Source organism: Pseudodesulfovibrio sp. lm2024, assembly GCF_051175575.1.
In the GTDB taxonomy this organism is placed as follows: domain Bacteria; phylum Desulfobacterota; class Desulfovibrionia; order Desulfovibrionales; family Desulfovibrionaceae; genus Pseudodesulfovibrio; species Pseudodesulfovibrio caledoniensis.
The window spans coordinates 2,823,463-2,938,805 of the sequence record NZ_CP195092.1; the positions used below are offsets into that span (position 1 = coordinate 2,823,463).

The following is a 115,343-nucleotide window of genomic DNA, read 5'->3' on the forward strand; positions in this document are numbered from 1 at the left end:
GGACCCGGTCCAGATGCTCGGGGCAGAGCAGCCCGGAGTTGCGGATCAGCCCGGCCAGACTGCGCGCGGTGAACGCGCCCCGGCTGAACCCGAAGAGGTACAGGTCGTCGCCCGGTTCGTAGACCGAGGAAAGATACCGGTAGGCCTCGCGGACGTTCTTCGACAGCCCGGTGCCCGTGGCCCCCTCGAACACCCGCCGAAGCCGGGTGCCGCTGGCCCCCACGCCCGGGTCGTAGAACATCTTCTGCTCCACTCCGTCCTTGCCTTCCCGCTTGACGGCCTCGGCCATGCGCACCACGTTGGTGGCGCAGGATACGCCCTCGCTGGTCGTGTCGGGCGAGTTCCAGGTACCGTCGCAAAAAATCGCTATCCGTTTCTTGTCTGCCATACGGCCTCCCCGGTTTACGGTGAACGCACACTCCAGATTCGTACACCCGATGCGAATTATGCGTCAAACCGATACGGCAAAAAATAACCTCCGCAGGTCCGACGATTTTCCGGACGCGGCCCACCCGGACCTTGACCGCGAACGGCGGGCATGCTTTTTTGTCTCATTCATTCACGCGCAGGGGAGCCCATGGACAACCTGGAAATACGACGACTCTTCAACGAGAAGAACCGGTTCGCCGCCCACGCCGGAGTGGAGGTGGCGGAGCTCTCGCCTGGCGCGGCCACCTGCCGCATGGCCGTGCGCGGCGAACACCTGAACCTGTTCGGCACGGTCAACGCGGGGGCCATCTACACCCTGGCCGAGACCGCCTTCGGCGCGGCGGCCAACGCGCACGGCAACGTCGCCCTGGCCGTGAACCTCTCCATCGCCTACCTCAAGCCCGCCACGGGCAGGGAGCTCACGGCGACGGCCAGGGAGCTGTCCGCCGGGGGCCGCATGGCCACCTACTCGGTCCGGGTCACCGACGAGACCGGCACGCTCATCGCCGACGTCCAGGCCATGGGCTACCGGACCAAGACCCCGCTGGAGGACGTCTAGGTGCGCGCGCTCGGCATCGATTTCGGGCTCAAGCGCGTGGGGCTGGCGGTCAGCGACCGGACCGGCACCCTGGTCTCGCCGCTCAAGACCATCGAGCGGACCACGCGCCAGGGGCTCTTTGACGAACTGACCGAAATCATTCATGATGAGGCCATCGAGGCCGTGGTGGTCGGCCTGCCGCTCTCCTTGAGCGGCGAGGACACCCTGACCACCCGGCAGGCACGCAATTTCGCGCAGAGCCTGGAGCGCAGGATCGCCCAGCCCGTCCACCTCATGGACGAGCGGCTGACCTCGGCCCAGGCCGAAGAGGAACTCAACGCCGCCGGACTGTACGGCGCCAAACGCAAGGCCGCCCTGGACAGCCAGGCCGCCGTGGTCATCCTTCGCTCATGGCTCGATTCCGTTACTTCCTGATTGGTTCGGTCCTGCTGGCGGTCCTCGCCGGGCTCGGCGCGGGCGGCTACAAGTGGTACAAGGCGTGGCAGGAGGAGCAGTTCCTCAAGACCGCGCCCGAGACCCCGGGCCGCGAGGTCCTGTTCCGCGTGGAGCCGGGCCAGATATTCACCACCATCGCCGCCAACCTGAAAAGCGAGGGGCTGATCACCGACACCCGCCGCTTCTACCGGCTGGCCGTGCGCACGGGCAAGGGCTCGGCCGTGCGAGCGGGCGTGTTCAGGCTGTCCACCGGATGGGTGCCCGAACGCGTCCTGACCGAGCTGACCTCGTCAACCGGGGTCATGCGCCGGGTGTCCGTGCGCGAGGGGCTGACCTGGTGGCAGACGGCCTCGGTCATCGAGGAAGCGGGCCTGGGCGACGCGGACGGTTTCACCAAGGCCGTGTCCGATCCGAAGCTGCTGGCGGAATACGGCATTGAAGCCAAGGACGCCGAAGGCTACCTCTTTCCCGAAACCTACCTGCTCACCCCGCCCAAGGACCACCCGGCACGCCATATGGCCGAGGTTATGATCCGGGAATTCTTCAAGAACGCGCACAAGGTCTGGCCCGGCGGGCTGCCGCCCTTCGAGGAGATGCACCGCGCCGTGATCCTGGCCTCTCTGGTGGAGAAGGAGACCGGCGACGTGAACGAGCGGGCGCGCATCGCCGGGGTGTTCCACAACCGGCTCAAACGGCACATGCTCATCCAGTGCGACCCGACCATTATCTACGGCCTGGGCCCGAAGTTCGACGGCAACCTCAAAAAGAGCGACCTGACGGACCGGGACAACCCGTATAACACCTACGTCCATCCGGGGCTGCCTCCGGGCCCCATCTGCTCGCCCGGACTGGAGTCGCTCATGGCGGCGGTCCACCCCGAGCAGCACAAGTTTCTCTATTTCGTGGCCAAGGGCGACGGCTCGCACCATTTCAGCCGGACCCTGGAGGAGCACAACCAGGCCGTGCGCAAGTACCAGCTCAGGCGCAACCGGGCCACCTACCGCTCCACCAAGCAGTGACACATCGCGCCTTGACGTTGCGAACCCTTCCTTTTTTCTATAGGTTACATCGGTAAGCCTTGTAGGAGACATTGGGGGAGAATGATGCGTCCAAGATTGAATATCGCACTGCTGGCCGGACTGATTCTGTGCCTCTGCATGGCCTCGCCGTCCTCCGCGCAGGACGCCACGGTGGTCCGCCGCGCGGCCTTTGACATCGGCTCCGCCAACATCAAGTGCATTGTCGCGGACGTGGACATCTCCACCGGCCTGATCGTCACCCCGGTGGCGACCCTGTCCGAGAAGGTCGACTTCGCCGAGGACCTGGCCAGGTCCTACGACGGCAACCTGAGCAAGGAAGTCATGGCCCAGGGCATCCAGGCCCTGGAAAGGCTCAAGGCCGTGGCCGTGGAGAAGAGCGCCCTGGAGTACTCCGCCGTGGGCGGCCGCATCTTCCAGGAGGCCCAGAACGGACGGGCCTATTTCGTGCGCATCCGCCAGGAGACGGGCATCCCCTCGCGGGTCATCTCCGAACAGCAGTCGGCCATGCTCGGCTACCACGCCGTGCGCCAGGAGTTGGGCGACAAGGCCCACGACCTCCTGGTCTGGGACATCGGCGGCAACTCCATGCAGATGACCATCCGCAAGCCGGACGGCGGCCTGCTCTTCTACCTCGACCCCATGGCCTCCATCGCCTTCAAGAACGTGGTCATCCACAACATCCAGCACAAGGACCTCAACACCACGGTCAGTCCCAACCCGGTCAGCGCCCACGAGGCCGAGCAGGCCCTGGCCTATATCCAGGCCCATGCGGCCATGACCGTGCCCCTGTACATCGCCAACCGGGTCTCCCAGCCGGGCCTGACCGTGGCCGGCATCGGCGGGGTGCATTACTACTCCGTGCCCGAGGTCCTCGGCGGCCGCAAGGAGACCTACACCCGCGACGAGGTGGCCGAGGCGCTCAAGCGGTGGACCGGCAAGCCGGACAAGGCGTTCGACAGCGAATTCGCCGAGAGTCGGCTGACCAACCTCATCCTGGTCCTGGGCTACATGGATGCCCTGGGCATCAAGGAAATCCGCCCGCTGAAGATCAACCAGGCGGACGGGCTGTTCGCGGCCCGCGAGTTCTGGTAGGCCGCCCCCGCCTAGCGCAGGGGCGCTCCCAGCCTGTCCGACCAGTCAGGCGCTTTCATGTCGCCGGGGAAATAGATGTACCCGGCCCTCCCGGTTATCCGATCCCTGGGCACCGGCCCGAGCCAGCGCGAATCCAGGCTGTCCTCGCGGTTGTCGCCCATCAGGAAATACTCGTCCGGCCCCAGCCGGACCGGCCCGAAGGTGTCGCGCACCGGGAGGATGCCCTCCCTGGTGTAGCAGACGTAGGGCTCGTCCAGGGGCGCGCCGTTCACGAACACCCGCCGCGCCCGGATCTCCACGGTCTCGCCGGGCAGCCCCACCACCCGTTTGACGAAATCGCGCCCGTTGGTACCGGGCGTGGAGAAGATGACGATCTCGCCGCGCGCAAGCGTATCCCCGGGCTCCAGGACCTCGACCATGAAGTGGTCGCCCACCCGGATGGTCGGCAGCATGGACGCGGACGGCACCTTGTACGCCTTGAAGAACCAGCCGTTGACCACGTGCTCGAAGACCGCGCCCGAACCGAGGCTGACGGCCAGGCAGACCAGGTATATCCACAGCCGATTGCACGGCTTGAGGGTGTACCCGGTCAGCTTGCGCGCCGTGGCGAACGCCTCCCCGGCCGCGAACAGGTTGTAGCCGATCAGGATGGACACGCACAGGAGCATGGCCGCGAAATCGGCCCAGAACAGGACCATGAACAGGGCCACCAGGATCTCGGCCAGGTAGAAGCCCACGCCCTTTTTCCACTGCCCGTTGTAGACCTGGCCCAGGCCCACGGCCACCAGGGAGAGAAGCAGGGCCAGCCACGGGTTGCGGGGCCGGGTAACAGGCGTCATGATCGCGTCGCTGTCGGCCATGGGAAGCGTCCTTTCGGTCAGTCGCTGACCAGCTTATGCAGTTTGTCCCCCACCTTGAGCCCGTGGCCGGTGAACATGGTCACGATGGTCTCGTCCGGATCGGCGGCCGCCGCGTACTGCGCGGCACCGGCCGCCACGGCCGCCGAGGTGGGTTCGATGCAGAACCCCTTGCGCCCCGCGTCCCGGAAGGCGGCCAGGATGGCCTCTTCGGACACGGCCAGGCAGGTCCCGCCGGTGTTGCGCACGGCCTCGAGCATCTGCGTCCCGCGCATGGGCAGCGCGATGGCGATGCCCTCGGCCAGGGTGGGTTCGGATGCGGCGGCGTCCACCGCGTCCGCGCCCTCGGCAAAGGCCGCGCACAGCGGCGCGCAGCGGGCCGACTGCACGGCCACCAGCCGGGGCACGCGCTCGATGAGCCCCATGTCCCTCAGTTCGGTGAAGCCGATGTGCGCCCCGAGCAACAGGGTGCCGTTGCCCGCGGGCAGGACCACGGCGTCCGGGCCCTTCCAGCCGAGTTGCTCGACCACCTCGTAGGCGAAGGTCTTGGTGCCGTGGAAGAAGAACGGGTTGTACACGTGGCTGGCGTAGTAATGATCCTTGGCCGCCGCCATGCACGCGGCGGCCGTGTCCTCGCGCGAGCCGGGCACGGGATTGAGCTCGGCCCCGTAGAGCTCGATCTGCCCGAGCTTGCCCGGCGAGTTGTCGGCGGGCACGAATATGCGGCACCGGATGCCCGCCTTGGCCGCAAAGGCCGACACGGCGCAGCCCGCGTTGCCGGACGAGTCCTCGACCACGTCGGTCACGCCGATGTGCGCGGCCATGGCCATCATGACCGCCGCGCCCCGGTCCTTGTACGAGCCGGTGGGAAAGAGCTGCTCCTGCTTGACCAGCACGCCACGTCCGCCCAGTTCCACCTCGACCATGGGGGTGAACCCCTCGCCGAGCGTCAGTTCCGCGCCCTCGGGCACGGGCAACGCCTCGCGGTAGCGCCACAGGGTGGCGGGCCGCCCGGCCACCTTGGCGGGGTCCAGGCTCGGGGTGAAATCCAGGTCCAGCAGGCCGCCGCAGTCGCAGCGCCAGCGCGGGGCCATGACGTCGAAATCCAGGCCGCAACCACGGCAGACGAACCGGGTCATGCGCCCTCCCCCTGGCCATCGTCCACGGCGGCCACGCACTCGATCTCCACCTGGAAGCCGTAGTGCAGTTCGCGGGTCGGGACCACGGCGCGGGCTGGCTTGTGGTCGCCGAAGAACTCGGCGTAGACCGCGTCGACCCGTCCCCACAGTTCGATGTCGGAAATATAGCAGGTGCACTTGAGCACCCGGTCGCGGCTTGAGCCCGAGGCGCGCAGGACCGCGTCCACGTTTCGCAGCGCCTGGAGCGTCTGCTCCTCGACCGAGCCGAGCTTCCTTTCGCCCGTGGCCGGGTCCACGGCGAGCATGCCGGAGACCCAGACCAGGCCGCCGTGCACGACGCCCTGTGAATAATGCCCCGCCGGGGGCGCGCAATCCGGGGTGGATACGAACTTCATGAATACTCCTTGTCTTGAGCGAACCGTGCCAGATTCCGGGAGGGATGGCTAGAAAGAGAGGGACGTCAGGCGGCCGGGATGTAGTCGCGGCCAAGCTCACAGCCGCGCTCGCCGAGGAACGCCGCGATCTCCTCGCGCGCGCCACGGCTGGCCACATAGGGGATGCAAAATCCCTGGCCCGGTCCGGGGGCCTGGCTGCGGTCACGGACCGGCAGGCCGTGGACCACGTGGCCGATCTTCTTCGGGTCCACGTCGTAGTAGGCCGCGAACTCGACGCCGTGCTCGAGCAGCAGGTCGGCCCGCTTGCGGGTGGTCCGCCCTGAGCCCAGGATGTGCACCACCGGGTGATGCGGGTTGTTGCGCTCAAGCCAGCGGGCCAGATACTCGGTCTTGATGCGGTAGAAGGCGTCCACGTCGTAGCGCGGGTGGTTGCGCGACAACCGCTCCGGCGGGTCGTTCCAGACCAGCAGTTCGGCGTCCGCCTTCATCATCCTCACCCCGCCCTCCAGCCAGCGCAGGAGCAGGTCGTAGTCCTCGGGAAAGTCCCCCTCGCGGTACGGACCGTGCGTCTCCAGGCAGTCGCGCCGGAACATGATGGACGGGTTGGGCACCGGAAACTCCACGAACCGGTTCAGGCTGATGGCCTCGTGGGTCAGCAGGGTGTTGGTCCAGTCCACGTAATGGGCGTACCCCCGGCAGGTCTTGCGGCAGCCGCCGAAGCGCACCCGGCAGCCGGTCAGGCCGACCTCCGGGTGGTCGTCGAGCAGCCCGGCCTGGGCCGCGAGCCTGCCCGGCAGCGACTCGTCGTCGGCGTCCATGCGGGCGATGTACATGCCCCTGGAGGCCTCGATGGCCGCGTTGGCCGCCCGGATGACCCCGCCGTGGGGGATGGAAAAGGTACGGACGCGTCCGTCCCGGCGCGCGTATTCGGCCAGGACGGACGCGGTGTCGTCGGTTGATCCGTCGTCCACGGCCACCACCTCGAAGTCCGCGCCCTCCTGGGCCAGGAGCGAATCGAGCGCCCCGGCCACGGTCCGCCCGCAATTAAAGCAGGGCATGGTCACGGATATCCTCGGCGCGGCCACGGGACTACTCCGCCTGGGCCTTGCTCTCGCGCACCGCCGCCTTGATGCGGCAGACCGAGCATATCTCGGCGCTGGTGGGCGAGCCGCACTCGGTGCACGGCTTCAGTTCCGCCCCGGTCTCCTTCTCCACCTGGGCGAAGGCCGGTTTGCCTTTTTTCAGGAAGGACTGGTAGAACTGGAATTTCTGTCCCGGGCTGCGGTGTTCCAGCTCGCCCCACAACTCCTTGTGGCCGGTGAAGCTGGCTCCGCCCGCGTACGGGCAGGGGTCGGAATGGATCTCGATGCCCTTGAGGAAGGCGTAGTTGGCGGTCTCGAACTCGCTTAAGCGGAACAGGGGCTTGACCTTGCGCACGAACCCCTCGGACGCGGGCAGAACCGGGCCCTGGTCGGACAGATAGGCCGTGTCCCAGCGCAGGGTGTTGGCGAACAGCCGGGCCACCTCGTCGTCCAGGTTGTGGCCGGTGGCCAGGACATCGAACCCCTCCTCCACCGCGATGCGGTTGAAGTGGTGGCGCTTCATCTTGCCGCACACGGCGCAGACCGGACGCTTGATGTGTTCCTTGACGTCCGGGATGGGCAGCCCCCAGGCGGCCATCTCGAAGACGCGCAGGGGCAGTTCGTTCAGTTCGCAGAAGTTCTCGACCTTGCTGCGGGCCTTGTCCGACGAGTTCGGGATGCCCAGGTCGATGTGCAGGCCGGTCACGTCGTACCCCTGCAGTTTGAGTTCGAGCATCAGCGCCAGGGAGTCCTTGCCCCCGGACAGGGCCACCAGGACCCGGTCGTCGCGGGTGAACATCTTCTCCCGGCGGATGGCCGTCTCCACCTGCTTGGTGAAGAAGAGCGGATAACAGTCGGCGCAGAAGCCGGAGTGGTGACTCGGCAGGGCCACGTGGGCCGTCTTGCGGCAGCGGGTGCATTTCATATGAACATACCCCCTTAACCGGCCGAGGTGACTTTGCGGACCATAAGCTCGTCGCCGTGGAAGAGCTTGCGGTCCGAGGTGAGCAGCTCGCCGTCGCGGACGACGATGGCCATGGTGGAACGGAGCCGCAATTTGTTCAGCACGGCCAGCACCGAGCGCGTGTTGTCCAGCTCGATGCGCTTTCCGTCCGGTTCCAGATTGACAATGATCATGGGTGTCTCCTTTGCCGCAGGTCATTTTGAGGGCCAGCGGCTGCGGCGGACACTACGCAGGTTGGCGTCCGAGTTCAAGTTTCGCCCCGCCCGCCGCCCGGGCCGGGGCCAGGGTGATTATCTGCCATTAATTTCAAAACCGCTGTTGACCCTAAAGTGAAATATCGCCTATGCTCGAACCAAGGGCTAAATCCAAGGAGGAAGCCATGAGTCAACCCAAGATTCTCGTAGTCGACGATGAGAAACACATCCGCATGCTCTATCGGGAAGAACTGGAAGCCGAGAATTACGTTGTCGCCACTTCGGACGGTGAAGAAGACATTCTCGATGTCATCGCCAGGGAAAACCCGACCATAGTCATTCTGGATATCAAGCTGGGCGTCAACCGCTCCGGTCTCGACCTGCTGCAGGAAATCCGCACCAAGGATCAGCAGATTCCGGTCATCCTTTCGACGGCCTACGACTCCTTCCAGCATGACTTGAAGTCCATCGCGGCGGACTACTACGTGGTCAAGTCCGTGGACCTGACCGAGTTGAAGGACAAGGTCCGGATGGCCTTGAACAAGGCCGGCGTATAGTATTTCTCCTTCATACTCACTCCCGAAACGGACGTCCTCCCATCGTGGGGGGGCGTCCTGCTTTTTGGGGCTGGCGCGGGGAGCGTCCGGCTATCATTGACAATCGACAACATTCATGGATAGCTGAGACCATTCCGGGAGGGGACAGGGGGTTCCGAGGCCCCGGACAAACAGGAAGATGCCCATGGCCCAAATGACCAAGGCTGAATATTTCCCCATCTCTCCACTCATCCTGCGGCCCGATTTCAAGGTGCCCTTCGACATTTTTCTGCGCCACGACGACAGTTACGTCCTGTTCAACGCCAGCGGCAGGACCCTGACCAAGGCCAAGCGCAAGGAGCTGGCCCTGGCGGGGATCGTGACCATCTACGTGGACAAGCGCTCCCGCAAGCTCTACCACAGCTACATCCAGGCCAACCTCATCGACCTGCTCGAGGACGAATCCATTTCCCTGCCCGAGCGCGCCCAGGCATGGACCAACGCGGCCTCGGCCCTGTCCCAGGAGCTGTTCGAGACCAACCTGCCCGGCCCGGCCTTCAAGAAGCGCTACGTCCGTTTCCAGGAACTCATCCGCAGCAGCACGAACTTCCTGAAATCACCGGCCCCGCTCAAGAATCTGGCCCGGTTCATCGGCAAGGGGTACGGGACCTATCACCACGGCATCTCGACCATGGTCTACGCCGTGAACCTGATGCAGGAGTACAAGCTCGAGGACGAGGACGTCCTGGCCTGCGGCATGGGCGCGCTGCTCCACGATATCGGCCAGGTCGGCATGGACGAGGACCTGCTCAACACCGACCCCGCGACCATGACCCCGACCGAGTTCCAGGCATACGCCATGCACCCGCTTATCGGGGTGCGCGTGTGCGCCAACTTCGACCTGCCGGTCATCGCCACCAACTGCATCCTGTTCCACCACGAACGGTACGACGGCAAGGGCTACCCCACCCAGGCCTCGGGCGAGGAAATCCCCCTGCCCACCCGCGTGGTCGCCCTGTGCAACCGCTACGACGACCTGACCCGCAACCGCCCCTACAGCCGGGCCATCAAGCCGTTCGACGCCCTCAAGGCTCTGACCGACGACAAGGGGCTGGTGGAGCCGGACATGATCAAGCGGTTCATCAAGCTCCTGTCCAGGGCGGAGATCGTGTAACAACCGGCGCACCGGGCGGGTTCGCGGCCTGAAATACCTTGCCGCCCCACCCCGTTGCATGATAGCCGCACCAGATGTTCAATATCACCGCACAGGACATCCAGGTCTACCTGACCCTGGCGCCGGGCCTGCTCGTCGCCCTGGTCTTCCACGAGGTGGCCCACGGCTACGTGGCCTACATGCTCGGAGACCCCACGGCCAAGGCCGCCGGGCGGCTGACCCTGAACCCGCTCAAGCACCTGGACCCCATCGGAACCCTGGCCTTCTTCTTCGTCCATTTCGGATGGGCGCGGCCCGTACCCGTCAACGCCCGCTACTTCAAGGACCCGCGCAAGGGCATGATGCTCACCGCCATGGCCGGGCCGGGCGTCAACTTCATCCTGGCCGCCCTGTTCGCCGGGGCCTTCCACCTCATGGCCCTGTTCGGCTTGAGCCCCCGCAGCGCGCTCTACGCCGTGGCCTACTACGGGGTCTTCGTCAATCTCATCCTGGCCGCCTTCAATCTTTTGCCCATACCGCCGCTGGACGGCAGCAACGTCCTGGCGTACTTTCTTCCCCCGCGAGCCGCCTACAAGTACATGTCCCTGAGCCGCTACGGGTTCATCATCCTCATCGCCATCATCCTGCTCGGTCGCTATACCGGGCTCGACATCGTCGGCCGGGTGATCGTCCCCCTGGTCCAGGGGCTGGGCTCCCTGCTGGGCGTGCCCCTCTAACCCTCAAACAGCAGACCACTTCATCATGAGCGAAAAACAACGAATCCTCTCCGGCATGCGGCCCACCGGCCCCCTCCACCTTGGTCACTACTTCGGCGTCATCGACAACTGGCTGAAGCTCCAGGAGGAGTACGACTGCTTTTTCTTCGTGGCCGACTGGCACGCCCTGACCAGCGAATACGCCGACCCGACCCGCATCAAGGGGTTCATCCCCGGCCTGGTCAAGGACTGGGTGGCCGCCGGACTGGACCCTGAAAAGTGCTCCATCTTCCAGCAGTCCCAGATCAAGGAGCATGCAGAGCTCAACCTGATCCTGTCCATGTACACCCCGCTGGGCTGGCTCGAACGCTGCCCGACCTACAAGGACCAGAAGGAACAGCTGGCCCAGAAGGACCTGAACACCCACGGTTTCCTCGGCTACCCGGTGCTCATGTCCGTGGACATCCTCATGTACAAGCCCCTGGCCGTGCCCGTGGGCAAGGACCAGCTGCCGCATCTGGAGCTGACCCGCGAGATCGCGCGCCGGTTCAACCACCTGAACAACACCGACCTTTTCCCGGAACCGGCCGACATGCTCACCGAGGAGCCGGTCCTGCCCGGCCTGGACGGGCGCAAGATGTCCAAGAGCTACGGCAACTCCATCATGCTCTCCGAGCCCCTGGACGAGATCATGCCCAAGGTGCGCGGCATGAAGACCGACGAGAACCGGCTGCGCAAATCCGATCCGGGCGACCCGGACGTCTGCAACCTTTTCCCCTACCACCGGCTCATGACCGACCCGGCAAAGCTCCCCGAGATCATCAAGGGGTGCAAGGACGCCTCCTGGGGCTGCGTGGACTGCAAGAAGCTGCTCATGGAGTCGCTGGAACGGTTCCTCACGCCCCTGCACGAGCGCCGCGCCGCCTGCACCGACGAAAAGGTCCGGGAAATCCTGGAGGCGGGCAACGCCAAGGCGCGTTCCTACGCGGAAAAGACCATGGAAGAGGTCCGCAAGGTCATCAACTTCGACTTCTAGGCGAAAACGCGCTAGGGTGTCCCAATCCACCCGGATACGACCGGGCCAAACAACCATCCAGGAGATTCTATGACTGCGCAGAATGGCAGCACTGTAAAGGTACACTACACCGGCACCCTCAAGGAGGACGGCAGCCAGTTCGATTCCAGCGAAGGCCGCGAGCCGCTGGAGTTCAAACTGGGTGAAGGCATGGTCATCGCAGGGTTCGAGAAAGCCGTCATCGGCAAGTCCGCGGGCGACTCCGTGACCGTGGAAATCCCGCCCGAGGAGGGCTACGGCTCCCCCAGCGAGGAACTGGTCTTCCAGGTCCGCCGCGAGCAGCTCCCGCCCACCGTGGAGCTGGAAGAGGGCATCATGCTGGAGATCCGCACCGACGACGACCAGCCCGCCTACGTGCGCGTGACCGAGTTCGACGAGGAGCTGGTCACCCTGGACGGCAACCATCCCCTGTCCGGCCAGACCCTGGTGTTCGACATCGAAATCGTTGAAGTAGCGTAACCGGCGACATTGTAAACAACTTTCCCCGCCTCTTGCTGCACCGGCGAGGGGCGGGGTTTTCTTTTGCGAGACGCGACATGAGCATATCCGATCGTTGCTGCGGCATCACCCCGTTCCTGGTCATGGAAATCAACGAGAAGGCCGAGGCCATGGAGCGTGCCGGACAGTCCGTCATCCGCATGTGCGTGGGCGAACCGGACTTCGACACCCCCGAGTGCGCCAAGAAGGCCGCCTGCAAGGCGCTCGACGACAACCAGACCCACTACACCCACTCGCTGGGCATCCGCGAACTGCGCGAGGCCATCTGCGAAGACTACCAAAAACGATACGGCGTTACCGTCGAACCGGACAACATGGTCGTCACCCAGGGCACCAGCCCGGCCATGCTCGTGCTCTTCTCCACCATTCTGGAGCAGGGCGACAAGGTCATCACCTCGGACCCGTGCTACGCCTGCTACGACAATTTCATCACCTTTGCCGGAGCGCAGCCGGTCAAGGTCCCGGTCTTCGAGGACGACGGTTTCCAGTACCGCGTGTCCGCCATCCGCAAGGCCCTTGCCGAGAACGACCGGATAAAGGCCATCCTGATCAACTCCCCGGCCAACCCCACCGGCACCCTACTCTCCGAGGAGCGCCTCAAGGCCATCGCCGAGATCGCCGAGGAGCACGACCTGTGGATCGTGTCCGACGAAATCTACCACGGCCTGGTCTACGAGGGTAAGGAACACTCCATCCTCGAATACACGGACCGCGCCTTCGTGTTCAACGGGTTCTCCAAGCTCTACGCCATGACCGGCTGGCGGCTGGGCTACCTCATCGCCCCGCCCCACTTCATGCGCACCCTGCAGAACCTCGCCCAGAACTTCTTCATCTCGGCCAACACAATGGCCCAGTGGGGCGGCCTGGCCGCGCTCAAGGAGGCCGGTGAGGACGTGGAACGCATGAAGGCCACCTACAACAAACGCCGCGTGTACATGCTCGACCGCCTCAAGACCATGGGGCTGCCCGTCAAGCACGAACCCACCGGCGCGTTCTACGTGCTCATCAACATGCGCCCCTACGCCGAGAAGTTCGGCGGCTCCTCCCTGTCCCTGGCCTACGACATCCTCGAAAAGGCCCACATCGCCGTCACCCCGGGTATCGACTTCGGCCAGGGAGCCGAAGGCTACATCCGCTTCTCCTACGCCACCTCCATGGCCAACATAGAAGAAGGCATGAACCGGTTGGAAAGGTATCTGAAGGACTTCTAAAGACGAGTCATGGCGCGACGGGAGGCGGCTTCCGAGAGCGGGCCATCTGCACATTTTTTCCGGGGGCTTCCATCCTCACGTGGACGGCTACGCTGCGGTGGAAGCCCCCCGGAAGAAAATGCACAGCTGACACACTCTCGAAAGCCTTGTGCTAGCGCGTGGAGAGAGCCGCTGTCGGGTGCTGCGCACCCGAATCGCTCCAGGGATGAGAGGCATGTGGGGAGACGCTCCCCTTAGTCACTACACCCGGATGTCCAGCCCCTTGTACGGGGCGGCGCCCGCACCGACCACAACGCCGCCGGGGGCGAACAGGGTTTGGGGGGGCATGTTGGCGGCGTACCAGTTGGCCATGGCCTCGGCGGACAGGGGGCGGGTCATGTCCTGTTCGGACAGGCTGTTCCTGGCCGCGGCGGCGAGCTTGCCGAACTGGAGGGCCTGGCCGAGTTGGTGGACCCGCTCGGGGTTGGCCGCGAAATAGGCGTTGATCATGTCCTTGTCCGGATGGTCGCCCGCCACCGTGGCCGCGCCCGCCGGGTCGTGGAGCAGACGGAAGACCGTGGCGGTGTCCACGCCCAGTCCCTGGAGGTCGGCCTTGACCTCGTCGTTCCAGGTTTCGAGCAATTCGGTATGGCGGGTCTCGACGTCGGCGAAGGTCAGTTGCCCGTCGGCATCGGGTGATGCGGTGGAAAGCAGATCGCGCAGATAGCCGCGCAGGACCGAGCCCGAGGCCGGAGCGTCGTCCCGACGGGTTTTTGACTGTTCGGGGCCCAGGGGAAAGTCGCTGTCCGAAACGGATTTTCTCGGACGCTTGTACGTGTACCCTTGTACAGCCTGTTCAATAGGTTGCGTGGCCATAATGCCTTCCCGCGCAGGCGTTGTAGCGAAAAACCGCAGACGTTCACCCTATATTCTTAGCATGAAATGTACCATTCGATTGCCAAGAAACGGCGATCAGGGTTAACCTGGGGCAACTCCTGAAAACCGCCAACCACCGGGGGAAGGCCCATGATGCTCAAAAAATCGATGAAGATTAACGGGGTGGACGTATCCAAGATCACGAACCGCAACGAGCGGCGCGTGGCCGAACTGATCCCGGAGATCCTCGACGAATATTACGAAGACTATATTTTCGAGGACCTGGACATCCAGGACATCTACGCCCTGGCCCTGAACCTGCTGCCCGCGGCCTACGCCCAGACCGGATCCATCGTGCTCTCGGACCGCGTCTCGGACTACGAGCTGCGCTCCCAGATCCGCAAGGCCGTGGAACGGGTCCTGGACAACCCCACCCGGGCCAAGGATTAGCCCGAAATCGGCCGCAAACAAGGCAAAACGAACGGCCCGCCATGGCGAACATGGCGGGCCGTTTATTTCGGGGTTGCCCGGTCTAGGCTTCTTCCTGCCCGCCGCCCTTCTTTTCCATGGGGATGACGAACATGAGCAGGGCCGGGATGACGAACACGGTGAAGACCGTGGACAGGGCCAGGCCGCCCAGGACCACCGCGCCCAGGCCGCGATAGAGCTCGGAGCCGGGGCCCGGGGCCACGGCCAGGGGGAGCATGCCGAAGACCGAAGTGGTCGCGGACATGTAGATGGGCCTAAGCCGGGTGCGGGCCGCGTCGAGCACGGCCTCCTTGTGGTCCATGCCCTGTTCGCGCACGTTGTTCAGGGACTGATGCACGATGAGGATGGCGTTGTTCACGACCACGCCGATGAGGATGACGAAGCCGAGCATGGTCAGGATGTCCAACGGCTGCGGGGCGATGAGCAGGTTCTCGAGACGCAGGCCCATGAACCCGCCCGCGCCGGCCAGGGGCACGGTGAACATGATGATCAGCGGGTAGATGAAGTTCTCGAAGAGGGCGGCCATGAGCAGGTAGGTGATGATCATGGCCAGGATGAAGTTCCACTTGAGCGCGTCGCGGGTCACGGTCAGCTTGTCGGCCGCGCCGGACAGGCGCACGGACACGTCCCGCATCAACCCGGTCTGCTCCACCTGGGGCAGAAGCTGCTGTTCAATGATCTCCATGGCCGACTGCAGGGGCATGTCCACGGGCGGGGTGACCTGCAGGGTGATGGTCCGCCTGCGTTCCAGGTGGCGGATCTGGGTCACGCCGTAGGTGTTCTCCATGTCTGCCAGAGAGGACAGCGGCACGGCCCACCCCTTGGGGGTGGCCACCAACTGCGAATAGAGCTCCTCGGGCGTGGCCACGTTCTCGTTGGACGCCTTGAGCACCAGGTCGATCTTTTTTTTGCCCTCTTCCTTGTAGTCGCCCACCTCCTTGCCGTCCAAGATGACGTCAATGGCGGTGCCCAGGTCCTCGGAGGTCAATCCCACGGCCTTGAGCCGGTCGCGGTACGGGTGGAAACGGACCTCTGGATAAAGCAGCTCCAGCGACGGAATGGGCCGGATCTGCGCGCCGTGGATGGTCTGCATGGTCATGCCGAACATGGTCCCGGCCACGGCCACCAGTTGGTTCAGGTCGTCGCCCGAGAAATCCACGTTGATGACGCGGCCCTCGCCCAGCCCCTGTTCGAAGATGGACGCCTGGAGCGACACGCCGAACATGCCGGGGATGGAATTGATGATCCGCATGAACATGGGGATGAGCTCGCCCGCGTTCTGCTCCTGGGTGGAGATGGCCCCGAACAGGTTGATGGTCGGCGCGGACACGTAGAAGAGTTCCTCCACGCCGGGCTCTCCGTTCACTTCCTTGCGGAACCGGGGCTTGACCTGATCGAAGACGTACTTGCCGATGTCGTCGCGCTCCTCGAAGGACAGGCCCGGCGGCGGGATGAGGATGTTGATGATCAGGTTGCGGTTGCCCTGGGGCAGGTATTCCATCTTCGGGAACATGGTCACGACCATGAGCACGGACAAGGCGGTCAGCCCCAGGACGGTGATCAGCCGGGTCTTCCAGTTGTCGATGGCCCAGGAGAGCACGCCGATGATCCAGTCGGCCAGCTTGCCGCCGATCCGGGTCAAGGGGATCAGCGCCCGCTTGACCAGGGACAGCCCGGCCGGGGTGCGCGGCCCGTCGGACGGGGTCTCGCGCTGTCTTTTGATGTCCGCGATGCGGTAGAACTGGTTGGCCAGCATGGGAATCACCAGGACGGACACGAGCATGGACAGGGCAATGGCGCAGGTCACGGCGATGGCGATGTCCTTGAACAGCTGCCCGGCCTCCTGCTCCATGAAGACCACGGGCAGGAACACGGCCACGGTGGTCAGGGTGGAGGCCAGGACCGCGCCCCAGACCTCGCTGGCCCCGTCATAGGCCGCCTTGAATGGCGACTTGCCCATGTTTCGATGCCGGTCCACGTTCTCCAGGACCACGATGGCGTTGTCCACGAGCATGCCCACGGCAAACGATATGCCCGCCATGGACACGATGTTCAGGGACCGCCCCGAGGCCGCGAACATGATGAACGCGCCCACGATGGACACCGGGATGGACACGGCCACGATAATGGTCGAGCTGAAGGACTGGAGAAAGACGAACAGGACCACGATGGCCAGGATGGAGCCGATGAGGATGTTGCGCTGGACCAGGCCGATGGCGCCGTTGATGTACGGACGCTGGTCGTAGACCCAGTTGAAGCGCACGCCCTGCTCGGCCAAGGGACCGTCGTTGAGTTCCTGGATGACCTTGTGAACATCGTCGGTCATGGTCAGGATGTTGGTGCCCGGCTCGGGCCGGACGCCCACGACCATGCCGGTCTCGCCGTTGTAGCGCATGGCCACCGTGTGCTTCTCGTTGCCGCGCGCCACCGTGGCCACGTCGCCCAGGGTGACGCGGTACTGGCCGGACGAGGAGATGACCACGGACTCGATGTCCTCCGGGGTCTTGAAGTCGGCCGGGGTGCGGATGCGGTAGTCGCGGCGGCCCACGCCGAGCGTGCCTGCGGACACGGACACGTTTTCGCTCTTGAGCACGCCGATCAGTTCGGTGGCGGTCAGGTTGTAGGAGGCCAGCTTGACCGGATCGACGATGACGTCCATCTCATCCTCGCGGCCGCCGCCGACAAACAGCTCGGCCACGCCCTCCACGCGCTCGATGTACTGGCGGATGTCGTTCTCGAAATACGTCCGGTAGGTGGTCACGTCCCTGTCGTTGCCGGGCAGGGTCTCGAGGACCAGCCAGATGACCGGGGAAGTGGACGCGCCGGTGGCCGAGATGATCGGCCGGTCCACGCCGTCGGGGTATTCCGGCACCTCGTCGAGCTTGTTGGACACGCGCAGCAGCGCGCTGTCGATCTCGGTGCCGATCTCGAATTTGAGGGTCAGTTCGGTGCGCGCGTTGTAGTTGGCGCTCTCCATCTGGGTCAGGGCCGGGATGCCCTTGAGCACCTTTTCCTGCTCCTCGGCCACGTCGCGCTCCATCTCGTAGGGCGTGGCCCCGGTCCAGGTGGTGGTCACGGTGATGACCGGCTCGGTCACGTTGGGCGAAAGCTGGTACGGCAGGCCGAGCAGGGCCACCGTGCCGAACAGGACCACGAGGATGACGCCGACCAGGACGGCCACGGGCTTGCGTATGGCGGTTCCGACGATATCCATGGCAACCTCCTACTGCCGCGCCATGGGCTGTGCGGCCACAGGCTGCTGCGGCTGGAGCCGCTCGTTGCCCTTGACGACCACGTCCATGCCCTCCTTGAGGGTCGTGGACTTGACCCCGGCCTCCATGCCCCGGTAGCCGACCACGTACACCGGCATGGGCTGCGCCTTGCCGTCCACCACGGCCCAGACGACCATCTGCCCCCTGGACGAGATGATTGCGTCGCGGGGCACGATCATGGTCGTGCCGCCCAGCCCTTTGGGCAGGACCACACGGGCCTCCATGCCCTGGGCCAGGAAGCCGTCGTTGCGCACGCGTATCTTGACCGGGAAGGTGCGGGTGGCCACGTCGCCGCGCGGGATGGCCGCGAAGACCGTGCCCGGCACGTCCCGGCCCGCCACCCTGACGGTCACCGCAAGGCCGGGCTTGACCACGCCGAAGGCCTCGCGCGGGGCGTTGACCACCACGTCGAAGTCCTGGTCCTCGGCCATGACGGCCACGGTCGCGCCCACCGATATCCAGTCGCCGCGAAACGCCTTGCGCTCGATGACCACGCCGTCGTAGGGGGCGCGGATGGTCTTCTTGGCGCGCTCGGTGAGCAGCCGGTTGAGAATCGCCTGAGCCGCGATCGTCTCCTTTTCGGCGGACAGGGCGGTCAGCCGCTTGGAGTCGTATTCGCCCTCGGCCACGGTGCGGCTCTGATACAATTTGGTGGTCCGTTCGTTCTCGAGCTTGGCCAGTTCAAAGTCGGCCTTGGCCTGCTCCAACAGGGCGCGGGCGTTGGCGATGCTGCTGTCCAGGATGTCCGATGACAGGACCACCAGCTGGTCGCCCTTCTTGACGCGCTGGCCGTCCTGCACGTCCAGGGACACGACCTTGCCCTCGACCTCGGCGGCCACGTTGGAAATCTCGGAGAAGTAGACGGTGCCGATGAACTCGGTCTCGGGAGCCATATCGCCGCTGGTCACCTTGGCCGTGACCACCGGGGATGGCGGTCGCTCGCCCTGCTGGGCGGACGCCGGGACGGCCAGGAGCATCATCAGACATAAGACAACCGCACTCTCAAGGACTTTCCGCATCACTCACCCGTCTCCCGTAAGTTTTTCCCTGTTCCAGCCGTGATTCACCTATCCGTCGCCGCCATGGCGCAAAAAAAATGCGGAATCAGGGCCACAACGCCCCGTTCCGGCAGGAGCCCGCACGCGAATGCGGTCCCTTCGGACGTTTACCCCCAGTTTCGCGTCACGACTGTTCCTTGAGGCAGCAGGCGGGGTCCAGGTGCGGCTCGATGAGCTGCCACAGGACCCGCTTGCACACGGCGAATTCCTCGGGGTCCACGTGCCGGGCGATCTCCGCGCGGCTCTCATGGACGATGTCCAGGGTGAAGTCCACCAACTCGCGGCCCTTGTCCGTGATGTAGATATACTTCACCCGCCGGTCGTCGTCGCTGGATTCGCGGCGCAGCAGGCCGTGCTTTTCCAGGGCCGCCACCAGGCGGCTGACCCCGGTCTTCTCCTGGGAAAGCATGTCGCACAGCCTCCCCTGGGTCAGCCCGTCGGCCTTGTAGGCCGGCAACAGGGCGCGCCACTGCTCCACCGTGATCTTGACCCCGGCCTCGGCGAAGCGGGCGGCCAGATCGTTGGCGTGTATGCGGGCTACCTTCCATGCGAGGAAGCCGATGGACTCCCTCGGGTTCAGTCGTTCAAGATTCATGACAAAAGTTGTATCTGCAACAAAACCCGCAGTCAACCCATTTTGGCGAGGTCCACGGGTTGCAATAATAGGAGTATGCCTATACTGTTCCCTCCATGGAAAGATTCACCGCCGACCTGCACATCCACTCCCGTTTTTCGCGTGCCACCAGCAAGAAACTGACCATCCGGAACCTGGCCGCATGGGGCCGCCTGAAGGGGCTTTCCGTGCTCGGCACGGGCGATTTCACCCACCCGGAGTGGCTGGCCGAGATCGAGGAGCAGCTGGAGGACAACGGCAAGGGACTCTTCACCCTGCGAGAGCCCGCCGGGCTGGAAAAGGAAATCCCGGTCTTTGACGGCGAGATACCCGGCCGCACCCGTTTCATGCTCCAGACCGAAATCAGCTCCATCTACAAGCGCGGCGGCAAGGTCCGCAAGGTCCACAACCTGGTGTTCATGCCCAACCTGGACGCGGTCCGGCGGTTCAACGAGCGGCTCGGCCAGGTCGGCAACCTGGCCTCGGACGGCCGCCCCATCCTCGGCCTGGACTCCCGCGACCTCATGGACCTGGTCCTGGACACCCACTCCCAGGCCTTCCTGGTCCCAGCGCACATCTGGACCCCCTGGTTCTCCCTGTTCGGCTCCAAGTCCGGCTTCGATTCCATCCGCGAATGCTTCGGCGACTACGCGGACGAGATCTTCGCCATGGAGACCGGCCTGTCCTCGGACCCGGAGATGAACTGGACCTGGTCCGAACTGGACCGCATCCGGCTGATCTCCAACTCCGACGCCCACTCCGGCGAAAAGCTCGGCCGCGAGGCCAACCTGTTCCGGGGCGAGATATCCTACGAGGGCATCTACCGGGCCCTGCGCGGCGAGGGGCTGGGCCACAAATTTCTCGGAACCGTGGAGTTCTTCCCCGAGGAGGGCAAGTACCACATGGACGGGCACCGCAAGTGCGGCGTGTCCATGGACCCCCACGAGACCATCGCCCGTGACGGCATCTGCCCGGTCTGCGGCAAGCCCGTGACCGTGGGCGTGTACAACCGCGTCCTGGAGCTGGCCGACCGCGAGGAGCCGGTCCAGCCCGCTGGCGCGCCCGGCTTCGTCTCGCTCATCCCGCTCAAGGAGATCCTCTCCGAGGTGCTCGGCGTGGGCGCGGGCTCCAAGAAGGTCGACCACCTGTACATGAAGCTCATCCGCGAGTTCGGCAACGAGCTGGATGTGCTCCAGCGGGTGCCCGCCGAAGACCTGAACCGCTTCTCCTGCCACCTGGCCGAGGGCATCATCCGCATGCGCGACGGCCAGGTCATCCGCAAGGCCGGGTTCGACGGCGAATTCGGGGTTATCTCGGTCTTCTCGGAAAAGGAACGCGCCCAGATCAAGAACGGGGCCACGCTCATCCACATCCCCCGGCCCGAGGTCAGGCCCGACCCCGGCATGGCCGCGACCTGCAAGGCCGTGTCCCGGCCCAAGGTCGAGGCCGTGCCCCTGGCCTACAACGACGCCCAGCAGGCGGCCATCGACGCGGGCCCCGGCCCGGTGCTCGTCCTGGCCGGTCCGGGCACGGGCAAGACCCAGACCCTCATGGGGCGGGTGGAACGGCTCATGGACGAGGGGGTCCCCCCCAAGCGCATCCTGGCCCTGACCTTCACCCGCCGGGCCGCCCAGGAGATGCGCGACCGGCTGCACGCCCTGCGCGGCGAGAACGCGGACATGCCCCAGGCCGGGACGCTCCACTCCCTGTGCTTCGACTACTGGAAGCACGCCTACTCCGAGACGCCCATCGTGGTGCCCGAAGCGGCGGCCAAGAAACTTTTCGCCGAGGTCAACCCGGAGTTCGCGGGCAAGAACCTCGACCACTACTGGAACAAGTACATCCTGGCCCGCGAGCAGCTGACCGAGCTGCCCGAGGACCTGGCCGAAGCGCATATCAGCTACGGCAACCAGAAGAACCACTGGGACCTGGTGGACTACACCGACCTGTTGGAATTCATGCTGGAGCAGTCCGGCGCGCCGACCTTCCACATGCCCTACACCCACGTGCTGGTGGACGAGGTCCAGGACCTCACCCCCCTGCAGCTGGCCGTGGTCCGGGGCATCGCCGGGCAGTCCGGCGAGGGGCTGTTCTGCATCGGCGACCCCAAGCAGTCCATCTACGGGTTCCGTGGCGCGGTCAGCGATGTGGAGGCCCACCTCAAGGGAGTCTGGCCGAACATCGAGCCGATCACCCTGATCGACAACTACCGCTCGGGCCAGACCATCCTGGACGGGGCGGGCAATCTTTTCCCCGACTCCCCGCGCCTGATCGCGCGCAAGGACGTGACCGCGACCATGCACCTGTTCGAGGCCCCGGACGCCATGCGCGAGGCCACCTGGATCAGCGACAAGATCAAGGGACTCATCGGGGCCACCAGCCACTCCATCGTGGACGGCGAGGGCGGCGGCGAGCTGGCCCCCGGCGACATCGCCGTGCTGGTCCGCTTCAAGGCGCTCATCCCGGTCATCGAAAAGGCCCTCAAGCGCGCGGGCGTGCCGGTCTCCACACCGGAGCTGGAAGGGTTCTGGCAGGAGCCCCGCGTGGCCGCCATCCTCAAGGCCGCCGAGCAGTTCCTGGGCATGACCCTGTCCGGCGTGGAGGACACCATCGAGATCCCGGACCACATCCTGGCCAAGGGGCCGGTGGGACTGGCCGCGTTCCTCAGCGAGACCCCGCCCTTCGACCAGTTCTTCTGGGAGAGCCGCCAGTTCAAGGAGCTCAAAACGGAGTTCGACCGGCGCGGCGGCTGGCAGGGGCTGGTCAACTGGGTGTCGCTCCAGACCGAGCTCGAACTGGTCCGACGGACCGCCGAGAAGGTCCAGATCATGACCCTGCACGCCTCCAAGGGGCTGGAATTCGAGGCTGTCTTCATGCCCGCCTGCGAGGAGGGCATACTACCGTTCGCGGGCATGGACCTGCTCACCGCCAAGGTCACCCTGACCCCGGGCCGGGGCCAGCGGTTCGCCGAGGAGCGCCGCCTGATGTTCGTGGGCATGACCCGCGCCCGGCGCAACCTCTATCTCAGCCACGCCGCCAACCGGCAACTCTACGGCAAGACCCTGACCCTGCCGAGATCACGATATCTTAGGGAAATCCCTGAAGAACTTCTGACCAAGTCCACCCTGGCCGCCCGCAAGGTGACCAAGGAAAAGCAACTCGGCCTGCTCGATTAGAGAATGAAGCGGTAGAGCCCGCGTTCGTAGACCCAGCAGAGGCTGCGGGCCGCGGACCGGGGCATGCCGAATCGGCGCAACCGGCAGAAGAGATGCAGGGGGTTGAACTTATGTTGGAAATAATTCCGAAACCCGATCATATTCAAAACCTCGGCAGATCGTTCGTCACACTGAGCGGTCCGCTGCAATAGCCATGCCCCGAGATCCTATGTCAACGAAACCGGCGGGTTCCCCGGACGGCCCCGGCCGTGACCGGGCAAATAGTGCGCACTCCGGCCCCCTGTCCGTGCGGGCCGTGGAGGAAAAATGGGGCGTGCGCTTCCCCTTTCCCCTGGCCGCGCCCTCGGCCGTGCTGCCCGCCGGACTGGCCGAAAACGCCGTGTTTCTGGCCGACCATTTTCCCGAAATCGCTGTTCTTTTCTTCGAGACCGAGGCCTGCCTGGCCTACACGGACAAGGACCTGCCCGCGCATCTCGCGGACCTGCCCTGCTCCTGGCACGTGCACCTGCCCCTGGACCTGCCGTGGCAGGCCGGATTCGAGACCGTCTGGCAAAAGATTGACGGGCTGCTGGACAAGATCGCCCCGGTTTCGCCGAGGGCGTATGTGCTCCACCCACCCGAGGAGCCGGACTTGCTCGTGCCCCTGGCGGCCAGGCTGCGCGACAAGGGCGTGGACCCGGCCCGGTTCCTGATCGAGAACGTGGGCGGCCGCAGCCTGACCCCGGTCTGGGACGAGGTCGTGGAGGGCGGCTATTCCGCCTGCCTGGACATCGGGCACATCCAGGCCTATGACCAGCGCGACGTGCTCAAGCTGCCCGGCCTGTGGGACCGGGTGCGCATGCTCCACGTGTACGGAGCCGAGCGGGACCGGCGGCACTGGCCGCTCAATGAGCTGGACCCGGTGGGCCAGGTTCTGCTCCGGACCCTGCTTGCGCGGGCGTCCGACTTCACGGTGACCCTGGAGGTCTTTGGCCGGCGGGGGCTGTTCGACTCCCTGGACCTCCTGGGCCAGTGGTTCGCCCGATGGGAGGGAGAAAAATGATCACATTGGTGCTCGGCGGCAACAAATCGGGAAAATCCGATTTCGCGCTGAATTTGCTGGCCGATTCGCCCGGTCCGGCCCTGTTCGTGGCCACGGGCAAGGCCCGGGACATGGAATTTCGCGACCAAATACGGCTCCACCGCCAAAGCCGGGGGCCCGGTATCGAGGTGGCGGAAGTGGCCGAGGACTTGCCTCAAAGGCTCCAAAAGGCTAAATTGTCGTTTCCGGCCGTGCTGGTGGATAGCCTCGACTACTGGTTGTTCGCCTGCCGCGAGGCCGGATGCGAGCCGGTTAAGGTCGAGGAATTCCTGGAAGTTCTCGACAACTGGGGCTCCACGGATTTGATACTTGTCTCTTGTGAGACAGGGCTTGGGCCGTTGCCTGCGGGCAGCGCGGTCCGGGCCTTCGTGCGGAGCCTCGGCGCGCTCAACCAAGCTGTCGCCGTGCGGGCCGACCAGGCTTTCCTGGTGGCGGCCGGGCTGCCGTTAACCCTGAAACAGGGATAGTACGTGGCACTATTTCGACAACTTGACGAACAGGTGGAGCAGCTGCTCAGCCTGTTCAACAAGGAAGACAACTGGCTGATCCTCATCAACGCCGACCCGGACGCCCTGGGCTCGGCACTGGCCCTGAAACGGATCATGACCCGGCGCGTGAACGCCGCGGCCATTGCGCAGATCAACGAAATCAAGCGGCCGGACAACCTGTCCATGATCCGCTACTGCCGCATCCCCACCCAGAAGCTCATCCCGAACCTCGCGGCCCAGTATGACAAGTTCGCCCTGGTGGACTCCCAGCCGCACCACAACCCCGAATTCAAGCCGTTCGATTTCTCGGTGGTCATCGACCACCACCCGATCATGCAGGACAACCCGGTCCAGGCCGATTTCGTGGACATCCGGCCCAAGTACGGCGCGGTCTGCACCATGATGACCGAGTACCTGTACAACATGAAGATCCGCCCGGCCAAACTGCTGGCCACGGCGCTCATGTACGGCATCCGCTGCGACACCAAGACCTTCGAGCGCGAGTTCATCGACGCGGACATGTCCGCCTTCAAGTACCTGAGCAAGTTCGCGGACTCCAAGCTGATGAACCGCATCAGCCGCAGCGAGTTCCACCTGGACTGGATGCGCTACTTCTCGCGCGCCTTCTACAACCTGCGGCGCATCGGCCACGGGCTGTTCGCCCACTGCGGCAACGTGGACAACCCGGACATCCTGGTCATCGTGGCCGACTTCTTCACCCGCGTGCACAACGTGGCCTGGGTGGTGGTTTCGGGCACGGCGGACGACAAGCTGGTGTGCATCTTCCGGGGCGACGGCCTGCGCCGCGACATGGGCGCCATGGCCCAGAAGCTGATGAACGGGCTCGGCTCGGCGGGCGGGCACAAACAGGCCGCCCGCGCCGAAGTGGACCTGACCGACCTGGAAGGCGTGGACCCGGAAATCTTCATGCTCAAACGCCTCGGGCACGGCCGCAAATCCTCCATCCACAGAATCTAAACCCCACCCCACATATCTATGTCGTTAAAAGAACGCCTCAATTTCGATAAGGACCCGATCTACCTCATCGACGGGACCGCCCTGCTCTATCGCGCCTTCTACGCCCGCGCCGACCTGTCCCGCTCGGACGGGTTCCCGACCAACGCCATCAACACGGTCATGCGCGTGCTCATGAACCTGCTCAAGGACGAGAACCCGAACCACGTAGGCTTTCTCATGGACGGCAAGGGGCCGACCTTCCGCAACGCGCTGTACGGCGAGTACAAGGCCAACCGCCCGGCCATGCCCGAACCGCTGCGCGACCAGGTGGAGCCGGTGCGCCGGGGCGTGGAGCTGCTCGGCATCAAGCTGCTGGTCTCCGAGGGCGTGGAGGCGGACGACTGCATCTGTTCCCTGGCGGGCCGCTACAAGGCGGACCGGCCGGTGATCATCCTGGCCACGGACAAGGACATCAAGCAGTGCCTGGACGACCAGGTGGTCATGGTCAGCCAGATCGGGCGCAAGGAGACCATCCACACGCTGGATTCCTTCCGCGAGGCCGAGGGCATGGAACCCGCCACCTGGCCGGACTTCCAGGCCGTGATCGGCGACTCGGCGGACAACATCCCGGGCGTGCCGGGCGTGGGCCCCGTGACCGCGCGCAAGCTGTTCGCCGCCACCGGCCCCACGCTGGAGGACGTGCGCGACAACCTGGACAAGGTGCCCGAGAAGCTGCGCGCCAAGGTCGAGCCCGAGATGGACCAGGTCTTCACCTACCGCGAACTGACGCGGATGAAGACAGACAGCTGCGACCAGGACCTGGATTTCTTCCGGCTGCGCCAGCCGGACCTGGCCGCGCTGGACGCTTTTTTCGAGGAATACGAGCTGCGCGGATTGCAGCGGCTGCTGCCCAAGGACGCGGGCGCGACGAAGGCCGCCCCGGCCCCGCTGGCCGAGACGGTCAAGAAGGCGGCCAAGGCCGCTCCCGCCGGGGAGGCCAAGCAGTTCTCCCTGTTCGGCGAGGCCCCGGTAAGCGAGAAGACCGAAGAGCCCATGGACGTGAACGTGGCCGGAACCGTGGACGACCTGCCCGACCTGGGCGGCGAGGACGTGGGGCTGACCTTTGAGGACGAGGCGTTCTTCATCGGCGTGAACGGCCAGGAGTACCGCTACGCGGGCCCGGCCAGGGAGCTGGTGCGCAAGATCGAGCACGCCTCGGTCATCGCCACGCCGAGCGTGCAGGATTTGCTGCGCGCGGACGAGGCGTGGGTCCACATCCTATCGAGCCAGTGGTTCGACCTCAGCCTGGCCGCCTACCTGCTCGACCCCGAGGCGCGCAACTACACCTGGGCGCGGCTGCGGCAGTCCATGTTCCAGGACGGCCGGGCCGAGTTCGCGGACGCGGCGCGCGAGCTGCATCCGCAGTCCCAGGGGCTGGCCGCGCTGGCCTACATGGCGTCCGTCCGGGGCCAGGTGGAGGGCGCGCACCTGAACGCGCTCATGCGCGAGCTGGAAATCCCGCTCATCCCGGTGCTGGTCGGCATGGAGCGGGCGGGCATCGCCATCGACAACGCGGCGTTCCAGGAATTTTTGGACGAGGTCAACGGCCAGCTCGACGAGCTGACCCGGACGATCATCAAGCACGCGGGCGAGGAGTTCAACATCCGCTCCAGCCAGCAGCTGGCCGTGGTCCTGTTCGACCAGCTCGGCATCAAGGCGGGTTCCAAGACCTCCACCGGGCTGCGCTCCACGGCCAACCAGGTGCTGGAGAAAATCCGCGACCAACATCCCATCGTGAACGCGGTGCTCGAATTCCGCATGCTCGAAAAGCTGCGCTCCACCTATCTGGAGCCGCTGCCCAAGATGGTCGGCGAGGACGGCCGCCTGCACACGCATTTCAACCAGCTGGCCACGGCCACGGGCAGGTTGTCCAGCTCGCAGCCGAATCTGCAGAACATCCCCATCCGGGGGGTGCACGGCCCGAGGATGCGCGCCTGCTTCAACGCGGCGGACGGCAACCTGCTCGCCGCGGCGGACTACTCCCAGGTCGAACTGCGCGTCCTGGCCCACTTCTCCAAGGACCCGGCGCTGATCGACGCGTTCCGACACGACGAGGACATCCACGCGCGCACGGCCGCGCTGATCCATGAAAAGGACATCGCGGACGTGACCGGCAACGAGCGGCGCGGGGCCAAGACCATCAACTTCGGGTTGATCTACGGCATGGGCGTGCAGAAGCTGGCCCGCGAGCTGAAGATCAAGCAAACCGAGGCCCAGGAGTTCACGGACAAGTACTTCGAGAAGATGGCCACGCTCAAGGCGTACTACGACACCATTGTCGAGGACGCGCTCAAGCACGGCTTCGTGACCACCCTGGCCGGACGTCGCCGCCTCCTGCCCGAGCTCCACTCCCGCAACAACCAGCTCTCGTCCCAGGCCCGCCGCCAGGCGGTCAACACGGTCATCCAGGGCTCGGCCGCGGACATCATCAAGATGGCCATGGTCCAGGCCCACAAGGACAAGCCCCTCAAGGAACTCGAAGCCTGCCTCATCCTCCAGGTCCACGACGAACTGATCATCGAGGCCCCCGAAGCCAATATTGAGGCAGCGGGCGCGCGATTAATGGAGATCATGCAGAACGTGGCAAAGCTGGACGTCCCGCTGAAAGTTGACATGGGCGTTGGGAAGAATTGGGCGGAAGCGCATTAAGGCGCTCTAAATTAAAGTGTTTACCTTTCAGTACTATCTTTTTTTCCAGCACAAATTATAGAATATATACATTATATTATAATCATGTTATACGCTTCCTAAATCTAATCCAGGAGGCAAGGATGCCAGTAATCAGCTTGACAGATTTCATTGATGTAGTTGCAAAGTCTGGAACTCCCAAATTAACTAAGATAGCTGAGATAATAAGGAGACCCCCATACTCCCCTGCAACTGATTACTATCGCGGAATTAGAGAACATATCGTCTCTGCACACCAAAACAACCTGCCCAAAAACAGCATCGATAAATGCGTGAAATTGGCGAGTAAAGGCAAGCAAGGACATTACAAAGAATTAAGCAAATTTTACAAGCAATGGTGGGGTAATAAATCTATAAAATGGTTTAACCCTCCCCGTACAAATTTCGGAGATGGACTTGTCTCAATTCGAGTAAACCCAGAGCTCGGCCTCTCCATTGATGGAGACAACCACATAATTAAATTATATTTTAAAACAGACAAGTTAGCAAAGAACCGCGCAGTATTTATCACACACTTGATGAATGAAGTCTTTCAAGCGGAAACGCAAAAGGGAGTCAATATATCGGTACTAGATATCCGTCGGAAGAAACTATTCACTCATGAAGCTCAAAATAGCGCTATAATTGCCGGAATTAAGGCCGAATTAGGGTATATTTCCATGCTTTGGAATGACTTAGAATAGCATTCCTTTTCTCAGCCATCTCCTCGTCAGCCCTAGAAGCTGACGGAGCGGCGGAGCGGCTCTTCGATCCTGGGAGGGAGCGGAGCGGACGACTGGATCGGGAGCGGAGCCGGTCCGATCAGATTCTTGGGCTGGCGAGGAAGGCGGTGCGCCCCTCCAGGCCCTTTTCTTTGGTTCTTTCTTTTGGGCCCTCAAAAGAAAGAACCCCGCCGGGAGGGCTGCAAAAACTTGGAGGAGCGCCAGCGACGGCTCTACTCTTTTCTTCGTCTTTTCTTTCAATTTCCTAAAAAAAGGCCCGCTCACGCGGACCTTTCCTTTTCCCCTCAGCGGGTGTGGCACTCCCGGCTGCAAAAGTAGCAGCCGTCCACTTCATCAAAATACTCCTTAGCCTTGACGATCGCCCCGTGACAGGACGGGTATTCGCCGAGAAAGATGCTGTTCTCCGGCAGGGGCTTGTACGCGCACAGGCTAGTGTGGACCTCGTGCTCGCCCGTGGGCTGGGGGTTCTTGTTGACGTAATACTTATACATGAAGCCTCCCTTTGTATTGTGGTTGACTTATGTATATAGAGCATACGTTTGATTGTAAATACAATATCGTTAATACGATTCTCACTTGCAAAAAAAAGGAGCGCTCCGCACCGCTACCGCCTGTCCATGTACTTGGAGAGGATGGCGTCGATGCGCCCTTCGGCCCGCATCTGCTTGATCGCCTCGTTGAACTCCCCCAGCCGGGCGGCATAGGGACAGTCGCGGTTGATGAACAGGTGGAACGGCCGGTCCTCCAACGAGACATCCGTCTCCACGATGCGGTTGGCCACCCCAACCTCCTCGATCAGGGGCCAGGCGGCCATGGGCCACTCGATGGCTATATCCCCCCGGTGGTTGGCCAGCATGAGCCAGATGTTCTTGATCACCGGGGACTCGTAGGTCTTGATGCCCTGCGAGCGGATGAACAGATCGTTCCAGCCGTTGCCGTGGTAGGTGACCACCACCAGCCCCAGCCGGTAGATGTCGTCGATGGTCCTGATGTTCCGGATCGCCGCCAGCTTGGGGTGGTCCGCGTAGGTGAATATCTTGACCCGCTTCATGTAGAGCGGGTCCTCATGAGTGGCAGCATAGGCCAGCCGCTCGGCCGTGGGCACGGTGATCATGGCGTCGGCGTCGCCCGATCGGACCAGGGCCTGGCAGCGGCTCCACGGATAGGCCTCCCACTTGGAGCTGACGCCCATGCGCCCCAGGGCCTCGCTGACGATCTCGAAAAAAAACCCGGTCATGTACCCTTCCCCGGTGCGGGTGAAAAAGGGCCAGTAGTCCGGGTAGGCCACGCGCAGGGGTTCGGCGGCGAACGCAACAGGGCAGGAAGCCGCCAGCAGGGCCACGGCCAACCACAGGCCCGGCAGCCACTTCCCGGCGAATCCGAATTTTATTCGCATTTATCCTCTCCCATGCTCAGACGGTAGCAGATTCTTCACTTCCGTCAACAACATACGAGCGATTTCGCCGGGGATACGGTCAAAAAAATGGCCGCCCCCCGAGGAACGGCCATTTATTCATATCACCTTATATTTGTTAAGCTATTTTTCTTTCCTGTTGGCTATGCCCTCTTTGCGCAGAAACCCGCCTATCCACGAACCCGCGCCCTGGATGGCGGTGTACAGGGAGGGGACCACGAGCACGCCCAGAACCGTGGCCGCGATCATGCCGCCGAAGACCGAGGTGCCCAAGGCGTGGCGGCTGGCAGAGCCCGCGCCCGACGCCCGAACCAGGGGGATGACACCCAGGATGAAGGCGAACGAGGTCATCAGGATGGGCCTGAAGCGCAGGGACGCGGCCGCCTTGGCCGCCTCCAGGATGGACATGCCCGCGTCGTGCTTGTCCTTGGCGTACTCCACGATCATGATCGCGTTCTTGGCCGCCAGGCCGATGAGCATGACCAGGCCGACCTGGGCGTAGACGTTGTTGTCCAGCCCGCGCAGCCACTGCGCCGACATGGCCCCGAAGATGCCCAGCGGCACGCACAGGATGACCGCGAACGGCGTGGTCCAGCTCTCGTACTGCGCGGCCAGGACCAGGAAGACCATGACGATGGCCAGGCCGAAGATCATTCCGACCTGCCCGCCCGCGGTCTTCTCCTGGTAGGCGATGGCCGTCCAGTCGAAGCCGTACCCGTCGGGCAGGTTCTGCGTGGCCACCTCTTCCATGGCGGCCATGGTCTGGCCCGAGCTGTACCCGGCCGGGGTGGCCGCGTTGATCTCCACCGTGCGGAAGACGTTGTACCGCTGGATGTACTCCGGGCCGGCGATGCGCTTTGATTTGCTCAGGGTCGACAACGGGACCATCTGGCCCGTGTTGGAGCGCATGTAGAACCGGTTCAGGTCCTCAAGCCGGGTGCGGAACTGGGACTCGGCCTGGGCCATGACCCGGTAGGTGCGCCCGTACTTGTTGAAGTCGTTGATGTAGTAGCCGCCGAGGTAGGTCTGCAGCGTCTTGAACACGTCGGAGATGGGCACGCCGAGCTTCTTGGCCTTGTCGCGGTCGATCTCCACGAAGTACTGCGGCACGCTGTCGCTGAAGGTCGTGAACAGGTTGGCGATCTCCGGGCGCTTGGACGCCGCGGCGATGTACTGCTTGGTCACGGCGGCCAGCTCGCTCACGGTGTTGCCCGAGCGGTCCTGCAACTCGAACTGCAGGCCGCCGGTGGAGGACAGGCCCGGGATGGGCGGCGGCGAAAAGGCCATGACCACCGCTTCCTGGATACCCCAGAACTCCTTCTGCGCCTTGCCCATGATGGACTTCAGCGACAGGGCGGCCGTCTCGCGCTCGGACCAGTCGTCCAGGACCACGAAGACAGCCGAGGTGTACGAGGAGTACGCCCCGGTGAGCAGGTTGAACCCGCCGAGCACGACGTAGTTGTGCACGCCCGGCGCCTCCTTGAGGTAGGCCTCGATCTTTTTCATGACCCCGTCGGACCGCTCCAGCGAAGCGCCCTCGGGCAGGGAGACGTTGATGATGAAGTAGCCCTGGTCCTCGTCCGGCACGAAGCTGGACGGCAGGATGGAGAACAGCCCGCCGCAGGCCCCGATCAGCACGGCCACCACGAGCACGCCCATGAAGGCGCGCCGGACCATGGCCGCCACGGCCTTGTTGTAGCGCGCGGTGACCCATTCGAAGACCGTGTTGAATTTGGTGAAGAACCAGCCCAGCGGCCCCCGGATGGGCGTGTACGGCCGCAGGATCAGGGCCGACAGCGCGGGCGACAGGGTCAGGGCGTTGATCGACGAGATGGCCACGGACACGGACAGGGTCAGGGCGAACTGCTTGTACAGCTGGCCGGTGATGCCGCCCATGAAGGCCACCGGGATGAACACCGCGATGAGCACCAAGGTACTGGCGATGACCGGGCCGGTGACCTCGCTCATGGCCTTCTTGGTGGCGTCCTTGGGACTCATGCCCTCGTCGTCGATATTGCGCTGGGTCGCCTCGACCACCACGATGGCGTCGTCCACCACGATGCCGATGGCCAGGACCAGGCCGAACAGGGTCAGGGTGTTGATGGAGAACCCGAGCATGGGGAACAGGGCGAAGGTGCCGATCAGCGAGACCGGTACGCAGACCATGGGAATGATGGTCGTGCGCCAGTTCTGCAGGAAGATGAAGACCACCAGGAAGACGAGGATCAAGGCCTCGTACAGGGTGGACATGACCTCATCGATGGACGAGTTGACGAACCGGGTGGTGTCGTAGGGGATGGAATAGTGGACGCCCTCCGGGAAATACCGGGACAGGTCCGCCATGGTCGCCCTCACCTGCCTGGCCACGTCCAGGGCGTTGGAGCCGGGCAGCTGGTAGATGAGCATGGATGCGTTGGGCTGGCCGTTGAGACGCGCGAAGGTGAAGTAGTTCTTGGCCCCCAGCTCCACGCGGGCCACGTCGCGGATGCGCACGTTGGACCCGTCGGCCTCGCCCTTGAGGATAATGTTGCCGAACTCGTCCGGATCGACCAGCCGCCCCTTGACGCGCAGAGTCATCTGGAACTGCTGATCCTTGGGCGCGGGCGGCATGCCGATCTGGCCCGCCGGGGCCTGGGTGTTCTGCTCCTCCACCGCGTTGATCACGTCGCTGACCGTCAGGTTGTAGGAGGCCAACCGGTCCGGGTCGAGCCACAACCGCATGCCGTAGTCCAGGTCGCCGAACATGTTCACGTCGCCGACGCCCTCGATGCGCCGCAGCGCGTCGTACAGGTTGATCTTGCCGTAGTTGTTCAGGAAAAGAGTGTCGTACTCCGGCTTGTCCGAGGTCAGGGAGACGATGAGCACGAACTCCGGCGACTGCTTGCGCACGGAGATGCCGGTGTTGCGGACCTCCTGGGGCAGCTGGGGCGTGGCCAGGTTGACGCGGTTCTGCACGTCCACGGTGGCCAGCTCCAGGTCGCGGCCCAGCTGGAAGGTCACGGTCAGGCTCAGGGAGCCGTCGTTGGCCGAGATGGACTTCATGTACATCATGTCCTGGGCGCCGTTGACCTGCTCCTCGATGGGCGCGGCCACGGACTGCTCCACGGTGGCGGCGTCCGCGCCGGTGTAGGTGGCCTGGACGCTGACCGAAGGCGGCGAAATCTGCGGATACTGGGCGATGGGCAGGGCAAACAGGGAAAGCACGCCCACCAGCAGGATGATGATGGCCACCACCGAGGCGAAGATGGGCCGGTCGATGAAGAAGCGGACGAACATGGGCTACTCCGCTCCGGCCTTCGCGCCGTCGCCGGATGCGGGCCGGGCGTCATCGGCCACCGGAGCGGGGGCGGCCTCCGCGTCGGCCGAGGCGGCGGGCGGCTGCGCGTTGCCGGTCTCCATGGGCACCACCACGGGCTTGATCTTCATGCCCGGCTTGACCCGGTTGATGCCCTCTGCCAGGAGCATGTCCCCGGCCTTGACCCCGTCGGTGACCACGGCCAGGTTCATGGACTCGGTGCCCAGCTTGACCGGCTGGTTCTTGACGGTCCCTTCTTCGTCCACCAGGTACACGGACTTCATGCCCTGGACGTCCATGATCGCTGTGACCGGAATGACCACCGCGTCCTGATGGTTGGAGACGCGCACCCGGACCTTGGCGTACTGGCCGGGCTTGAGCAGGTTCTCGGGATTGGGGAAGAGCACGCGGATGCCCAGCGTTCCGGTCTGCGGGTCCACGGTGGGGTCGACCATGTCGAAGCGGCCGGGCTGGCTGTATTCGCCGCCGTCGGCCAGGACCAGACGGACGGGCCGCTGGCCGGACTCGCGGGCCTGCTGGTCGCGCATGGCCCGGATGTAGTCGCCCTCGCTGACGTTGAAGCTGACGTAGATCGGGTCCATGGTGGAGATGGTCGCCAGAAGCGTGTTCTCGCCCTGGCCCACCAGGTTGCCCACATCCACCTGCACCCGGCCGATGACGCCGTCGATGGGCGAGTAGATCTTGGTGTAGCCGAGTTGGATCCTGGCGTTTTCCACCTTGGCCCGGTTGTCGGCCAGCTGGGCCTTGTAGGTGGCCGCCTGGGTCTGGTAGCTCTCGAATTCGTCGCGGCTGACCACGCCCTCGTCAAAGAGCTTCTTGAACCGCTTCAGATCCTTGGCCGCCTTGTTGTAGAGGGCCTGGTTGTATTCCAACCCGGACTGAGCCTGCTTCAGGTCCTCTTCGAACGGCTTGGGATCGATGACAAAGAGCAGGTCGCCCTTCTTGACGGTCCTGCCCTCCTCGAAATTCTTTTTGATCAGGAACCCGGCCACGCGCGCCCGGACCTCCACGGTCTCGTGGGCGCTGATCTGGCCGACCCACTCGCCCCAGTTGGGCATGTCGCGGGTCTCGGCCTTGACCACTTTCATGGGAACCGCTTCCTGGGGGGCGTTCTGCTCCGCCTTCTTGTCATTGCCGGAGCATCCGGCAAGGGCCAGAGAGAAAAACAGGACGACGCAGACCGACGCTGAACGCAAAACAGAGTTTACCATCTCGAAAAACCTTGCATTGTGTTGTTGTGAAAAAAACCCCTCACCATCATACGCGATTGTGCACACCTTACAAACTTCACGCAAGTATGTATATTAGTTATTTCACATAATGCGTATACTTGCGCCATCCCGGCGCTCTCAAACCGACGCCCTCCGTATTGACTCCGGCCCGGCCAGACCGTACTTATCGGTCAGTGACAACCGCCTTCAATCAGCACGGAGAGGAAAATGGGCGAGAACAACTGCAGAGAAAACCCCATGAAGGGCATCCCCCTGGGCATCAACTTCACCACCTTCATCTACTCCCTGTCGTCCTCGGCCATGGTCGCCCTGGGCGAGGCCGCCGATCCGGGCACGGGCAAGGTCGCCTTCAACAAGGACCTGGCCAAGCACACCATCGACGTGCTCGGCATGCTCAAACAGAAATTCGACAACGGCCTGGAGGAGGACGAGAAAAAGCTTCTGTGCGACCTCGTCTACAATCTCCGGATGGCCTACGTTAACAAGACCAAATAGCGGGAACGACAATGTCTCAGATCATCAAGGCCGGGCTGGTGGGCGTCACCGGCTACACCGGCATGGAACTGGCCCGGCTCATGGTCCACCACTCCTCCATGGAGCTGGTCCGGGCCACCTCGCGGTCCGAGGCGGGCAAGAAGCTCGCCGACATCTACCCCTTCCTCAACCGGCTGCCGCTGGGCGAGTTGACCATCACCCAGCCCGACGCCGCCGACCTGGCCGAGGAATGCGACGTGGTCTTCCTGGCCGTGCCGCACAAGACCGCCATGGAGATCGCGGCCGAGCTGCTCGAGGCGGGCGTCAAGGTGGTGGACCTGTCCGCCGACTTCCGCATCAACGACAAGGCCACCTACGAGGCGTGGTACCAGGTGGAGCACACCCGCGCCGACCTGCTGGGCGAAGCGGTCTACGGCCTGCCCGAGCTGTACCTGGACAAAATCATGGGCGCGCGGCTCATCGCCAACCCGGGCTGCTACCCGACCTCCTCCATCCTCGGCCTGGCTCCGGCTCTGTCCGCCGGACTGGTGGAGACGGACAATATCGTCATCGACGCCAAGTCCGGGGCCTCGGGCGCGGGGCGCGGAGCCAAGGTGGGCAACCTGTTCTGCGAGGTGGCCGATTCCTTCAGGGCCTACGGCCTGCCCACCCACCGGCACACCCCGGAGATCGAGCAGGAAATTTCCAAGCTGGCCGGGACCGACATCACGGTCTCGTTCAACACCCACCTGCTGCCCATCGACCGGGGCATCCTGTCAACCATCTACACCCGGCTCAAGGACGCCGCCGACCTCGACGCGGTGCATGCGCTCTACACCGACTTCTACGCGGACAAGCCGCTGGTGCGCGTGCTGCCCAAGGGCCAGCTGCCCGAGACCCGGTTCGTGCGCGGCACTGTCTTCTGCGACATCGGCCTGGTGGTCGACCCGAGGACCAACCGGCTGATCATCCTGTCGGCCATCGACAACCTCTGCCGGGGCGCGTCCGGCCAGGCGCTGATGAACGCCAACCTGATCTGCGGCCTGGACATCGACGAGGGCCTGCCCATGGCCCCCATGATGCCCTGACGGCGCATCGTATTCCGATTAGATGAAAGGCCGTCGTGAAAGACGGCCTTTTCTTTTTTCCGCCAATGTATATATTGAAGGAAGGCAATTTCACCACGAGCCCCAACACGGAGGATACCCATATGGATTTCAGCGAGATATTGGAACGTCGCCGAGCCATCAACTTTTTCGACCCCTCGCGGGACGTGCCCGAAGACCTGTTGCGCACCGTGCTGACCGAGGCGGCCATGGCCCCGTCCAGCTTCAACCTCCAGCCGTGGAAGGTGAAAATCCTCCGCGACCCGGAGCGCAAGGCCGCCCTGCGCGCCATCGCCTTTGACCAGCCCAAGATCACCGAGGCCCCGGTGGTGCTCATCGTCCTGGGCGACCGCGACGGCTGGAAGGAAGGCAATCCCACCTTCGAAGGCCACTTCAAGCACAACATGAAGCCCGAGCAGCGCGACTATCTGGTCAACTCCGCCAAGACGCTGTACGGCGACACCCCGGACGCCTCCCTGGCCTTTGCCGCCAAGAACGCGGGCCTGTTCGCCATGTCCTTCATGTACGCGGCCTGCTCCCACGGCCTGGACACCCACCCCATGGACGGTTTCGACCGCGAGGCGGTGCGCAAGGAGTTCGACATCCCGGCCCAGTACTGGATCCCCATGCTCATCGCCGTGGGCCACCGCGTCCCGGACCTCCAGGTACAACCCAAAGCATGGCGCCAACCTCTTGAGGATATGATTCTGGAGTAAGGCGGCTTCCGAGAGCGGCGCATCTGCACATTTTTTCCGGGGGGCTTTCATCCTCACGTAGACGACTACACTGCGGTGAAAGCCCCCCGGAAGAAAATGCACAGCTGCACCACTCTCGAAAGCCTTGTGCGAACGCGGTAAGAGAGCCGCTGTCGGGTGCTGGCGCACCCGAATTGCTTCAGAAGAATCAAGAATGAAGGCCTCCGACTCATCGCTGAGTCGGGGCCTTTTAGCGTCTACCGCCCCGCGAAGCGGATAGAAAAAGTTTAGGAAAGGATGGGGATGGGAGTCCGGGGGAAGGGGAAGGAAAAGCCCTTTTCAAAGGGTTCCCTCTCCCCCTTCCCCCGGCCGCCGGAGGCATCTTCTATCCCAACTTCAGGCCGTTGGGGCAGGGTTTGTCGGGGGTGGCGAGGACGACGCCGTCGGGGCTGTAGAAGCCGGTGACCAGGCATTCGGAGCGCACGGGGCCGATCTGTTTGGGCGGGAAGTTGACCACGCCGACGATCTGTTTGCCGACGAGTTCCTCGGGATTATAGAGGTCGGTGATCTGGGCGCTGGACTTGCGGGTGCCGATGTCCCCGCCGAAATCGACCTCGAGCCTGTAGGCCGGGACGCGGGCCTCGGGAAAGGGTTCGGCCTTGACGATGGTGCCCACGCGCAGCTCCACCTTTTCGAAATCGTTCCATGATATGGTTTCCATGGGGCTCTCCGTTTGGTTGTGTTCGTGAGGAACTAGCATGTTTGCCGGGCACAAGAAAGGGGACCCGAGGGTCCCCTTTCCGGCTATGGGAATGGAGTGTGGCGGAAACTATTTGCGTACGGCGTAGGCCGACCTTTTGCGGATGAACGCGACCAGGGCCAGCACGCCCAGGACCATGACCAGGGTCAGATGCGCCCACTCGATGGTCAGAATCCAAACTGGGTCCAGGGTCACGCCGGGCAGGTTGCGGTAGACGCGCAGCAGGCCGGACGCGACCAGGCCGCCGACGACTGCGGCGCGGGCCAGGCCCAGGCCGGTCAGAGCGAGTTTGTTCTTCCAGGACTTGAGCCAGTTGGCCACGACCAGGGCGACCAGGAAGAGCAAGGCCGCGCCCAGGACGTAGTGGATCTTGTGGACCAGGAAGAAGTCGCCGGTCCAGGCCATGCCCGGCACGGTGGTCAGGGCGTAGCGCTTGGCCAGGGGCATCTGCATGAACCCGGTGAAGGTCAGGGCGGCCACCAGGAGGATGAACAGCCGGGAAATCCAGGCCGGATAGGGTCTAGTCTTCATGGTCGCCCTCCCCCTTGTTCAGCAGCTTGGAACCCAGGCCGAGCACGCCCGCCGCGATGCCCGCCACCGGGGCGATGAACGCGGCCGTGGCCAGGTTGGTCTCGTCGGCCATGACGTCCTTGACCGGGCCCATGTGCGGCTTGCCGGGGCCGAGCGGAGAACGCTTCTTCTGGCCCTTGCCTCCCTTGTTCGCGCCGGGGCCGGAGTCCTTGTCGATGGCCTTGTCGATGAGCTCGAACGGGACCGGGGAGACGTACAGGGTGTTGGTCCCGCCGTTCTCCTCCAGGCCGTAGATGAACCCGTTCATCTCCTTGGCCAGTTCCTTGGCGCGAGCCACGATCTCACGGCGCGGGCCGATGGTCTGGACGTCCTCGGGGCAGACCGCGATGCACGCGGGCAGCTCGCCCTTGTCCAGAAGCTGGTGGCAGCGGTCGCACTTGTACATGACCCCGTTGCCGGCCAGGCGCGGCATGAGATGGCGATACAGCCCCACGCCGGACTGGCGCTGGGGGGTGTGCCACGGACACACGGTCCGGCACTTGGCCCCGCCCATGCACAGGTTCGGGCTGATCCGGGTCAACCCGTTGACCTGCTTGTTGGCCGCGCCGAAGGGGCACATGTTGGCGCACGGCGGGTTCTGGCAGTGCATGCACCGCCTGGGGATGTTGATATCAAAGGATTCGCCCTGGTACTCGACCTCGGCGTTCTGCAAAAAGAGCCAGTTGTAGGGCGTCAGCCGGTCGTCCACGTCGCGCATGTCCGACCAGTCCTCGGGTTTGGCCCGGCGGGACGGGAGCATGGGCGGAAACGGCTTGACCGGGTCCGGGAATTTCTCTGCGTTGGATTCGCGGCAGGCCTCCACGCAGGCCCCGCAGCCGATACATTTGGACAGATCGAGCAGGGTCGCCAGCTCGCCGTCTGACGTCCCGGGCACCCTGTCCTGCGCGGCCAGGGCGGGCGCGGCCGGGATCAACGCCCCGGCGGAGCCCACGCCCAGGGCCTTGAGGAACCCGCGTCGGCTGACGGTTCCCGTCCGATGTTTCTTCTCTGACATGTGGGTTTGCAACCTCGTCTTGGTGTGTTTGCGGACCGGACATCCTTCCGGAGCACGTGCAATATACCCTATAGGGGTATAATTCCGAAAGTCAACCCCAAGCACGGCCTTAGCCGGGAATTGCTGGCAAGGGGCTGCCAAGGCTGGGATAACATCCCCCTATTTCCAAGTTAACATTCTGTAAAAACTGAACTTATATCCAATACCCCCAAGACGGCGTTTGACACAGTAACCATTTTCATTATAAGTAGTCGATTCGGATTGTAAGTCCTTTCTTGATCGGAAGCTTCCATCGCATGGTACGGCCTGACCCCTGACGGCCGACCGGAACCAGGCCAGACGACCGAATTTCCTTCGAAACCCGACAACGGTTGGGAGGCTTGACGTATGATTTCCAGAGGTAACGAGATGCTCAAAGACGACAAATGCGCCTGCGGCAAGACCGCCAAACTCATCATCGACGATAGGACCTTCGAACTGCCCGTGATCGTGGGCACCGAAAACGAACACGCCATCGACATCACCCGGCTGCGAAACGAGACCGGCTACATCACCTATGATCCGGGCTACGCCAACACCGGCTCCTGCAAGAGCGACGTGACCTTCGTCGACGGCGAAAACGGCATCCTGCGCTATCGCGGCTATCCCATCGAGGACCTGGCCGAACACGGCTCCTTCATCGAGATCGCCTACCTGCTCATCTTCGGCGACCTGCCCACACGCGGCCAACGCCAGAAATTCCGCGACCTCCTGAGCGAGCAGGAACTGCTGCACGAGGGACTCCGGCACCACTTCGACGGGTTCCCGTCCACCGGGCATCCCATGGCCATCCTGTCCGCCGTGATCAACGCGCTGGGCTGCTACCATCCCGACCTCCTGGAGATCGACTCCAAGGCGGACTTCCTGCGGGCCGCGGCCAAGCTCATCTCCAAGGTGCGCACCATCGCCGCCTGGTCCTACCGCAAGGCCCAGGGACTGCCGTTCATGTACCCGGACCCGAAGCTCTCCTACTGCCGGAACTTCCTGCACATGATGCACTCCATCCCGCACCGCCAGTTCGAGCCCACGGACGCCCAGGTCCGCGCCCTGACCCTGTTCTTCCTGCTCCATGCCGACCACGAGCAGAACTGCTCCTGCTCCACCGTGCGCATGGTCCAATCCACCGAGGCCAACCTGTTCGCCTCGGTCTCGGCCGGCATCTGCGCCCTGTGGGGACGGCTCCACGGCGGGGCCAACGCGGGCGTCATCCAGATGCTCGAACAGATCCACGAGGGCGGCACGTCCATCCCGGACTACCTTGAGAAGGTCAAGAACAAGGAATGCAAGCTCATGGGCTTCGGCCACCGCATCTACAAGTCCTTCGACCCGAGGGCCAAGATACTGCGCAAGGCCGCCCACGACATGCTTGAATCCACGGGCAACGACGACCCGCTGCTGGACATCGCCCTGGAGATGGCCGACGCGGCCATGAGCGACGAATACTTCATCGAGCGCAGGCTCTACCCCAACGTGGACTTCTACTCGGGCATCATTCTGCGCGCCCTGAACATCCCGGTGAACATGTTCACGGTGATGTTCGCCATCGGCCGCATGCCCGGCTGGATCGCCCACTGGTACGAGGCCTACGCCGACGGCTCCACCAAGATCCACCGTCCGCGCCAGGTCTACACCGGCCGCGAGCCCAGGCTCTACGTCCCCCTGGATTCCAGGCTCTGATATCAACGACGAAAAACAGCCCCGGCGGGTAAGCCGGGGCTGTCGTTTCTCCAACCTCAACCCCGTCCGAAAGGCCTTTCATGCAGCCACGCGAAACCCACGGCGCCTTCAGCTGGAACGAACTGATAACCACCGACCTCAAGTCGGCCAGGGATTTTTACGGCCAGCTGTTCGGCTGGACCTTTGTCGAGTCCGAGACCATCTACGGCAACACCTATCTGGTGGCCTTCAAGGGCGAGGACATGGTCGGCGGCATGATGCTCAAGGACGGCAACGTGGACAAGGACGTCGCGCCGTGCTGGGACCCGTACGTCACGGTGGACGACGTCGAAGCGTCCGCAAAGCGGGCCGCCGCTCTCGGCGGCGAAGTACTGGTACCCCCCACCGACATCCCGAACGTGGGCCGATTCTGCACCATCCGGGACCCGCAGGGGATAACCCTGAACCTCGTCACCTACGCGCAGTGACGGAACAAAATCCACACAAAGGGCTCATGGACGTCCGTCCGGCAAATCTGAAAATGGCCTGCGTCTCCTCGAACTCGCCCAAGGCGCTGGAGGGGTTCAGGCAACTGGCCGAACGCTACGAGTTCGTCCCTGTGGACCAGGCCGACGTCCTGGTGGCTCTGGGCGGCGACGGGTTCATGCTCCAGACCATCCACGACTACCAGGATTCGGGCATACCCATCTACGGCATGAACCGGGGGACCATCGGTTTTCTGCTCAACCGCTTTACGCCGGACGGGCTCATGGAGCGGCTCGGCAACGCCCACCTCGTGGTCCTCAACCCCCTGGTCATGACCGCCGAGACCCTGGACGGGAAAACCCACACGGCCCTGGCCTTCAACGAGGTGGCCCTGCACCGCTACTCCCAGCAGTCGGCCAACATCCGGGTACTGGTCAACAGCCGCGAGCGGCTGGACCAGCTGGTCTGCGACGGGGTCATGGTGGCCACCCCGGCCGGGAGCACGGCCTACAACCTGTCGGCCCACGGCCCGATCATCCCCATCGGGTCCAACGTTCTGGCCCTGACCCCGGTCAGCCCGTTCCGGCCCCGGCGCTGGGACGGCGCGCTGCTGCCCCACTCCGCCGTGGTGGAGTTCATCGTCCAGGCCCCGGAATTCAGGCCCGTGGGCGCTTCGGCTGATTCCTTCGAGGTCCGCGACGTGACGCGGGTGCGCGTGGTCGAGGACCATTCCCGGCCCGCCCTGGTCCTGTTCGACCCCGACCACTCCCTGGAGGAGCGCATCTTCAACGAGCAATTCGTGCACTGATCCCGGAGGCCCCCATGGGGTGTATTGTACAACCGGGCAAATACGGTATAGTGTTGCCCGCAACGAACGAATTTCCCATTCCGGTCCACGCAAAACCATATTCATTGGCCGGAATCCACATCACACAGTAGGTAGAAATGGAAAACGACACACAGCATCCCGACAACGGGACCGAAAAAACGGAAACCGGCCCCGCGCCGATCACCTTCGACACCCTGCCCGAGAACCTGCGGCAGGCCTGCGAACGCGCCGGATGGGACAAGCTCATGCCCGTCCAGGAACGCGCCATCCCCTTCCTCCTCGGTAACCAGGACGTCATGGTCCAGGCCCGCACCGGGTCCGGCAAGACCGGCGCCTTCGTGCTGCCGCTGGTGCACAAGATCGACCCGTCCCGGCACACCTGCCAGGCCCTGGTCATGGTGCCCACCCGCGAGCTGGCCAAGCAGGTCGCCCAGGATGCGCGCATGCTGGCCGGCGAGGACTTCAAGGTGGTGGCCGTGTACGGCGGCGTGGGCTACAAGGAACAGCTCGACGCCTTCCGCGAGGGCGCGAACTTGGTGGTCGGCACCCCCGGCCGCATCCTGGACCATCTCATGCGCCGCAACCTGACCCTGGACGACCTCAAGGTCCTGATCTTCGACGAGGCGGACCGCATGCTCTCCGTGGGCTTCTATCCGGACATGGTCGAGGTCAAGCGGTACCTGCCGCGCAACATCGACGGCGCCTTCATGTTCTCGGCCACCTTCCCGCCCAGCGTGCTGCGCCTGGCCGAGGAATTCATGGTCAAGCCGCAATTCTTGAGCCTCTCCTCGGACGAGGAGAACGTCTCGGCCATCGCCCACCAGTACGTGGAGGTCCCGGCCATGGGCAAGGAGCGCAAGCTCATCAAGCTCATCGAGCTGGAGAACCCCGCCTCGGCGATTATCTTCTCCAACACCAAGCGCAACGTGGAATTCACCGCCGCCCTGCTCTCCCAGTTCGGGTTTGACGCCGAGGGACTGACCTCGGACCTGACGCAGAACAAGCGCGAACAGCTCATGACCCGCATCAAGGCCGGACAGCTGCGCTTTCTGGTGGCCACCGACGTGGCCGCGCGCGGCATCGACATCCCGGAGCTGTCCCACGTGTTCATGATGGAGCCGCCCGAGGACCCGGAGTCCTACGTGCACCGCGCGGGCCGCACCGGCCGGGCCGGAGCCACGGGCACGGCCATCACCATGGTGGACGTCATCCAGAAAATGGAGCTCGAGCGCATCGCCGCCCGGTTCAAGATTCACTTCGAGGAGATCAAGGATCCCACCGAAGAGGACGTGACCGCCATCATCGAGGAGCGGCTGACCGCCATCCTGGAAAAGAAATACCGCAAGCTGACCAACCTGCAGCGCGAGCGGGTCTCCCGCTTCCTGCCCCTGGTCAAGAAGTACGCCGAGGACGAGGAGTCCCTGGCCCTGCTGGCCATGCTCCTGGACGAGCTGTACCAGCCCACCCTGCACGGCAAGCCTGCCGAGCCCGAGACCAATCCCGAGCCACAGCGCGAACGGCCCGCCCGCGAACGCGGCGGCCGGAACCGGAAATCCGAGGACAAGCCCAGGGAACGGCGGCCCGAGCGCCCCGCCCGCCCCGAACGGCCCGTCCCGTCCGAAGAACCGGCCCGGAGCGAGGAGCCCGTCGAACAGCGTGAGCCCAGAGAGCTGCGCGAGCAGCGTGAGTCCCGTGAACCGCAAAAGTCCGCCGAACAGCGTGAGCCCAGAGAGCCGCGAGAGTCCCGCGAGTCCCGTGAACCGCGAGAGTCCGCCGAACCGCGCGAGCCCAGAGAATCCCGCGAGCAGCAGGCGGCCAAGGAACAGTCCCGGCCGCCCCGGTCAAGGGGCAGACGGACGGCCAAGCCGCAAAACGACCGGCCCGCTCCCGAACCCAAGGCCGCGCCCGAACAGCCGCGCGAGACCACGCAGGCGGAAAGCGACGAGGACGCCGCCAAGCCCAAGGCCAAGCGGCGCAGACGCAGAAGGCGGCGCAAACCCTCCGGCAGCTAGGCCGTGAGCGGCAAGCATCTGATCCTTGGCCTGGCAGCAGGCTATCATTACGGCGACGTTCGCCCGTTTCTCGCCTCCCTGGACAGGGGGGCGTATGCGGGCGATCTCGTTTTCTTCGTCTCGGAAACCACCCGCGACCTCGGGCGCATGCGCGGCCACGGGGCCGAACTGCTGCCCATGGACCAGGCCCCCGGCCTTGAGGACGTGCCTTGCAACGGGCTGCGCTATTTCCTGTATCTGGACTATCTGCGGACCTGCGGCCAGACCTACGACCGCATCCTGATCAGCGACGTGCGCGACGTGATCTTCCAGGGCGATCCCTTCGCATTCCCCTGGCCGGACGGCATCTCCTGCACCCTGGAGGATCCCTCGGCCGCCGTGGGGTCCTGCCCGTTCAACGCCCGCTGGGTGCGCGATCACCTGGGCGAGGCCGCCCTCAAGGCCATCGCCGACCGGCCCGTGTCCTGCTCCGGGACCACCGTGGCCGACCACGGGTCCATGCTCGCCTATCTGGAAAAGATGACCGAACGGCTCCTGCCGCCGACCACGGGCGAGTGCATGGCCGGATACGACCAGGGGGTCCACAACCACCTCGTGCACACGGGCGGGCTGGACGGCCTGACCCTGTACGACAACGACGGCCCGATCCTGACCCTGGCCCAGACCCGGGGCGAGCCGACCGTCAATGGGCACGGCGAAATACTGAACCGGGCCGGGCGCGTACCCGGTCTGGTCCATCAATACGACCGCAAGCCGTCGCTTTTCAAAATGATCCGGGAGCGGTTCGCCTGATCCGGCGGCCGCCTATCTCTTAAAGACGTCGTCGCCCACGCTGGCCCTGATCTCGCGCAGGGTCTCCAGATTGCCCAGGAAGAGGTCGGTCAGTTCGGGGTCGAAGTGTTTGCCCCGCTGCTCGCGGATGTAGGCGCACGCCTCGTCCTCGGGCCAGGCCTCCTTGTAGGGCCGCTTGGAGGTCAGGGCGTCGAACACGTCGGCCAGGGCCACGATGCGCCCTTCCAGCGGGATGTCCTCCCCGGCCAGCCCCATGGGATAGCCCGTGCCGTCCCATTGCTCGTGGTGGGTCAGGGCGATGCGCCGGGCCATGACCATAAGCTTGTTGTCGTGTTCGCCAATGATCTTCGCGCCGATGGTGGTGTGGGTCTTCATGATCTCCCACTCGTCCGGGTCGAGCTTGCCGGGCTTGGTCAGGATATGGTCCGGGATGCCTATCTTGCCCACATCGTGCATGGGGGCCGCGCTGTGGATGAGGTCGGCGGCCTCCTCGTCCAGCCCGGCGGCCTGGGCCAGGGCCCGGCAATAGCCGCTCATGCGGACGATGTGCAGGCCGGTCTCGTTGTCCTTGTATTCGGCGGCCACGCTGAGCCTGCGGATGATCTGCAAACGGGTCTCGTAGAGGTCGCGGGAGCGCTCGGCCACCTTCCGTTCCAGGGCCAGATTCTGGTTGTGCAGGGCCAGGTGGGTGCGCACCCGGGCCAGGACCACGGCCGGGCTGATCGGCTTGGTGATGTAGTCCACACCGCCGACCTCGAATCCCTTGGTCTGGTCCTGCTCCTGGTCGCGGGCCGTGACGAAGATGACCGGGATGTTTCGGGAACGCAGGTCGGACTTTATCAGCTCGCAGACGGTGTAGCCGTCCATATGGGGCATCATGACGTCGAGGAGGACTATGTCCGGCGGGGAACTCGAATGGACGATATCCAGGGCCTCACGGCCGCTGAGCGCCGCCAGCACCCGGTATTCGTCCTTCAGTGTCTCCACGAGCAAATCGAGATTGGTGGGAATGTCGTCCACCACCAATACGGTCTGCTTATCCATGTCCGCCATGCGACCTCCGATATTCTCCCATATGCGGCTTACGTTGAATCATCATCCCCGGGCTCTCCGCGCGCAATTATAATTGAGTTTTTCCCGTTATCGCACGGTCCCGGACGGTCGGGCCGGGCAGAACATCAATTACCCGTATAGGCTGCGTCGAGACAAGAATAATTGTCGATTTATAATACATCGCCTAATTGTTTTACTGCTATCCTTAGTTCTAATCGACCAAAACGGAAGGCAATGTATATCACAAACTCGATATTAAAACATTACTCCGACACGTCCCTGGCGCTGCGCAGCTTTCTCGGGACCGTCATCTTCCTGACCGCGCTCGCGGCCCTGGGCATCTATTTCCTGTGCGCCCAGGCGTCCGATTCCATCGAGCGATCCCTCAAACAGAACGAGTCCATCCACAACAGGATGGTCGCCCAGAGCATCGATCTGGACCTCAAGACCCTGTTCATGGGCCTCTACCTGATGGCCAACCACGTGGAGACCAAAAACTTCCTCCAATACCGGACCGAGCAGAACCGCCTCGACCTCGAGGGCGAACTCATGGTCCTGAGCACCATCAGCGGGGCCTACGACCAGATCCGCATCCTGGACAACGACGGCATGGAGCTGGTTCGGATCAACTACAACAACGGCCATCCCGCGCCGGTCCCCCTGGGCGAACTCCAGAACAAATTCCACCGCTACTACTTCCAGGAGGCCCTTCCCCTGAAAAGCGGCGAGGTCTATGTCTCCCCCTTTGACCTGAACATCGAGAACAACAAGATCGAAATTCCCCTGAAGCCCATGATCCGGGTGGCCACCCCCATATACGACGACGCCGGGTGCCGCATCGGCTTCGCCATCCTCAACTATCTGGGGCAGCGGATCCTCGACCGCCTCGACAAGGGCGGGCGCATGGAGGTGGGGCTGACCATGCTCCTCAACGAAGACGGCTATTGGCTGGCCTCTCCCTATCCGGAAAAGAACTGGGCCTTCATGTTCGAAGGACGCGAGGGCCTGAGCTTCAAGGCGGAGCATCCCGAGACCTGGGCCCGGATCAAAGACCTGGACGGAGGCCAGTTCTCCACCCCAAGGGGCACCTACACGGTCAGCACCATCCGCGTCACTCCCCTGGACGACGTCGAGGTCAAGGTGTCCAAATCCCGCAAGTGGAAGGTGGTCTGCTTCGCCCCCGTGGACGCCATCCAGGCATATGTCGCCCCCGTGCGCATGCGCTACCTGACCCTCTTCGGGGCCATAACGCTGCTCTCGCTCCTCATCGCGGTGACCCGGGCCCGGTTCGCCGCCGCCAGAGAACGCAACAGCCGCGACCTCGATGCCGCGCGGCGGGCCGCCGTGGAGGCGAACCACGCCAAGAGCGACTTTTTGGCGCGCATGAGCCACGAGATCCGCACGCCCATGAACGCCGTCATCGGCCTGACCCACCTGGCGCTCAAGACCGAGCTGACGGACAAGCAGGCGGACTACCTGACCAAGATTTCCCTGTCCGCCAACTCCCTGCTCGGGATCATCAACGACATCCTGGACTTCTCCAAGATCGAGGCGGGCAGACTGACCGTGGACGAGACCGACTTCCTTCTGGACGACGTGCTCAACAACATCATCAACATGCTCGGCCTGATCGCGGAGCAAAAGGGCATCGAATTCCTGCTCCTGGTCCGCAGCACGGTGCCCAACCGGCTGCGCGGCGACGCGCTGCGGCTGGGCCAGGTGCTGCTCAACCTGACCAACAACGCCGTCAAATTCACCGACAAGGGCGAGGTCATCCTGCGCGCCGACCTCCTGGAGCAGGACGGGGAAAAGGCCGTCATCCGGTTCAGCATCCGTGACACGGGCATGGGCATCAGCCCGGAGCATCTGGACAGGCTGTTCCAACCGTTCAGCCAGGCGGACGACTCCATCACCCGCCAGTTCGGCGGCACCGGCCTTGGGCTGTCCATCTCCAAGAAGCTGGTGGAGCTGATGGGCGGCGAGATGTCCGTAACCAGCGAGCAAGGCAAGGGCAGTGAATTCTCCTTCATCATTCCGCTGAAGCTCCAGCCCGACCACGGTGACGACACCTTCACCTACCCGACCGAGCTCAAGGGACTCCACGTCCTGGTGGTCGACGACAGCCGGATGTCCCGCATGGTCATGTGCAAAGTCCTAGAATCCTTCACCTTCAAAGTCGACGAGGCGAGCTGCGCGGCCGAGGCTCTGGCCCTGCTCGAAAAGATGGACGAAACCGACCCGTTCAGGCTGGTCATCACGGACTGGAACATGCCCGACACCGACGGCATCCAGCTGGCCATGCGCATCCGCCAGAGTCGGGCCATCGGGCACAAGCCCAAGATTATCATGGTCACGGCCTACGGCCAGGAGTCCATCCGCCACCAGGCGGACGAGGTCGGCATGGACGGCTACATGCTCAAGCCGTTCAACCGCTCCATACTGTTCGACACGATCATGGACGCCCTGAACGAAAACAAGGAGCACAGGCCCAGAGTCTCTCCCCGCATGGACCCGTCCGGGGTGCCGCCCAACCTGCCCGGCGCGCACATCCTCCTGGCCGAGGACAACGAAATCAACCAGCAGGTGGCCCGTGAGATCCTGGAGAGCGCGGACATCCGGGTGTCCATCGCGAACAACGGCCAGGAAGCCCTGAACATGGCCCTGAGCCGGGATTACGACGCCGTGCTCATGGACATCCAGATGCCGGTCATGGACGGTTTCCGCGCGGTCAGGGGAATCCGCGGCGGGGGCAGGGAATCCCTGCCGATCATCGCCATGACCGCTCACGCCCTGGTGGGCGACCGCGAAAAGAGCCTCGAGGCGGGCATGAACGACCACGTGACCAAGCCCATCGACCCCGAGGAGTTGATGCGGACCCTGTCCCACTGGCTGCCGGACCGTAAAGACGACGCCCCGCCCGCCCCGGACAAATCCGCCGCGTCCGACGATGGGCCGGAGGCCATGCCCGATCTGCCCGGCGTGGACACGGCCCGGGGCCTTTCCAGGCTGCGCGGCAACGCAACGCTCTACCGGAAGCTGCTCAGGGATTTCGCCCAGGACAGCGGCATCCTCATCGACAAGCTGGCGGCCGACGCCGCGGCCGAGCAGTTCGACGCCTGCCGGGGCGTGGCCCACAACCTCAAGGGCGTGGCCGGAAACATCGGGGCCGAGCGGTTGCATGAGGCCCTGGCCCGGCTGGAACAGGCGCTCCTCGGCGGCCAGGGAGACCTGCACGTCCGCCTGGAAGACGCCGTGCGCGAGGCCCGCCGGGTGACCAACGGCATCCGTGCGGCGTATCCGCCCGAGGCCGAACCGGTACTGTCGGACGCCGACAGGAACCGGTTGGAAAGCAGCGGGGTCCGGGCCATGCTGCCCGAACTGAAAACCCTCCTCGGCCTGCTTGAGCACCACGACATCGACGCCCAGAAACTCTTCCTCTCCCTGCGCGAAGAACTGGAGCGACACGCGCCGTCCCAGGCCCGGGACCTGGCCCGGCGCATCGACCAGTTCGACTTCACCTCGGCCGGGGACATCCTCCGCCGGCTGATGGTCCAGTGCCGGGAAGGCAAGTGCCCTGGCGAGAAGCCCGAACCCAAGGAGTAATCCCGGCTCAGGCCGGACGCACGGCCCAGACGTGGAACTCGGCGCTGGCCTTGAAGCCCACGCCCACCGCGCCCTTGTGCAGGTAGTAGCAGAACGACCAGGCCGGGTCGTAGCCGCTGTCCGTAGCCGACCAGTAGGCCTCGCGCACGTCCGTGAAGGGATGGCCCTCGGGCAGGGCCGGGTCGGCCCGCGAGCAGTCGGTCAGGGATTCCAGCTCCATGATGGCGGGCAGCCGCCAGGCCTGCCCGGTCTCGGCAGCCAGCCGTTCCACGGCCCGGCCCGCCGCCTCGCGGTCGACCATGCCCCCCGCCAGGTCGGTGTTCCGGTGCCAGACGAGCCCTGTCAGGCGGTCCTCGACCTCGTCGCCGTCCGCCCTGAACCTCGGCTCGGGCCAGGGGCACCCCATGCGCAACGCCCCGTCCTGGCCGCTCCCGGCGCAGTCCACGGGGGAGCCGTCCACGCCGTAGCAGCCGGTCTGCCCGGTGGCCCACAGGGTTTCTGACTTGCCGCGCACGGGCCAGACCACCGCGTCGTCCGCCTTGTTGCCGAAGAACATGCGCCCGCCGCTGAACTGCACCCACCAGGCGTAGGCGTGGTCGCGGGCCGAGGTGGTGGCGGTCCAGCACTTGCCCGCCCAGACATGCTCAAAGGGATGGCCGGGCGGCAGGGCCGGTTCGCGCCGGGCGTGATCGACCAGGGAATAGAGCTCGCGGCGGTTGGGCAGCCGCCAGTCCGCGAAGCCGAAGCGGTTCTCGCGGTTCATGGCCTCGATGAATTGGAACGTTTCGGGCCAGGACAACCCGGTCTCGGCGGGCTGGGCCAGCCGGGGCCAAACCAGCCCGGTCAGGTTGTCCTCGACCACGTCCCCCCTGACCGTGAAGCGGGACTGTCGCGCGTTGTCCGTCATCCCAGCATGTACCTCACGGCGTAGCCGAAGGACGGGTAGGACCACGGCTGGGCCAGGAGGTCCTCGCGGGTCAGGGAGTGGCGGATGGCCATGCCGAAGATGTTGACCACCTCCTCGGCGTGAGCGCCCAGGTAGTGCGCCCCGAGGATGCGGCCCGAGCCCCGCTCCACCAGGATGCGGTAGCCCGCGTGGGCCATGCCGAGCCGGTTGTGCTCGGACCACTTGGCCGCGTCGCCCTCATAGACCTTGAAATCGTACCCCTGCTCGCGGGCCTGCTCCTCCAGCAGCCCGGCGCAGGCCAGCACCGGGTGGGAGAAGACCGCGCCCGCCGTGCCCGACAGGTCGGACCGGGCCGAGCCCGGCTCCAGGATGTTGCGGACCACGGTGTCGGCCTGCAGGGCGGCCACCGGGGTCAGGGGATGGCCCGGCGCCACGCAGTCGCCCGCGCCGAAAACGCGCGGATTGGACACGCTTTGCATGTGCGCGTCCACATCCAGGCCGAGCGGCCCGCTGGCCACGTCCGCCTTGTCCAGGTCCAGGCCGTCCAGGTCGGGCACGCGGCCCGCGCCGCTCACGGCGGCGGCCGCCACGAACTCGATCTCCACGTCGTCCGGCCCGGCCACGACCACGCGCACGCCGTCGTCGAACGGCTCCACCGCCTTGACCGGATGGTCGGTGTGCACGGCTATGCCCTGGTCCTGGACGGCCTGGACCAGCTTGCGGCCCAGGTGCTCGTCGAACCCCTTGAGCACCCGGTGGCTGCGGTGCAGGATGGTCGCCCTGGCTCCGGCCGCGGACGCGATGCAGGCGAATTCAAAGGAAACGAATCCCCCGCCGATGAAGAGCATGGACTCGGGCAGGGTCTCCATGTCGAGGAATTGGTCGCTGGTCATGAGCAGTTCCTCGCCCGGGATATCGAGCCTGCGCGGCACGGCCCCGACGGCCACGACGATGTGCTTGGCCGTGAGCGGGCCGATCTCCCCCACCTCCACCGTGTCCGGGCCGGTGAACCGGGCCTCGCCGTGGATGGTGGTCACGCCCCGGCCGTGGAAGGAGTCGAAGACCCGGTCCGAGATGGGATCGATGACCGAGTGCTTGAAGCGCATGAGCGAAGGCCAGTCCACACGCAGGTTCCCGGCCACGCCGTGGGCGGCCATGTCGCGCACCCGGAGTATCTCGTGGGTCATGTCGGCCAGGGTCTTCTTGGGCTCGCACCCGCGCAGGGGACACACCCCGCCCCAGCCGTTCTTCTCCACCACGGCCACGTCCAGTCCGGCCTCGCCCAGCCTGCGGGCGATGATGCCTCCCGCCGGGCCGGAACCGATCACGATCACGTCATAAGTCTGTCGGGTCACTGGTCTGCTCCAAGTATGGTTCCAGGTTGACGGCCCGCATTAAGGCGAACCGGTTCGGCCCATCCTCGCATATTCGCGCGGAATGTAAAGGGCGGGACGCTTCCGTCAGGAAACGTCCCGCCCGCAGCGGAAATATCACCCCTTTCCGGGCTATCCGACCGCCCCGCACACGGGTTCGGCCAGCCACTTGAGATTGCACACCGACGAATAGGCCGCCCTGCCCGCCAGGAAGTCCTCCAGCCGGGCGCGCGGCTCACCGGCCAGCAGTGGCAGCAGGGGCTGGGCCACCAGCGGGATGCGGTTGAGGCTCTCGCGGATGCGCTCGTCCCAGCCGTCGCCGTACACGTCGATGTCGTCCAGGCGCAGATGCTCGCGGCAGTGCTCGCAGCCGCAGCAGATGGCGTAGGGCTCCTGGATGTTGAGCAGCCCGTACTCGGTGGTCAGCTCCTCGCCGCAAGCGATGTCGCGCACCGCGATCTCGAGCCCGTAGTCGGTCATCATGGTCGTCGGGCGGCAGTTGTGATTCATGTATCGGGCGTGGTCCCAGCTCAGGACCAGGTTGCCGCACTTGTCGTGGTACATGTAGGTCTCCATGGCCGCGCGCTGCGTCTCGGGCAGACTGAAGAACGCCTCGCGGCTCATGGTCACGTCGAAGCGGTCGCGGACCACCACCACGGTCCCGCGAGGGATGGGGGCGGTGGCGAACACGCCCACGCCGATGGCCGGGTCCCCGGACAGGACCCTGGTGTTGGGATGGATCATCTGCGGCCTCTTTAGTAGATGTAGCGCACCTGGTGCCGCTCGGCCTCGATGCGGTTGTAGATGGAGCGCATGATGCGCTCGTACAGTTCGTCGCCCAGGACCAGGTCCTCGATGCCCGCGTCCACGTTGGGGTTGTCGTTGACCTCGATGACGTAGGCCTTGCCGCCCATGTCCTTGAGGTCCACCCCGTAAAAGCCGTTCCCGATGAGCGACGAGGCCTGGATGGCCGCCTTGAGGATGTGGGGCGGGACGTTGTCCACGGGCACGGTCTCGGACCGCCCGCTGAACCCGTCGCCGTCCTGGTCCTCGCTCTCCTGCCAGTTGTAGATCTGCCAGTGGTTGTTGGCCATGTAGTACTTGCAGGCGAACAGCGGCTTGTTGTCGAGCAGCCCTACCCGCCAGTCGAAGGCCGAGACCAGGAACTCCTGGGCGATGACCAGGTCCGTGTGCTTGAACATGTCGACCAGCTTGTCGCCCAACTCCTCCACCGAGGAGACCCGGAACACGCCCAGGGAGAAGGAGCTCTCCGGCAGCTTCAGGACCAGGGGCAGAGGCAGCGTGCCCAGAAACTTCGGGGTGCACTCCTTGCGCGTCAGGTGCCAGCCGCGCGGCTGGTTGGCCCCGGCATGGGCCAGCCGCTCCTGGAGATAGACCTTGTTGGAGCAGAGCATGATGGACCACGGGTCGTCCACGACCACCAGCCCCTCGGTGTAGGCGTGGCGTGACATGGCGTAGGTGTGGTTGTCCATGGCCGTGGTCTCGCGGATGAACAGGGCGTCGAACTCGCAGATACGCCGGTGGTCCGCCTTGGTGATGAACTCCACGAAGAAGCCCACCTTTTCGGCGGCCTTGCGGAATTTTTCCAGAGCCATGGGCGAAGACGGCGGCGTGGGTTCGGTCGCGTCGGCCAGGATGGCCAGGTCATACTGGTAGCTCTTCAGCCGGGGCCGGTTGTAGCGCTTCTTCAGGCAGAAGGCCTCAAGCGCGGTGCGCAGCAGCTCCGGCCACTGCCGGGCCACTTGCCGGAGGTGCAGGAGCTTGACCTTGCGGAACTTCCAGCCGTCCTCCACCCGCTCCACGGTGATGGTGAAAAACGGGATGGCGAACAGGGAAAAGAGCTTGCGGGCCAGCTCGGCCCGGCACGGGTCCGGGGTGCGCCCGAGGATGATGGTCAGCTCCAGGAGCGCGCCCTTTTCCGGCAGCGGCCTGGGATGGATGGAGTCCCTGATTTCGTCGAGCAGGCTTTGCGCCACCAGGGGCGTGGTCACGTCCTTCACGGTCATGACCGAGGGAGTCACCCGGTGGTTGCGGGCCGAGGCCAGCAAGGAGACGTAGTAGCCCATGGAGTGGGTTTTGTACGAGGCGCACAGGTTCAGGACGTGGAACCGATTGGACCCGGCGTAGTTGGTGTCCGCCAGATAGTCCGTGGCCGAGCAGAACTGCACGCCCGGGCAGCAGTCCCGGACCCGGCCCGGCTCGTCCACCACGATGACCACGCTCTCGGGCGATCCGTCTCGGCTCAGCTGGGACAGGACCATGCGCACGGCGGGTTCCGCCGGGCCGTAGTAGTCCGGCAGGGAGCGCACCGGCTCGAAGCCGAACTTGCGATACCAGTTGACCAGCTTGGGGTTGTTCATGTCCGCTTCCAGGGTGACGCGCTCGTAACCGTGGCTGGCGGCGAACTCCACGATGTGCCGGACCAGGGCCTCGCCCAGGCCGAGCATGCGGTATTCCTTGAGGATGGCCAAGGAGTAGATGCGCAGGGACCGCTTGTACTGGAAGACCACGGCGCACCCGGCCGGGACCGGCTTCTTGCGCCGGGACCTCCCCTCGATGACCAGGGCCAATTGGGACGGGCTGGAGATGCTGTGCCGCAGGCTGGCCTTTGAGGCGCGCCGGTTCTCGCTGAAGCCGGTCCGCTCGCAGGCCTCGAATAGAGGCAGGTCGTCCGAGGTCGCCGGGCGGACCGAAGAGGAAGGAAAAGAGACGGCTGGCGTCTCGCACGCAAGGCTCATAAAGCCTCCCGAAGTTGCAGGCCACCCGGGCCGCGATCACGCGCCCGAGAATGGCACTCCCATATACCCGGTTTTCGGGGAGGTAAACAGAAATCGAGGGGGTGCGGCGCACCTTTTTCGCGCGGCGCTAATCCCTGCCGGACCGGGCCCGGCCCGAGCGCAGGGAGGCCAGAAACGCGCCGGGCGTGAACCGCTCCGCCTTCGAGGTCATCGTTGCCCCGGCTCCCATCAAAATTCCCTCAAAACGGTTCGATCAAACCTGCCCGCCGAAGCCGCGTCCTGCCGGCCGGTTGCCCTCCTCTATTCCATCAACGAATCCAGCCAATATTTTTTATCTATTTTGAGTTCGACACCAGCAAAGCAGGGATGCATGACGACGAAAAACGACGATTTCTGAAGAGCCGGAAGTGGAAAAAATCGAGTGATCTTTTTTTGATAAAACATGTTATATTCTGATTTGAGAAAATACTCTCGTAAATTCAATATGATAACGATTATCACCCGTGTCCTTTACGGTGCAAAACTCATTATCTCATTTTTATTTTTCCACAGACTAATGTTTAAATAGCCGTTTAATCCCTACCGCTGAAGGCTGGAATATCGGTTTACCATCCAGCCGTCTCCCTTCTTCACCGGGGACGCTTTGCTCAGTTTTCCACAATCTAATTACTCGGAATAACATATGTTATAATTGTGTCTCTCCATGTTCCACCCACGTATATTTAAGTGGACCAGAAAAAAAGCACACGCTTCACATATTTTCACACCTTCAAGGGAGGACATCATGACCGACACCAGCACCACCCAGATTCCGGTTGTCCAGGTTTCGCTGCCTGGTGCAGGCCGGTCCGTGTCGTATCGACTGACGGCGGACACATTGGTACGGTTCACCTTTGACCTCGCGGAAGCGGAGTTCATCGGCAACGGCAACAACCTTGAAATCGTCGTGGAAGGCGGCGGGACCATCATCCTGCTGGACTACCTGATCCTGGCCGAGGCGGGTACCCTGCCCGTATTCGAGATGCTCGACGGCCAGCAGGTGGAAGGCGGGGTCTATCTTTTCGCGTTCGAAAGCGACCAGCCCGTGACCGAGGAGGACCTCGAGACCGCGGCGGGCGCGGCAGCCACCGGTTCCGGCGCGGGCGAATACACCGACGATGCCGGCACCCTGTTCGACGGCCTGACCGCCCTGGGCGGCCAGGGCGACGCCTATGACGGGCACCTCTACCCCACCCTCGATCCCATCGTTACCGATCTGCCCGACGCGGAGCCCATCCCCCCGGTGGCCGTGGATGACGTCAACCGGATCGTCGAGAGCGGCTGGAATCGCGAGGAAGGCGAGAACGGCCACTATGAGCAGGAGGGCCCGTTCAGTTCCGTGACCGGCAACCTGCTGCTCAACGACTATGACGGCGACAACATCGACTATCCCGAGACCGGCGGCGCCCAGACCGAATTGTCCATCCAGACCATCGACTTCCCCGGTGAAGACTTCACCGGCAACAACCCCGGCCCCGTGGACGTCTCGGACACCGGCACCCAGGTCAACGGCCAGTACGGCACGCTGACTGTGTTCGCCGACGGCTCTTATGAATATGTATTGGACGAAACCCTGGCCGACCCCCTGCGCGAAGGCCAGGAAGTGGTCGAACAGTTCGAGTACACGGCCGTGGACCCGGACGGCAACGGGAGCAACACCGCCACCCTGACCATCACCGTGGTCGGAACCAACGACGCGCCCGACGCCTTTGACGACCTCTCGGCCGATGTTATAGAGCAGGGCTCGGAAGTGGCCGGGGTCGCGATCGCGGTCGGCAACGTGCTGCACAACGACTCCGACATCGACAACGTGGGCTACGAGGATCTGGATCCGTCCTACAAGAGCCTGGTTCCGACCGACCCCGACGGGCTGGTCGAGCTGGGCGTGACCAGCATCTACAGCTACGGCACCAACCAGTATGCCGGAACCCCGGACGGGGACGGCAACTTCGTGGTTGACGGCACCTACGGCACGCTGGTCATCAACGCCGACGGCTCCTACGAATACATCCTGGACCAGGCCAAGGCCGATCCCCTGAACATCGGGGACGCCCCGACCGAATTCTTCAGCTACTCCATGTGGGATGGCGAGAAGTACGACTACGCCTATCTGCGCATCCCGGTGCACGGCTCCAATGACGCGCCCGTGGCCGACGCGGACGTGAACGGCTTCACCGAAGCGGTTGACGACGCGGCCCCCGGCGACGTGCTCGGCAGCGTGCTGGCCAACGACAGCGACGTGGACAACGCGGCGGGCGAGCTGTCCGTCGTATCCATCGCGTATTCGGGCGACGGCACCCCGCCGACGCGGGTCAGCGACGCCTACGCGGCGGACCATATCATCGAAGGCGAGTACGGCACCCTGTACCTGAACAATGACGGTTCCTACCACTACGTGGAAGACAAGAACGCCACCGATCCGCTGAACACGGACGACGCAGCCGTGACCGACGTCTTCACTTACGAGGTCACCGACAATCAGGCGGGCGGCGCGCTCAGCGACACCGCCACCCTGACCGTCACCATCGGCGGGGCCAACGACACCCCGGTGGCCCGGGTGGATGTGAACGGCTTCACCGAGGCCGTTGACGCCGCCACGGCCCACGCGATCTCCGGCAACGTGCTGGAAAACGACACGGACGTGGACAACGTGGACCTCGGCGATATCGGCACCCCCGAACTGACCGTGGACTCCATCGCCTACTCCGGATCGGGCACCCCGCCCGCGCGGCCCAGCGACCTGTACATCGCAGACCACATAGTGGAAGGCGAATTCGGCACCCTGTACCTGAACGACGACGGCTCCTACGTGTACGTCGAGGACAAGGCAGCCACCGATCCGCTGAACAACGATGATCCGGCCGTGACCGACGTCTTCACCTATGAGGTCAGCGACAACCAAGCGGGCGGCGCACTGACCGATACCGCCACCCTGACCATCACCATCGGCGGCGCGAACGACAGCCCGGTGGCCACCCTCGACGTGAACAGCTTCACGGAAGCGGTGGACGACGCGGCGGCGGGCGATGTGTCCGGCAACATCCTGACCAACGACAACGATATCGACAATACCGCCCTCGAACTCTCCGTGGCCTCCATCCTCTACTCCGGCGACGGCACGCCGCCGGTACGGGTGAGCGACGCCTACGCGGCGGACCACATCATCGAGGGCGAGTACGGCACCTTGTACCTGAACAACGACGGCTCCTACCACTACGTGGAAGACAAGAACGCCACCGATCCGCTGAACACGGACGATCCGGCCGTGACCGACGTCTTCACCTACGTGGTCAGCGACAACCAGGCGGGCGGCGCACTGACCGACATCGCGACCCTGACCATCACCATCGGCGGCGCGAACGACTCGCCGGTGGCCCGCGTGGACGTGAACAGCTTCACGGAAGCGGTGGACGACGCAGCTCCCGGCGACGTCATGGGCAACATCCTGACCAACGACGGCGACATCGACAACCCCGGCCTGGAACTGGCTGTGTCCGACATCCAGTACTCCGGCGCGGGCACCCCGCCCGTGCGGATCAGTGACGCTTACACGGCGGACCACATCATCGAAGGCGAGTACGGCACCCTGTATCTGAACAACGACGGCTCCTACCACTATGTGGAAGACAAGAACGCGACCGATCCGCTGAACACGGACGATCCGGCTGTGACCGACGTCTTCACCTACGTGGTCAGCGACAACCAGGCGGGCGGCGCACTGACCGATACCGCCACCCTGACCATCACCATCGGCGGCGCGAACGACAGCCCGGTGGCAACGCTCGACGTGAACAGCTTCACCGAAGCGGTGGACGATGCGGCTCCCGGCGACGTCATGGGCAATATCCTGACCAACGACACGGATATCGACAACACGGCGCTCGAACTGTCGGTCGCCTCCATCCTGTACTCCGGCGACGGCACGCCGCCGGTGCGCGTCAGCGACGCCTACACGGCGGACCACGTGATCGAGGGCGAGTACGGCACCCTGTACCTGAACAACGACGGCAGCTACCACTACGTGGAGGACAAGTCCGCGACCGATCCGCTGAACACGGACGACCCGGCCGTGACCGACGTCTTCACCTACGTGGTCAGCGACAACCAGGCGGGCGGCGCGCTGACCGACATCGCCACCCTGACCATCACCATCAGCGGAGCCAACGACAGCCCGGTGGCCACCCTCGACGCGAACAGCTTCACCGAAGCGGTGGACGACGCGGCCCCGGCCGACGTCATGGGCAACATCCTGACCAACGACGGCGACATCGACAACCCCGGCCTGGAACTGGCCGTGTCCGGCATCGCGTACTCCGGCGCAGGCACCCCGCCGGTGCGGGTCAGCGACGCCTATACCGCCGACCACATCATCGAAGGCGAATACGGCACCCTGTACCTGAACGACGACGGCAGCTACCACTATGTGGAGGACAAGGACGCCACCGATCCGCTGAACAGCGACGACCCGGCCGTGACCGACGTCTTCACCTATGAGGTCTCCGACAACCAGGCGGGCGGCTCCCTGACGGCCACCTCCACCCTGACCATCACCATCAGCGGCGCGAACGACTCCCCGGTGGCCACCCTCGACGTGAACAGCTTCACCGAAGCGGTGGACGACGCGGCGGCAGGCGATGTGTCCGGCAACATCCTGACCAACGATACGGACATCGACAACGCGCACACCGAACTGTCGGTCAACGACATCCTGTACTCCGGCGCGGGCACCCCGCCCGTGCGGGTCAGCGACGCCTACACCGCCGACCATGTGGTCGAGGGCGAGTACGGAACCCTCTACCTGAACAATGACGGCAGTTACCACTACGTGGAAGACAAGTCCGCCACCGACTGGCTGAACACCGACGACCCGGATGTCACGGACGTCTTCACCTACGAGGTCTCCGACAACCAGGCGGGCGGCGCGCTCAGCGACACCGCCACGTTGACCATCACCATCAGCGGCGCGAACGACAGCCCGGTGGCCACGGTCGACTTCAACGCCTTCACCGAGGCGGTCGACGACGCGGCCCCGGCAGACGTGACGGGCAACATTCTGACCAACGACACGGACATCGACAACGCGGCAGCCGAGCTGTCGGTCCACGACATCCAGTACACCGGCGGCGGAACCCCGCCCGCGCGGGTCAGTGACGCCTACGCCGCCGACCATGTGGTCGAAGGCGAGTACGGCACCCTGTACCTGAACAACGACGGCTCCTACCACTATGTGGAGGACAAGTCCGCAACCGACTGGCTGAACAGCGACGACCCGGATGTCACGGACGTCTTCACCTACGAGGTGAGCGACAACCAGGCCGGTGTGGCGCTGACCGATGCCGCCACCCTGACCATCACCATCAGCGGCGCGAACGACTCCCCGGTGGCGAGCGTGGACGTGAACAGCTTCACCGAGGCGGTGGACGACGCGGCGGCGGGCGATGTGTCCGGCAACATCCTGACCAACGACAGCGACGTGGACAACACCGCGCTTGAGCTGTCCGTAACCTCCATCGCGTACTCGGGCGACGCCACCCCGCCGGTGCGAGCCAGCGACGCCTACACCGCCGACCATGTGATCGAGGGCGAGTACGGCACCCTGTACCTGAACAACGACGGCTCCTACCACTACGTGGAGGACAAGGACGTGACCGACCCGCTGAACGTGGGCGACGATCCGGTGAGCGACGTGTTCACCTACGAGGTCTCCGACAACCAGGCGGGCGGCGCGCTGACGGATACGGCCACCCTGACCATCACCATCGACCCGGCCAACGACTCGCCCATCGCGGTCCATGACGGCTCGCACGAGATATTCATCACGAATACCGTGGAAACCGTCATCGACGACTGGAGCGGCGTATCCGGCTCGGTCATCTACGGCCCGGGCTACACCGTGACCGCCGAGTCCTTCGACGCGAACGGCGACCCGATCAGCGACGTCCAGTTCACCACCTGGGGCAATGACCAGCACCTGGGCATCTACACCAACGGTTCGAGCGACGACCAGAAGGTCGACGACCTGAACGGCCGCGAGCAGATCACCTTCGAGTTCGACGATCCGCAGAGCTCGTTCAGCATCGAGTTCATCGCCCAGGGCAACAACCACGTCAACGCCTGGGTCTACCCCGTGGGCGGCGGCGATCCGGTCATGTACGAGAACGTGGGCAACTCGGTCTACATCACTCCGGGCTTCGAGTTCGACACCATCGTCTTCATCCCGGACGGCGCGTTCGGCATGGAAAGCCTGACCACGGTCACCGGCGGCGAGAACCTGCTCACCGGCACGGCCGAGGGCAATGTGCTGGCCAACGACTACGATGTGGACAACGTGACCTTCGACGACGCGACGGCGGGCGGGGACCTGAGCGCCATGGAGCTGTTCGTGTCCGACATCGACTCCGGCAACGTGCCGGGCAACAGCCCGAGCATGGGCTCTGATCTGGACGGCGACTACTACGTCATGGAAGGCGAGTTCGGCTCGCTGAAGATCTACGAGACCGGCGAGTGGTCGTACACCCCGAACGAGGAAGTGGACGGCGAAGGCGGCTGGCAGGACCTGGACCACAGCGCCACCGACGTGTTCCTGTACACCGTGTCCGACGGCCTGGGCGGGACCGACACCGCCGCCATCGAGGTCTCCCTGAACGTGAACACCACGGGCGCGACGGGCGGCTCGGGCAGCCTGTCCGGCACCGCAGGCAACGACGTCCTCTTCCCGGCTGACGGCGACACCGTCTCCTCGGGCGCGGGCAACGACGCCATCGTCATCGACCCGGTCTACCTGGGCGGCGGCGAGACCACGGTCAACGTGACCGACTTCAGCGACAACGACCGGCTGGTGCTCGGCAACATGGAAGGCGCGAACGTGGAAATAACCTCCAACAGCAACGATGTCAGCCTGGTCTTCTCCGACATCGACGGAAGCGACGACATCACGGTCAACCTCCTGGGGGTGACCCCGGTGAACGACGCGGTGGATCAGACGGTGGAAATCACCACGAGCGACGATCTGAACCAGCTCATCCAGACCATCATCGACTCCGGCAACAACAGCATAGCCTAGTTGTTCCGGCCAGGTCCTCCCTGACGATGCATGGAGAGCAATCCGGATGATCCGTGGATGAACGAGGAACCAGTAAAAGAGCGGCTTGGAAGAAATCCTTCCAAGCCGCTCCCCTTTTGTTCAGTCGAACGAGCCGGGCGTTACATGATGAAGTCCGTGCTCAGGAAGTTGGACTTGTGGTTGCGGGCGATGTCCGAGAGCAGGGCCTTGTTGCGCGGGGTGCCCTTGGCCGCCACCAGGGTGCGGATGGAGAAGCAGCGCAGGGCGTCGCCCACGGACAGGGTGCCCTCGGCCGAGTCCTTGCGGCCGGTGAAGGGGAAGACGTCCGGCCCGCGCTGGCACAGGCAGTTGACGTTCACCCGGCAGACCTGGTTGACCATGGGGTCCACCAGGGAGGCCACCTCGGCCGCGTCGTCGCTGAAGATGGACATCTGCTGGCCGTAGCGGGACTCGATGATGTAGCGGATCGGGGTCTCCACGTCCCTGAACGGCACGATGGGCACCACCGGGCCGAACTGCTCCTCGGAGAAGACGCGCATCTTCTCGTTGACCGGATAGAGCACGGCGGGATGGAGCAGGGAGCGGTCCACGGCCCCGCCGCCGGGGTTGACCACTTTGGCGCCGTTTTCTTCGGCGTCGGCCACCAGGTCGGTCAGGTACTTGATCTTGCCCGGCTCGGGCAGGGGCGTGATGCGCACGCCCTCCTCCCACGGCATGCCGATGGTCATGCCCTTGAGTCCCTCGTTGAAGCGGCGGATGAACTCGTCCACCACGTTCTCGTGGACAAAGAGGATCTTTAGCGCCGTGCACCGCTGGCCGCTGAAGGACAGGCTGCCGGACACGGCCTCGGACACGGCCAGGTCCATGTCGGCCGACTCCATGACCACGGCGGCGTTCTTGGCCCCCAGGCCGAGGATGCAGCGCAGCCGGTTGGGGCTGGGGTGCAGCAGGCGCATGGCGTTGGCCGCCTCGCTGGAGCCGATGAAGGCCAGGACGTTGACGACCCCGGACTCGAGGATGGGCTTGACCAGACGGCGGTTGCCGAAGATCAGGTTGACCACGCCCGCCGGGAAGCAGTCGCGGAACGCTTCCATGAGCGGCGCGAAGAGCAGCTTGCCGTGCCTGGGCGGCTTGATGATCACCGGGTTGCCCATGAGCAGGGCCGGGACGAGCGTGGCGAAGGTCTCGTTCAGGGGGTAGTTGTACGGCCCCATGCACAGGGTCGGGCCCAGCGGCGCGCGGCGGATCTGGGCGTAGATGCCGGACTCGATGACGAAGCGGGACGAGGTCCGGTCCAGCTCCTTGAGGGCGTCGATGGTGTCCCGGATATACTCGATGGTCCGGTCGAACTCCACGCAGCATTCCTTGTACGGCTTGCCGATCTCCCAGCACATGAGGCGGACGATCTCATCCCGCACCTCGATCATGCGGTGGGTAAAGTCCTCCACGTGCTTGATGCGCTCCGCCACGGACATGGTCGGCCATAGCCCCATGCCGTTGTCCCAGGCCGCCTTCGTGGAGGCCACGGCGGCCGCTCCGGCCGCTTCGTCCATGACCGGGCAGGAGCCCAGGTGTTTGGGGGCGTAGACGCCGTCCACGGCGGTCTCGATGGCGGAGTCGACCTGCTGCGTCTCGCCCTCCCACGTCTCTATGCGGCCATCGAGCAGATACTCGGAGACCTCCAGGGGGGAGTCGATGCGAAACGGTTCGGGGATGGCGGATTCTTCGGGAAATAATGTGTTGGATGAGCTCATGACGTCTATTACTTCCGTGTTTGCCGGGGCATGTTATTATGTCCGGATGGACACAATAGAAAAGGCGGGCACGGATGACAACCGCTTTTTTGGGGGCAAAAAGGAAGTGGTCGGCATGCTCCCGAAAGGGCTCCGGGAGCCGCGCGAAGGCGATCAGGGCCCCGGCTAGCGGGCGATGGGCGCGAAGGACGCCCGGGTCAGGGCGGCCAGGTCGGCCGGGGCGAGTTCGATGTCCAGGCCACGCCGCCCGCCGCTGACGAACACGGTGTCGAGTCCCTGGGCGGACGCGTCGAGGACCGTGGGCAGCCGCTTTTTCTGGCCCAGGGGGGAGACCCCGCCGACCACGTAGCCGGTGGTCCGCTCGACCAGCTTGACCTCGGCCATGGCCGCCTTCTTGGCGCCCAGGGCCTTGGCGATCGCCTTGAGATCGAGCTTGAGCAGGACCGGGACCACGGCCACGGCAAGGCCCGCGCCCGCGTCCACCACCAGGGTCTTGAAGACCCGCTCGGGCGGGACGCCGAGCTTCTCCGCCGCCTCTATCCCGAAGGACGGGGCCGCTGGATCGTGATCGTATTCGTGGACCGTGTACTTGATCTTGGCCTTCTTGGCCGCGTTGATGGCTGGCGTCATGGGCAGTTACCTAACGGATGGAACCGGCCCGCGCAAGGGGCGCGGAGCCGGGTTTGACGGTCACTTCTTCCTCGCGCCGATCACGGCCCGGATGGCCGCTCGGCCGGGCATGAGGAAGATCATGGGGATGAGCAGCAGGAACAGGCAGCCGAAGGCGAACGAGATGTCGTTGTAGGCCAGCATGGTGGCCTGGCGCATGACCTTCTGTTCGAGCAGGCCCAGGGCCAGGCGCGTGGCGTGAACCGTGCCCACGCCCTTGGCCAGCAGGGCGTCCACGGTCCGGGCCAGATACACCTGGGTGGTCCGGCTCAATTCGCTGACGTGCTCGGTCAGATAGGCGCGGTGGATGGCCTCGCCCCGGTCGAGCAGCACGGCGGCCAGGCTGTAGCCGATGTTGCCGCCCACCCGCCGGGTCAGGGTGTAGATGGACGACGCGTCCGTCATCTGGCTCTTGTCCACGGTCATCAGGGAGACCGTGGACAGGGGCACGAACATGAACGGCATGCCGATGCCCATGATGATCAGGGGCGGGATGAGGTCCAGGAACCCGGCCGTGGTCGAGAGCTGCATGAGCTGGTAGTAGGCCAACACGATCACCCCGATGCCGGCCAGGAGCAACGGCTTGGCCCCGACCCGCTGGAAGGCCCAACCCGCAATCGGCATGAACAGAAGCAGAACCAGGGCCCTCGGGGCGAGGACCAGGCCGGACTCGAAGGCCGGGTAGCCGAGAATGCGCTGGGTGAACTGCGGCAGGACGAAGGTGGTCCCGAACAGGGAGATGCCGAAGACCAGCCCGATGACCGAGCCGAGTACCAGGTTGCGGTCCTTGAGCACGCGGAAGTTGACCACCGGCTCCTTGCTGCGCAGTTCCCAGAAGATCAGGACGACCAGGGAGACGCAGGTGGCCACGGTCCACCAGACGATCATGGAGGACTCGAACCAGTTCTCGTCGTTGCCCCGCTCCAGGACCACCTGCATGCCGGTCAGGCAGACGGTCAGCAGGCCGATGCCCAGCCAGTCCACGGAACGGATGCCGCGCCGCAGATACGGCGGATCGTGGATGAAGCGCATGGTCAGGAGCATGCCCAGGGCGCAGATGGGCACGTTGATGTAGAATATCCAGGGCCAGCCCCAGGCGTCGGTCAGCCAGCCGCCGCAGATGGGCCCCAGAGCCGGGGCAAGGACCACGCCCATGCCGTACAGGGCCATGGCCATGCCCTGCTGGGCCGGGGGAAAGGTCTCGCGCAGGATGGCCTGGGAGATGGGAATGAGCGCCCCGCCGCCGATGCCCTGGATGACCCGGTAGACGATCATCTCCGGGAAGCTTGTGGCCGTGCCGCAGAGGATCGAGCCGATGGTGAACAGGGCGAACGAGGCCAGGTAGAAGTTCTTGCGGCCGAGCAGCGCGGACCACCAGCCGGACATGGTGACCATGATGATCTCGGCGATGGAATAGCTGGTGGCCACCCAGGTGATGGCCGAGAGGTCCGAGCCGAAGCCGCCCATCATGTGGGGCATGGACACGTTGACCACGCTGGTGTCCATAACCGCCATGAACGCGCCGAAGACCACGGTGGCGGCGATGGTCCACCGTTCGGCCGGAGTCATCTCCTCCGGGTCCTTGTACATGGTCATGCTATTGCATCGCGGTGGCGAGACCGTCGGTGTCCGCCCGGTCGGCCAGGTTCACGTCCGGGATCACGGACATGCCCGGGGCCAGGAGACAGCCGTTGCCGCCGTTTTGTTGATCCAGGACGATCTTCACCGGCACGCGCTGGACCACCTTGATAAAATTGCCGGTGGCGTTTTCGGGCGGCAGCAGGGTGAACCGGGAGCCGGTGCCGCGCTGGATGGAATCCACGTGCCCCTTGAAGACCACGTCGGGGTAGGCGTCCACCTCGATGTCCACGGACTGCCCGGGCTTCATGCCGGAAATCTGGGTTTCCTTGAAGTTGGCCACCACCCATACGTCGCGTCCGACCACGGACAGCAGCTGCTGCCCCACCTGGACGTAGGCACCGGGCTCCACGGACTTCTTGGTCACGAAGCCCGCGCACGGTGCGGTGATCCGGGTGTAGGACAGGTCCAGCTCCGCCTGGCGGACCTGGGCCTCGGCCTCGCTGGCCTCGGCGCGGCGCTTGTCGACCACGGCCTGGGCCTGGAGCAGCTCGTCTTCGGCGGCCTGGGCCGAAGCCACGGCCTGGCGGATCTGGGCCGACTGGGTGTCGATCTTCTTCCTGGCGGACAGCAGCTTGGCCTTGGAGACCGCGGCCTGGGCGCGGGCGTGGTCGTATTCCTGGCGGGACACGGCCCCGGCCTCGACCATCTCGTTCATGCGCTGGAAATCGTTCTCGTCGCGGCTGTGTCCGGCGGCGTATTCGTCCACTCCGGCCCGAGCCTGGTCCAGTTCGGACCGGTTCGAGGACAGAGCCGCGTTGCGCTGGGCCACCAGGGAGCGCGCGGCCGAGACCTCGGCCTCGGCCTCCTGCATGGCCGCGTTGGCGGATTGCAGCCGGGCCTTGGCCACATCCAGGGCCACCTGGAAGGTGCGCGGGTCCACCCGGACCAGCAGATCGCCCTTTTCCACCCATTGGTTGTCGTGCACCGGTACCTCGGCCACGTGGCCGGCCACGCGCGGGCTCATGGAGACCACGTGGGCCTCCACAAAGGCGTCGTCCGTGGATTCGTGGGTCATGATCCGCAAGTACAGGGGGTAGCCCAGAACCACGGCCATGACCAGAAGCACCGGCCCCAGGACGAACAGGGTCTTCCTGGACCCCAAGCTCCCGCGCATGGCAATGAGCCTCTTCAGCCTGGAGACGGCGGTGTTGCTCTCGTTTTCCTTACTCATTAATTTCCCTCAATATAAAACATGAAAATATGCGCTGCCGCGACGACCCGACCGGACCGGGATGGCCGCCGGGCTATCGGACCATGCCCACCCCGCGCAGGATGAATTCGCTGGCGTGGCGGCAGACCGCGTCCGGTTCGGCGTCCCTGGGCGCAAACAGGCAGACCGCCCGGATCAGGCCGGAGATATACCGGGCCGTCAGGTCCGGAGCATCGTCGCGGAACACCCCTTCTTCGATGCCGCGCCGGATGATCCCCCCGAACAGGTCCCACAGATCGGCGCGCAGCTGCTTCCATTCGTCGGTCACCGGGCAGGTGACCACGGAACTCAACAACTCCATGTTGAAGGAGGTTGTATGGAAGTGGTCGGCCAGGATGTGGACCACCCCGGCCAGCTGTTCGTCGGGCCCCAGCGCGTTCTCGTCCAGGAACCGACGCATGGAGTCGATCAGGGTGGAGAACTCGCGGAACAGGACCGCGAAATAGAGGTCGTCCTTGCTCTTGAAATAGAGATACAGGGTCCCCTTGCCCACCGCCGCCGCGCGGGCCACGTCGCTCAGGAGGACCTTGTGAAAAGGCTGCCGGGAAAAGAGCTCGGCCGCCGTATCCAGAATGCGTTGTTCCTTTGCGTTGTCTTCCTTCATCGCCTGTCTCCCTTCTCTGCGTGGACACACGAAGGCCCCGGCTCTATTCCGGGTTCCTCGGGCATGACCAGTACTGACCGGTCAGTTTTGAGAGGCATGAACTACGCCCCAATTAGTTGCACTGTCAACGACTGACCCGGAGTACTGAAAAAAAAGTCGGCCAAGCATACTATCGACAGTATTAGGCCTAAAGAAACATAAAAGCATGCCGAAAGGGAATGTGAGCGGATGTTCATGCAATCAAGGAGAATTCCGTGCGTATCGACGAAACCAACACCACGCGCATAGCTCTGACCATCGGCAAAAAGCCCTAGGAGGAGGCCGAAAAGACCACTCCCGCCGGGGACGGCGGAGTGGACCTGAGTGGAATCACTTCCAACAACATGCTGGCCTCCAATTTCTTCGACAGGGACCACAAGCAGTCCAAGTACACTGCGGGACTGCTCGATTCCCTCAAGATCGAGAACTCGTTCGGCACCAAGCTCTAGTCGCTGGTGCAGCAGGGCGGGCTGGTCTCCCCGTCCGACATGGACAACTACGCCAAGAGAATCCTGGCCGCCGACAAGGCTGCGGACAAGGTCAAGGATGCGGCCGAGGACGAAGTCACGGAGGCTGTGGGCGAAGAGGTCGAGAAGAACACCGACGAGATGGAAGCGGCGGTGGACAAGAAGATCAACGGGGAAAAGGACCCGACCACTCCGGCCCCGGAAGCTGCGGCCGAAGCCGTGGAACCGTCTCCCGAAGACGAGACCGAGGCCCCGGAGACGGCCGAGGTCCCGGCCGTCGAGGCCGAGGCGCGGGAGGGGCAACCCCAGACTCCGGCCCAGGCCCTGGCCGAGGGGGATCCCGCAGCGGCGGCCGAGACGCGGGCCGAGGCCCAGCCGGGCGAGCGCCTCGACATGACCATCTGATCCGCCCCGCGAAACAGCTTCCCATCGGGGCCGGACACCCCCGTCCGGTCCCGCCCCCCTTGCCTTTTCGCCGTGTGCGGCATAGTGTCAAAAACACATGCAAATCATGCGGATGAAGGGAAGCGGCGTGGTCAGACCCAACCTGAGACATACCATCATACTCGGCATAGCCATCTTCACCCTGGCTTTCGGCAGCATCGCCCTGCTCTCCCTGTCCAACCTGAACAGGCTCCAGGAGGCGGTCCTTCTGGTGGAGCGGGCCGACGACCTGCGCAACCTGATTCTCGAGATCCGCCGCGAGGAGAAGAACTTCTTCCTGTACCAGGACGGGTCCCTGTTCTCCGTGGGCCGCGAGAACCTCAACCGCGCCGGAACCATCCTCGGCGAGCTGTCCGGCGAGATCGCCCGGCTCCACGGCGGGACCCACGGCACCGACCTGGCCAGCGGCATGGCGCGCTACGGCGAACTGCTGACCCGGTTCAGCACCGCATCCGCCGACATCGGCGAGAACAGCCCGGCCGCCCACGCCCTGCGCGAGACCGGCCAGAACCTGGTGGAGCACTCGCGGGCCATCGCCGAGCTGGAGCGCGACAACATCCTGGACATCAACCAGCGGCTGCGCCTGACCCTGTTCATCTCCATGGGCGTGGTCGCCCTGGTGGTCCTGGCCCTGGTCTTCTTCGTGTCCAAGTCCATCCTCGGGCCGCTCACCCAGGTCCAGGAGGCCACCCGGCGCATCGCCCAGGGAACCTTCGTGCCCCTGGCCGTGCGCGAGGACGGCGACGAGATCCAGCAGGTCTTCGTGGCCCTCAACTCCATGGTCGACGAACTCAAGAAACGCCAGACCCAGCTGGTCCAGGCGCAAAAGCTCTCGTCCATCGGCACGCTGGCCTCAGGCATCGCCCACCAGCTGAACAACCCGCTGAACAACATTTCCACCTCGGCCCAGATCCTGGCCGAGGAGACCGGCGGCCGGGACGAGTTCGCGGACAAGATGATGACCAACATCACCCAGGAGACCCTGCGCGCCCGCGACATCGTCAAGGGGCTGCTCGAGTTCTCGCGGCACAAGGATTTCGCGCCCGCGCCGTGCAACCTCAAGGAGGTCCTGGAGAGCGCCGTGCGCCTGGTCTCGGGCCAGCTCGGACCGCGCATAGGCGTGGACATCCGGGTGCCGGACGACGTGACCCTGTACCTGGACCGGCAGCGCTTCCAGGAAGCCCTGCTCAACCTGATCATCAATTCCATCCAGGCCATCGGCGACGAGGACGGAACCATCACGATCGAGACCTCGCGCGAGACCGGCCACAAGGTCCTGACCATTTCCGACAACGGGCCGGGCATGCCCCCGGACACCCTGCAACGCATCTTCGACCCGTTCTTCTCCACCAAGGAGGTGGGCCAGGGCACGGGTCTGGGCCTGTACATCGTCTACGGCATAATCGAGGAGCACCGGGGCACCATCCGGGTGGACTCCGCCCCCGGCGAGGGAACCTCCTTCACCATCAAACTCCCCATCGAGCTCGAGGAGAACGCATGACGGCCGCGTCCATTCTGGTCATTGAAGACGAGCGCATCGCCCGCGAAAACCTGACCCACGTCCTGACCGGAAGCGGATACGTGGTCACGGCCATCGCCTCGGCCGAGGAAGGGGTGCGGGAACTGGACAAGAAGGAATTCGACCTGGTCATCACCGACCTGATGCTGCCCGGCATGGACGGCATCCAGATGCTCGAACACATCCGCGCCCACCACCCCCTGACCATCGTCATCGTGGTCACGGGCCACGCCACCGTGGCCAACGCGGTCAAGGCCATGCAAAAGGGGGCGCACTCCTACATCGCCAAGCCGCTGAAGCTCGACGAGCTCAGGCTCCAGGTGGAGCGCGCCCTGGAACAGCACGCCCTGTCCGTGGAGGTCCGGCGGCTGCGCGAGATCATCGCCCAGGGCAAGCGCGACCTGCCCCTGGTGGGCGAGAGCGACGCCTTCGTGCAGCTCAAGAAGGACGTCCGCCAGCTGGCCCAGATGAACTGCAACGTGCTCATCCAGGGCGAGACCGGCACCGGCAAGGAGCTGGTCGCCCAGGGCATCCACATGCTCTCTTCCCGGTCTGGTGAACGGTTCATGGCCATCAACTGCGGGACCTTCACGGCCGAGCTCATGGACAAGGAGCTGTTCGGCCACGAAAAGGAGGCCTTCACCGGGGCCAACCGGGGCCAGAAAGGCATTTTGGAGGCTGCCGACGGGGGCACGGTATTTTTCGACGAGATCGGCGAACTGCCGCTGAACATGCAGGTCAAGCTGCTGCGCGTGCTGCAGGAGCGCAACTTCCTGCGCGTGGGCGGGACCAAGGAAATCCCGGTGGACATCCGGGTCATCGCTGCCACCAACTGCGACCTGCACGAGCTGGTGGAGAAAGGCGAGTTCCGCCAGGACCTCTACTACCGGCTGAACGTGGTCACCCTGCACGCCCCGCCCCTGCGCGAGCACCGCGAGGACATCCCGATCCTCATCGGCCATTTCCTGGAAAAGCACCGCCAGCCGGGCCAGACCATCAACTCCATCGACCAGGACACCCTGGACATCCTCATGTCCTACCCGTTCCCGGGCAACGTGCGCGAACTGGAGAACATCGTCCAGCGGGCGCTGGCCCTGGGCCAGGGCACCACCTTCACGCCCGAACTGCTGCCCGCCGAGATCGCGGAGACCGAGACCAAGGCGCCGCTGGCCACCCTGGAGGACATGGAGAAAGCCTACATCAGGAAGGTCTTGGCCTCATCGGCCGGGAACAAGACTCAGGCCGCGCGCATCCTGGGCATCGACCGCGTCTCCCTGTGGCGCAAGATCAAGCGCTACAACCTGGAATAGCCTCTTCTCCGGCGGCCCGCTCCGCTTTGCACAGGGCGATTTCCGCCGCCTCCTCCATGGTCGAGACATAGCGGATGTCCAGCCCCTCCACCACCTCGTCCTCCACGGACTTGACCGAGGCCTCGCACCCCTGCGGCAGGATCACCACGGGTATGCCCGCGCTCCGTGCGGCCATGAGCTTCTCGCGGACGCCGCCCACGGGCAGGACCTCGCCGAGCAGGGAGAGCTCGCCGGTGGAGGCCACGTCCTGGCGCACCGGCCGCCCGGTGAGCAGGGAAAGCAGCGCGATGGTGATGGCCACGCCGGCGGACGGCCCCTCCTTGGAGACCGAGCCCGCCGGGATATGCACGTGGATGTCCGAACCGGCGTAGAACTCCGGATCGATGCCGAACGTTTCCGCACGGCTGCGGCAGAAGCTCAGGGCGGTCTGGGCCGACTCGCGCAGGACCTCGCCCAGGGAGCCGGTCAGGATGAGCTGCTTGGAGCCGCGCATGCGGGCCGCCTCGATGAAAATGATCTCGCCGCCGATCTCGGTCCAGACCAGGCTGGTGGCCAGGCCGACCTTGGGCCTGGTCTGCGCCGGAGTGGAGGTATACGGCGGCGCGCCGAGCAATTCCTGCAACAGGGCCTCGTCCACGACCACCTTGCCCAGCCCCTCTGACAGCACTCGCTTGGCCAGCTTGCGGCACAGGGAGGCGACCTGCTGGCGGAGCTTGCGCAGCCCGGATTCGCGGGCATACCCCTTGATCAGACCGGCCACGGTCTCGTCCGGGACGGTCACCAGTTTGTCGTCCAGGCCGTGCTGGGCCATGACCTCGGGGATGAGGTAGCGGGTTGCAATCTGCAACTTCTCCCCCGGCGTATAGCTCGGGAACTCGATGACCTCAAGGCGGTCGCGCAACGGGGCGGGAAGGCGCTCCACCCCGTTGGCCGTGCAGATGAACAGGGCGGCCGACAGGTCGAACGGCAGCCCGAGATAGTGATCCACGAAGGCGGTGTTCTGCTCGGCGTCGAGCATCTCGAGCAGGACCGAGGTGGCGTCGCCCTGAAAGTCCTGGACCGCCTTGTCCACCTCGTCGAGCATGATCACCGGGTTGCGGGTGCCGACCTTGCGGATGCCCTGGATGATCCGGCCGGGCATGGCTCCCACGTAGGTCCGCCGGTGCCCGCGCAACTCGGCCTCGTCGCGCAGCCCGGCCAGGGACAGGCGCATGAACTTGCGCCCCAACGCCTCGGCGATGGCCTTGCCGATGGAGGTCTTGCCCATGCCCGGAGGGCCGGTGAAGCAGAGCACGAAGCCGCGCAGGTGCCGCGCCCGCAGGCTTTGCTCCCACAGCTCGGCCACGAGCTGGCGCAGCTTGGTCAGGTTGACCGGCTTGCCCAGGTACTGGTCCGCGCCCCGGCGCATGGCGTCCACGGCGGTCTTCACCGTTGCATATCCGGTGATCATGACGACCTTGGTGTCGGGCCACCGTTTGCGCAGGACCTGGAGCAGCTCCATGCCGTCCATGCCCTCCATCTTGAGGTCCGAGACCACGATGTTGGCCGGCTCGCGCTCCATGGCCGCGACCGCCTCCAGCCCGTTGCCCACGGCCTCCACCTCGTAGCCGTCGGCCTCGAACACGATGGTCAGGTTCTCGCGGGCGATGAGCTCGTCATCCACCAGCAAAATGCGCGGATTGCGCCTGGAGCAGAGGCTCTTGACGGCCAAAAACTCGAGGATACGGTCCTTGACCCGTTGCAATCCGTAATGGCGGGCGTTCAGGACCTCCTCGGCCCGGGAGATGTCCAAATTGTCGCGGGTGGCCGTGTTCCACGGCAGGGAGAGGATGACTTCCAGGAAATTCAAACTGATGGCGTACTCAGGCGAGGCCGGGTCCAGGTTGTCCATGCGCTCGCATTCGGCCCGGGCCGTGTCCAGGATCTCCGGCGGCAGCCCGGCGGACTCGACCTGCACGCGCAGGGAGTCGTGGGCCGCCGCAGAGGGCGGCGTGGGCCGCGATCCGGGGGTTTCCGCCGGTGCGGGCCCCGCTTCATCGGGAGTGGAAGACTTTCGTTTGCCGAACCAGCCCATGACCGTCGCCTCCTGCTGACCTGTTGGAAGGAGATACAACTCCTTTTCACAAGCAATCAAGTCATATTGCCCTATAATACTTATCTATCACGCTGTTTTGAACTTGTTAAGGTTGCAATCCGCAACATCGCCCATTTTTACCTCGAATAGGCCTGCCTCGTCTTTCTCCCGGACTCGATTTTCTTTAAAAACACAACTTAACCATCCGTCATACCAGTCTTTCATAAGCTCCGTACGACACCCTGGCAAAAACCGATACCCACAGTTTTACTTCCTTTTCATTAGCCCGCTCAGCATATCGGCTGCCGGGCCACGGCACCGTTGCAAACTGCATCATGGTAAAAAATCGCCGGATTGCGCCATAGAGCCATATTCCACTTCCAACAACTCGCTTCACCGTTGCAATCCGCATCACACTGAGTGCCACTACAAGGTTTATTTTTTGATTAATCCTTAATTTTCAATAAGTTAAATACATGAGCATTCTTGGCATGTGTTTTGATTCACAAGCAAGCATACAGGGGCGAAAACAACCTCCAAACCTGCAGCAAGGAGTTGAAAGATGGCCCTCTTCAATTCGGTAAAGAGAGTGGTGGACAGGCATTACGCGGCCCAGGTCGCGGCGAACTGCAACACGTGCAGTGTGGGCACGTGGGTGGTCTGCCATGAAAATCATCTACTGGAGAAATCGGGAGGATCTTTGATGAAGACTTTTTTCAAGCGCATCTCCGGCAACCGTCGCAAACCCGTTACCCCCGCTCCCGCCGCAGCAGCGGCGACCGCTTCGGCAGCCGCCGACTGCGTCTGCGGGGAAAAGCAGCAGTGTAAGATTCTCATCGTCTGCAAGGGCCAGGAGTTTTCCCGGGGCATCGCGGACTATGCGGTGGACATGGCCTGCAAGACCCGCAGTTCCCTGGTGGCCCTGAACATCGACGAGTCCGGCAGGGACTTCGACGGGTTCCGCAACCAGGCCCAGCGCAATATCGAATACTTCAACGCCAAGGCGGCCAACGCCGGCCTGGCTTTCAGCCACGAGATACAGCAGGGGGACGAGAACGCCATCGTCGCCCGCATGCACGAGAAGGACCCGAGCTTCCGTTACGTCATGGACGACTCCGCAGCCGTCAGCAAGAACAGGAGAAGCATCCCCGTGTACACCCGAGCTACGTTGCGGGCCAAATAAGCCTGCAACGTAGAAAACTCACGTTTCCCAAGGACGCACAATGACCCCTGAGATCATAACGGTTCTGGCCGTTCTCGTATTCGCCGTACTCCTCTTCATCTTCGAATGGGTCCGGGTGGACGTGGTCGGCATCATCATGATGGTGCTTCTGCCCCTGCTGGGCCTGGTCACACCGAAACAGGCCATCAGCGGACTGAGCAGCAACGCCGTCGTCTCCATCATCGCCGTCATCATCATCGGCGCCGGGCTGGACAAGACCGGCGTGATGAACTCCATGGCCCGAGTCATCCTGCGCTTCGCCGGAAAGAGCGAATCGCGGATCATGACGCTCATCGCGGGCACGGTGGCCATCATATCCGGCTTTATGCAGAACATCGGGGCCGCGGCCCTGTTCCTGCCCGCGGCCAAGCGCATCGGCAACCAGACCGGCGTGCCCGTCGGCCGCCTGCTCATGCCCATGGGCTTCTGCGCCATCATCGGCGGCTGCCTGACCCTGGTCGGCTCCAGCCCGCTCATCCTGCTCAACGACCTGATGATCGTGGGCGGCAAGAAGTACGACGCCTTCGGCCTGTTCAGCGTGACCCCCGTGGGCCTGCTGCTCATCGCCGCCGCGCTGATCTACTTCATCCTGTTCGGACGGTTCATCCTGCCCGCCCGGGAAGAGGACGAGAGCTCCGGCCCCATGTCCTCGATCCTGACCGGCACGTACAACAACGTCGGCTCCCTGTTCGAGCTGGCCGTGCCCGAGGGCTGGACCAACGACTCCTCGCTCAAGTCCCTGGACCTGCGGCCCATCTACTTCTGCACCCTGGTGGCCATCTGCCGGGAGAACGGCAAGCAGCACATCTTCGCCCCCCTGCCGGACGAGATCATCCGGCCGGGCGACGAGATCGTGGTCGTGGGCCCGCAGGAATTCGTGGAGCACATGGCCGAGGACATGGGCTGGGAGCTGCGCCCCGAGCTGACCACCTTTGCCGAGGAACTGTCCCCGAACAACGCGGGCATCATGGAGGGCATCGTCACGCCCCGCTCCGAGTTCATGGGCAAGTCCATCGCCGAACTGCGCATCCGCGAACGGTTCCAGGTCTCGCCCCTGGCCATCTTCCGGGGCGACAAGATCTTCGTCAGCGGGTTGTCGGACATCATCATCGAATCCGGCGACGCCCTGCTCCTGCACGGCCGCTGGGAGATGTTCCACATGCTCAAGGGGCTGCCCGACCTGGTCTTCACCGAGACGGTCAAGGGCGAGCTGCTGCGCACGGACAAGGCCAAGATCGCGCTCATGTGGCTGGCCGTGTCCCTGGTCATGATCCTCGGTTTCCACGTGCAGCTGTCCATCGCGCTGCTGACCGGCGCGCTGGGCATGGTCCTGACCAAGGTCCTGACCATCGACGAGGCCTACCAGTCCGTGGACTGGATGACCGTGTTCCTGCTCGGCGGCCTCATCCCGCTGGGCATGGCGTTCGAGAACACCGGCGCGGCCAAGTTCATCGCGGACACTATCATGGCCGCCCTGGGCACGCCCTCGGCCCTGGTCCTGCTCACGGTCATCGGCATCCTGACCTCCTTCTTCACCCTGGTGGCCTCCAACGTGGGCGCCACCGTGCTCCTGGTCCCGCTGTCCATGAACATGGCGCTCAACGCGGGCGTGGACCCCAGGGTGGCGGCCCTGACCGTGGCCGTGGCCGCGTCCAACACCTTCGTTTTGCCCACCCACCAGGTCAACGCGCTGATCATGCGTCCGGGAGGGTACCGCACCATCGATTACGTCAAGAGCGGGGCCGGGATGACCGTGCTCTACATGGTTGTCATGATATCCGCCTTGATGCTATTCTACTAATCGCCGACGGGGCGCCGGTAGTCGTTACCGGCGCCCTTTTTTTGGCATATTGAGGAACAGACTCCTATAACCCATAGCCCATACAGGTTTTTTTCATCGACATTACGCCTCGGCCAGGTCGAACTATCGTTCGTCCGCATGGCCGCTCGGGGCGTTTTCGCCGTATTGAAGGAGAGAAACGAATGAAGACACCGTTGTCGAAAACTTTTGTCGAAACGTTCCTCGGGAACGCTCCCGCATGGTACAAACTGACCATCATCGCCTTTCTCGTGCTCAACCCCATACTCATCCTCACGGTCGGCACCTTCGTCGCCGGATGGGCGCTCATCGCCGAGTTCATCTTCACCCTGGCCATGGCGCTGAAGTGTTACCCGCTGCCCGCGGGCGGCCTGCTGGCCATGGAAGCCGTGATCATGGGCATGACCTCTCCCGAGACCGTGTACCACGAGGCCCTGAAGAACTTCGAAGTCATCCTGCTGCTGATCTTCATGGTCGCGGGCATCTACTTCATGAAAGACTTTCTGCAGTTCACCTTCACCCGCATCCTGGTGCGGGTGCGCTCCAAGAAAGTCATCGCCCTGCTCTTCTGCCTGGCCGGCGCGGTCCTGTCCGCCTTCCTGGACGCCCTGACCGTGACCGCCGTCATCATGGCCGTGGCCTTCGGTTTCTACAACGTCTACCACCGCTTCGCGTCCGGCAAGGGCGCGGCCGACAGCCATGACCTGGTCAACGACGACAGCGTCAAGGAGACCACCCGCGCCGAACTGCTCGAGTTCCGCGGCTTTCTGCGCAATCTGATGATGCACGGCGCGGTCGGCACCGCGCTGGGCGGCGTCTGCACCCTGGTCGGCGAGCCGCAGAACCTGCTGGTGGGCGGCGAAATGGGCTGGCACTTCATCCCGTTCTTCCTGCACGCCATGCCCGTGACCATGCCGGTCCTGGTCGTCGGCCTGCTGACCTGCCTGGCCGTGGAACAGTTCCACCTCTTCGGCTACGGCTTCCAGATGCCCGGCAACATCCGCTCCTACCTGCTGGAAACCGCCGTGCAGATGGAGCAGAAGCAGGGCCAGAAAGGCAAGATCAAGCTGGTCCTGCAGGCCTGCACCGGCCTGTGGCTGGTCCTGGCCCTGGCCTTCCACCTGGCCGCCGTCGGCCTCATCGGCCTGTCGGTCATCATCCTGCTGACCGCCTTCACCGGCATCACCGAAGAGCATCAGCTGGGCCACGCCTTTGAGGAGGCCCTGCCCTTCACCGCCCTGCTGGTGGTCTTCTTCTCGGTGGTCGCGGTCATCCACTCCCAGGAGCTGTTCACCCCGATCATCGATTTCGTGCTGAGCCTGAAGGGCCAGGACCAGCTGGCGGCCTACTACGTCGCCAACGGCCTGCTCTCCTCCATCTCGGACAACGTCTTCGTGGCCACGGTCTACATCTCCGAGACCAAGCTGCACTTCACCCACGTGCTGGGCGCCATCCCGAACATCGGCATGACCGGCCAGGCGCTGATGGAGAAGATGACGGATCCGCACCTCGCCCGGGCCGACGTGCTCGCCACCCTCCCGCAGGACGCGGCGGTCATGGTCAAGCAGACCATGGAGCACTTCGACAAGCTGGCCGTGGCCATCAACACCGGGACCAACATCCCGTCCGTGGCCACCCCCAACGGCCAGGCGGCCTTCCTGTTCCTGCTGACCAGCGCGCTGGCACCGGTCATCCGCCTCTCCTACGGAAGGATGGTCATGCTGGCCCTGCCGTACACCATCACCATGTCTCTGACCGGACTGTTCGCCGTGTACGCCTTCCTCTAGGACCGCAACGGCTCGACCTGCAATACGCAAGGGCTCCCGAGATGATCTCGGGAGCCCTTTTGCATTTCCTCGCCCCGGCTGCCCGGGCGGCGTCTTGTCCTACTTCAGCTTGCGGTCGGCGTAATCGAAATACCGTCCCGGCTTGATGCAGAACTCGTGATCGAAGAAGGCGGACGAGATCAGGAACTCGGCCGAGGAGCGGTTGGAGGCCGTGGGGATGTTGTAGAGCACGGCCAGACGCAGCAGGGCCTTGACGTCCACGTCGTGGGGCTGGGGCTCCATGGGATCCCAGAAGAAGAACAGGACGTCCACCTCGCCCTCGCTAATCATGGCCCCGAGCTGCTGATCGCCGCCCAGGGGGCCGGACTTGAGCCGCAGCACGCGCTTGTGCTCGCGGCCCGCGCCCTCTCCCTCGGCCAGGAGTTCCTCCACCAGCCGCCCGGTGGTCCCGGTGGCGACCAGGCTGTGCCGGGCCAGGGCCTCGCGGTTGCAATTGATGAAATCGAGCAGCTCATCCTTGCAGTTGTCGTGGGCGACCACCGCGATATTCTTGATCCTGTCCATGTCCTCTCCGGGCTTGAAGTTGTGTGCGGGCCGCGCCGACGGCCGCGTGTCCGTTCAATACCATCCGCCGAGGCCGGGAACAAGCGGGAGAACCCCACGGAGGGAGGCACGATTGTCACGGTACCGTCTTGACGCACACTCTGCGGCTAGTTACCATTCACACAATCTGTCCATACCGCGTGTATGGACATCTGAACCAACGCAACAACCACGTCGCAACGGCCCGCCCGCAGGCGGTCCGCAACCGCGATGCAAAGGAGAGAAACCATGGCTACCAAGGAAGAACGTCGTGAGAAAGTCGTCGAGGTGTTGAACCAGGCCCGGTCCATGGAATTGCAGGCCATCCACCTGTACATGAACCAGCACTACAACCTGGACGACATGGACTACGGCGAGCTGGCCTCCAACATGAAGCTCATCGCCATCGACGAGATGCGCCACGCCGAGCAGTTCGCCGAGCGCATCAAGGAACTGGGCGGCGAGCCCACGGACAAGAAGTCCAAGAAGGTGGAACGGGGCCAGAAAATCGAGGTCATCTACACATACGACTCCACCGAGGAGGACGACACCATCGACGCCTACAACCAGTTCCTGCTGGTCTGTCGCGAAAACGGCGATTCCATCAGCGAGAAGCTGTTCGAGACCATCATCGACGAGGAACAGGCCCACTTCAACTACTTCGACGCCATCAAGGGGCATATCGACAAGCTGGGCAACACCTTCCTGTCCCGCATCGCAGGCACCCCATCCTCCACCGGCCTGGCCGACCAGGGCTTTGTCATCAACAAACAGAACGCCTAACCGCGCCGATCGGAAACGCATGAATAAAGGCCCGGCCAGTGGATACTGGCCGGGCCTTTCCGTTTGATCGGGGCGTGAAGACTAGTCGCGGATGACCGACTTGATGTTGACGAATTCGCGGATGCCGAAGGAGGACAGTTCACGGCCGAAGCCGGAGCGGCGAATGCCGCCGAAGGGCATGAGCGGGTCGCTGCGGACCAGGCCGTTGACCACCACTTCGCCCGCTTCGATGCGCCGGGCGAGCTCAAGGCCGTGCGCGCCGTCCCCGGTCCAGACCGAGCCGCCCAGGCCAAACGGGGTGTCGTTGGCCATGGCCACGGCCTGCTCCTCGTTCTCGGCCCTGAAGACCAAGGCCACGGGGCCGAAGAATTCCTCGCGGCAGACCTCGGCGTCAAAGGGCGCGTCCGCGATGATGCTCAGGGGATAGAAGGCCCCCTCGCCCTCGGGCAGGACACAACCCTTGACGATCCTGCCGCCCTCGGCCGTGCAGCGCTCCACCTGGCGATGCAGCTCGGCGCGCAGTCCGGCGGAGGACATGGGGCCGACCACGGTGTCCTCGTCCATGGGGTTGCCCATCTTGAGGGCGTCCATCTCCCGGCCCAGAGCGGCCAGGAACGCGTCGTAGACCTCGTCCATCACGATGAACCGTTTGGCCGCGATGCAGGTCTGGCCCGCGTTGGCGCAGCGGGACATGGCTCCGACCTTGGCCGCCTTGTCGATGTCCGCGTCGGCCAGGACCACGAACGGGTCGCTGCCGCCCAGCTCCATGACGCACTTCTTGAGGCGCGCACCGGCGGCGGCCGCAACCTTGCTCCCGGCCCCCTCGCTGCCGGTCAGGCTCACGCCGATGACCGAGTCGGCGTCGAGCACGGACTCCACCTGGCGCGCGCCGATGAGCAGGGTGCGGAAGACGTTGTCCGGGAACGCGGACTCGCGGAAGGCGGACTCGATGGCCAGGGCGCACTGGGGCACGTTGGAGGCGTGCTTCAGGACCACGGTGTTGCCCGCCATGAGCGTGGGCGCGGCCACGCGCAGGACCTGCCAGAAGGGGAAGTTCCACGGCATGACCGCGAGCACGGTGCCCATGGGGGCGAAGTCCACGTAGGCCTCCTGCCCGCAACCGGCCACCGGCTCCGAGGTCAGCATGGCCTGGCCGTTTTGGGCGTAGAATTCACACACGCCCGCGCACTTGAGCACTTCGGCCCGGCCAAAGGTCACGGGCTTGCCCATCTCCTCGGCCATGATCGCGGCGAACTCGTCGGCCCGCGTCTTGAGCACTTGGGCCAGGCTGCGCAGGCACTCCGCCCGGTGGGCGAAATCGGTGGTTTTCCAGGCCGCATACCCCTGGGCGGTCGCGCGAACGGCTTCGGCGGTCTGCTCGGGGGTGAATTCGTCAAACTGCTTCGTGACCTTTCCGGTCAACGGATTGAGACTCTGCAGGGGCATTTTCTTCTCCGAAAATAGGGGTGAAACACTCTGGAACCGGCCAGGGAGAGTTCGGCAGCCGGTTTCCGATCACGCGGATGACGCCGCGCCAAAAGGCCTGTACGGCGCGCTTTCCGGGCTTATGCCAGAATGCCCTGGTTGTCCAGCATCAAGTCCGGGCGGGCATGATCCTCAGGCGAGCCGTTCGGGCCGGACCGCGTCGCGGCCGCCATTTTGACTGGACAAACGGGCCGTATTCGTCGAACCTGTAACCGCTTAAATTCCAACGTCCAAAGGGCGAACCAGGCAGACAAGGATTTCGCATGAAAATACAGAAGGTATTGGTCTCCGGAGGTGCCGGATACATCGGCACCCACACCTGCATCGAGCTCATCGCCGCCGGATACGACGTGATCTGCGCGGACAACTTCAACAACAGCTCGCCCGTGGCTATGGAGCGGGTGGAACGGATCACGGGCGTCGCCATTCCGGTGCACCGCATGGATTTCTGCAACCTGGGCGAGGTCCGGGCCCTGTTCCGCGAGGAGACCATCGACGCGGCCATCCACTTTGCCGGGCACAAGGCCGTGGGCGAATCGGTGCAGAAACCGCTCATGTATTACGAGAACAACCTGCTCAGCCTGATCAACCTGTGCAAGGGCATGGGCGCGGGCAAGGCCAGGAACATCGTCTTCAGCTCCTCGGCCACGGTCTACGGCCTGTCCGACCAACTCCCCCTGACCGAGGAGACCCCGACCAGCGCCTACAACCCCTACGGCCGCACCAAGCTGTACATAGAAGAAATCCTCAAGGACCTGCACACGGCCGAGCCGGACTGGAACATGTCGATCCTGCGCTATTTCAACCCGGTGGGCGCGCATCCCTCGGGACTCATCGGCGAAGATCCCGCCGACATCCCCAACAACCTCATGCCGTACATCGCCCAGGTGGCCGTCGGAAGGCTCGAGAAGCTGAGCATCTACGGCGACGACTACGACACCCCGGACGGCACGGGCGTGCGCGACTTCATCCACGTGGTGGACCTGGCCCGGGGCCACGTGGCCGCCCTGCGCAAGCTCGAGGAGGAACCCGGCTACACGATCCACAACCTGGGCACGGGCAAGGGGTGCAGCGTACTCGAACTGGTCCACGCCTTCGAGCGGATCAACAACGTCACCATCCCCTACGAGATCACCGCCCGCCGCCCCGGCGACGTGGCCGCCAACTACGCCTCCACGGACAAGGCCAGGCGCGAACTCGGCTGGGAGGCGACCCACACCATCGAGGACATGGTCCGCGACACCTGGAACTGGCAGTCTAAGAATCCCCGGGGCTACCGGGACGCCGAAGGCTAGAACGCGGCCCGCGTGCAAAACGCAACGCCCACTGCGGCGTCCATGCCGGCAGCGGACCGGCACCTGTCTGTCGGATTTCTTAACGAATGGGAGCGGGCCGTCGGCTTATCGGCGGGACAAGCGAGCCCGGCAACAACAAATGCGCGTTGTCTAGGCGGTATAGTACTCCATCATGGCGTCCACCGTGGAGACAGTTTCCGGGTTGCTTCCCTCGAACACCCCGACCATGGTCACATCGCGGTCAACCTTGTGGCGCAGCCGCCTGCAGTAGAACGAGACCGTCTGCGAGAGATGAGGCAAGGTGAAGAACACCTCGAAAAATGAGGAGGTTGCGAGCTTATCCCCCAATTCCGGAGGAATGTCCTTGAAGGATATCCGCAATCCACCCTGGGAAATGTCGTCCACCACCACCGGATAACTCCGCATCTCCCTGTCGGAAAACTTTACGCATGATATGGCGGGAAGCGACACATCCACCCGGTGATAGCGCCGCCGCTCCTTGCCGTTGACGGACCAATCCCGGCTGACGAAATCTTTCAGAGCCCCTTCCACGAGGCTCGAAACATACTGGGAACAGTCCACCCCTTCTGCTTTGGCGACGCGCTTAAGTACCTGAAAATTTTCCCGATTCATATCGAAACATATTTTCACCGATTCAGACATCTTTTCAACTTCCTCAGGACGTATCGTGCCGTGTGCGGGGCGACCCCCCGGAGCCCCATTCCAATGCCTCAACAATCTTTAATTTTTTGCAATAAACATACCGCAAGCGGTGCCCGGTCCACCCCTCCTGCCCGACCGGACGGACGCCGTGGGTTCCATCCCCGGCCACGTCCGAAATCGCTCCGAGATTGTCGAATTATATAGTGGAGCTATGCTCAACGGGCCGCCCCTCAACCGGACGAAAAAAAGCACGCCTGTCACCCACGCGGAACAAAGCCGCGTGGACCGGCCCCGGAAAGACCCCGGCCATGTGTCTGACAATCCGACAGCTGACGGAAAAGAGGCAGAATCCCGCAACATTGCGGCCCCGCCTTTCATCGCATTGCAGCAGCCGGTAATTATTGTGGAAATGTGACGAATCCCGAGGGCACGTCCCTGACTCGCCGGGCGCGGCCATCCGTGTGTCCCAGGGGGAGGATCGGACTGGAAGGACTACATGAGAAAGCGCTGGACGCGCGGCTTGTCGTCGGATTCGTCCGAGACCTCGACGCCCACTTCCACCGGGTCGTCGAGAACGATACGCGTGGGAAGGCACTCCAGGGTGGCGACCGAGTCATCCACCTGGAAGGTCACGCTCAGCCCTTCGATCTGCTTGAGCATACCGGCGAACACGTGACCTTTGTCTTTGAATTCAAGGAGCATGCCCTGGCTGGAGATGTTCCGAATCTGGACGGGGAAGACCATGATCTCCCCGCAGGACTTCAGCACCTGGACAAGTCCGGGGATCATGACGGACCTGCGCGGGCAGCTTCGCCTTTCGAGCGCATCCGGGCCGTCTTCCGCCGCAGCGCTCCCAACGAGCGCTCCAAGCCGGTTGACGATCTCGGTGAGCGCCGCGTCATCCTTCACGGCGACATGCATCCGCTTATTGGTCTTGTAGTCGTACATGTGATTTTTTTATGCAAATTTCGCGCCAGAGGGGACGTCGGCAACGAGAAAAACCCCGATCAAGGCTCGTCAGTTGGTCTTGAGGGACAGGTTGTGCTTGCTCAACAGCTCGTACAGGCGGGCGCGGGAAAGGCCGGAGAGCTTGCAGGCCGTGGATATGGAGGCGTCGCTCAACTGAACCAGCCGTTGCAGATAGGCCTGCTCCATGGCCTCCACCGCTTCCTGGCGGGCAGCCTTCATGATCGGGAACTCCTCCGCCGTCGTGGGCAGGGAAAACAGGCTCGGCATGGAATTGACACCCGGCTGCGGCTGGTCGTTTTCACCCATGTCCTGGAACACGCGACGCATGCGCAGCTGCTGGGGAAGATGGTAAATATTCAGGTACTTGGAGAAGCGCGCCTTCTGTAGCGAGACATGCAGGACGTTGACCAGCTCGCGCACGTTGCCGGGCCAGTCATAGAGCCGCAGGGTCTCGATGAACTGCTGATCGACCTCCTTTTCCTCCATGCCGTTCTCCTTGCAGAGTGTGGGCAGGTAGTGGCGGGTCAGCAGTTCGATGTCGCCGTTGCGTTCGCGCAGGGGCGGCAACTCAATGATAAAGCTCTGCAGCCGGTAGTAGAGATCGCTGCGGAATTCGCCCCTGGCGACCATCTCTTCAAGGTTCCGGTTGGTGGCGGCCACCAGCCTGAAATCGCTGTAGACTTCCTTGCTGGAGCTGAGCGGACGGAAGGTCTTTTCCTGGAGGACGCGGAGCAGAGACTTCTGGATGCCCAGGTCGAGGTCGCCGATTTCGTCCAGGAACAGAGTGCCGCCGTGGGCCAGATGGAACAACCCCTTGCGGTCCTGGTCCGCCCCGGTGAAGGACCCCTTGGAATGGCCGAACAACAGGCTCTCTGCCAGGGTCGACGGGAGGTTGGTGCAGTCCACCACGATGTACCGCTTGTCCTTGCGGTCGCTGTTGTTGTGCAGCGCCCGGGCAAAGAGTTCCTTGCCGGTTCCGGTCTCGCCGGTGATGAGCACGTTGCCGTTGCCCTTGGCGGAGATGGCCAGCCGTTCGAGGCACTGGTTCAGGGCGGTACTGTCGCCGATGATCTCGTCGCGGTCCAGGGTGTCGGTCTGCTCTTTCTGGACAGTCTTCTGCTGCAACAGGTTCTGGATGACCTGGCGGAAGCGGTCCTCTTTGATCGGTTTGACCAGGTAGTCCTTGACCCCGGCGGCAAAGGCCTGAGAGATGGAGTCGGTATCCGACTCGCCGGTGAGCATGACGATATCCACATCCGGGTCGAGTTGGGTCAGACGGGGGATATGGGTCAGCCCGTTGCCCTCGTGCAGGTTGAGATCAAGGAAGATGATGTCGAAGTGGCTGCTCTTGAGAAGCGTCAGCCCTTCTATCCCGGAGTACACGCAATGGCAGTCGTAGCCCATCTTCTTGATGATGGACTCGACGGCGGCGCACTGAAACGGGTCGTCGTCTATCAGCAGTATCTTTCCCACGAACGGTTCCACTCCACGGTTCCTTGTTCAATAGCCTGCGGCCTGTCAACGGACGATGGACAAAAGTTAGCGATTCTATACATAGGCGCGTTTTTTCTGTCCATAGGAGAAACTCCCGATTCCGTTTTTTCCGGACAAAGACCGGCCGCGTGAATAAAAACCGCGCCAACACTCGATTTGAGCATACCCCCCTTTTCCGATTTTTCAAGACTTTCCGGATCGGCCCGAATGGCGACACGGACGGCCCGCCCCCTATGGACGGAGGCGCGGCCCACCGAAAAAGGCCGGGCAGTCCGCAGACTGCCCGGCCATCCATTACGATAATAACATGGATCAGAGGGAACGCTTCCTCTTGCGGCCATAGAGCAGCAGGCCCAGACCGCCGAAACCGAGCAGCAGGAAGGTGGAGGGTTCGGGAGCGGGAACCCGGGCTTCGCCGAAGAGCACGTCGTTGCCGCAGGTCATGGCGAATCCGTAGGTGAACGCCCGGAGACCCGTAAAATCGAGGTTGATGTCGGACCAGTTGGTCTCACCCAGACTGTTTTCCGCGATCCAGTAGTCCCAGCCGTCGTAGCCGACGCCCGACAGAACCTCATCCAGGTCGACCCAGGCCCGGACCGGGTGGTCGTGCCTGCCCTCGGTCCCCCAAGGCCAGAAGGACTCCTGGTAGCCGGTCATATTGCCGTGTTCATAGGACAGATCCACGGCAAACAAGCCATAACCGAACTCTTCCCTGGAGATGGACCCATCCCGGTAAACCCGCAGCGTATGGTGCAGGACATAGTCCCAAGACCCGTCCTGGTTGGTGTCGAAAAACCAGTCGCCGGGCACGAGATGCCGGCCGGTGCTCGTGTAGTTCAATTGAATCCCGGAAAGAGTGTGGCCGTCGAAGATGAAATTCCCGCCGACCAGATCCGGTGCCCCGATGACATCCCGGTTGTTCTGCTGGGTCCAACGACCGTCAACCCAATCCCGGTTGTCGTTCCCGTAGCCTTCCCAGTAGTTCACATTGTCCGCGAAAGACACCGAATACGCCAGAGCGTACGGTGCCTGGAGCAGGCAGATAGCGAACAGTATAAATGCAATAAAGCGTCTCATGGTGTCTCCCACGTTGAATTCCCCGTTTTGTTTTATCGGAATTAAGCACAAAACATGCCAGACATGTAGAACACGGGTTTTGACGCCTTGAATGTGTGAAAAATGTCATCTTGCCCGACACTTTGTCGGGCTCCCTTACATTATGTGCCGGTTTGGGAATGGCAGCATAGATATTGCCCATTGAATGCGGCTGAACCGTGGACCTTCTCAATGACTGGCAAGGGCAACGCGTCCCGGCCTCCATCCCCCCGGCCGCGCAAGCCAGCCGAAAAGAACGAGAATAATTATTGGTTGCGCCTTTACACGCCATTGTGGATACTTATTTGAATGAGAATGACCAACCCACTTTCGTGAAAGGAGCATATCATGGGTGAAAGAACCGGAATCATCACGTTTCAAGGAAATCCGCTGACCCTTATCGGCCCTGAGATCAAAGTCGGCGACGCCGCTCCCGACTTCACCGTGACCACCAACGACCTGGCCCCCGCCACCCTGGCCGACTATTCCGGCAAGGTGCTGGTCATCGCCTCGGTGCCCTCCCTGGACACCCCCGTGTGCGACATGGAGACGCGCCGCTTCAACACCGAGGCAACGGCGCTGGGCGACGACGTGAAAATCCTGACCGTCAGCATGGACCTCCCCTTTGCCCAGGCCCGCTGGTGCGGCGCGGCCGGAATCGAAGCCGTGCAGACCCTGTCCGACCACGCCCAGGCCTCCTTCGGCGAGAACTGGGGCGCCCTGATCAAGGAACTGCGCCTGCTGACCCGTGCGGTCTTCGTGGTGGGCAAGGACGGCAAGATCGCCTACGTCCAGTACCTGAAGGAAATCACCGAGGAGCCCGATTACGAGGCCGCCCTCAAGGTGGTCCGCGAACTGATCGGATAATCCAGCACCCGCGCACATCGCGATTTCGGCCCGGAAGGTCTTCCTTCCGGGCTTTTTCATGCCCTGCGCACCGCCCCGCCTTGAGACGCAGCCTCCTGCCGGAGAACTTGGCGATCCCCCTCCGGCACCGTCCATCCGGCCCACTCTTAAAATGTCCGGTAAAACCGGACACCTTCAACCGGAGCGCTTGTACTTTCTCCGGCTTTTTATTGCTACGAATTTCATAAAATTATACAGGAACGACATACCAACACTTAAACATTATGGTGTAATGCAGTATGAAAAAGAACACTCTTCTCGCTCAAACGGTCCTCCTCCTGTTCCTCCTGACGGCTTCCACCGGTTTTGCCGCCGGATTCGGCCCGAAAATGACGCCGCGCATGAACGCTGCCGACATGGCCCTGAAGACAGCCATGAAAACCCTGGCCGTGAGCCCGGACACGCCGGGCTTCATGGTCCTGACCAATGCGGGCTACGGCCAGGCCGACGCGGCATCCACCGAGGCCTACCTGGACGTGGTCGCCCGGGCCACGGGCAGGACGCCGGGCACCCGAACCCTTCTTCTGGTCAACACGCCGTGCACGGAACCGCTCTGGTTCTCGGTCTTCCGCAAAGACAACCAGGCGGCCGTGTTCATCAAGCTCTCCCCTGGCGGATTCGAGAGCCAGACCATCGACCTGGCCCCGGCTTCCCTGTTCCGGCCCGAGGGCTGGGACGCCGCGCGCAAGGGGCTGGTCGGCAGCCGTCTGTTCTCCGTGGCCTCCATCTCCCTGTCCTGGGCAGAGGACGCCCCATGGCCCATGCTCAAGGGCGCCGAGCTGCACGACCACTTCTGCCCCGGCCTGAACGCCGGGTTCATGGCCAAGGCGTATCTCGATGAAAACCTGCCGCTGGGACCGGGCGACGCCTACGTCTTTGTGGGCGCGCCGCCCATCTGTGCCATGGACGCCCTGCAATCCGCCTACGGCGCGACCATAGGCAAGCACGGGGCGTATTCCGTGCAAACGGCCGGGGCCGCCGAAAAGCGAGCCCGGGACGGTGTGGCCCCGACGCTCATCGCCATGCGCGTGAACAAGAAAAAGGACACCTGCGAAGGCGTGTTCATCGGCTTTGACTGGGCCAAGTCCGAGTCCTTCACCGGCGTGACCAACGCGGACCGCGCCCCGTCCGGCAGCAAGAGCAACCCGCTGTTCTTCATCTCCCGCGTGAAAATGTCCTGGAAGCTGGCCAAGATGAATATGAAGGACAAGCTGACCTGCATCAAGGACCTCGGCCGGTTCACCGGCCCCGCCTCTCTGGCCGAAAAGGTCTCCGGCGCTGGCGCCGATCCCTACGCCCTGGCCATGTCCCACTGACGCACGGGTAAAAACGACACCTCGGATCGGGCCTGCCCCCGCATCCCGATCTCCCTAAAAAAGGCTTGGGAAGGCAACTTCCCAAGCCTTTGCCGTTTCCGGCGAGTTCATTCCGGAGAGGAACCCGGCGCGGACCTAGAGCCCGGGCAGGATGGTTCCGGCCCAGGCCGTGACGTCACCCATGTCGGGGTCCCCGTCTATCTTCAGGGGATCGCCGACCAGGACAGCGCCCAGGTCCTCGGCCTTCTCCTCGATGGCGTCCACCGCGCCGCAAAAGTATTCGTAGGACGAGTCGCCGCAACCGAAGACCGCGACCTTCTTGCCTTTGAGCCCGGCCTTGTCCAGGTTGTCGAAGACCGGCACGAAATCGTCCTGGAGCTCGATGGAGTCGTCGCCCCAGGTGGAAGACCCGAGCAGCACGGCGTCGAAGCCGTCGGCCATGTCCTCCACGGCCACGTCGGCCGCGTTCCTGGTCTCCACCGTGCGGCCGTTCTTTTCCATGAATTTCGCGATGGCGTCCGCCACGCTCTCGGTGTTGCCGGTGGTCGAACCGTAGACGATCAATACCTTGCCCATGGTGTTTTCCTCACAGTGTTGAAGTTGTGTCGTGCGCACGGGCCCTGGGCGGGCCCGGTACAGCGTGCGGACAAGGAGGAAATCATGTTCAACTCCGTTTTTGGCGGTTACGCTGGACATCCGTAGCTGCTATTGCCGCATGTCGCCTTGTTTGATTGAATATGAAAATCATTTTCATGAAACTTAGGAGGCTGTCCATTATTTGTCAACCACTCCATTTTCCAAGTTCACCTTCCTGCTTTTACGCCCGCTCCCACGGCAGGAAGATCAACCGGACCTGCGTTGCCCACGTGCATTTTCAGCCGCTCCGAACAAATGCTTGCCATTTGGGGGACGGTATAATATCAATACATCTTGATATAAGGATACGGCAAGAAACGGAAAGCGGTGAAAAGCCGCTGCGGACGGGCCGCTGTAACCGGCAGACACCCGTTGAGGACCACCGGATTCGGGAAGGGAATCAACATGACGGGGCCGGAAGCCAGAAGACGTCTTGCCGTGACGCGATGAATTCGCGACCACGCCCGGCCAAAGCGACGACAGGCGTCGCGGGGTGGGCGAGGACTGTTTTTCACCCGTAACCATGGAGCAGACATGCACGCGCACGTTTTGGGATTCCCCCGCATGGGGATCGACCGGGAACTGAAATGGGCCCTGGAAAAGTATTGGCGAGGCGAGATCGCCGAGGCCGATCTGAACGCCACGGCCGAGGAACTGCAAAAACGGCACTGGACCGTCCAGGCCGAGGCCGGGCTGGACCTCGTCCCGGTGGGCGACTTCTCCCTGTACGACCACGTCCTCGACATGGCGGCCATGCTCGGCGCGGTCCCGCCCCGCTTCGGCTGGAACGGCGGCGAACTGCCTCTCGAGACCTATTTCCACATGGCCCGTGGCGACGCGGAAAACGGCGTCCCGGCCATGGAGATGACCAAGTGGTTCGACACCAACTACCACTACATCGTCCCGGAACTGGCCCCGGACACGACCTTCGCCAAGACCGGCAGCCGGTTGCTCCAGGCGGTGGAGTCGGCCCGGTCCATGGACCTTTCGCCCAAACCGGTCCTGGTCGGCCCGCTGACCTTCCTGCTGCTGGCCAAGGAGGTTTCCGGCTGCGACCGCTGGGCGCACCTGGACTCCCTGGTGGACGCCTACTGCGCGGTCATCCGCGAACTGGACGGGCTGTGCGCCTGGATCCAGCTGGACGAACCCGTCCTGTGCACGGACCTTTCCGACAAGGCCAGGGCGGCCTTTGCCACTGCCTACGCGCGCATCCGCGAAGCGGCGATCAGCTCGCGCCTGCTCCTGGCCACCTATTTCGGCGCCTTGGGCGACAACCTGGACACGACCCTGGCCCTGCCCGTTGACGGCCTGCACGCGGACCTGGTCCGCGCGCCGGGCCAGCTGCCGGAGCTGCTGGGCAAGCTGCCCCCGAACATGACCCTGTCTCTGGGGCTGGTGGACGGCCGGAACATCTGGAAGACCGAACTGGAGACCGCCCTGCGCAAGGTCAATGCGGCCCGCCAGCAGGTCAAACCGGAGCGGCTGATGATCGGATCGAGCTGCTCCCTGCTTCACTGCCCGGTGGACGCCGCGGCCGAAACCGGCCTCGATCCTGAAATAAGGCGCTGGATGGCCTTCGCCGTCCAGAAGTGCGCCGAGATAGCGGCCCTGAAACAAGCGGCCCAAGGCAAGGGCGCGCCCGAACTGTTCAAGGACAACAAGGACGCCCTGCTGGCCCGTGGGGCCCACCGGGACGTGGCGGACAAGGCGATCCGCGAACGGGTACTGGCAATCACACCCGAGATGTACGACCGCGCCTCGCCCCTGGCCGTGCGCGCCGAGGCGCAGCGCGAGCGGCTGAACCTTCCCCTGTTCCCGACCACGACCATCGGCTCCTACCCGCAGACCGCCGAAATCCGCCGCACCCGGCTGCGCTTCCGCAAGGGCGAAATCTCGGAGGCGGAGTACGTGAAGGCCATGCGGGCCGAAATCGCCGAGGTGGTCGCCCGGCAGGAGACGCTGGGGCTGGACGTGCTGGTCCACGGCGAGCCCGAGCGCAACGACATGGTCGAGTACTTCGGCCAGCAGCTCAAGGGATTCTGCTTCACCCGGAACGGCTGGGTGCAGAGCTACGGCAGCCGCTGCGTCAAGCCGCCGGTCATCTACGGCGACGTGTCCCGCCCGACGCCCATGACCGTGGACTGGGCCGTATACGCCCAGTCCCTGACCGACAAGCCCATGAAGGGCATGCTCACCGGCCCGGTGACCATTTTGTGCTGGAGCTTCGTGCGCAACGACATGGGACGCGACGAGGTCTGCCGCCAGATCGCCCTGGCCATGCGCGACGAGGTCCTGGACCTGGAGGCGGCGGGCATCAAGGCCATCCAGATCGACGAGGCCGCCCTGCGCGAGGGCATGCCCATCCGCAGGGCCGAGCAGGCCGACTACCTGCGCTGGGCCGTGGACTGCTTCCGGCTGACGGCCGGGGGCGTCCGGGACGAGACCCAGATCCACTCGCACATGTGCTACAGCGAATTCAACGCCATCCTCTCGGCCATCGCCAGGATGGACGCCGACGTAATCAGCATCGAGGCCAGCCGCAGCAAGATGGAGTTGCTCGACGCCTTCGACGCCGACGAATACCCGGCGGACATAGGCCCGGGCGTGTACGACATCCACAGCCCGCGCGTGCCGTCAGCGGACGAAATCCACTCCCTGCTGCAAAAGGCCCTGGCGGTCGTCCCGGCCCGCAGGCTCTGGGTCAACCCGGACTGCGGGCTGAAGACCCGCGCCTGGCCCGAGACCCTGGCCTCGCTGGACAACATGGTCCGGGCCGCCCGCAGGCTGCGCGAGGAACAACGCTAACCACCACTCCAGACCGGGCGGGAAGAAGGCTTCCCGCCCGCCCCTCACAAGGATACCCCATGAAGATCATCGACCGCATCAAGGACAAATCCCCCTTCCTCTCCCTCGAATTCTTCCCGCCCAAGGAGCGGGAGCAGTGGCCCCGCTTCTTCGGCCAGGTGGAACGGCTGGCCGAACTCGACCCCGTCTTCGCCTCCGTGACCTACGGGGCCGGAGGGTCGTTCCGTGACAACACGCTGGACATCGCCGCCGAGATGCACAAACGGTTCGGGTTGACGGTCATGTCCCACCTGACCTGCGTGGGGGCCGAAAAGCGGTCCATTGCCGAGTACGTCAACCGGCTCCGGGACGCAGGCATCCACGACGTCCTGGCCCTGCGCGGCGACATGCCGGGCAACGAGGAGGATACCTGGAAGGACTTCCGGCACGCCTCGGACCTGGTGGAGTTCGTCAAGGCGGACTGGCCCGAGATGGGCGTGGCCACGGCCTGCTACCCGGACGCCCACCCCGAGTCCCCGTCCATCGACGACGACCTGCGCTGGACCTGCCACAAATTCAACGCGGGCTCGGACTTCGCCGTGACCCAGCTATTCTTCGACGTGCGCCGCTACCGCGACCTGGTCCGCCGATTGGAGTCACGAGGCGTGACCGATCCCGTGCTGCCGGGCATCCTCCCGGTCCTGAGCATGGCGTCCTTAAACCGCATCCTGTCCCTGTGTGGGGCGAATATCCCGCTCAAGCTCTACCTGGAGCTCCAGGAGGCCGACAGGCAAGGCGGCGACGAGGCGGTACGGCGCAAGGGAATCGAGATCGCGCGACGCCAGGTGCGCGAGCTGCTGGACCTCGGCGCGCCCGGTATCCATTTGTATTCCCTGAACAATGCCGATGTCTGCCTGGACATCCTGTCCGAGGTGCCGGAACTGGGCAGCTGACCCGGCAGAGCCGGTTGGGTGAATTCGGCCCTTGCGCTTCACCCCGCCTTTGGCTACTCTCGAGAAGTTCTAGATGTCCTTCAGGTGGCCCCAGGGCCATAACAGGGAATCCGGTGCGAAGCCGGAGCGGTCCCGCCGCTGTAATCCCCTTGAAGGTCCGGCCCACATGCCACTGCCGCGAGGCGGGAAGGCGGGCCGGACGGGGAGAGCCAGAAGACCTACCTGAAGCGTTTCCTGCCGGATGCGGATCGCGGAACCCGCATGCGGACAAGAATGAAGCCCACCCGATAACCGTCGCCGGGTTCGCGGTTCCGCCGCGACACCGTACATCGGCGACAGCGCAGGCAGTTTCACCGCGGCCGCACTTTGACCGTGCGCCGTCCTCCGCGTTGCCTGCAAGAGACTTACATGCCCAGCAAAATCCTCAAACGAGACGGTTGCATCGAAACCTGGTCCACCAAGCGGATCGGCACCGCCATCTTCAAGGCCCTCAAGGGCAGCGGCATCAAGGACCCGCTGCTGGCCGACCGGCTGGCCGGCAAGGTGGCCAAGAAACTCAAGGACGTGGACATCCCCGAACAGGAGCAGGTCCAGGATATGGTCCAGGAAGTCCTCATGGAGGCCCGCCTGTACAAGGTGGCCGAGCGGTACATCATCTACCGCGAAAAAAGGCGCGAGCTGCGCTCCCAGGACGAGGCGTTCCTGGACATCGCCAAGGTCACGGACGGCTACCTGAACAACGTGGACTGGCGGGTCAACGAGAACTCGAACATGACCCATTCCTTCCAAGGGCTGATCCTGCACATGGCCGGTTCGGTCCAGGCCCGGTACATGCTCGAGAAGTACCCCGAGGAGGTCCGCCTGGCCCACACCCACGGCTACTTCCACATCCACGACCTGTCCTTCGGCCTGGCGGGATACTGCTCCGGCTGGTCCCTGCGCGACCTGCTGCTCGAAGGATTCAACCTGCGCGACCGCTGCTCGTCCACCCCGGCCAAGCACTTTGACGCGGCCTGCGGCCAGATGGTCAACTTTCTCGGCACCCTGCAGAACGAATGGGCAGGCGCCCAGGCCTTCAACAACGTGGACACCTACCTGGCCCCGTTCATCCGCAACGACGGGCTGAGCTACCACGACGTCAAGCAGCAGATCCAGAAGCTGCTGCACAACCTCAACGCCACCTCGCGCTGGGGCGGGCAGTCGCCGTTCACCAACTTCACCCTGGACTTCGTGCCGCCCGCGCACATCGCCAAGGAGGCGGTCATCATCGGCGGTGAGCTTCAGGACTCCACCTACGGCGAGTACGCCGAGGAAATGGCCATGTTCAACCGGGCCTTCCTGGAGGTCATGCTCGAAGGCGACGCGGACGGGCGCATCTTCTCCTTCCCCATCCCCACGTACAACGTGACCAAGGACTTCCCCTGGGAATCCGAGGAAGGCAAGCTGCTGCTCAAGATGACCGCCAAGTACGGCGCGCCCTACTTCCAGAACTTCATCAACTCGGACCTCAACCCCGAGGACGTGCGCTCCATGTGCTGCCGTCTGCAGATGGACCTGCGCGAGATCCGCAAAAAGACCGGCGGCCTGTTCGGCGCGGGGGACCTGACCGGATCCATCGGCGTGGTCACCCTGAACCTGCCCAAGCTGGCCTACCTGGCCCACAACGAAGAGGACTTCATGGACCTGGTCACCGAGTACGCCCGGCTGGCCTCGGAGTCCCTGGAGTTCAAGCGCAAGGTGGTCCAGAAGAACCTGGACGCGGGCATGTTCCCGTTCTCCCGGCGCTACCTCAAGAACGGGTTCAAGGGCCACTTCTCGACCATCGGCCTCATCGGCGGCCACGAGGCGTGCATGAACCTGCTGCACAAGGGGCTCGACACCCCGTCCGGCTCCCGGCTCATGCAGCGGGTGCTCAATCTCCTGCGCAGGCTCGTGGTCCAGTTCCAGGAGGATACCGGAAACCTGTACAACCTCGAGGCCACGCCCGGCGAAGGCACCTGCTACCGGCTGGCCAAGATCGACAAGGAGCTGTACGCGGACATTCACACCTCGGGCGACGAGACCCCGTACTACACCAACTCCACTCTGCTGCCCGTGGGCATCAGTTCGGACGTCTTCTTCGCCCTTGAGCACCAGAACGACCTGCAGACGCTGTACAACGGCGGCACGGTCTTCCACACCTTCCTGGGCGAGGCCGCCCCGGACGAGGAGAGCGTGAAGAACTTCCTGCTCAAGGCCATGAGCAAGACCAAGATCCCGTACATCTCGGTCACGCCGACCTTCTCGGTCTGCGAGGACCACGGCTACATCTACGGCGAGCACTTCAACTGCCCGACCTGCGACAAGGAGACCGAGGTCTACACCCGCGTGGTCGGCTACTACCGCCCGGTGGGCCGCTGGAACAAGGGCAAGCAGGAAGAGTACAGGGAACGCGTCGAATACTCGCAGCTGAGCTTCTGCTCGTCGGCCTGCGAACCCGCTTGCGAGCCCGCCGCCTGACCTGATACGGGAACGTGATGATACTCGACGCCAACCAGCTCGCTTCCATCCGGCAGCACAACGACGAGGAACTGCGCAGGGGCAGCCGCGCCACGCACGGCTACCCGGCGCGCACCGTGCAGGACCTCCTGCACACCGTCGAGGCCCTGAAGAAGGAAAAGAAGAAGTGGAAGAAGCTGGCCCAGGACCGGGGCAAGACCCTCAAGGCGATCAGCGACCTGGCATCGGACCAGTCCGACTGACCCCGGCCCCGGCGCGACAAGACAACCAAGGCCCGGCCTGCACCATGCAGGCCGGGCCTTTTTCATGAACTCCCCCTCCAACTCCCCCGCACAGTGCGCATCCTTGAAAGTCGAGCTATCTTTTTTCATTTTCATATGTGTCAATTGACACGTTTTTCATAATGGTGTTATTTAACGCAATCTTTTCCGAAACAAGTACTCAAAGTGAGGAGTTCATGCACGTTTTCATCCAATGCCGTGCGGGCAGGCTGGTCCTGGCCGCATTGGCAGGCCTGCTGGTCCTGTGCACCCTGGCCGCGACCCCGGTCCTGGCCAAGGATACGCTCACCCTGGCGGTCAAGGGCGAGCCGGACGACGGATACGATCCCACCCTGGGCTGGGGGCGCTACGGCAATCCCCTGTTCCAGTCCACCCTGCTCAAGCGCGACGAGAACCTGAACATCGTCAACGACCTGGCCACGGACAAGACCCTGTCCAAGGATGGGCTGACCTGGGACGTGACCATCCGCGAGGACGTCCAATTTTCCGACGGTTCGAAACTGACCGCCGAGGATGTGGCCTACACCTACAACACCGCGGCCAAGGCGGGCGGCAAGGTGGACCTGATCAACATGGACAAGGCCGAGGCCACCGGCGAATACTCCGTGCGCATCACCCTCAAGAAACGCGACACGACCTTCATCAACCGGCTGGTCAGCCTGGGCATCGTGCCCAAGGCACTGCACGGCCCCGGCTACGCGCGCAAGCCCGTGGGCTCCGGCCCGTACAGGATGGTCGAATGGAACGAGGGCCAGCAGATGATCGCGGAAGTGAACCCGCACTATTACGGGGACAAGCCCCACTTCAAGCGGCTGGTCTTCCTGTTCACCGACGAGGACACCTCCTTCGCCGCGGCCAAGGCGGGCAAGGTGGACGTGGTCGTGGTCCCGCAGGCCCTGGCCGTGCAGACCATCCCGGGCATGGTCCTCCACCCGGTCAAGAGTGTGGACAACCGGGGGCTGATGTTCCCCTGCGTGCCGAACACCGGCAAGGTCACGGACAAGGGCGCGCCCATCGGCAACAGCGTGACCGCCGACCCGGCCATCCGCAAGGCCATCGACGTGGCCGTTGACCGCGAGATGCTGGTCAAGGGCGTGCTCGAAGGGTTCGGCCGCCCGGCTTACGGCCCCTGCGACGGCCTGCCCTGGGACAATCCGGAGAACGTCTTCAGGGACGCCGACCCGGACGCCGCGCGCAAGATCCTGGCCGACGCGGGCTGGAAGGACGCGGACGGCGACGGCATCGTCGAAAAGGACGGGGTCAAGGCCGAGTTCACGGTCATCTACCCGGCCGATCGGGCCATCCGCCAGTACCTGGCCCTGGCCGTGGCCGACATGCTCAGGCCCGTGGGCATCCACGCCGTGGTCGAGGGCAAGCGCAGCTGGGACGAGATCAAACACCTCATGCACTCCGAGGTCATCGTCTTCGGCTGGGGGGCCCACGACCCCATCGAGGTCTACCAGCTCTATTCGAGCCGTCACGCGGGCGAGGGCTTTAACAACCCCGGCTACTACAAGAACGCCAAGGTTGACGAGTACCTGGACGCGGCCGTCGCGGCCGAGAGCTACGAGGCCTCCCTGCCCCTGTGGAAGAAGGCCCAATGGGACGGTACGACCGGCAGCAACAGCCGGGGCGACGCGCCCTGGGTCTGGCTGGTCAACCTGGAGCATACCTACTTCGTCAGCGAGCATCTGGACGTGGGCGTCTCCCAGGTGGAGCCCCACGGCCACGGCTGGCCCGTGACGGCCAACATCCAGAAGTGGACCTGGAAAGACTAACCAACCATCCCCCGGGGCGCGGGCTGCCCGCGCCCCGGGATCGGAACGAGCCGCAATGCACGCCATTTCACCATCTTTCTGCCTGGGCAAGCTCGGGCGTCTGGCCCTGATCCTGTCCCTGGTCTCGGTCCTGGCCTTCACCCTGGTCTCCCTGTCGCCGGTGGACCCGGTGAACGCCTACATCGGCATCGACCGCATGCAGATCAGCCAGGAGCAGGAGCGGCGCATCACCGAGCGCTGGGGGCTGGACAAGCCCGCGCCCGAGCGGTTCGTCATCTGGGCGGGCCACGTACTCAGGGGCGACCTGGGCCAATCCATGATCTTCAACGAGCCGGTGACCACGGTCATCGGCAAGCGGTTCGTCACTTCCCTGTGGCTGATGGCCTCGGCCTGGCTGCTGTCCGGCCTGCTCGGCTTCGTCCTGGGGGTCACGGCGGGCACCAACCGCAACTCCCTGGCCGACCGCGTCATCCGCGTCTACAGCTACACCCTGGCCTCCACCCCGTCCTTCTGGATGGGGCTGGTCCTGCTGGCCGTGTTCTCGGTCTCCCTGGCCTGGACGCCCATCTGCTGCGCCACCCCGCCGGGCGTGTCGCCGGATGACGCCACCCTGTGGCAGCGGCTGCACCATCTGATTCTCCCGGCGGCCACCCTGTCGGTCATCGGCGTGGCCCAGATCGCCCTGCACACCCGCGAGAAGACCATCGACGCCATGAACAGCGAGTACGCCCTGTTCGCCCTGGCCCAGGGCGAGTCGCGCGCGGGCGTGGCCTGGCGGCACGCGGTGCGCAACGTGGCCCTGCCCGCCGTGACCCTCCAGTTCGCCTCCCTGGGCGAGCTGTTCGGCGGCTCGGTCCTGGCCGAACAGGTCTTCTCCTACCCCGGGCTGGGCAAGGCCACGGTGGAGGCGGGCATACGCGGCGACGTGCCGCTGCTGCTCGGCATCACCCTGTTCAGCGCCGTGTTCGTGTTCGCGGGCAACCTCATCGCCGACATCCTGTACGGCGTACTCGACCCGCGCATCCGCGTCGGCGCGGAGGAGGCGCGATGACCACCGCCACCGCCTCCCCCACTTTGTCCCAACGGATACACCACGTGGCCGGGCGGCTGCGCCTGCTGGACGGCCGGGGCCGCGCCGCCTGGGTGCTCTGCCTGTGCCTGGCATACTTCGCCGCCCTGGCGACTGCCTCCCGGCTCATGGGCGATACCGGGCTGACCACGGATTTCCTGCACAAGAAATTGCCGCCCTGCCTGGAATACCCCTTCGGCACGGACTGGCTGGGCCGCGACATGCTTGTGCGCACGGTCAAGGGATTGACCCGCAGCCTGGGCATCGGCCTGCTGGCGGCCACGGTCAGCTCCGTGGTCTCGGCCGTGCTCGGCACCCTGTCCGCGACCATGGGCAAGCGGACCGACGCGGTGGTGACCACGCTCATCGACCTGGTCATGGCCACCCCGCACCTGGTCCTGCTCATCCTGGTCTCGTTCGCCTGCGGCGGCGGGGCCACCGGGGTGATCATCGCCGTGGCCGTGTCCCACTGGCCCCGTCTGGCGCGCATCATCCGGGCCGAAATCCTGCAGCTCAAGCAGGCGGAATACGTCATGGTCTCGCGCAGGCTCGGCCGTTCCCCCTGGTGGATTGCGCGCAAACACATGCTCCCGCACATCGTGCCCCAGTTCACCATCGGGCTGATCCTGCTCTTCCCCCACGCCATCCTGCACGCGGCCGGGCTGACCTTCCTCGGCTTCGGGCTGTCGCCGCACAACCCGTCCATCGGCATCCTGCTGTCCGAGTCCATGCGCCACATCTCGACCGGCTACTGGTGGCTGGCCATCCTGCCCGGCCTGTCCCTGCTGGTCACGGTCAAGCTCTTCGACGTGCTGGGCAACGGCCTGCGCGTCATCACCGATCCAAAAACCAGCCAGGAGTAGCCATGCTGTCGGTCCACAACCTGTCCATCGAATTTTCCCGGTACGACCGGGGATGGCAACGCTGCACCCTGCACCCGGTGCGCGACCTGTCGCTGCACATCGCCCCGGGCGAGATCGTGGCCGTGGTCGGCTCCAGCGGCTCGGGCAAGAGCCTGCTGGCCCATGCGGTCCTCGGCCTGCTGCCGGGCAACGCCCGGCACACCGGCGACATCCTGTTTCAGGGCGAGCCCGTAACCCCGCGCAACGTGAAAAGGCTGCGCGGCAAACGGATCGCCCTCATCCCCCAGTCCGTGGCCTACCTGAACCCGCTGTCCAAAGTGGGCAGGCAGGTCTACCGGGCCTCGCGCCTGAGCGGACAGTGCTGCATGGACGCGGCCCGGAACACGGACCACGCCTTTGCCCGCTACCACCTGGAGGCCGGGGTCAAGGCCATGTACCCGTTCCAGGTGTCGGGCGGCATGGCCCGGCGGGTGCTGACGGCCACGGCCACGGCGGGCGACGCGGACCTGCTCATCGCGGACGAGCCGACCACCGGCCTGGACGCCGAGGTCATCCGCCAGTCCCTGGACCACCTGCGCGAGCTGGCCGACTCGGGCAAGGGGATCATGCTCATCACCCACGACATCGACGCGGCCGTGACCATCGCCGACCGGGTGGCGGTCATCTACGCCGGAACCACGGTGGAGACGGCCCCGGCCTCGGACTTCGCGGGCCGGGGGCGGCTGCGCCACCCATACACCCGCGCCCTGTGGAACGCCCTGCCGCAGCAGGGATTCCGTTATGTGTCCGGGAACCAGCCCTTGGAGGACAGCCGGGTCGAAGGCTGCGTCTACGCCGACCGCTGCGCCGACCGCTCCGAGGATTGCAAAAGCCCCCAGCCGCTGCGCGCGGTGGGCGGCGGACAGGTGAGGTGCTGCCATGCTTAAGGGCGACAAACTGTTTTTCCGCTACGAGACTTCGTCCTGGATCATCGAGAGGCTGACCTTCTCGGTCCGGCCCGGCGAGGTCGTCGGCCTGCCCGGCCCCAGCGGGCGGGGCAAATCCACCCTGGCCAAGCTCCTGGCCGGACACCTGGCTCCCCAACAGGGAACGGTCACCTGCGACGGCCAGCCCCTGCCCCGGCGCGCCTTCAGCCCGGTGCAGCTCATTTTCCAGCATCCGGAGCTGACCATGAACCCGCGCTGGAAGCTGGGCGACAGCCTGAACGAGGGATGGCGGCCCGACGGACGCACCCTGGCTCGGCTGAACATCGAACCCGCCTGGCTGGGCCGCTACCCGCACGAACTGTCCGGCGGCGAGCTCCAGCGACTGGCCCTGGCCCGGGTCATGGCCCCGCACACGCGCTATCTGCTGGCCGACGAGATGACCGCCATGCTCGACCCCAACACCCAGGCCATGGTCTGGGACGCGGTCCTGCGCTGGGCCAAGCGGCACGGCGTGGGCGTGCTGGCCATCAGCCACGACCGCAACCTTCTGGGCCGCATCGCCCACCGCATCGACGAGACCTTCGCGCCTGCGGACCGGGCCGAGTCCCCGGATATCCACCGCGCCGCCGCCTGACGAATCGTAAGACCGGTCTCGCGGCGGCGAACCGCTTTGCCGGACGCCTTCTCCCATATAAAAAAAGGACTTCGCGCCGTTGCCCGAAATCCTTTGTTTTTTTATCCTGTCAATGGAGACCGCCTCAGTCCCCTTCCGGGAGCCGGTCGAACCGGGGCAGGCCTTCCAGCCCGTTGTCCCAGTTGGCCCTGTTCGCACAGAAGATATGCGCGTCGGGCCGGATTGGCACATCGCAATCGAGGCTCCCGGCCGGGACCACCAGGAGCGTCCCGTCCATCTGGAGATTCGGCAGGGCCGAGCCGCACTCGGCGCAGAAGCTCTTTATGTGGCCCGTGGCGTTGAAATCGAACGTGCGGACCAGATCCTCGCCGCGCAGCCAGCGCAGCCCGGCCGTGGACGAAAAGAGGTTGGCCGCATGGGCGGACCCGGTGTCCTTGCGGCACCGCTCGCAATGGCACAGATAGAAACTCTCGAATTCGCCTTCCACCTCGAAAGCGACCTTGCCGCACAGGCACGATCCCGCGTATTTCACCGAACGCCCTCCTTTCTTATTACCGTAAACAGCGCCGAAGCCGAGCGCCAACCATGCGGTATCACATGCGACGCCCCTTGCCTACGGCGCAAAAAAGGCCCGGAGGAAACTCCGGGCCGTTTTTTGCGACTGGATGCGCCGGACGGTTGCGCCCCCGTCCCGTTATTCCAGGGCGGCGGCCACCTTTTTGAGGACCTCCGGGATCTCGATGGACTGCGGACACTTCTCCAGGCACTGGCCGCACTCCACGCACTGGGAGGCGAAGCCGGGATCGCGTTGCAGCACCGTGCCCGCGGCAAAGGAATTGTACATGTGCTTGGCCTCGGCCTCGTTGCCGAACATGTGCAGCTTGTTGAACATATCGAAGCAGGTGGGGATCTGGACGCCCGCCGGGCACGGCATGCAGTAGCCGCAGCCGGTGCAGCCGATCTGCATGAGTTGACGGTATGTGTCGGCCACGCGCTTGACCAGGTCCAGCTCTACGCGGGTCAGGGAATCCGATTCGGCCTGCCCGGCCACGCCCAGGTTCTGGCGGACATGCTCCTCGTCATTCATGCCGGACAGGACCACGGTCACCTCCGGGTGGTTCCAGACCCAGCGCAGGGCCCATTCGGCCGGGGTGCGCCTGGTCTCGGACAGATCCCAGATGTCGGCCACGGCCCGGGGCGGCTCGGGCAGGGCCAGATTGCCGCCGCGCAGGGGCTCCATGATGACCACGCCCATCTTCTTGGAGGCCGCATATTCCAGCCCCTTGGTCCCGGCCTGGAAGTCGGTGTCCAGGTAGTTGTACTGGATCTGGCAGAAGACCCAGGGGTAGGCGTCGACAATGGGCTGGAAGTCCTCGGACAACCCATGGAAGGAGAAGCCCGGGTTGACGATGCGCCCGTCCTTCACCGCCTTGTTCAGGAAATCCTTGGCCCCGAGCGCCTCGATGGTCTTCCAGGACGGACCGGACAGGGCGTGGATCAGGTAGTAGTCGATATGGTCCGTGCCGAGCCGTTCCAGCTGGGCGTCGAGGAAGGTGTCCATGTCCTGGCGGCTCTTGATCAGCCAGGTGGGCAGCTTGGTGGCGATCTTGACCTTGTCGCGGTAGCCGTCGCTCAGGGCCTTGCCGAGCAACGGCTCGCTCTCGCCGTTGTGATAGGGCCAGGCCGTGTCCACGTAGTTGACGCCGTCGTCGATGGCCTGGCGGATCTGGGCGATGGCCCGCTCCTCGTCAATGACGCCGTCGGCCATGGGCAGGCGCATGCACCCGAACCCCAGGGCGGACAGTTGGTCGCCGTTCTTGGGCATTGTTCTGTAAAGCAATCTGATCTCCTTGTTGATGTGCGCGTCGCGGCCGGGCTTTCGGTCGCCCCTAGCCCAGCGCGGCGTATTCCTCGTCCGAAACGGGGTCCAGCCACTCGTTGCTCCCGTTTTCTCCGGGGACCTCCACGGCCAGGTGCGAGAACCAGCTGTCCCCTGCGGCCCCGTGCCAGTGTTTCATCCCGGCCGGGACCACGATAACGTCGCCGGGACAAAGCTCACGGGCGGGCTTGCCCCATTCCTGGAACCAGCCCCGCCCGGCGGTGCAGAGCAGGACCTGCCCTCCGCCCTTGTCCGCCTTGTGGATGTGCCAGTTGTTCCGGCATCCCGGCTCAAAGGTGACGTTGGCCATGACGACCCCTTCCCCGGACAGGATATTCAGGTAACTCTGACCCACGAAGTACTGCGCGTAGGCGGTGTTCTCGGGCCCACGCTCGAATATATCCCCATATGTTTCATCAGACATGGCCGATGCTCCTTCCGGTTTGCTGTTGGCGGCCCGGCCCGCTTTTCTTGCGCGGGCCGGGTCAGTGATATTCCGATGCTCCAGTCCCCGGCTACAGGGCCGAGCGAAGCATCCAGACGATGTCGTCGCGGCTCATGCGCGGTCGGCCCAGCAGGTTGCCGTCCCCGTCGCGGGCCACCAGTGCGGCGTCCTTGGCGTACTGATCGAACAGTTCGTCGCCGATACCCACTTCGGACAGGCTCGCGGGGCAGCCGATCTCCTTCAGGAACGCTCCGTATGCGTCGATGCCCTCCGTGGCCAGAGCCGCAACGTCCTTGCCCTCGGGGGACAGGCCGAAGACCCGCTCGGCGAACTGGGCGAAGCGCTCCGGACGATGCCGGGCGGCGAAACGCATCCAGGCGGGACCCACGATGGCCAGGCCTGCGCCGTGCGTGATGTCGTGGTGGGCGGAAAGCGCGTGCTCGATCATGTGCATCGGGGCGACCATGTGCACCCCGGCCTGGACCCAGCCGTTGAGGGCGACGATGGAGGCCCACTGCACCTGGGCGCGGGCCTCGATGTCGTCGCCGTTCTCCACGGCTCTGCGCCCCCACTCGAGGGCGTTGATGATCACGCCCTCGGCGAAACGGTCCTGAACGGGCGTGCCGTCCACCCCGTTGAAGTACCCTTCCATAACGTGGGTGATGATGTCGCACACGCCATAGGCGGTCTGGTTCGCGGGGACGGTCAAGGTCAACTCGGGATCGACAATGGCGAACCGGGGGAACAGGCACTCGGCATGGGTAAAGGACTTCACCTTGGTTTCGTCATTGGAGATGACCGCGCCCCAGTTCATTTCCGAGCCGGTGGCGGCCAGGGTGGGCACGGTGATCACGGGTAACGCCTCGGTGGGGATGTGCCAGTCGGCCTGGCCGTGGCCGATCAGGTTCCACGGATCGCCGTCGTACAGCGCCGCCGCGGCGATCATCTTGGCGGCGTCCATGGTGCTACCGCCGCCCAGGGCGATGATCACGTCGCATCCTTGCTCGCACACGATCCGCGCGCCGCGCGCCACGGACGAAATGCGCGGATTCGGTTCGATCCCGGAGCATTCGGCAAAATCGACACCGGCGGCCTGGAGGCTCGAGGTTGCACGATCAAACGCGCCGCTGCGCTTGACGCTGCCGCCGCCGGTGACGATCAAGGCCTTTCGGCCGAGACCGGCGGCCACCTCGCCGAGGCGGGAAAGGGAGCCCGCGCCGAAAACCAGGCGGGTGGGGTTATAATAATCGAAATTCATAGTTATCTCCTTGGTTGATGGGCCCGGGCCGGCGTCATATGACCGTGAAGGTGGCCAAAGGCACCTTCGGAGCAGCGCAGCCGAATTCCCTTATCGTATAGGGCCGAGCCCCCCGGGCGGGGTAGACCGATCCTCTTTAATTGTTGCACAATCCTCCGAAAGAGGAATAGCATCCCTTGTGAGACACCGCTTATGGCTGCTAGGGACGCATGCAAAGGAGCCCCGCAATGAGCAAGAAAAACACAGACGACATCAGCGCTGCGCGCAACGCCCTGGCCGAGCGGATTCACCGCTGGACAGAGAAAGACGACCACATGACGTCGGATATTCCGGGGTTGATGCTGATCCGGTACGAGGCCCCCACCGAGCCCATGAGCGCCATGTACGAGCCGTGCATCTGCGTGGTCGCGCAGGGGGCAAAGCGGGTCCAGCTCGGCGACGAGGAATACATCTATGACGAGAACCACATGCTGATAACCTCGGTCGGCCTGCCGGTCATGGCCAATATCGTAACGGCGAGCAAGGAGACGCCGCTCCTCAGCCTGGTCCTGAAGATAGACCTGCCCATGGTCGCCCAGCTCATGGTGGACAGCAACCTCCCGGCCCCGCGCACCCGGCAGACCGGCAGGGGCATGGCCGTGTGCCAGGTGTCCGAACCGCTGCTCGACGGGTTCCAGCGGCTGATCGACCTTCTGGACACCCCGGAGGACATCCCCATGCTCTCGCCGTTGATCCTCAAGGAGATATTGTACCGGCTGCTCATGGGCGAACTCGGCCCGCGCCTGCGCCAGATCGCCACGGCGGAGAGCCACGGCCAGCAGGTCGCCCGGGCCGTGGATTGGCTCAAGGAGAACTACGCCAAGCAGGTCAAGGTGGAGGGGCTGGCCAGGAAGAGCGGCATGTCCGTGTCCACCTTCCATCACCATTTCCGCGCCGTAACGGCCATGACCCCCCTGCAGTTTCAGAAATGGCTCAGACTTCACGAGGCCCGGCGGCTGATGCTGACCGAGAGCCAGGACGCCACCACCGCGGCCCTGCAGGTGGGCTACGAGAGCCCGTCGCAGTTCAGCCGCGAGTACAAACGCCAGTTCGGCGCGCCGCCACTGCGCGATATCAAGAACCTGCACCGGCAGGGAAGGACCGAGGTCGTCTCGGGCGCGGCCTAGTCGGCCGGGTCCGCCTCACCGCTCTTCGGCCATCTCCAGACTCGCCAGGAAGGCGTTGATCCCGGCGATAGAGACCTCGGGCGAATCCACGAACGCGGCATGGCCCGGTCAGGCGGGCATGGACATCCATTCTTCCGGAGTGTGGGCTTCGCCATCCTTTATGGTCCAGGCCACAGACTTCAAGGCTGATATATTTTCAAGAGGATCGCCCCGAACAACGACCAGATCCGCCCGCTTTCCAACCTCTATGGTGCCGATGCTTTTTTCAAGCCCCATCATCTCCGCCGGGATCCTGGTCGCCGAGGCGATGACGTCCACAGGCGGCATCCCGGCCCCGACCAGCAGCTCCATCTCTCGAATAGTGCTGGTGCCATGGAAAAAATTGAGGAAAACCGGCCAGCTTGAGGCATCAGTCCCGACGACGATGGGAATCCCCGATTGGTGCATCGAGACAATCGCGGCGGAGGCGTTCGCCAAGCAGGAACGGATCAGCCGTTCAATGTTCAACATCCTGGTGATCGCCTTGAGTATGAAGGCGGGCATCCATTTGGGCGAGGAAGTCTTGAAAAACGTATCATAGTACTCATCCCAGGCTTCGAGATTCCTGGCGGTCTGCAACAGCTCCTCGGGGACCGTCAGACGCAGGAATTCGTCATCGAGCCGATCAAGTTCAAAATTGACCAGCATTTGATCGAACGTACAGGACAATGTCGTCGCAACATATGTCCCTTGCGCCTTCAGCCGTTCCAGGAAATCCCTTTTCGGTTGTTCGAATATGAAGCCGGAATGGACAAAGGCATGCACCCCCATCTCCAGCCCGACCGCTTGCTCCTTCTCCTTGTAGGCGTGTACGTAAACCGGCAGATTCCGCCTGGAAGCCTCCTCCACGATAATCTCGCGTATCTCCGGCGAATGCAGCGGCCAGATTTTCGATTTGCCGAACCCGGTTTCAAGCAATGTTTTCACACCGACAATGTTTTCCAGCCCCTCGTATTCATCGAACAAGGACAGGATATCCTCCCTACTGCCCGCAGGACGCCATTGAGGCCCCCAATACGGCGTCAGCATGTCATGGTCCAGATAGCCGCCCGGCGGATAAAACGCCGGGGCAAGGGCATACAAACGCGGGCCGACGCCGCCGGCCGCCAGGTAGTTTTGAAATTCCCGCAGCATCGGGGCGGAAATGGCGTTGTCCAATACCGTGGTCACTCCGCAGGCAAGATACGCACGCAACTGATGATAACGGTAGTCGTGCAGCGTTTCCTCGCTATCCTTTCGGAAGGCGGACCCCGGCACACTCTGCAGGTGGACATGGGCGTCAATCAGTCCCGGCAACACCGTGGCACCGGCGACGTCGAGAACGGGGAGCCCCTCGGCCTCGAGATTTCGGCCCATTGCGACGATCTCACCATCCTCTATATGTATACACTGCGGGTCCTTTTCGACCGTGCCCAGCCCGTCAATCACCCGGGCGTTTTTCAGCAATAGAGAACGGGAGTTTTGGTGCGCTGCATGTTCAAACACGGCTCAACCTCCTACTGGGCGGAATGAAAGGCCCCCCTTGCGGATGACGCCTCTTTGCAAAGCCCTTTTCCCTTCCGATAGCATGTGCATATTTCCCTGTATATCGGGAAGGGCTCGGGAGGCGCTCCTCCCGAGCCCTTTGCATGATCCGTCAGGGGGATCGCCCCCCGGCCGCCTGGGCGGCGTTCACCGGCCCCGGACATCGAGTCTGTACCTCGGCACCTGGAGCGCATCGAAACCGATGATGACGCATTCCCCGGTTTTTCTCAGGATAGTGCGCACTTCGGACTCGGGAACGCCGTCCGCGACCACCACATCCTCCCGGATGGCCACCGGCTGCAACCGCTCACCGACATCCGCCTTGGACACCCAATTCCCCATGCCGTGGTCCGTCGTCGCGAGAAACCGCCTCACCCCCCGGACCAGCTCGATGATGTCCGGCACCGGTGTCGGGACCGGATAGCAGACCACCCTGGCTTCCGACAGCAGGCCGTCCCGGCCCGGATCGCCAGGGTAGAAACGGAATGAGTTGAGGCCGTGGTTGACGGCTATGGACCGGAGCTTGGCCGATGAGAGCCGGGAGACCGGAATCTCGCCCGCGCCCTGGATGGTCTCTCCGGGCCCGCCCCACAGATACCGCTGTTTCTCTGGCGATAACGCCCCGATCTCATTGAATATGAAGAGGCCGGTCATGCCGTCCAGCGATGCGTGTTTGGAACCGGGGTAGTAGCTGAAGGCCCCTTCCTCCGGTATATAGTTCTTATCGCAGCAGGCCCGAATGTGCCACTTGAACAGGCCAATGGCCCCTTCCCGGTCCGCCGCCGATATGTCCTTCCACAAATACCGCGTCATCAACCTCAGGCTCTTCAAGCTCTTGAGGTTCCACTCGTGCATCCAGGCCAGGTCGTCATCCGAGGGTGGCTGCTCCGAGAGCATTTTCAGGGTGGAGCCAATGAGCGGCCCCACGTACCGCAGGGGGAACTCCTCATGAATGTCGTTGCCCTCCTTGTCCCGGAACGCCTTGATAATGGACGACGTGTTGTTCAGGTCCAGCTTGAGCAGTTTACCGGATGCCGATTTGGGTCCCCACAGGCCCGTTTCCGGGTCCTGCGCCTCATAGAACCATTTGAGCACGGCGTGTTTCCACTCGGGTGAGAAATGATAGAGACCGTGCTTTTCTATTATCCTGTCAGCACCTTCCACATGGTCGTAGGCCTCATCCCTGGCCAGGCTGAAGATGTCCCTGGCAAGGTGGAAGGACGTCTGCGGCATCAACGAGGCAAGATACCCGACCGTGGAAACGTCCTCCAGAAAGGCGATCGCTTTTTCCTGCGTGTTGATTCGATCCAGATATGCCAGCCGATACTTGAGCCGAACAGGCCGGCCGAGTTGCAGGGACAGCTTTTCTATGTGCTTGAGCACATTCTCGGTGGGGCCGTGATAGACACACATGGGGTAGGCGTCATCCATGAACGCCCCGGTGCGCGGATTCTGCTGGTTCAGATAGAACTCCAGTTCGTCCCGCGCGGAGTTGAAGACGGGCAATTTGACCAGCCCCTCCCGTGATTTCAGCTGACCGTAATATCGGTTGAACAGACCGACCGCTTCGCCCCATCGCCCCTTGTCCCACAGATAGCTTATGCCCATCAGCCGGTACTCGAACTCCGACATCACGTAATTCTCTTCCTGGAGCTCCCGGTTCAGATGAAACATCTCCTTCAGCCGGGAATTGAACCCGTACACTCCGATGGCGACGAGAATGCCCAGGGTGCAAAACAACAGCAGGACGGCCGGGACAAGCCTTCCGGCCGCAACAAGCCTTTTCCGATTTTTCTGTTTCGTCATAGCGAATCCTCGCTGGTTGAGTTGGACAGCTACGACACATATGACGGAACCGCCGACGCGGAACAACACGCATCGGGCCCAAGCAACGGGGTTTGTCTTGAACGGTACGGATTTGTCCCGAACGGTGCGGGGTGAGCGAAAACCGCCGCCGGAGCCGGAGTGGATACCGTGGGATGTTTCCGAAATCCGACCGGCGAATAGCGTTGTGGACGAAGGCTGAAGGCCGTGGCCTTCAGCCGCCCCGCCCCCTGGCGGCGGCAATCGCGCCGGATTGGGCGGTACGCGGCGCTAACCGGCCAATCGGTCTTCCAGGAAGGACACGACGCGGGGGAAATGGTTCCTGCTGATGGGGATCAGGAAACGGTCGCCGCAGAGCTTGACGAAATACCGCCGGTCCTTTTTGAACAGCCCGGAGATATGGCCGGGATTGACGACATGGGAACGGTGGGTTCTCAGGAACATGCCGGGAGGCAATTCCTCCATGATTTCACCGAGCGTTTTCCGGATGCAGACCTGCTCGTGGCCCTGGTCCTCCAGATAATGGACGTCCAGATAATGGCCATGGACCGTGATGTGGGTGATGGAGAACGGGGCGAGCGGCTTCGGCATCCCTGAAACGACGACTTGCAAAGGAACGTCGCCCGCGTGTTCACACCCCTTTTCGCCGTCCCGTTGCCGTGCGTCGCCCAATCCCACGTTCAATCGCCGGATCAGATCATCGATCAGCGCCTTCTTGTGCTCAAGGCGCAGGAAGACGGCGGAACCAAGCAGGGCATAGGGAAGATGCCGCCAGTAATAGCGCCAGAACCAAGCCTTCTGAATGTCATAGATCAGTTCCTTGAGGCAATACAGAATCCCCATGCCCAAGGTGTAGACGGCCAGAAACAACAAAAAGGCATGCCAGTAGCTCGGCTGGAATGTTTGCCTCCGCCACTTCAAGGCCAGGATGCCGAGCAGCCAGACAAACGCTATGGCGGTACAGAGGGAAAAGGCGACCAGTAAGAATTCGACGATGCCCCTGGCGATCTCGTGAGATGGGGCTGTGTACTCGAATATAGCGAAGTAAAAGACGGCCAGGATGAAAAAGTACTGCAAAACGAACCTGAGACAACTCGTATTCACAGTTATTTCAGTGCCAAGGAACGACTTGATCCTATTGGTGAGGTCAATAAGCATCTTCATAGGGGGACTCGAATACCTGCGTCCACTGTCGCCGACTGATCTCTGACTATCCCGTTGAGCAAGCCCTAGTAAATGACAAAAGGACGAAAAGGGAAAGATCAAGACGATCGCGCACGCCACCGGAGCCCCGTTTTGGCCCGCGCCGAAGGGGATTAAACCCGCGACCTCTCGAATGCCGGTCATGCGGCCTTGCATATAGCAACGCTCAATGGGGACACTGCGCGGAACCATACGCTGGAGGCGCGGGATGAATTGAAGGCCGGGGAGCGGTCCGACAAAATCCGGCATGAGAATGCCGCCGTGGATCGTCCAGCCGCTGAGCGCGTGCCGCGCGAGACGATCCGCAATCCCGTCACCGCCCCCGGCCTGCAACATTGCCCCGCCTTCGCCGCGCGAAGGCAGGGGCGGGCCGCTAGCACCCTTTGCCGGAGGCCTCCGCGAGGCCGTGTTTCGCCAGGCCCGCCATGGAGGTTTCGCGGTAGCCGCACTTCAGATCACGGCCGGTTTCGCCCATGGTCTGGACCACCTGATCGAAGCTTATGCGGTGTTCGCCGTCCGTGAAGAGGGCGTACTCGGCGGCGTTGATCGCCCGGATGGCCGAGACGGCGTTGCGCTCGATGCAGGGGACCTGGACATAGCCCCCCACGGGATCGCAGGTCATGCCCAGGTGGTGCTCCAGGGACATCTCGGCCGCATAGTCGATCTGCATCAGCGAGCCGCCGAACAGATAGGCGGCGATGGCCCCGGCCATGGCGCAGGCCGTGCCGATCTCCCCCTGGCAGCCGACCTCGGCCCCGGAGATGGAGGCGTTTTCCTTGACCAGATTGCCGATCAGGCCGCCCACGGCCAGAGCGCGCAGGATCTCCCGCTCCTCCAGGCCGTAGTCCTCCTGCAGGGAGCGCAGCACCGCGGGGATCAGCCCTGCCGAGCCGCAGGTGGGGGCCGTCACGACCTTTCCGCCCGAGGCGTTCTCCTCGGAAACGGCCAGGGCATAGGCAAAGGTCTTGCCCACGCTCCGCAGATGCCCGGACTGGGTCCTCGCCTTCTTGAAAAACGTGTTGGCCTTGCGCGGATAGCGCAGCGCGCCCGGCAGGACGCCCGTGCATTCGAGGCCGCGCGCGATGGAATCCAGCATGGCCTGCCAGATGTCCCGCAAAAACGGCCAGAGTTCCGGGCCTTCCTGTTCTTCTACGTACTGCCACAGCTCCATGCCGTTGACCTTGCAGTAGCCCATGATGGCGGCCAGCGTGGTGTGCGGGTACAGGGAAGCCGCCCCGCGATTGGGCGCGTCGGCCTCGGCGATGGTCCCGCCGCCCACGCTGAACGCTTCCCACGTCTCCACGACGGCACCCTGCCCGTCCAGGGCTTCGAAAACCATGCCGTTGGTGTGGAAGGCGCGCACCTCTTCCGGCTTCCAGATGATTTCCGTCCGCTCGAGCCCCAGCGTCCGCTCGATGATCCAGTCCGTGAGGTGCCCCCTGCCCGTGGCCGCCAGGCTGCCGAGCAGGGTCACCCGGTAGCGGACGGCGTCGGGCGTGCGTTGCATGAAGGCCTTGGCCGCTTTCTGCGGACCCATGGTATGGCTGCTGGAGGGACCGTTGCCCACTTTGTACAATTCTTTCAGGGAATCCATGCTTGCTCCGTATGGATCGTGCCAAGGCTGCCCCGCCGCCGGACAATGCGGGGCGGGGCAGCCTTGAGGATAGGGTTTGACGGGATTTGCCAGAGGCCGTCAGCGGCCTCAGGACCGCTGCATGACCTCGTCGAGGAGCTCCGCGAAGAAGGAGGCCCCCACCAGGATGACCTGGTCGTTGAAGTCGTATTTGCTGTTGTGGATCACGGGCGAATCCGCGCCGTTGCCGACCCAGACGAAACAGCCCCTGGTGTGCTGCATGTAGAAGGCGTAGTCCTCGCTACCCATGGCCGGGAGCTCGTCGGTGAGCACGTTCTCCTCGCCCACGACCCTGGCGGCGGCCCTGACGGCCGGTTCCGGCATGGAGTTCGCCAGCACCGGATGCTTCCGGTGGTAGTTGAAGGACGCCTGCACGCCGTACATGGCGGCCACGCCCTCGGCCAGCTGGCCCAAGGACTCTTCGATGAGGTCCTGGACGCCGCCGTCCGTGGTGCGCACGTTGCCGCGCAGGACCACTTCGTCCGGGATGATGTTGTAGGCGCTGCCGCCGTGCACCTGCGTGATGCTGATGACGGCCTTGTCGTGGGCCGAGACCTTGCGCGGAATGACCGTCTGCGCGCCCTTGATGAAGTCGGCCACCGCCGCAAAGGGCTCCACGCAGAGATGGGGCACCGAGGCGTGTCCGCTTTTACCCCGGATGACCAGGTCGAAGCGGTCCTCCGAAGCCATGCAGGGGCCGGGGTGCACCACGATCCGATCCACCGCGTAGCCCGGCCAGTTGTGCAGGCCGAACATGCAGTCGATGGCGTACTTTTCGAACAGGCCGTCCTCGATGATCTTGAGCGCCCCGCCGTAGCCCTCCTCGCCGGATTGGAAGAGGAGGAGCACGGTTCCGTCGAAGTCGCGATGATCGGCCAGAAACCGGGCGAAGGCCAGCAACGTGGTCGTGTGGCCGTCGTGGCCGCAGGCGTGCATGCGCCCCGCCCTTTCGGACTGATAGGGCAACCCGGTTTCCTCGGAGGTCTCCAGGCCGTCCATGTCCGCGCGGAAGGCGACGATCCTGCCCGGCCCGCGGCCTTCGACCTTGGCCAGCAGGGAATTGACGCCGATGTCCTCGTAACCGATGCCGAAGCTGTCGAGCGTCGCCTTCACGAAGGCGACGGTCTCGACCGTATCCAGCCCGATCTCCGGGCAGGTGTGCAGGTGCCTGCGCATGCCTTGCAGTTCATCGAAGAACGCTGCGATTTCAGGCTTCAGATTCATTATATCTCCCCGAGGGATTTGAGCACGACCTGGGCAATGCCGGCGGAAGCGATGTACGTGCCGGCCATGACGAACAGGCTGACCACCACGATGCGCCAGCCGGTCTTTTGCAGGGCGGGCAGGTCCTTGCCGATGCCGATGCCGGCGTAGGCCAGGATGGGGGTGGTCAGGGCCAGGAAGTTGACCTTGGAGACCCAGGCGGCCACGGCTTCGTGGCCCGGAACGCCGGGCATGGTGATGATCATGCCGAAGGTGATGACGTACAGGACCGTGGGCAGTTTGTAGACGTATTTGTTGGCCAGGACGCCGAGGACGCAGATGGCCACGAGCACGGCCATGCCGGGCATGGCCTCGATGATGCCGAAGCCGTAGCCGATGCGGTTGCCCACCAGGGTGATGACGGCGACGATCAGCAGGACGATTGCGGATTCGATTATCTTGTTCATGACTAAGCCTCCTGAGCGGTGCCGAACTTGATGCGGTATATGATTTTATAGAGCTTGTTGGCCAGGGGCAGGGCGATGAACATGGACATGTACACGCCGTCCAATCCGGACAAGGTGTTGCTGGCCACGCCGAAGGCCTGGATCTTGTCCGCCATGTCCGGGTAGATGGCCGAGAGGCTGCCGATCGTGGCGGTCATCATGCTGGCCGAGCCGACGCCGGAGGCCATGGCCAGGGCATAGGGATGGAACCAGTTCAAGACGCTCAGGAAGGAGGCGGCCAAGCCGAAGAAGATGGTGCCGAAGACCGTGCCGCAGATGTAGACGCCCATGACGCCGCGTCCCTCGGGAGAGTCCAGGCCGTAGATGTCGCTGATCAGGGCGACATTGGGTTCGCGGGCGATGGAGTGGGCGGCGCCCACGGATTCGCGTTTCAGGCCCAGGAACACGGCGATGGGGATGCCGATGACCAGCGTGCCGATGTTGCCGAATTCCTGCAGAATGAGGGCCGGTCCGGCCTTGAGGATCTCGAAGAACTTCGGCCCCACGAGGGTGCCGTAGCGGGCCATGAGCAGCATTAGGGTGAGGCCGACCAGACAGCTCGCATGGTCCATGTCCCTGTCCTTGACGACCTTCAGGAATTTCGGTCCCAGAAAGGTGCCGATGAAGACGGCGTAGAGCATGGGCAGAAGGACCAGCTTGCCGGGTCCTATGTTGAATTGAATGATGCCCACCAGTTCGGATACGGCCACCAGCACGAGCACGAGCAGGTGGACCTTCACGTTTTTGATTGCTTCTGACATGTAGTGTTTCCTATGGTTGAAATGATTGTGCTTTACCTGGTTTCGTCTGTGGTTCTCCCGGCGTGGCCTGAATATTCAAACCGCGCCGACACGACGTTTCTTCCCAATCCGGGTAATGTTTCCGACTGTCTGTCTTCTCTCCCCTGCCCTCCCTTTGTCTGCCATGGTTGACGACCTTGTATTTAGGCCATGTCATAAATATGTCCGAAAATGGCTGTGCCGTACCCATTGCCGCTAAATATTTATCTGAACAAGGTTTTTCGGACGGCCGACACTATATGAATTTTCCTTGCCCACCAGCGTTG

General features: G+C 64.0%; 97 protein-coding genes and 2 riboswitches (2 of these 99 only partly in view). Of the genes, 48 read left to right on the forward strand and 49 right to left on the reverse strand.

Annotated elements, in window-relative coordinates:
* Positions 1 to 388, reverse strand: partial view of a DUF2235 domain-containing protein gene (locus tag ACR42D_RS13385; protein WP_484567285.1) — the start only. It extends 650 nt beyond the left edge of the window; the window shows 388 of its 1,038 coding nt (coding positions 1-388); it begins with the start codon at positions 386 to 388; the stop codon falls past the left edge of the window.
* Positions 389 to 577: 189 nt separating this feature from the next.
* On the opposite strand from ACR42D_RS13385, the gene ACR42D_RS13390 reads away from it, so the two are divergent.
* The 4 genes from ACR42D_RS13390 to ACR42D_RS13405 all read left to right on the forward strand — a co-directional run bounded on the left by ACR42D_RS13390 (position 578) and on the right by ACR42D_RS13405 (position 3,555).
* The gene (locus tag ACR42D_RS13390; RefSeq protein ID WP_484567286.1) at positions 578 to 988 is read left to right on the forward strand and encodes a PaaI family thioesterase; all 411 of its coding nucleotides are present in this window, start codon (positions 578 to 580) and stop codon (positions 986 to 988) included.
* Entirely contained in the window at positions 989 to 1,402 is a 414-nt protein-coding gene (ruvX, locus tag ACR42D_RS13395; RefSeq protein ID WP_484567287.1) for a Holliday junction resolvase RuvX, read from the forward strand.
* A complete protein-coding gene (mltG, locus tag ACR42D_RS13400) occupies positions 1,378 to 2,442 on the forward strand; it encodes an endolytic transglycosylase MltG (protein ID WP_484567288.1) in 1,065 nt (354 codons plus the stop codon). The genes ruvX and mltG overlap by 25 nt, the downstream gene beginning before the upstream one ends.
* 81 nt (positions 2,443 to 2,523) lie before the next feature.
* Entirely contained in the window at positions 2,524 to 3,555 is a 1,032-nt protein-coding gene (locus ACR42D_RS13405; RefSeq protein ID WP_484567289.1) for a Ppx/GppA phosphatase family protein, read from the forward strand.
* An 11-nt stretch (positions 3,556 to 3,566) separates the two neighbouring features.
* Here ACR42D_RS13405 and lepB read toward each other — a convergent pair whose 3' ends face one another.
* From lepB to ACR42D_RS13435, 6 genes are all read right to left on the reverse strand, one after another.
* Positions 3,567 to 4,415 (reverse strand): signal peptidase I, encoded by an 849-nt coding sequence (gene lepB / locus ACR42D_RS13410; protein WP_484567290.1) that lies wholly within the window; start codon positions 4,413 to 4,415, stop codon positions 3,567 to 3,569.
* Positions 4,416 to 4,432: 17 nt separating this feature from the next.
* Positions 4,433 to 5,551, reverse strand: a complete 1,119-nt coding sequence (locus ACR42D_RS13415; RefSeq protein ID WP_484567291.1) for a threonine synthase — start codon at positions 5,549 to 5,551, stop codon at positions 4,433 to 4,435.
* Positions 5,548 to 5,946, reverse strand: a complete 399-nt coding sequence (locus ACR42D_RS13420) for a RidA family protein (protein WP_484567292.1) — start codon at positions 5,944 to 5,946, stop codon at positions 5,548 to 5,550. Before ACR42D_RS13420 ends, ACR42D_RS13415 begins: the two co-directional genes overlap by 4 nt.
* Before the next feature lie 65 nt (positions 5,947 to 6,011).
* Positions 6,012 to 7,031, reverse strand: a complete 1,020-nt coding sequence (locus tag ACR42D_RS13425; RefSeq protein WP_484567293.1) for a glycosyltransferase — start codon at positions 7,029 to 7,031, stop codon at positions 6,012 to 6,014.
* Between the two features lie 4 nt (positions 7,032 to 7,035).
* The gene (locus tag ACR42D_RS13430) at positions 7,036 to 7,953 is read right to left on the reverse strand and encodes a TIGR00269 family protein (RefSeq protein ID WP_484567294.1); all 918 of its coding nucleotides are present in this window, start codon (positions 7,951 to 7,953) and stop codon (positions 7,036 to 7,038) included.
* 14 nt (positions 7,954 to 7,967) lie between these two features.
* Complete coding sequence (locus ACR42D_RS13435) at positions 7,968 to 8,165, reverse strand: hypothetical protein (RefSeq protein ID WP_484567295.1); 198 nt, start codon at positions 8,163 to 8,165, stop codon at positions 7,968 to 7,970.
* 206 nt (positions 8,166 to 8,371) lie between these two features.
* Between ACR42D_RS13435 and ACR42D_RS13440 the strand changes: the two genes are divergently transcribed.
* The 6 genes from ACR42D_RS13440 (at position 8,372) to ACR42D_RS13465 (ending at position 13,375) form a co-directional block, all read left to right on the forward strand.
* Positions 8,372 to 8,743, forward strand: a complete 372-nt coding sequence (locus tag ACR42D_RS13440; RefSeq protein ID WP_484567296.1) for a response regulator — start codon at positions 8,372 to 8,374, stop codon at positions 8,741 to 8,743.
* A 184-nt stretch (positions 8,744 to 8,927) separates the two neighbouring features.
* Complete coding sequence (locus tag ACR42D_RS13445; RefSeq protein WP_484567297.1) at positions 8,928 to 9,896, forward strand: HD-GYP domain-containing protein; 969 nt, start codon at positions 8,928 to 8,930, stop codon at positions 9,894 to 9,896.
* Positions 9,897 to 9,970: 74 nt separating this feature from the next.
* A complete protein-coding gene (locus ACR42D_RS13450) occupies positions 9,971 to 10,612 on the forward strand; it encodes a site-2 protease family protein (RefSeq protein ID WP_484567298.1) in 642 nt (213 codons plus the stop codon).
* A gap of 25 nt (positions 10,613 to 10,637) precedes the next feature.
* The gene (gene trpS, locus ACR42D_RS13455) at positions 10,638 to 11,627 is read left to right on the forward strand and encodes a tryptophan--tRNA ligase (protein WP_484567299.1); all 990 of its coding nucleotides are present in this window, start codon (positions 10,638 to 10,640) and stop codon (positions 11,625 to 11,627) included.
* Between the two features lie 69 nt (positions 11,628 to 11,696).
* Positions 11,697 to 12,125 (forward strand): FKBP-type peptidyl-prolyl cis-trans isomerase, encoded by a 429-nt coding sequence (locus ACR42D_RS13460; RefSeq protein ID WP_484567300.1) that lies wholly within the window; start codon positions 11,697 to 11,699, stop codon positions 12,123 to 12,125.
* Positions 12,126 to 12,202: 77 nt separating this feature from the next.
* A complete protein-coding gene (locus tag ACR42D_RS13465) occupies positions 12,203 to 13,375 on the forward strand; it encodes a pyridoxal phosphate-dependent aminotransferase (protein WP_484567301.1) in 1,173 nt (390 codons plus the stop codon).
* A gap of 240 nt (positions 13,376 to 13,615) precedes the next feature.
* On the opposite strand, the gene ACR42D_RS13470 is transcribed toward ACR42D_RS13465, so the two are convergent.
* Positions 13,616 to 14,230 (reverse strand): hypothetical protein, encoded by a 615-nt coding sequence (locus tag ACR42D_RS13470; protein WP_484567302.1) that lies wholly within the window; start codon positions 14,228 to 14,230, stop codon positions 13,616 to 13,618.
* A 150-nt stretch (positions 14,231 to 14,380) separates the two neighbouring features.
* Here ACR42D_RS13470 and ACR42D_RS13475 point away from each other — a divergent pair, with 150 nt between their 5' ends.
* Complete coding sequence (locus tag ACR42D_RS13475; protein ID WP_484567303.1) at positions 14,381 to 14,680, forward strand: late competence development ComFB family protein; 300 nt, start codon at positions 14,381 to 14,383, stop codon at positions 14,678 to 14,680.
* A gap of 82 nt (positions 14,681 to 14,762) precedes the next feature.
* Here the strand turns inward: ACR42D_RS13475 and ACR42D_RS13480 are convergent, their stop codons facing one another.
* The 3 genes from ACR42D_RS13480 to ACR42D_RS13490 form a co-directional block, all read right to left on the reverse strand.
* Positions 14,763 to 17,933 carry an efflux RND transporter permease subunit gene (locus ACR42D_RS13480; protein WP_484567304.1) on the reverse strand — a complete coding sequence of 1,057 codons (3,171 nt, stop codon included), beginning with the start codon at positions 17,931 to 17,933 and terminating at the stop codon, positions 14,763 to 14,765.
* A gap of 9 nt (positions 17,934 to 17,942) precedes the next feature.
* Positions 17,943 to 19,010 carry an efflux RND transporter periplasmic adaptor subunit gene (locus ACR42D_RS13485; protein WP_484567305.1) on the reverse strand — a complete coding sequence of 356 codons (1,068 nt, stop codon included), beginning with the start codon at positions 19,008 to 19,010 and terminating at the stop codon, positions 17,943 to 17,945.
* Between the two features lie 163 nt (positions 19,011 to 19,173).
* A complete protein-coding gene (locus ACR42D_RS13490) occupies positions 19,174 to 19,644 on the reverse strand; it encodes a MarR family winged helix-turn-helix transcriptional regulator (RefSeq protein ID WP_484567306.1) in 471 nt (156 codons plus the stop codon).
* Positions 19,645 to 19,739: 95 nt separating this feature from the next.
* On the opposite strand from ACR42D_RS13490, the gene ACR42D_RS13495 reads away from it, so the two are divergent.
* A complete protein-coding gene (locus ACR42D_RS13495) occupies positions 19,740 to 22,838 on the forward strand; it encodes a UvrD-helicase domain-containing protein (RefSeq protein WP_484567307.1) in 3,099 nt (1,032 codons plus the stop codon).
* Here ACR42D_RS13495 and ACR42D_RS13500 read toward each other — a convergent pair.
* A complete protein-coding gene (locus tag ACR42D_RS13500; RefSeq protein ID WP_484567308.1) occupies positions 22,835 to 22,978 on the reverse strand; it encodes a hypothetical protein in 144 nt (47 codons plus the stop codon). The two genes, ACR42D_RS13495 and ACR42D_RS13500, sit on opposite strands and share 4 nt — an antisense overlap.
* 68 nt (positions 22,979 to 23,046) lie before the next feature.
* On the opposite strand from ACR42D_RS13500, the gene cbiR reads away from it, so the two are divergent.
* The 5 genes from cbiR to ACR42D_RS13525 all read left to right on the forward strand — a co-directional run bounded on the left by cbiR (position 23,047) and on the right by ACR42D_RS13525 (position 28,795).
* On the forward strand, positions 23,047 to 23,880 hold the full coding sequence (cbiR, locus tag ACR42D_RS13505; RefSeq protein ID WP_484567309.1) for a cobamide remodeling phosphodiesterase CbiR: 834 nt from the start codon (positions 23,047 to 23,049) through the stop codon (positions 23,878 to 23,880).
* The gene (locus tag ACR42D_RS13510; protein WP_484567310.1) at positions 23,877 to 24,386 is read left to right on the forward strand and encodes a bifunctional adenosylcobinamide kinase/adenosylcobinamide-phosphate guanylyltransferase; all 510 of its coding nucleotides are present in this window, start codon (positions 23,877 to 23,879) and stop codon (positions 24,384 to 24,386) included. The genes cbiR and ACR42D_RS13510 overlap by 4 nt, the downstream gene beginning before the upstream one ends.
* A gap of 3 nt (positions 24,387 to 24,389) precedes the next feature.
* Positions 24,390 to 25,385, forward strand: a complete 996-nt coding sequence (locus ACR42D_RS13515) for a DHH family phosphoesterase (protein ID WP_484567311.1) — start codon at positions 24,390 to 24,392, stop codon at positions 25,383 to 25,385.
* A gap of 18 nt (positions 25,386 to 25,403) precedes the next feature.
* Positions 25,404 to 28,073, forward strand: a complete 2,670-nt coding sequence (gene polA, locus ACR42D_RS13520) for a DNA polymerase I (RefSeq protein ID WP_484567312.1) — start codon at positions 25,404 to 25,406, stop codon at positions 28,071 to 28,073.
* A gap of 122 nt (positions 28,074 to 28,195) precedes the next feature.
* Positions 28,196 to 28,795, forward strand: a complete 600-nt coding sequence (locus tag ACR42D_RS13525) for a hypothetical protein (RefSeq protein WP_484567313.1) — start codon at positions 28,196 to 28,198, stop codon at positions 28,793 to 28,795.
* A gap of 323 nt (positions 28,796 to 29,118) precedes the next feature.
* On the opposite strand, the gene ACR42D_RS13530 is transcribed toward ACR42D_RS13525, so the two are convergent.
* The 4 genes from ACR42D_RS13530 to ACR42D_RS13545 all read right to left on the reverse strand — a co-directional run bounded on the left by ACR42D_RS13530 (position 29,119) and on the right by ACR42D_RS13545 (position 34,652).
* Positions 29,119 to 29,325 carry a hypothetical protein gene (locus ACR42D_RS13530; protein WP_484567314.1) on the reverse strand — a complete coding sequence of 69 codons (207 nt, stop codon included), beginning with the start codon at positions 29,323 to 29,325 and terminating at the stop codon, positions 29,119 to 29,121.
* A gap of 113 nt (positions 29,326 to 29,438) precedes the next feature.
* Positions 29,439 to 30,230, reverse strand: a complete 792-nt coding sequence (locus ACR42D_RS13535) for a substrate-binding periplasmic protein (protein WP_484567315.1) — start codon at positions 30,228 to 30,230, stop codon at positions 29,439 to 29,441.
* A gap of 141 nt (positions 30,231 to 30,371) precedes the next feature.
* Positions 30,372 to 33,524 carry an efflux RND transporter permease subunit gene (locus ACR42D_RS13540; RefSeq protein ID WP_484567316.1) on the reverse strand — a complete coding sequence of 1,051 codons (3,153 nt, stop codon included), beginning with the start codon at positions 33,522 to 33,524 and terminating at the stop codon, positions 30,372 to 30,374.
* A gap of 3 nt (positions 33,525 to 33,527) precedes the next feature.
* Complete coding sequence (locus ACR42D_RS13545; RefSeq protein WP_484567317.1) at positions 33,528 to 34,652, reverse strand: efflux RND transporter periplasmic adaptor subunit; 1,125 nt, start codon at positions 34,650 to 34,652, stop codon at positions 33,528 to 33,530.
* A gap of 351 nt (positions 34,653 to 35,003) precedes the next feature.
* On the opposite strand from ACR42D_RS13545, the gene ACR42D_RS13550 reads away from it, so the two are divergent.
* The 3 genes from ACR42D_RS13550 to ACR42D_RS13560 all read left to right on the forward strand — a co-directional run bounded on the left by ACR42D_RS13550 (position 35,004) and on the right by ACR42D_RS13560 (position 37,092).
* A complete protein-coding gene (locus ACR42D_RS13550; RefSeq protein WP_484567318.1) occupies positions 35,004 to 35,291 on the forward strand; it encodes a DUF1844 domain-containing protein in 288 nt (95 codons plus the stop codon).
* 11 nt (positions 35,292 to 35,302) lie between these two features.
* On the forward strand, positions 35,303 to 36,358 hold the full coding sequence (argC, locus tag ACR42D_RS13555) for an N-acetyl-gamma-glutamyl-phosphate reductase (RefSeq protein WP_484567319.1): 1,056 nt from the start codon (positions 35,303 to 35,305) through the stop codon (positions 36,356 to 36,358).
* A gap of 122 nt (positions 36,359 to 36,480) precedes the next feature.
* Positions 36,481 to 37,092 (forward strand): nitroreductase family protein, encoded by a 612-nt coding sequence (locus ACR42D_RS13560; RefSeq protein WP_484567320.1) that lies wholly within the window; start codon positions 36,481 to 36,483, stop codon positions 37,090 to 37,092.
* A 364-nt stretch (positions 37,093 to 37,456) separates the two neighbouring features.
* Here the strand turns inward: ACR42D_RS13560 and ACR42D_RS13565 are convergent, their stop codons facing one another.
* The 3 genes from ACR42D_RS13565 to ACR42D_RS13575 form a co-directional block, all read right to left on the reverse strand.
* Positions 37,457 to 37,792 (reverse strand): tRNA-binding protein, encoded by a 336-nt coding sequence (locus tag ACR42D_RS13565; RefSeq protein WP_484567321.1) that lies wholly within the window; start codon positions 37,790 to 37,792, stop codon positions 37,457 to 37,459.
* Between the two features lie 108 nt (positions 37,793 to 37,900).
* Positions 37,901 to 38,362, reverse strand: a complete 462-nt coding sequence (locus ACR42D_RS13570) for a 4Fe-4S ferredoxin (protein ID WP_484567322.1) — start codon at positions 38,360 to 38,362, stop codon at positions 37,901 to 37,903.
* The gene (locus ACR42D_RS13575) at positions 38,352 to 39,416 is read right to left on the reverse strand and encodes a 4Fe-4S dicluster domain-containing protein (protein ID WP_484567323.1); all 1,065 of its coding nucleotides are present in this window, start codon (positions 39,414 to 39,416) and stop codon (positions 38,352 to 38,354) included. Before ACR42D_RS13575 ends, ACR42D_RS13570 begins: the two co-directional genes overlap by 11 nt.
* A gap of 387 nt (positions 39,417 to 39,803) precedes the next feature.
* Here ACR42D_RS13575 and ACR42D_RS13580 point away from each other — a divergent pair, with 387 nt between their 5' ends.
* The 5 genes from ACR42D_RS13580 to ACR42D_RS13600 all read left to right on the forward strand — a co-directional run bounded on the left by ACR42D_RS13580 (position 39,804) and on the right by ACR42D_RS13600 (position 45,230).
* Complete coding sequence (locus ACR42D_RS13580) at positions 39,804 to 41,132, forward strand: citrate synthase (protein ID WP_484567324.1); 1,329 nt, start codon at positions 39,804 to 39,806, stop codon at positions 41,130 to 41,132.
* Between the two features lie 80 nt (positions 41,133 to 41,212).
* Entirely contained in the window at positions 41,213 to 41,599 is a 387-nt protein-coding gene (locus tag ACR42D_RS13585; protein WP_484567325.1) for a VOC family protein, read from the forward strand.
* Positions 41,600 to 41,652: 53 nt separating this feature from the next.
* Positions 41,653 to 42,405, forward strand: coding sequence for an NAD kinase (locus tag ACR42D_RS13590; RefSeq protein WP_484567326.1), 753 nt, complete (start codon positions 41,653 to 41,655; stop codon positions 42,403 to 42,405).
* Positions 42,406 to 42,542: 137 nt separating this feature from the next.
* Positions 42,543 to 44,438: a DEAD/DEAH box helicase gene (locus ACR42D_RS13595; RefSeq protein ID WP_484567327.1), complete on the forward strand. Its 1,896-nt coding sequence runs from the start codon at positions 42,543 to 42,545 to the stop codon at positions 44,436 to 44,438.
* Between the two features lie 3 nt (positions 44,439 to 44,441).
* Positions 44,442 to 45,230, forward strand: coding sequence for a hypothetical protein (locus ACR42D_RS13600; RefSeq protein WP_484567328.1), 789 nt, complete (start codon positions 44,442 to 44,444; stop codon positions 45,228 to 45,230).
* 12 nt (positions 45,231 to 45,242) lie between these two features.
* Here ACR42D_RS13600 and ACR42D_RS13605 read toward each other — a convergent pair whose 3' ends face one another.
* Positions 45,243 to 46,283: an HD-GYP domain-containing protein gene (locus tag ACR42D_RS13605; RefSeq protein WP_484567329.1), complete on the reverse strand. Its 1,041-nt coding sequence runs from the start codon at positions 46,281 to 46,283 to the stop codon at positions 45,243 to 45,245.
* A gap of 234 nt (positions 46,284 to 46,517) precedes the next feature.
* On the opposite strand from ACR42D_RS13605, the gene ACR42D_RS13610 reads away from it, so the two are divergent.
* Positions 46,518 to 49,886 (forward strand): response regulator, encoded by a 3,369-nt coding sequence (locus ACR42D_RS13610; RefSeq protein ID WP_484567330.1) that lies wholly within the window; start codon positions 46,518 to 46,520, stop codon positions 49,884 to 49,886.
* Positions 49,887 to 49,893: 7 nt separating this feature from the next.
* On the opposite strand, the gene ACR42D_RS13615 is transcribed toward ACR42D_RS13610, so the two are convergent.
* The 4 genes from ACR42D_RS13615 to ACR42D_RS13630 all read right to left on the reverse strand — a co-directional run bounded on the left by ACR42D_RS13615 (position 49,894) and on the right by ACR42D_RS13630 (position 54,925).
* Positions 49,894 to 50,793 carry an Lcl C-terminal domain-containing protein gene (locus tag ACR42D_RS13615; protein WP_484567331.1) on the reverse strand — a complete coding sequence of 300 codons (900 nt, stop codon included), beginning with the start codon at positions 50,791 to 50,793 and terminating at the stop codon, positions 49,894 to 49,896.
* The gene (locus ACR42D_RS13620) at positions 50,790 to 52,148 is read right to left on the reverse strand and encodes a dihydrolipoyl dehydrogenase family protein (protein ID WP_484567332.1); all 1,359 of its coding nucleotides are present in this window, start codon (positions 52,146 to 52,148) and stop codon (positions 50,790 to 50,792) included. Before ACR42D_RS13620 ends, ACR42D_RS13615 begins: the two co-directional genes overlap by 4 nt.
* A gap of 150 nt (positions 52,149 to 52,298) precedes the next feature.
* Positions 52,299 to 52,910 carry an SET domain-containing protein gene (locus ACR42D_RS13625; protein WP_484567333.1) on the reverse strand — a complete coding sequence of 204 codons (612 nt, stop codon included), beginning with the start codon at positions 52,908 to 52,910 and terminating at the stop codon, positions 52,299 to 52,301.
* 11 nt (positions 52,911 to 52,921) lie between these two features.
* A complete protein-coding gene (locus tag ACR42D_RS13630) occupies positions 52,922 to 54,925 on the reverse strand; it encodes a GNAT family N-acetyltransferase (RefSeq protein WP_484567334.1) in 2,004 nt (667 codons plus the stop codon).
* Positions 54,926 to 55,709: 784 nt separating this feature from the next.
* On the opposite strand from ACR42D_RS13630, the gene ACR42D_RS13635 reads away from it, so the two are divergent.
* Complete coding sequence (locus ACR42D_RS13635) at positions 55,710 to 62,027, forward strand: VCBS domain-containing protein (protein WP_484567335.1); 6,318 nt, start codon at positions 55,710 to 55,712, stop codon at positions 62,025 to 62,027.
* A 140-nt stretch (positions 62,028 to 62,167) separates the two neighbouring features.
* Here ACR42D_RS13635 and ACR42D_RS13640 read toward each other — a convergent pair whose 3' ends face one another.
* The 5 genes from ACR42D_RS13640 to ACR42D_RS13660 form a co-directional block, all read right to left on the reverse strand.
* Entirely contained in the window at positions 62,168 to 63,781 is a 1,614-nt protein-coding gene (locus ACR42D_RS13640) for an aldehyde dehydrogenase family protein (protein ID WP_484567336.1), read from the reverse strand.
* Between the two features lie 165 nt (positions 63,782 to 63,946).
* The gene (gene ybaK / locus ACR42D_RS13645) at positions 63,947 to 64,411 is read right to left on the reverse strand and encodes a Cys-tRNA(Pro) deacylase (protein WP_484567337.1); all 465 of its coding nucleotides are present in this window, start codon (positions 64,409 to 64,411) and stop codon (positions 63,947 to 63,949) included.
* A gap of 60 nt (positions 64,412 to 64,471) precedes the next feature.
* Positions 64,472 to 66,046 (reverse strand): DHA2 family efflux MFS transporter permease subunit, encoded by a 1,575-nt coding sequence (locus ACR42D_RS13650; RefSeq protein WP_484567338.1) that lies wholly within the window; start codon positions 66,044 to 66,046, stop codon positions 64,472 to 64,474.
* A gap of 1 nt (position 66,047) precedes the next feature.
* Positions 66,048 to 67,262, reverse strand: coding sequence for an HlyD family secretion protein (locus tag ACR42D_RS13655; RefSeq protein WP_484567339.1), 1,215 nt, complete (start codon positions 67,260 to 67,262; stop codon positions 66,048 to 66,050).
* Between the two features lie 73 nt (positions 67,263 to 67,335).
* Positions 67,336 to 67,905, reverse strand: coding sequence for a TetR/AcrR family transcriptional regulator (locus ACR42D_RS13660; protein WP_484567340.1), 570 nt, complete (start codon positions 67,903 to 67,905; stop codon positions 67,336 to 67,338).
* Positions 67,906 to 68,258: 353 nt separating this feature from the next.
* On the opposite strand from ACR42D_RS13660, the gene ACR42D_RS13665 reads away from it, so the two are divergent.
* The 4 genes from ACR42D_RS13665 to ACR42D_RS13680 all read left to right on the forward strand — a co-directional run bounded on the left by ACR42D_RS13665 (position 68,259) and on the right by ACR42D_RS13680 (position 71,684).
* Positions 68,259 to 68,393, forward strand: a complete 135-nt coding sequence (locus tag ACR42D_RS13665; RefSeq protein WP_484567341.1) for a hypothetical protein — start codon at positions 68,259 to 68,261, stop codon at positions 68,391 to 68,393.
* Between the two features lie 6 nt (positions 68,394 to 68,399).
* Positions 68,400 to 68,816, forward strand: a complete 417-nt coding sequence (locus ACR42D_RS13670; protein WP_484567342.1) for a hypothetical protein — start codon at positions 68,400 to 68,402, stop codon at positions 68,814 to 68,816.
* A 127-nt stretch (positions 68,817 to 68,943) separates the two neighbouring features.
* Positions 68,944 to 70,356, forward strand: a complete 1,413-nt coding sequence (locus ACR42D_RS13675; RefSeq protein ID WP_484567343.1) for a sensor histidine kinase — start codon at positions 68,944 to 68,946, stop codon at positions 70,354 to 70,356.
* Complete coding sequence (locus tag ACR42D_RS13680) at positions 70,353 to 71,684, forward strand: sigma-54-dependent transcriptional regulator (protein ID WP_484567344.1); 1,332 nt, start codon at positions 70,353 to 70,355, stop codon at positions 71,682 to 71,684. The genes ACR42D_RS13675 and ACR42D_RS13680 overlap by 4 nt, the downstream gene beginning before the upstream one ends.
* Here ACR42D_RS13680 and ACR42D_RS13685 read toward each other — a convergent pair.
* Positions 71,662 to 73,758 (reverse strand): S16 family serine protease, encoded by a 2,097-nt coding sequence (locus ACR42D_RS13685; RefSeq protein ID WP_484567345.1) that lies wholly within the window; start codon positions 73,756 to 73,758, stop codon positions 71,662 to 71,664. The genes ACR42D_RS13680 and ACR42D_RS13685 overlap by 23 nt on opposite strands.
* 703 nt (positions 73,759 to 74,461) lie before the next feature.
* Between ACR42D_RS13685 and ACR42D_RS13690 the strand changes: the two genes are divergently transcribed.
* The 3 genes from ACR42D_RS13690 to nhaB all read left to right on the forward strand — a co-directional run bounded on the left by ACR42D_RS13690 (position 74,462) and on the right by nhaB (position 78,586).
* On the forward strand, positions 74,462 to 74,941 hold the full coding sequence (locus tag ACR42D_RS13690) for a universal stress protein (RefSeq protein WP_484567346.1): 480 nt from the start codon (positions 74,462 to 74,464) through the stop codon (positions 74,939 to 74,941).
* Between the two features lie 40 nt (positions 74,942 to 74,981).
* On the forward strand, positions 74,982 to 76,781 hold the full coding sequence (locus tag ACR42D_RS13695; protein WP_484567347.1) for an SLC13 family permease: 1,800 nt from the start codon (positions 74,982 to 74,984) through the stop codon (positions 76,779 to 76,781).
* A gap of 182 nt (positions 76,782 to 76,963) precedes the next feature.
* A complete protein-coding gene (gene nhaB / locus ACR42D_RS13700) occupies positions 76,964 to 78,586 on the forward strand; it encodes a sodium/proton antiporter NhaB (protein ID WP_484567348.1) in 1,623 nt (540 codons plus the stop codon).
* 99 nt (positions 78,587 to 78,685) lie between these two features.
* Here the strand turns inward: nhaB and ACR42D_RS13705 are convergent, their stop codons facing one another.
* Positions 78,686 to 79,150, reverse strand: coding sequence for a methylglyoxal synthase (locus ACR42D_RS13705; protein WP_484567349.1), 465 nt, complete (start codon positions 79,148 to 79,150; stop codon positions 78,686 to 78,688).
* Positions 79,151 to 79,417: 267 nt separating this feature from the next.
* Between ACR42D_RS13705 and ACR42D_RS13710 the strand changes: the two genes are divergently transcribed.
* Complete coding sequence (locus ACR42D_RS13710) at positions 79,418 to 79,951, forward strand: ferritin-like domain-containing protein (protein WP_484567350.1); 534 nt, start codon at positions 79,418 to 79,420, stop codon at positions 79,949 to 79,951.
* An 81-nt stretch (positions 79,952 to 80,032) separates the two neighbouring features.
* Here ACR42D_RS13710 and ACR42D_RS13715 read toward each other — a convergent pair whose 3' ends face one another.
* On the reverse strand, positions 80,033 to 81,397 hold the full coding sequence (locus tag ACR42D_RS13715; RefSeq protein ID WP_484567351.1) for an NAD-dependent succinate-semialdehyde dehydrogenase: 1,365 nt from the start codon (positions 81,395 to 81,397) through the stop codon (positions 80,033 to 80,035).
* Between the two features lie 302 nt (positions 81,398 to 81,699).
* On the opposite strand from ACR42D_RS13715, the gene galE reads away from it, so the two are divergent.
* Complete coding sequence (gene galE, locus ACR42D_RS13720; protein ID WP_484567352.1) at positions 81,700 to 82,731, forward strand: UDP-glucose 4-epimerase GalE; 1,032 nt, start codon at positions 81,700 to 81,702, stop codon at positions 82,729 to 82,731.
* A gap of 150 nt (positions 82,732 to 82,881) precedes the next feature.
* Here galE and ACR42D_RS13725 read toward each other — a convergent pair whose 3' ends face one another.
* The 4 genes from ACR42D_RS13725 to ACR42D_RS13740 all read right to left on the reverse strand — a co-directional run bounded on the left by ACR42D_RS13725 (position 82,882) and on the right by ACR42D_RS13740 (position 86,934).
* Entirely contained in the window at positions 82,882 to 83,394 is a 513-nt protein-coding gene (locus ACR42D_RS13725; RefSeq protein ID WP_484567353.1) for a PilZ domain-containing protein, read from the reverse strand.
* A gap of 492 nt (positions 83,395 to 83,886) precedes the next feature.
* A complete protein-coding gene (locus tag ACR42D_RS13730; RefSeq protein ID WP_484567354.1) occupies positions 83,887 to 84,183 on the reverse strand; it encodes a hypothetical protein in 297 nt (98 codons plus the stop codon).
* A 228-nt stretch (positions 84,184 to 84,411) separates the two neighbouring features.
* Positions 84,412 to 85,836, reverse strand: coding sequence for a sigma-54-dependent transcriptional regulator (locus tag ACR42D_RS13735; protein ID WP_484567355.1), 1,425 nt, complete (start codon positions 85,834 to 85,836; stop codon positions 84,412 to 84,414).
* Positions 85,837 to 86,169: 333 nt separating this feature from the next.
* The gene (locus ACR42D_RS13740) at positions 86,170 to 86,934 is read right to left on the reverse strand and encodes a PEP-CTERM sorting domain-containing protein (protein ID WP_484567356.1); all 765 of its coding nucleotides are present in this window, start codon (positions 86,932 to 86,934) and stop codon (positions 86,170 to 86,172) included.
* A 366-nt stretch (positions 86,935 to 87,300) separates the two neighbouring features.
* On the opposite strand from ACR42D_RS13740, the gene tpx reads away from it, so the two are divergent.
* Positions 87,301 to 87,819: a thiol peroxidase gene (gene tpx / locus ACR42D_RS13745; protein ID WP_484567357.1), complete on the forward strand. Its 519-nt coding sequence runs from the start codon at positions 87,301 to 87,303 to the stop codon at positions 87,817 to 87,819.
* Positions 87,820 to 88,097: 278 nt separating this feature from the next.
* On the forward strand, positions 88,098 to 89,174 hold the full coding sequence (locus ACR42D_RS13750; RefSeq protein WP_484567358.1) for an FmdE family protein: 1,077 nt from the start codon (positions 88,098 to 88,100) through the stop codon (positions 89,172 to 89,174).
* Positions 89,175 to 89,309: 135 nt separating this feature from the next.
* Here ACR42D_RS13750 and ACR42D_RS13755 read toward each other — a convergent pair whose 3' ends face one another.
* Positions 89,310 to 89,750, reverse strand: a complete 441-nt coding sequence (locus ACR42D_RS13755) for a flavodoxin (RefSeq protein WP_484567359.1) — start codon at positions 89,748 to 89,750, stop codon at positions 89,310 to 89,312.
* 320 nt (positions 89,751 to 90,070) lie between these two features.
* Positions 90,071 to 90,262, forward strand: a riboswitch (cobalamin riboswitch).
* Between the two features lie 82 nt (positions 90,263 to 90,344).
* Between ACR42D_RS13755 and metE the strand changes: the two genes are divergently transcribed.
* The 9 genes from metE to ACR42D_RS13800 all read left to right on the forward strand — a co-directional run bounded on the left by metE (position 90,345) and on the right by ACR42D_RS13800 (position 101,597).
* A complete protein-coding gene (gene metE / locus ACR42D_RS13760) occupies positions 90,345 to 92,615 on the forward strand; it encodes a 5-methyltetrahydropteroyltriglutamate--homocysteine S-methyltransferase (RefSeq protein ID WP_484567360.1) in 2,271 nt (756 codons plus the stop codon).
* Positions 92,616 to 92,674: 59 nt separating this feature from the next.
* Positions 92,675 to 93,547 (forward strand): methylenetetrahydrofolate reductase, encoded by an 873-nt coding sequence (locus ACR42D_RS13765; RefSeq protein ID WP_484567361.1) that lies wholly within the window; start codon positions 92,675 to 92,677, stop codon positions 93,545 to 93,547.
* A 65-nt stretch (positions 93,548 to 93,612) separates the two neighbouring features.
* A riboswitch (cobalamin riboswitch) is annotated at positions 93,613 to 93,787 on the forward strand.
* Between the two features lie 168 nt (positions 93,788 to 93,955).
* The gene (locus ACR42D_RS13770; protein ID WP_484567362.1) at positions 93,956 to 96,046 is read left to right on the forward strand and encodes a ribonucleoside triphosphate reductase; all 2,091 of its coding nucleotides are present in this window, start codon (positions 93,956 to 93,958) and stop codon (positions 96,044 to 96,046) included.
* Positions 96,047 to 96,063: 17 nt separating this feature from the next.
* Positions 96,064 to 96,288 (forward strand): hypothetical protein, encoded by a 225-nt coding sequence (locus ACR42D_RS13775; protein ID WP_484567363.1) that lies wholly within the window; start codon positions 96,064 to 96,066, stop codon positions 96,286 to 96,288.
* Positions 96,289 to 96,503: 215 nt separating this feature from the next.
* A complete protein-coding gene (locus tag ACR42D_RS13780; RefSeq protein ID WP_484567364.1) occupies positions 96,504 to 98,105 on the forward strand; it encodes an ABC transporter substrate-binding protein in 1,602 nt (533 codons plus the stop codon).
* A gap of 55 nt (positions 98,106 to 98,160) precedes the next feature.
* Positions 98,161 to 99,156, forward strand: a complete 996-nt coding sequence (locus ACR42D_RS13785; RefSeq protein ID WP_484567365.1) for an ABC transporter permease — start codon at positions 98,161 to 98,163, stop codon at positions 99,154 to 99,156.
* Positions 99,153 to 100,037, forward strand: a complete 885-nt coding sequence (locus ACR42D_RS13790; protein ID WP_484567366.1) for an ABC transporter permease — start codon at positions 99,153 to 99,155, stop codon at positions 100,035 to 100,037. Before ACR42D_RS13785 ends, ACR42D_RS13790 begins: the two co-directional genes overlap by 4 nt.
* 2 nt (positions 100,038 to 100,039) lie before the next feature.
* On the forward strand, positions 100,040 to 100,963 hold the full coding sequence (locus ACR42D_RS13795; RefSeq protein WP_484567367.1) for an ABC transporter ATP-binding protein: 924 nt from the start codon (positions 100,040 to 100,042) through the stop codon (positions 100,961 to 100,963).
* On the forward strand, positions 100,956 to 101,597 hold the full coding sequence (locus ACR42D_RS13800; RefSeq protein ID WP_484567368.1) for an ABC transporter ATP-binding protein: 642 nt from the start codon (positions 100,956 to 100,958) through the stop codon (positions 101,595 to 101,597). Before ACR42D_RS13795 ends, ACR42D_RS13800 begins: the two co-directional genes overlap by 8 nt.
* Positions 101,598 to 101,721: 124 nt before the next feature.
* On the opposite strand, the gene ACR42D_RS13805 is transcribed toward ACR42D_RS13800, so the two are convergent.
* The 4 genes from ACR42D_RS13805 to ACR42D_RS13820 all read right to left on the reverse strand — a co-directional run bounded on the left by ACR42D_RS13805 (position 101,722) and on the right by ACR42D_RS13820 (position 105,179).
* On the reverse strand, positions 101,722 to 102,129 hold the full coding sequence (locus tag ACR42D_RS13805) for a GFA family protein (protein ID WP_484567369.1): 408 nt from the start codon (positions 102,127 to 102,129) through the stop codon (positions 101,722 to 101,724).
* A gap of 162 nt (positions 102,130 to 102,291) precedes the next feature.
* Entirely contained in the window at positions 102,292 to 103,437 is a 1,146-nt protein-coding gene (locus ACR42D_RS13810) for an aldo/keto reductase (protein WP_484567370.1), read from the reverse strand.
* Between the two features lie 49 nt (positions 103,438 to 103,486).
* Complete coding sequence (locus ACR42D_RS13815) at positions 103,487 to 103,900, reverse strand: cupin domain-containing protein (RefSeq protein ID WP_484567371.1); 414 nt, start codon at positions 103,898 to 103,900, stop codon at positions 103,487 to 103,489.
* A gap of 91 nt (positions 103,901 to 103,991) precedes the next feature.
* The gene (locus tag ACR42D_RS13820; RefSeq protein WP_484567372.1) at positions 103,992 to 105,179 is read right to left on the reverse strand and encodes an iron-containing alcohol dehydrogenase; all 1,188 of its coding nucleotides are present in this window, start codon (positions 105,177 to 105,179) and stop codon (positions 103,992 to 103,994) included.
* Between the two features lie 227 nt (positions 105,180 to 105,406).
* On the opposite strand from ACR42D_RS13820, the gene ACR42D_RS13825 reads away from it, so the two are divergent.
* Positions 105,407 to 106,345 (forward strand): AraC family transcriptional regulator, encoded by a 939-nt coding sequence (locus ACR42D_RS13825; protein WP_484567373.1) that lies wholly within the window; start codon positions 105,407 to 105,409, stop codon positions 106,343 to 106,345.
* A 108-nt stretch (positions 106,346 to 106,453) separates the two neighbouring features.
* On the opposite strand, the gene ACR42D_RS13830 is transcribed toward ACR42D_RS13825, so the two are convergent.
* The 8 genes from ACR42D_RS13830 to ACR42D_RS13865 all read right to left on the reverse strand — a co-directional run.
* A complete protein-coding gene (locus ACR42D_RS13830; RefSeq protein ID WP_484567374.1) occupies positions 106,454 to 107,869 on the reverse strand; it encodes an amidohydrolase family protein in 1,416 nt (471 codons plus the stop codon).
* Between the two features lie 186 nt (positions 107,870 to 108,055).
* Positions 108,056 to 109,714, reverse strand: coding sequence for a hypothetical protein (locus ACR42D_RS13835; RefSeq protein WP_484567375.1), 1,659 nt, complete (start codon positions 109,712 to 109,714; stop codon positions 108,056 to 108,058).
* 288 nt (positions 109,715 to 110,002) lie between these two features.
* A complete protein-coding gene (locus ACR42D_RS13840) occupies positions 110,003 to 111,271 on the reverse strand; it encodes a LytTR family DNA-binding domain-containing protein (RefSeq protein ID WP_484567376.1) in 1,269 nt (422 codons plus the stop codon).
* A gap of 37 nt (positions 111,272 to 111,308) precedes the next feature.
* Entirely contained in the window at positions 111,309 to 112,529 is a 1,221-nt protein-coding gene (locus tag ACR42D_RS13845; RefSeq protein WP_484567377.1) for an L-serine ammonia-lyase, iron-sulfur-dependent, subunit alpha, read from the reverse strand.
* A 108-nt stretch (positions 112,530 to 112,637) separates the two neighbouring features.
* Entirely contained in the window at positions 112,638 to 113,792 is a 1,155-nt protein-coding gene (locus ACR42D_RS13850; RefSeq protein ID WP_484567378.1) for an amidohydrolase, read from the reverse strand.
* Complete coding sequence (locus ACR42D_RS13855) at positions 113,792 to 114,238, reverse strand: hypothetical protein (RefSeq protein ID WP_484567379.1); 447 nt, start codon at positions 114,236 to 114,238, stop codon at positions 113,792 to 113,794. Before ACR42D_RS13855 ends, ACR42D_RS13850 begins: the two co-directional genes overlap by 1 nt.
* Before the next feature lie 2 nt (positions 114,239 to 114,240).
* Positions 114,241 to 115,038 carry a DUF3100 domain-containing protein gene (locus ACR42D_RS13860; RefSeq protein WP_484567380.1) on the reverse strand — a complete coding sequence of 266 codons (798 nt, stop codon included), beginning with the start codon at positions 115,036 to 115,038 and terminating at the stop codon, positions 114,241 to 114,243.
* A gap of 234 nt (positions 115,039 to 115,272) precedes the next feature.
* Positions 115,273 to 115,343 carry the end of a hypothetical protein gene (locus ACR42D_RS13865; protein ID WP_484567381.1) on the reverse strand. Its footprint extends 1,219 nt past the window's final position, so 71 of the gene's 1,290 nt are visible here — the last part of the coding sequence; the start codon falls outside the window, past its right edge — the gene reads right to left on this strand; it ends in the stop codon at positions 115,273 to 115,275.

Excerpts from the sequence above, each read along its gene's own strand:
- ACR42D_RS13475 (WP_484567303.1), top strand. The coding sequence starts at position 14,381 with ATGATGCTCAAAAAATCGATGAAGATTAACGGGGTGGACGTATCCAAG.
- ACR42D_RS13765 (WP_484567361.1), top strand. The coding sequence starts at position 92,675 with ATGAAGATCATCGACCGCATCAAGGACAAATCCCCCTTCCTCTCCCTC.
- ACR42D_RS13710 (WP_484567350.1), top strand. The coding sequence starts at position 79,418 with ATGGCTACCAAGGAAGAACGTCGTGAGAAAGTCGTCGAGGTGTTGAAC.
- polA (WP_484567312.1), top strand. The coding sequence starts at position 25,404 with ATGTCGTTAAAAGAACGCCTCAATTTCGATAAGGACCCGATCTACCTC.
- ACR42D_RS13590 (WP_484567326.1), top strand. The coding sequence starts at position 41,653 with ATGGCCTGCGTCTCCTCGAACTCGCCCAAGGCGCTGGAGGGGTTCAGG.
- ACR42D_RS13480 (WP_484567304.1), bottom strand. The coding sequence starts at position 17,933 with ATGGATATCGTCGGAACCGCCATACGCAAGCCCGTGGCCGTCCTGGTC.
- ACR42D_RS13435 (WP_484567295.1), bottom strand. The coding sequence starts at position 8,165 with ATGATCATTGTCAATCTGGAACCGGACGGAAAGCGCATCGAGCTGGAC.
- ACR42D_RS13595 (WP_484567327.1), top strand. The coding sequence starts at position 42,543 with ATGGAAAACGACACACAGCATCCCGACAACGGGACCGAAAAAACGGAA.
- ACR42D_RS13445 (WP_484567297.1), top strand. The coding sequence starts at position 8,928 with ATGGCCCAAATGACCAAGGCTGAATATTTCCCCATCTCTCCACTCATC.
- tpx (WP_484567357.1), top strand. The coding sequence starts at position 87,301 with ATGGGTGAAAGAACCGGAATCATCACGTTTCAAGGAAATCCGCTGACC.
- metE (WP_484567360.1), top strand. The coding sequence starts at position 90,345 with ATGCACGCGCACGTTTTGGGATTCCCCCGCATGGGGATCGACCGGGAA.
- ACR42D_RS13825 (WP_484567373.1), top strand. The coding sequence starts at position 105,407 with ATGAGCAAGAAAAACACAGACGACATCAGCGCTGCGCGCAACGCCCTG.
- ACR42D_RS13860 (WP_484567380.1), bottom strand. The coding sequence starts at position 115,038 with ATGTCAGAAGCAATCAAAAACGTGAAGGTCCACCTGCTCGTGCTCGTG.
- lepB (WP_484567290.1), bottom strand. The coding sequence starts at position 4,415 with ATGGCCGACAGCGACGCGATCATGACGCCTGTTACCCGGCCCCGCAAC.
- ACR42D_RS13815 (WP_484567371.1), bottom strand. The coding sequence starts at position 103,900 with ATGTCTGATGAAACATATGGGGATATATTCGAGCGTGGGCCCGAGAAC.
- ACR42D_RS13585 (WP_484567325.1), top strand. The coding sequence starts at position 41,213 with ATGCAGCCACGCGAAACCCACGGCGCCTTCAGCTGGAACGAACTGATA.
- ACR42D_RS13705 (WP_484567349.1), bottom strand. The coding sequence starts at position 79,150 with ATGGACAGGATCAAGAATATCGCGGTGGTCGCCCACGACAACTGCAAG.
- ACR42D_RS13750 (WP_484567358.1), top strand. The coding sequence starts at position 88,098 with ATGAAAAAGAACACTCTTCTCGCTCAAACGGTCCTCCTCCTGTTCCTC.
- ACR42D_RS13660 (WP_484567340.1), bottom strand. The coding sequence starts at position 67,905 with ATGAAGGAAGACAACGCAAAGGAACAACGCATTCTGGATACGGCGGCC.
- ACR42D_RS13785 (WP_484567365.1), top strand. The coding sequence starts at position 98,161 with ATGCACGCCATTTCACCATCTTTCTGCCTGGGCAAGCTCGGGCGTCTG.
- ACR42D_RS13730 (WP_484567354.1), bottom strand. The coding sequence starts at position 84,183 with ATGATCCCCGGACTTGTCCAGGTGCTGAAGTCCTGCGGGGAGATCATG.
- ACR42D_RS13615 (WP_484567331.1), bottom strand. The coding sequence starts at position 50,793 with ATGACGGACAACGCGCGACAGTCCCGCTTCACGGTCAGGGGGGACGTG.
- ACR42D_RS13690 (WP_484567346.1), top strand. The coding sequence starts at position 74,462 with ATGAAGACTTTTTTCAAGCGCATCTCCGGCAACCGTCGCAAACCCGTT.
- ACR42D_RS13390 (WP_484567286.1), top strand. The coding sequence starts at position 578 with ATGGACAACCTGGAAATACGACGACTCTTCAACGAGAAGAACCGGTTC.
- ACR42D_RS13740 (WP_484567356.1), bottom strand. The coding sequence starts at position 86,934 with ATGAGACGCTTTATTGCATTTATACTGTTCGCTATCTGCCTGCTCCAG.
- ACR42D_RS13845 (WP_484567377.1), bottom strand. The coding sequence starts at position 112,529 with ATGGATTCCCTGAAAGAATTGTACAAAGTGGGCAACGGTCCCTCCAGC.
- ACR42D_RS13605 (WP_484567329.1), bottom strand. The coding sequence starts at position 46,283 with ATGGCGGACATGGATAAGCAGACCGTATTGGTGGTGGACGACATTCCC.
- ACR42D_RS13485 (WP_484567305.1), bottom strand. The coding sequence starts at position 19,010 with ATGCGGAAAGTCCTTGAGAGTGCGGTTGTCTTATGTCTGATGATGCTC.
- ACR42D_RS13540 (WP_484567316.1), bottom strand. The coding sequence starts at position 33,524 with ATGTTCGTCCGCTTCTTCATCGACCGGCCCATCTTCGCCTCGGTGGTG.
- ACR42D_RS13640 (WP_484567336.1), bottom strand. The coding sequence starts at position 63,781 with ATGAGCTCATCCAACACATTATTTCCCGAAGAATCCGCCATCCCCGAA.
- ACR42D_RS13610 (WP_484567330.1), top strand. The coding sequence starts at position 46,518 with ATGTATATCACAAACTCGATATTAAAACATTACTCCGACACGTCCCTG.
- ACR42D_RS13530 (WP_484567314.1), bottom strand. The coding sequence starts at position 29,325 with ATGTATAAGTATTACGTCAACAAGAACCCCCAGCCCACGGGCGAGCAC.
- ACR42D_RS13795 (WP_484567367.1), top strand. The coding sequence starts at position 100,040 with ATGCTGTCGGTCCACAACCTGTCCATCGAATTTTCCCGGTACGACCGG.
- galE (WP_484567352.1), top strand. The coding sequence starts at position 81,700 with ATGAAAATACAGAAGGTATTGGTCTCCGGAGGTGCCGGATACATCGGC.
- ACR42D_RS13820 (WP_484567372.1), bottom strand. The coding sequence starts at position 105,179 with ATGAATTTCGATTATTATAACCCCACCCGCCTGGTTTTCGGCGCGGGC.
- ACR42D_RS13535 (WP_484567315.1), bottom strand. The coding sequence starts at position 30,230 with ATGCGAATAAAATTCGGATTCGCCGGGAAGTGGCTGCCGGGCCTGTGG.
- ACR42D_RS13460 (WP_484567300.1), top strand. The coding sequence starts at position 11,697 with ATGACTGCGCAGAATGGCAGCACTGTAAAGGTACACTACACCGGCACC.
- ACR42D_RS13440 (WP_484567296.1), top strand. The coding sequence starts at position 8,372 with ATGAGTCAACCCAAGATTCTCGTAGTCGACGATGAGAAACACATCCGC.
- ACR42D_RS13570 (WP_484567322.1), bottom strand. The coding sequence starts at position 38,362 with ATGAAGACTAGACCCTATCCGGCCTGGATTTCCCGGCTGTTCATCCTC.
- argC (WP_484567319.1), top strand. The coding sequence starts at position 35,303 with ATGTCTCAGATCATCAAGGCCGGGCTGGTGGGCGTCACCGGCTACACC.
- cbiR (WP_484567309.1), top strand. The coding sequence starts at position 23,047 with ATGTCAACGAAACCGGCGGGTTCCCCGGACGGCCCCGGCCGTGACCGG.
- ACR42D_RS13465 (WP_484567301.1), top strand. The coding sequence starts at position 12,203 with ATGAGCATATCCGATCGTTGCTGCGGCATCACCCCGTTCCTGGTCATG.
- ACR42D_RS13755 (WP_484567359.1), bottom strand. The coding sequence starts at position 89,750 with ATGGGCAAGGTATTGATCGTCTACGGTTCGACCACCGGCAACACCGAG.
- ACR42D_RS13625 (WP_484567333.1), bottom strand. The coding sequence starts at position 52,910 with ATGATCCATCCCAACACCAGGGTCCTGTCCGGGGACCCGGCCATCGGC.
- ACR42D_RS13685 (WP_484567345.1), bottom strand. The coding sequence starts at position 73,758 with ATGGGCTGGTTCGGCAAACGAAAGTCTTCCACTCCCGATGAAGCGGGG.
- ACR42D_RS13650 (WP_484567338.1), bottom strand. The coding sequence starts at position 66,046 with ATGACCATGTACAAGGACCCGGAGGAGATGACTCCGGCCGAACGGTGG.
- ACR42D_RS13850 (WP_484567378.1), bottom strand. The coding sequence starts at position 113,792 with ATGAATCTGAAGCCTGAAATCGCAGCGTTCTTCGATGAACTGCAAGGC.
- ACR42D_RS13800 (WP_484567368.1), top strand. The coding sequence starts at position 100,956 with ATGCTTAAGGGCGACAAACTGTTTTTCCGCTACGAGACTTCGTCCTGG.
- ACR42D_RS13725 (WP_484567353.1), bottom strand. The coding sequence starts at position 83,394 with ATGTCTGAATCGGTGAAAATATGTTTCGATATGAATCGGGAAAATTTT.
- ACR42D_RS13775 (WP_484567363.1), top strand. The coding sequence starts at position 96,064 with ATGATACTCGACGCCAACCAGCTCGCTTCCATCCGGCAGCACAACGAC.
- ACR42D_RS13470 (WP_484567302.1), bottom strand. The coding sequence starts at position 14,230 with ATGGCCACGCAACCTATTGAACAGGCTGTACAAGGGTACACGTACAAG.
- ACR42D_RS13630 (WP_484567334.1), bottom strand. The coding sequence starts at position 54,925 with ATGAGCCTTGCGTGCGAGACGCCAGCCGTCTCTTTTCCTTCCTCTTCG.
- ACR42D_RS13580 (WP_484567324.1), top strand. The coding sequence starts at position 39,804 with ATGATTTCCAGAGGTAACGAGATGCTCAAAGACGACAAATGCGCCTGC.
- ACR42D_RS13770 (WP_484567362.1), top strand. The coding sequence starts at position 93,956 with ATGCCCAGCAAAATCCTCAAACGAGACGGTTGCATCGAAACCTGGTCC.
- ACR42D_RS13680 (WP_484567344.1), top strand. The coding sequence starts at position 70,353 with ATGACGGCCGCGTCCATTCTGGTCATTGAAGACGAGCGCATCGCCCGC.
- ACR42D_RS13655 (WP_484567339.1), bottom strand. The coding sequence starts at position 67,262 with ATGAGTAAGGAAAACGAGAGCAACACCGCCGTCTCCAGGCTGAAGAGG.
- ACR42D_RS13715 (WP_484567351.1), bottom strand. The coding sequence starts at position 81,397 with ATGCCCCTGCAGAGTCTCAATCCGTTGACCGGAAAGGTCACGAAGCAG.
- ACR42D_RS13565 (WP_484567321.1), bottom strand. The coding sequence starts at position 37,792 with ATGGAAACCATATCATGGAACGATTTCGAAAAGGTGGAGCTGCGCGTG.
- ACR42D_RS13835 (WP_484567375.1), bottom strand. The coding sequence starts at position 109,714 with ATGACGAAACAGAAAAATCGGAAAAGGCTTGTTGCGGCCGGAAGGCTT.
- mltG (WP_484567288.1), top strand. The coding sequence starts at position 1,378 with ATGGCTCGATTCCGTTACTTCCTGATTGGTTCGGTCCTGCTGGCGGTC.
- ACR42D_RS13415 (WP_484567291.1), bottom strand. The coding sequence starts at position 5,551 with ATGACCCGGTTCGTCTGCCGTGGTTGCGGCCTGGATTTCGACGTCATG.
- ACR42D_RS13495 (WP_484567307.1), top strand. The coding sequence starts at position 19,740 with ATGGAAAGATTCACCGCCGACCTGCACATCCACTCCCGTTTTTCGCGT.
- ACR42D_RS13405 (WP_484567289.1), top strand. The coding sequence starts at position 2,524 with ATGATGCGTCCAAGATTGAATATCGCACTGCTGGCCGGACTGATTCTG.
- ACR42D_RS13420 (WP_484567292.1), bottom strand. The coding sequence starts at position 5,946 with ATGAAGTTCGTATCCACCCCGGATTGCGCGCCCCCGGCGGGGCATTAT.
- ACR42D_RS13430 (WP_484567294.1), bottom strand. The coding sequence starts at position 7,953 with ATGAAATGCACCCGCTGCCGCAAGACGGCCCACGTGGCCCTGCCGAGT.
- ACR42D_RS13575 (WP_484567323.1), bottom strand. The coding sequence starts at position 39,416 with ATGTCAGAGAAGAAACATCGGACGGGAACCGTCAGCCGACGCGGGTTC.
- ACR42D_RS13525 (WP_484567313.1), top strand. The coding sequence starts at position 28,196 with ATGCCAGTAATCAGCTTGACAGATTTCATTGATGTAGTTGCAAAGTCT.
- ACR42D_RS13490 (WP_484567306.1), bottom strand. The coding sequence starts at position 19,644 with ATGAATCTTGAACGACTGAACCCGAGGGAGTCCATCGGCTTCCTCGCA.
- ACR42D_RS13780 (WP_484567364.1), top strand. The coding sequence starts at position 96,504 with ATGCACGTTTTCATCCAATGCCGTGCGGGCAGGCTGGTCCTGGCCGCA.
- ACR42D_RS13840 (WP_484567376.1), bottom strand. The coding sequence starts at position 111,271 with ATGTTGCAGGCCGGGGGCGGTGACGGGATTGCGGATCGTCTCGCGCGG.
- ybaK (WP_484567337.1), bottom strand. The coding sequence starts at position 64,411 with ATGACGCCAGCCATCAACGCGGCCAAGAAGGCCAAGATCAAGTACACG.
- ACR42D_RS13635 (WP_484567335.1), top strand. The coding sequence starts at position 55,710 with ATGACCGACACCAGCACCACCCAGATTCCGGTTGTCCAGGTTTCGCTG.
- trpS (WP_484567299.1), top strand. The coding sequence starts at position 10,638 with ATGAGCGAAAAACAACGAATCCTCTCCGGCATGCGGCCCACCGGCCCC.
- ACR42D_RS13855 (WP_484567379.1), bottom strand. The coding sequence starts at position 114,238 with ATGAACAAGATAATCGAATCCGCAATCGTCCTGCTGATCGTCGCCGTC.
- ACR42D_RS13510 (WP_484567310.1), top strand. The coding sequence starts at position 23,877 with ATGATCACATTGGTGCTCGGCGGCAACAAATCGGGAAAATCCGATTTC.
- ACR42D_RS13790 (WP_484567366.1), top strand. The coding sequence starts at position 99,153 with ATGACCACCGCCACCGCCTCCCCCACTTTGTCCCAACGGATACACCAC.
- ACR42D_RS13450 (WP_484567298.1), top strand. The coding sequence starts at position 9,971 with ATGTTCAATATCACCGCACAGGACATCCAGGTCTACCTGACCCTGGCG.
- nhaB (WP_484567348.1), top strand. The coding sequence starts at position 76,964 with ATGAAGACACCGTTGTCGAAAACTTTTGTCGAAACGTTCCTCGGGAAC.
- ACR42D_RS13545 (WP_484567317.1), bottom strand. The coding sequence starts at position 34,652 with ATGAAAGTGGTCAAGGCCGAGACCCGCGACATGCCCAACTGGGGCGAG.
- ACR42D_RS13550 (WP_484567318.1), top strand. The coding sequence starts at position 35,004 with ATGGGCGAGAACAACTGCAGAGAAAACCCCATGAAGGGCATCCCCCTG.
- ACR42D_RS13500 (WP_484567308.1), bottom strand. The coding sequence starts at position 22,978 with ATGATCGGGTTTCGGAATTATTTCCAACATAAGTTCAACCCCCTGCAT.
- ACR42D_RS13560 (WP_484567320.1), top strand. The coding sequence starts at position 36,481 with ATGGATTTCAGCGAGATATTGGAACGTCGCCGAGCCATCAACTTTTTC.
- ACR42D_RS13695 (WP_484567347.1), top strand. The coding sequence starts at position 74,982 with ATGACCCCTGAGATCATAACGGTTCTGGCCGTTCTCGTATTCGCCGTA.